Origin of the sequence: Psychrobacter sp. AOP22-C1-C5, from assembly GCF_052378885.1 — a bacterium.
Taxonomy (GTDB): Bacteria; Pseudomonadota; Gammaproteobacteria; order Pseudomonadales; family Moraxellaceae; genus Psychrobacter.
In genome coordinates this window covers 403700-519042 of the sequence record NZ_JBQSYC010000001.1, presented here as the reverse complement: position 1 = coordinate 519042, position 115343 = coordinate 403700, and the positions used below count along the sequence as shown (strand labels likewise).

The window sequence follows — 115343 nt, the reverse complement described above, 5'->3', positions numbered from 1 at the left end:
TGAAGGAACGGCAGGTGCTGTGCGCGCAGTAATTGAGCACAACCTTTTACGTGGTGACACACCTAAATTGTGGTACATCGGTCCAATGTTTCGTTATGAGCGTCCGCAAAAAGGACGCTATCGTCAGTTCCACCAACTGGGCGTAGAAAGTTTTGGTAGTGCGCTACCTGATGCTGATGCCGAATTGATTGCCATGACTCATTTGATGTGGCAAGAATTGGGTCTAAAAGATGAGCTGCATCTGCAATTGAACAGCTTGGGTGAGCTTGATGAGCGCTATGCCTATCGTGAAGCACTGGTCGCGTATTTGACGGATAAAAAGGATTTGCTTGATGATGACAGCAAGCGCCGTTTAACAACCAATCCACTTCGTATTTTAGACAGTAAAGAGGCAAGTACACAGGCGGTATTGGCAGACGCGCCAAAACTGGCTGACTTTTTGGGTACAGAAAGCAAAATACATTTCGAAAAAGTGCAAACTTATCTGACCGAGCTTGGCATCGATTTTGAAATCAATCCACATTTGGTACGCGGGCTTGATTATTATAATAAGACTGTCTTTGAATGGGTAACTGACAAACTTGGTAGTCAAGCGACTGTTTGTGCAGGCGGTCGTTATGATGGTTTAGTTGGACAATTAAAATCCATCGGCACAAACGATGATAAAACTGACAAGAAACCTGTAAAATCTGAGCCTGCTGTTGGTTTTGCAATGGGTCTTGAGCGTTTATTGTTGCTGATAGAAGCAGTAGCACCGATTGCTGATGTACCCGCTTGTGATGTCTTTGTTGTTGCTCATCCAGAAGTTTATAACGCAGGCATTGGTTATGCACAACGCTTGCGCTATAGCCGTCCCGATGTGCGTGTCAAAATGGCGAGTGCCACGAGTCTAAAAGCACAGATGAAAAAAGCAGACAAATCAGGTGCTGCATTGACCGTTATTATCGCGCAGCAAGAGTTGGATGATAATACCATTAGTATAAAAGACATGCAGACAGGTGAGCAGCAGACAGTGGCGCAAGATTGGCTTTCAAATAGAGACAATTTTTCTCGCAACTGATTGCTTACTCATTACGGTTGCTATCATAAGCCACTCTATCTTCGGTTTTGACCTTTATTAGCAGCAATTAAATATAAATTTTATCAGGTAAATACGTATGGCTCTGACACCTAATTCGCCAAATGCAGACAGTTCAATGCAAGCGTTAAAGCAATATGGCAGCTATATTGTCACTGCAATTTTACTGGCGCTGGCCGCTTATTTTGGCTGGACTTATTGGCAGAATAACCATGCGCGAGTAGATACTGTGGCAGCGGACCATTATGCAGATATCCAGCGATTGAATGAAGAAGTCAGTTTGGCCTCGCAAAACCCAGATTTAGAAGCGGAAGCAAAAGACGCTCTTACTCAGAGCCGTACACAGCTTAATAAAGACATTGATGCGCTGGTCAGCAAACATGGTGATTCAGTGTACGCTTGGCAAGCTCTTATGATTAAAGCGCGTCAGCAAGTTGACAGTAATGAATTTACTGAAGCCAGTGAAACGCTTAAAAAGGCTCTAGCAATCGATTTGGGTGATGCAGGTTTAGCAGCGATTACGCGTCTGCGCTATGCAACAACGTTGTTGGCTGCAGGTGATGCAGATGCGGCATTAGCAGAAGCCAGTAATGACATGCCAAGCTCATTTGAACCCAGCCAGCAAGAATTGCTCGGTGACATTTATTTGGCGCAAGGCAATAAAGACTCAGCGATTAAGTCGTACAATAATGCTTGGGATTTGCTACGTACTCGTCAAGAAACGCGTGCTGTATTGGCATTAAAGATGGAAAGTTTAGGTATCGTGCCTGAGCCTATCGAAGAGCAAGCAAGCCTTATTCAAGAATCAGCTACGCCTGAACAGCCACTGGTACAAGAAGGCGCTGCAGAAAATGCTGCTGTCGGGGTTGCACCGTAATTGTATAGTAATGAGCGCCATTGACTAATAATAGCTTTAGCGTTTTACCTAATTGTTAATAATTTATTTGTAGTGAGAACCTATAATGACTCAATCTATTCGCTCTAGCAGAACATCAAAAGCAAGAACTATCAAGACGACGGTTATGCATGTGGCAGTACTGGCAGTAATGAGCACTGCGGTGATTGGGTGTAACCGCGGTATCAAACCCGTTGTTAATGATCCGGTAAAACTGATACAGATCGCTCAGCCTATTACTGTACTACAACCTGTGTTTAGTACCGATGTCGGTAATAAAAAAGCCAGTAATAAAGATCCGCTAGATTTGCAAGTGGGTTATGCCAATGGGCAGATCGTTACTGCATCGCGTGGTGGAGATTTAACAGGTTTTAACAGTAATGGCGAACGTATTTGGTCGGTTAAAGCTGGGGATCAAATCACGGGCGGTGTGGCCTTGGATGCGTTGAGTCAGACAGCTATTATCAGTACTCGTGGCGGACAGGTTATGGCGTTTGATAGTGCTACTGGGGCCAAACGTTGGCAGAAACAGTTGTCAGGAACGGTTTTGACACCAGCGCTTATTACCAATAACCGTGTGATTTTATCTGCAAACGATGGCTTTTTGCATGGACTGTCGTTACAAACGGGGCAGTCTGTCTGGCAATTTGCCACGCAAGTACCAGCCATCAGCGTACGTGGTAGTGCAGCACCTACTTTGTTAGACAGCAAAACCGCCCTATTAGCAACAGCTGATGGTCGCTTACATGCAGTAACGACCGACAGTGGCCTACCGCAGTGGTCAAGACGCGTTGGTGTCGGTACGGGCAGTAGCGAAGTTGAGCGAATGAGTGATGTCGATGGCACGCCTATCGTGGATAAAAACCAGCTGTTCGCCGTGAGTTATAGTGGTCAATTGCTCGGCATTGATCTGGCAACGCGTCAAGTGATGTTCGTCAATGAATTTGCTAGCCTAAAATCACTGGCAGTGAATAACCAACAAGTCATTGCTACAGGATTGGACGGTAAAGTAGCTGCTTATGATCGCAACAGTGGTGCGGTGCTATGGGAGAGTGAAGAGCTGGCTTATCGTCACTTGACCAACCCTGTAATGATTGGCAATTATATTGCAGTGGGTGATTTGGATGGTGTGGTGCATCTATTTGATCCTGCCAGTGGAAAAATCGTCAGCCGTGTACAGACCAAAGGCGCATTGAGTAGCTTGCAAGTACAAGGAAGCCGTTTAATGACTCAAAGCACTTCAGGCCAAGTAGCTATTTGGCAGTTGGCACGCTAAGAATTTTATTAACCAGCCCTATACTAAGTAATGTGTTTTGATAGCATTATGGCGCTAGCTGGTTGGACGTGTTTTTATAACATATAGAAATAAACGCTGCTTGGTCGGCGTTTAGTGCTTTGTGTAAACTGCTTGTTTAAACACAGGCTTTCGCGTACTCTATGCGACCGATGCGCCGTAGGCGTTATTTATATATAGTTGATTCATTTAAAAAAGAATGGAGTCTTACTGAAATATATCTTTTAAAGCTGCTTGTTTGTAAAGTTCATAGTAAGCGAGAAAATTTGATATCAGTAAAACACCATATATATGGATTCTTTTTTATTTTGGACTGACCACACAGTTTATATATAATGTAGTCAGTCTATATACTGTTTGTTAAACGCAATATAACTAACTATTATTTTTGCTAATGTTTTATCATTTATTTTAATTTGCGGTCAAGTACAGCTTATTCGCGATTGTTTTTAGGCGTCACTGTACCGTCCGTCATTATGCCTTTCACTGAGAGTAACCCATGAGTATCAAGCCTGTGGTCGCCTTAATTGGTCGTCCAAACGTCGGTAAATCCACCTTATTTAATCAGTTCACAAAAAGTCGGCAGGCATTGGTTGCTGATTTATCAGGACTGACTCGTGACCGTCAATACGGCGATGCTACCTATGAAGACAAATCCTTCATTGTTGTAGACACTGGGGGTATTGGTGAGGCAGACGATGGCAGTGGTAATATCGATGATTATATGTCTGAGCAATCGCATACTGCGATTCATGAAGCAGATATTATTGTATTTGTCGTGGATGCTCGTGCTGGCATGATTGGTGCGGATGCCGAAATCGGTAAGTTTTTACACACCCTTGGCAAGCCTGTTTATGTCGTTGCCAATAAAGTCGATGGTGTCCATGATGCCGCGCCCGCTGAATTTTATGCATTGGGATTGGGTGAGCCGTACCCGATGGCTGCCAGTCATGGTCGCGGTGTGGGGAACTTGCTTGAAGTATTGACGGCTGACATGCCAGAACAAGAAAATATCGTAGAGCCAAGAGGTCTAAAGCTTGCAATCATCGGTCGTCCAAACGTCGGTAAATCGACATTGGTGAACCGTTTGTTGGGTGAAGATCGAGTGGTAGTCTTTGATATGCCTGGCACCACGCGCGACAGTATCTACATTCCTTATCAGCGTGAGGGTAAAGACTACGTATTGATCGATACAGCTGGTGTACGTCGCCGCGGTAAAATTGATGAAAAAGTAGAAAAATTCTCTGTCATCAAAACCTTGCAAGCGATCGAAGACTCTAACGTCACGGTCATTGTCATTGATGCTCATGAAGGCATTGTCGATCAAGACTTACACATGATTGGGTATGCGCTTGATGCAGGTCGCGCTCTTGTCGTTGCCATTAACAAGTGGGATGGTCTGACACAAGATCAAAGAGACTATATTAAAATTGAGATGGATCGCCGCTTTAATTTTATACCCTACGTAAAAGTGCATCTGATATCTGCACTACATGGTACGGGTGTGGGTAATTTATATCCTTCTATCTTACGTGCCTACAAATCCTCTATGTTTGAAGTGTCAACCAATCGTTTGACTCAGATTTTGCAAGATGCGGTCACTGCCAATCCGCCACCAACGGTTGCTGGTCGCCGTATTAAAATGCGTTATGCTCATATCGGTGGTCACAATCCACCTGTTATTGTCATACATGGTAACCAAACCAGTGCGCTACCTAAAAGTTACCAGCGCTATCTTGAAAACCAGTTCCGTCAAGTGTTCAAGCTCGAAGGCACGCCGCTCAATGTCATATTCAAGCAAAATGAAAATCCTTATGCCAATAAGAGCGATACACCAACCAAAGCGAAGACGCAGCAGTTGCGTCAACGTGAGCGTAATCGGGCGAAAAAGTTCACCACTAAAGATAAAAAGCCTCGTTAATTATTAGGCTTCTTGATCGGTTATTCACTTTATCGTGCGATCGCGCACGATAAAGTTGCTTTTGTTCAACCCTACTTAAATTTTATCCTATTAAATACCTAAATGTTTCGCTTATCACACTTCAAAAATAACTGTAGTATAGTTAAAAGTTGTTTTGGCCCAGTTGAGTGATATGACCAACCGTCCGTTTCAAACCATTCCTACACTTATCTGGCGCTCTGTCGTACAAGCCATCATCTTGGCTGTGTTGGCAGGGTTTTTATTGTCTTTCGTTTGTGGTTTATTGCATCACTATAAAGACAAGCGTCGCCACATCCAACAATTTGCTGCTTTATTAACCACCAGCGCTTCAACAGCTGATGGCGCTGATGTTGTGGCTGAGCAAGTGCAGTTTTTGTTAGAAACTGAACCGAGTATTCAAAGCATTTTATTTTATTCAACGCCTCAGCCCATTGAGGATGCCAATCAATCAAGGAAAGATTGGGAAAATGCTTTATTTGCAGATACTGTCAGTTTTAACTACCCAGTCATCAGTCACTTTATTGGTGATGAAAGTAAGCTTAAAACGCCTATTAGCAATCAGCAATCAGTAGCCGCTTTATTAAATAGTATGAGTAAGTCGTCAGAAACTGATGACAGTACGGACAATAGCGCGTTAGTGGGTTACATCAATATTACTTTAGATGTGAGTAAACTGCGCTTGTATTGGTTCCAAAGTACTGTGCTGCTATGGCTGATTACCATGATACTAACGGTTCTTGGGGCGTTGTACATTTTACGTAAACTCAATTGGCCAGTCAGAGACATAGAGACTTTGACAGACGCGTGTGACATCGTCCTAAAAACCCCCGATCTCAAGCAGTTGCCTGTTATTCCCCAGCAGTTCGACTTTCAAGAACTGATGCAGATTAAGCAGACGTTTACGGCTTTGTTTAGTCGCTTGCAAAATGCCAGAGAAGAATATGAAGCGATTGCTGTTTTTGAGCAGCAACTCCATAAAAAAGATCTGTCTCTTGATGTGCAGCTCCACAATTTTCAAAGTATGATCACTCATGAGTTAAAAACCTCACTGAACGCCATCGTGGGTGGCTTGCAGCTATTGGATCAGGAAACTCTAAACATAGAGCAAAAAGACGCTGTCCAAATTATTACTAATGGTAGTGATAAGCTGGTGTCGTCGCTTGATCATATTATTCAGTTGAATCAAATACAAAAAGGCCAGATGAGTATTAATTGTAGTGAGCTTAACCCATTACAGTTGATGGCAGATCTGCTGGCAACGTTTGAGCCAATTGCTCAAAAAAAAGGGCTTGAGCTAGTCAGCCGTATTCATCATATAGACTATAACTTAGAAGGTGATGCAGAAAAAATACAACAGATATTGTCAATACTGCTTAGCAATGCGATTAAATTTACGCCAGCGGGGCAGGTGACCCTTACTTCGCAATTGACGCATTTTGATAAGAGTAACCGTTGGCAAATTAGTGTCAAAGATACAGGCATTGGCATCGATCATAATTATATTGATGATATTTTTAACCCATTTTTTCAAGTGGATTCATCAAATACTCGCGAGTATGAGGGGTCGGGTGTTGGCTTACCAGTGGTCAAACAACTGGCTCAGCTCATAGGTGCTACTATAGAAGTTGAGAGTGCATTAGGCGTAGGTACGGAGTTTATATTGACGGTAGCGATGCCTAATCAGCGCCAATCCCGGCAGCAGCGCTCATTGACCAAATTGACTGTGATCTATTATTACTATCATGAAACTGGCTCTTTAGCGAATGAGTTGGAGCGTTTGGGTGCTACGGTTATCTATCGCCAGCATGAAGAATTGGTAATAGACGACATGAGTGCAAAGAAAGTCGATATGGTGATGTTTGCAGAAGATATAGCGCCAAGCAAAGCAGAAGCGTTGGCCAAGCGTATCCGCCACTTCGAAAATAAGCATCGGGCTTTATTGATATACTGGTATCCACAGAACCAAGCACGGTATTTAGACGATTTTGAACACAGTTTAAAAGCAGCAGGCATCGATTACTGTCAGAGCGCAACTTTTAAGGACAAAGCGTTGGATGATTTACTCAAACGCTGGTTGGTATGGACATGATACCGTACCCAAATCGTTCAGTGAATACGGACATAAAAAAGACGCCTTAACAATGGGCGTCTTTTTTATTAAGCACAAGGGGATTTATGCTTTTTACATTAGGTTTTGTACCCAGCGTACCAGACGCTGCCAAGTGCGGCTCATAAAGCCTGACTGCTCAATATCGCTAGTCGCTACGATAGGTACTGATGCCACCGCTTTGCCATCGATAACCGCCATCATTTTGCCAATTTCTTGACCTTTTTTGATAGGTGCTTCTAAGCTTTCAGGGATATCAACCACAGTAGTGATTTTATTCTTTTGCGTTTTGCTGGTCAAAATCTGTAAATTATCACCAGTTACCAGCTCTATTTCTTTTGTGTCCCCAAACCATACTGGTATCTTGCTGACGAATTGTCCAGCAGGTGCTTTGGTTACCGTGGTGAAATGACCAAAGCCCCAGTTAAGCAGTTCACGTGACTGATCAGCACGGGCTTGTTGGCTGTCTGTGCCCATAATAACCGAGATCAGACGCATGTCTTCACGTTTGCTTGAAGCAGCTAAGCAGTAGCCTGCAGCATCAGTGTGGCCTGTTTTTAGACCATCAACAGTAGGGTCGGTTGCCAGCAGAGCGTTACGGTTACCTTGAGTGATACCGTTGTAAGTGAATTCTTTTTCAGCATAAATACTATAATAGTCGCCGCTGTTTTTGATGATAGCACGAGAAAGCTTGGCCAAATCTAAAGCAGATGCCATGTGATTGTCGTCAGGCATACCAGTAGAGTTAACGAAGTTTGTGTTTTCCATGCCAAGCTTTTCGGCTTGTTCATTCATCAAGATGGCAAATGATGCTTCACTACCAGCGATATGCTCTGCCATTGCTTTTGAAGCATCATTACCTGATTGAATAATGATACCGCGTAACATGTCGATGACGCTCGCTGTTTTGTTCACTGGCACATACATACAAGACTGGCTGCTACTACCACGGCACCAAGCATTTTGACTCATCAATACTTGTTCGTCTTCTTTGAGATCACCTGATGCTAAGCGTTGCTCAATGATATAACTGGTCATCATTTTTGTTAGGGACGCTGGTGGTAGCGACTGATTGGCGTTCTTTTGTGCCAAAATCTCGCCAGTATTATAGTCCATTAATACATAAGCGGTATTATCCATCTCAGGTGGCTGAATGGCTGCGTTTGCCATCACTGCACTCATTGAAATACTCACACCAACTACCAGTTGTACAAACTGATTTTTTACACGCTTTACTGTCATATATCGTTACACCGCATCATGAAACCAAATGTATCTATCGCTTATGTCCAGTGATCACTCTTATCCCTTATTCTAAGCAACATGCATCAAATATCATGTCAAAAGATAACGTAGGAAGAAAAGCGGTGACGACTGAGCGACAGACATAAAATTAACGCCTTATCTTAGCAAAATGGTAACCGATGGGGAAACAATAAATGCAAAAAAAAGAACCAAATTAAAAACAATGCCCAATGATTATTAAACGTTTACTATTATTAGGCTTTGACAGTAATTCTATCGTCGCAAATCCAACCAGCACAAAAAAGCTTGCTGTATCATCCGTCGTTTTGAACGGAATAACAGCAAGCTTTTTGGCAGTATAGACTCAGTAAATAAGCCAATAATTTTATTTTTTACCGTATTTACTCAACGTCTCAAGATCAATAATGCCGTTATCTTATTGTCGTTAATTATAGCGGGCATTATCAGTCTAGCACTGACACTGATTTTTAACATAACGCTTCTTAAAAGAGGACGTATTTGAAAAAGTCCACATTTAAAAAAGAATATGAGTAAGCTATGCAAGCCAAAACATTGTACTGCTAAGGCTCACTTACATCGTGTCGTTACTGATACTGCGCATCTGCCAAATCTTCACACAGTGCTTTGTTCTCTTGTTTTGAGAATCCCATCGTCCAGCTACGAATACCTTGCAATATTTGACGGTAATCTTGCTGAGTTGATAAGTATTGGATAGCGGCTTTCGGGTCTTCCAATGACGGCATCAACTCATGAAGCTGTACGGTATAAGATTTATAGAAGCGCTGTTTTTGTTTGCCATTAAGCATCGGTGGACATATTTCTGACAGCACTTGCATAACCGCAATTTCATGTTTGGTTATGTTGATACCAGACATGTCTAGAGGTATGGTTGTCGCAGAATTGCTTGCGGCAAGAGATGCTTGAGAAAACATGGCAACAGACGTTATCAGTCCTGCAAAACCAACTTTTGATGCGGTTTTTGCTATCACAGAAGCTATAGATAATATCGATTGATTTTTCATTCAGTATTACACTCACTTATCTTTATTTGATGGTCATATGTTAATGGGTAAAAAAACAAAAGTCACATAAAATATTGATTTATGTGTAGATATCTTGTGAGCTAACCCACTATCTTAGCAACATAACAGTAGTATAAACGCGTAAGTTACGTCAGCATAAAAGTATAAGTTTATATTGTTGTGAGTTATTGCCTATTGTAAGTGTGGTTCTGTATTCCAGCTGCTACTTATACGACAAAAATACTGATAAAGTATTCCGTAAAATAGCATGTCACATAGATTCTAAATAAAGACGAGATTTGGGTTGTCGTACTATCAAGCTGTAATTCAACATCGAGTTGTAATTTAGCATAGTAGGATTACCCATATTCCCTGTCATATCACTATGGTATTATCATTTTGCAATAACGGTTTCGCGATAATTATTTCACAATATGGTGATGCGATTTTTCTAAATTTTATATTGGCTTTGTATTGTCGTGTCCAAAGCCAGTCAAACAAGACAGCTGCCATTCACACATTTGATTATATCAATTCTATGATGATGACGCTCACAAGTGAATGAAGGTTAAGTATAAATACAATGGGTGGAAATGAGAGTTTTAATTAGTAATGATGATGGAGTATATGCTCCAGGATTGTTGGCGTTATATCAAGCATTGTCTACTATTGCAGAGGTGGTCGTGGTCGCGCCAATGACTGAGCAAAGTGGCTGTGCTAGTGCATTGAGTATCTCAACACCACTATATACGCAACAGCTGGATTCTGGCTTTATCGCTGTCAATGGCTCACCTGCTGATTGTGTTTATTTGGCACTACACGAGCTATATCCACAAACTCGGTTCGACTGTGTAATTACAGGCATCAATTCAGGCGCCAATCTCGGTCAGGATGTTTTATTTTCTGGCACCTTTGGCGCAGCGTTGACTGCACAGATTTTTGGCATACCAGCTATTGCAACTTCGCTGGTGGGCGGCGGTGTTAAGGGTAAAATGCAAGAGCAGGTCAGTCAGTATCAAGTGGCGGCTAATGAGATTGTTAAATTATTGACAGAAACGCCAATACTGAATGTTTGCAAAAATTTGCCCTATCACGTATTAAACGTTAATATTCCTGATGTTGAGAGTGCCGATGATATCAAAGGTAGAAAGATAACGTCTTTGGCGCACAGACAAATTGCGCGTCCTGTACATGCTGTTATCGACCCACGCGGGCGAGAGGCATACTGGTTATCTTTGCGTAAACGTCCTTATGAGTTGTCAGCAGACATCGAAAAAGAGTCGTTATCAGTCCAAAACCTGTTACATCAAAAGACGCTGCCTCAACAAACAGCTTCTCAAGCAGCAGAGGAAACAGGCGCTCAATCATCTGCTATAAAATTGACGGATGACCAAGCAGTGGCAGCAGGTTATATCAGTTTGTCTCCAGTACGACTACATCATACGCCAACCAACACGTTGGACGAGCTTTCCGCGTTGTTTTTGTAAGTTGGCGACAATACTAAACGGTATTAAAGTTAGCAAAGTGCTTGTGAGTGACACAAGGAGTTTGCAAGTAACATAAAGAATAGGAAATCTTGTATGAAAAAGCTTACGGCGAAATCTCATTTCGCAAAGATGGCATTGATTGGCACCATGGCGGCAGCAACATTGACGATAGTGGGCTGTGCAACCAAGCCTACTTACCAAGCAGCCAACCAAGCTGGGCCTAAAATTATCACCAATGCTCAAGGCGTTCCTAATTATCATCGCGTACAGCGTGGCGATACAGTCAGCCAAATCGCTGAGCGTTATCGTCTTAATTACCGTCAAATTGGTGCGCTCAATGGTTTAGACAGTAAGTATACGATTTATAGTGGTCAATGGCTTAAGCTGTGGCAAGGCACGCCTGCGATGAACGCCAACGACAATCGCTATAACACATCTACCCCAACAGTGTCACAGCCAACGTATACACCTCCTGTTATGAGCGCGCCTGTAAACAACGCTTCAAGCCCTGTGTACGAAGTGACTGCCAACGCAACCTCAGGTTATGAATACCCAAGTCGCAATCAAGTGGTTCGCAATTTTGATGCGGCAGCTGGCAGTATGGGTATGTGGTTTGCTGGTAATGTCGGTGATCCAGTGCTTGCCAGTCAATCTGGAACTGTGCTTTACTCAGGTAGCGGCCTACCAGAATACGGCAATCTTATTATGATTCGCCACAGTGACAACTATATTACGGCTTATGCTCATAATAGCCAGCTACTGGTTAAAGAAGGCGACGCAGTACAACGTGGCCAGCGTATTGCCAATATGGGTAGCAGCGGCCAAACCAATCAAGTAGGTTTGGAGTTCCAAGTGCGTCTAAACGGCAATCCTATTGATCCACGTGCAGTATTGGGGCGTTAAGTTTGATTCGATGTTTTTTATTGCTTGGTTGATTGAGTGACGTAATAAAAATAAGTCCTTTTAGTTACGTCGCTTTATTTGCGTCAATTTACTTATTCACACCTGAGATTTTTATGATTGTAAAAAAACACTATATCGCTCTTTTTCCTGCCTTAGTGATGGTCGGGTGTACGAGCCAACAGGCCATGCAAAAGCCGAGCAAACCTGTGCGTCAAGGCAGCGTTGAGGTCACACAGACTCAAACCATTCAAGTAAAGCCAACACCGCGGCCAGTCGTTGTTAAGCCGCAGCCAGTCGCAAAGCCAAGCTATAATAGCTTTTCTGATTGGAAATCAGACTTTTCTATGCGAGCGATTTCTTCAGGTAATGATGCTACAACGGTTCGCCGTTTGCTCGATTCAGCCTATTTGAATCAACAAGTCATCTCATTAGACTCAGGGCAGCCAGAGTTTTCTAAAATGCCTTGGGAGTATGTGGATTCAGCTGTATCAGATGGTCGCGTCAGCGCGGGTAAGCGTAAGTTTGCCGAGCAACGCTCCTTTTTATCGCAATTAGAGTCACAATATGGCGTTAATGCAGACATCATCGCGGCGATATGGGGTATGGAATCCTCTTATGGCGCGGTGACTGGTAACAGCAGTTTGCCAAGCTCTCTTGCCAGCCTTGCTTATGATGGTCGTCGTCAGGAGTTTGCCGAAACTCAGTTATTGTCCTTGGCGACGTTATTGCAACGTGGGGATGTGTCTTGGTCGCAGCTTGATGGCTCTTGGGCTGGCGGAATGGGACAGACGCAATTTATCCCTGACACGTGGCTTAAACACGGCGTAGACGGCGATGGTGATGGTCACCGCAACCCTTGGGCGACAGCGGATGCTTTGGCTTCTACGGCTAACTATCTTAGTAACTCAGGTTGGGTTCGAGGTCTAGCACCATTTTATGAAGTGACTGTTCCTACCTCATTTGATTATTCTACAGTGGGAACTAAGCAACCTGCGGCTAGATGGGCAGCCATGGGTGTGGATACAATCGCCGATGTCTATTTAGACGCCAATACACAGATGGAGTTGTGGCTACCTGCTGGCAAAGATGGCCCAGTACTGTTGCTCAGTCCGAACTTCGATGCCATCAAAGTCTATAACAACTCTTCTAGTTATGCATTGGGTGTCAGCTTGCTGGGTAAAGCGCTTGCTGGTCAAGGTGGGTTGCAAAAATCATGGCCGCGCTATGAGCGTCCCTTATCAACCGCTCAAGTGCGTAATTTGCAGCAGCGTCTGACCAGCGCAGGTTATGATACAAAAGGTGCTGATGGCATCGTTGGCACCAATACCCGTAAGGCATTCCAGCGCTGGCAAGCGGATAACGGTCAAACACCAGATGGTTTTATCACGCAGCGTAGTGCCTCTTCATTAGCGTCATGGTGAAGTAAATTGATAGGGCTATTTTACTCTTCGGTAGCCATTATCTTTAATAACGCCTTTTAATGCTGTTATTAACGTATAAGTTTTATTTCAAACTGCCTGTATGATCCTAATATGCACAACAAAAAAGCACCTTATTAAGGTGCTTTTTTGCTTTACTCTACAATAGCTTTTCGAAAATCTGCGACTTTTTTAAGTTATTTAAATAAAGAGTACGCCAGTACCGAGACACACTCAAACTGGTTATAGTGAAAAAGACAGCCCTACCATTATATCGATTTCAAAAACACATGCTCGCCAAAAAAATATTGACCGTGCCAGACTTTTAAATAGACTATTGATACAAGAAAGTTTGTACTGAGAGTGATAAACTCTAGATCATAGGTTTTTGATAGGCGAATAATGAGAACAACGACAAGAGTATACCTTTATGATTACCATAGAAGCATTGCAGTCTGCGATAAAACAACGCATAGATATTTATAACAATAACGATTTTCCACTACAAAAAAGAGCCGTCACTACCTGCGATCTACTAAAAAGTCGTAATCAAATCTTGGCTCAGGACATTGCTTCACCGTTTGATATACCAAGACAAAATTTGTCGGCAATGGATGGCTATGCGATCGGCCAAGGAAGCGAGCTTACAAAAGACAGTGTGATCGAGATTATCGGCGAGTCGCAAGCGGGCTGTGCTTATACAGGTGAGATAGCTATAGGGCAGGGCGTGCGTATATTTACGGGAGCTGTAGTGCCAGATAGCTGTGATACGGTTATCATGCAAGAAAATACCAATTTTGCGGAAATAAAAGACACGCTTGATAAGTCAAAACCTTATACCATAACGCTCAAACAAACCGCTCAGATCAACAATCATATTCGTAAACAAGGCGAAGAAGTTGAATCGGGTGAAGCAGTTTTGTCAGCAGGCAAACGTCTCAATCCTACTGATATCAGCTTACTGGCAAACTTAGGTATTAGCCAAATTAAAGTATTTGAGCCATTGACGGTAGGCGTGTTAGCCACTGGTGATGAGCTCGTTGCTATTGGCAATGAGCTTACCAGCTTAGCGCAAATATACAACTCCAATACACCAACGCTTAAAAGTCTATTGTCCGATCTACCAATCAGTGTTCGCGATTATGGCATCATTCCTGACAATTTAGAGCAAACGATGGCCGCTATCAACGACGCCATGCAGGACTGCGATGTGCTGATTTCGACGGCTGGCGTGTCAGTGGGTGATTATGATTTTTTGACCACGGTCATTGAGACGTTGGGGCAGATCAATCACTATAAGGTGGCAATGAAGCCCGGCAAACCCTTTGTGTTTGGAGAATTGAACAAAGGAATCGATAAGCCTGTCTTGTACTTTGGTCTACCGGGTAATCCTTTATCTACAGTGGTTGGCGCGCTACAGTTTGTGATACCAGGGTTGTGGCAAATGTCAGGCGCTAGAGCAGCAGAGCAACCTATACAATTGAGTATCAAAGCGACACTCACCAATGATGTGAAAAAGTCGGCTGGGCGTAAAGACTTTCAGCGCGGATTTTTGTCACAAAACGAAGCAGGCAGTTACCAAGTTGAGTGTTTTTCAGGTCAGCAGTCCCACAGAATCAAGCAGCTTAGCCGAGCCAATTGTTTTGTGGTTTTAGATCAGGATAGTGGCGATATCTCAGCCAGCAGTATGGTGACGGTACAACCTTTTTCGTGGTTGTATACTTAATTCATCGTTTGCCAAATTGATATAAGATGACTACAGAAAAACTGAAGAAAAACTGAAAATCAGCCATACAATGGTAGGCTAAACGCGAATAATAAGGTGATGCTTAAAATAGGCATTACTAATGGCAGTAAAATATGAGTGATGACAGCATCAAAACAGGCAGTGCCCAGTGGTATTCGCCTACATCCGTACCAGATATAGCCGAGGGTTATTTATCGTCGTCTGTGGTTGAGCCGATTGATCAAGCGAATCAGCCTTTGACTGATGGATTTGCCCGTCAGCTCACTTATCTGCGTCTATCTATCACCGATTTTTGTAACTTTCGCTGTGAATATTGTCTGCCGAATGGTTATCAAGGCAAGCGTCCTGATGATGAGCTCAGCGTCCCTGAGATTGCTACCTTGATACGAGGCTTTGCGCAAGTAGGAACCAAAAAGGTTAGACTCACTGGCGGTGAACCCTCTATTCGGCGAGATGTCGTCGAAATTATTGAAACCATCAAACAAACAAAAGGCATCGAAACCGTTGCCATGACCAGCAATGGCTACAAGCTTGGTAAGCATTTAGCAAGCTGGCAGGCAGCAGGCTTAGATCAGCTTAACATCAGTATGGACAGCTTTGACGCAGCGACTTTTTATAAGATGACGGGCTTTAACACTTTGCCGCAACTACTTGCGGACATGGATACATTGTTAGCAACCACAGATATTAAACTCAAGGTCAATAGTCTATTGATGGCAGAAACGGCCTTTGAAAACCTACTGCAAGCCATCGACTATGTAAAAGACAGATCCGTTACTTATCGGTTTATTGAATTTATGCAGACCAGTGATAATAGCGATTTGTTTTTCGCCCAACATGCTCATTCCGACACGATTATTGATTATCTATTAGAGCATGGTTGGCAGCCACATGAGCGCGGTAGTGCCGATGGTCCAGCAGTAGAGTACAGTCATCCAGATTATGTAGGTCGCATTGGTATGATTGCCCCTTATGCGGCACATTTTTGTGATACGTGTAATCGTCTGCGGGTGAGCAGTCAAGGAAAGGTACACCTTTGCTTATTTGATCAGGGCAATTATGACATTCGCCAGTATCTACAGGCAGATGATATCGCAGGATTGGTCAGTACGTTACACAATTTTATGCCCATTAAGCCTGAGCACCATCATCTGCATGATTCAGATAGTGGCATCATGCACAATCTATCCATCATTGGTGGTTAGGTTGGCTAAAAAACATTAGGGACCATCGTATCTTTACTGAATAAAAAGTCTAATAAGGAATACCTATGAGCAAGCCTGCTGCGCAATTTACTCCACTAAACATCGCTGTATTGACCGTGTCTGACAGTCGCACGCTCGCGGAGGACACTTCGGGACAATACTTGGCAGACAGCTTGATGGAAGCTGGGCATCATTTGGCAGATCGCAAGCTTATTACTGATGATATTTATCAAATAAGAGCAGTCATCAGCGGCTGGATTGCAGACCCAAAAGTCCATGCAGTGATCACGACTGGCGGTACAGGGTTTTTTATCAGAGACAGTATGCCAGAAGCCGTAAAAGTGTTATTTGATAAATCCATTGATGGCTTTGGTGAGATGTTCCGCTTAATCTCAAAAGATGAGATCGGTATGTCAACCGTGCAGTCGCGTGCGGTCGCTGGTATGGCGAATGGCACTGGCATATTTTGTTTACCTGGCTCATCTGGAGCTTGCCGTACAGGCTGGGAAAATATTCTAAAAGAGCAGTTCGATAGCCGTACTCGTCCGTGTAATTTTGTGCCCCATTTTATGGCGCAAAATCCTAGCCATGATTGAAGACTCAATTCCATCAGATATCTTGGCGGGAGTAGTGATATTAGCTGGCGGCGCGTCTAGACGAATGGGCACACCCAAAGCAAAGCTCACGCTACCAACAGGTGAGACTTTGCTTGATTATCATGTTCGTCATTCATTAGATTTGAATGTGCCTATTATGATTGCAGATAATGAGCGTGGCTTTCACATACATTCAGATCTGATGTTAAACAAACCGCGTCCTCTCGTTTCTTACATTGCTGATTATGAGCCTAATAATGACGATGCCAATAAAAACGATGAGAAGAGTGATAATGGCGGGGCATTGGTTGCGATTGAATCAGCGTTGCAAACGCTGTTAAAGATGGATGGTTCAGGCGCATCACAACAGAATAAGTCATCGTGGCTGTTTGTTATTAGTTGTGATAGCTTGATACCTGCTATGGATTTGTGGCAGAAGCTCCAGTCATCAATAGCACAGGCCGTGGATAAAAAAGTAATTTGCTTAACCGATGATAGCCATTTATATCCATTGTTAGGCATTTATAAGTTGAGTATTGAGCCTGATTTAAAAAAATATATTGATCGTGGTCAGCGCAGGGTCATGTCTTTTATTGAGCCTGTCGTACAGTCTGTGCCGTTTGCAAACGACTGGCAGTATTTGACCAATTTTAATACGCCGCAAGACTTTGCACGTGCTTGTATGGCTTTGAGCGATTTATAAAAAGGCTTACCGAGAGAAATAATAAATGAATATTGACAGTCAAGAAATGAACAATCAGAAAAATAACCAATCTGTCTTATCGCATTTGGACGGTAATGGTGATATTACCATGGTCGATGTGAGCAGTAAGACAGCAACGACAAGAGAGGCCACTGCTACGGGGCAAGTACGCTTTCCAAGTGAGATATATGAGCAAATAAAAGCTGCTGATGGCATGACTAAAAAGGGCAGTATCACCCAAACCGCACATATCGCAGGAATCATGGCAGCTAAGCGCACCCACGATTTGATTCCGCTTTGCCATCCGTTGCCGTTGGATAAGATAGGTTTAACCTTTGCTTATGACGATGCAATTAGCAGTATTACAGTCACTGGTATTGTCAAAGTCACGCACAGGACAGGGGTTGAGATGGAAGCATTGACGGCTGTTAGCGTTGCTTGCTTGACTATTTATGACATGACCAAAGCGTTGTCACATGACATTATTATTGATAATGTTCGTCTCATCAATAAGACGGGTGGCAAATCAGATTATAAGCACGCGTAAATCGATAAAATGTCGTTTCAACGATTAAACATGTGATTAGCATCAAGCAAGACCGCTTATATAAAGGAAGGGTTTTATGAGTACGAATGCTGTAGAAGTAAACGCCGAATCGACGATGAACATCAATGTCTTGTATTTCGCGAGCCTAGCGGATGAAGCCAATTGCCAACAAGAAACCGTCACTGTACAGCAGTCGACTTCATTGACTGAATTGTATGAACAGCTTTGTCAAAAGCATCGGTTCAGCCGTCCGCAGTCAGAGCTGCGAGTCGCAATCAATGATTATTTTGCAAAATGGACTGATCAGATTAATGACGGTGACAATGTGGTATTTATTACCCCAGTCGCAGGTGGTTAGTTTTAGTAGAAAGCTTCATATTAAAAAATGATAAATAGAGAAAACAAATGACAGATAACGTCCACAGTCACTCCATGACTATCAAACGCAGTACTGAGGAAGTGTATGCGCTCGCCGAACGTGATGGTTTTGCGCTATTAGATACCGACATTGATGAAAGTCGACTGAAAGACATGCTCGATGATGACAGCTGTGGTGCTTTTGTATGTTTTGAGGGTAGAGTACGCAATCATAACAACGCCACAAGCGTTGATCGTTTGACTTATTATGGTTATGAGGATCTAGCGCTCAATCAGGGTCGTGCCATTATAGAAGAAGCCAAAAAGCGCTTCGAGATTACGCATGCCATTGCCATACATCGTATCGGTGCGTTAGATATCGGCGATGTGGCCATATGGGTTGGCGTGGTTTCTGCGCATCGTTATCCTGCATTTGATGCTTGCCGCTGGATACTGGACACCATTAAAGCCGATATTCCTGTTTGGAAGCAAGAGTATTACGAAGATGATTCTTCTAAATGGCTAAGCAACAACGGCTAAAAAAGAACAATTGCTAGACAAGCACCCACTGCTTTTGCATTCATTGTCCATCATTGATACTGAGTTACAACCCATGGAACGAGCAGTGACATTATGATAGATCCGTCGCTTATGTCAGACTTGCTTAGTCCATTTTGGGTAAGTATCAAGCTTGCGAGCGTGACCACCTTATGTTTATTATTGTTTGCAACCCCCGTCGCATATTGGCTTGCGAAACCCAGTCGTAAGCAAGGCATATCACGTCTCAAAGTTTTACTTATGGGCATCATTGCGATGCCACTGGTTTTACCGCCTACGGTCATCGGCTTTTATCTTTTATTGTTATTCAGTCCTAACATGGGTATTGGGAAGTGGCTTAATGACTATCATATTGCCTCTTTGATTTTTACTTTTGAAGGTCTGGTCATTGGCTCCATTATTTACTCACTGCCTTTTTATATTCAGCCTGTTTATGCCCAGTTTTTGCGTATTCCGCAAAGCGTTATGGAGATGGCTCATTTGTTAGAGCCAAGTCCTCTAAGGCGTTTTATGAGGGTAGCTTTGCCTCAAGTACGCGTTGGTATAGTGCTGGGCGCATTGATTAGTTTTGCGCATACCATTGGTGAGTTTGGCGTCGTGCTAATGATAGGCGGCAGCATTTCAGGGGAGACTAAAGTGGTGTCGATTGCGATATACGAGCAAGTTGAAGCGCTCAATTACGAAGCGGCGCACATGATGTCAGGCATTCTCATTATTGTTGGAGTGGTGATGGTTGCTCTGATTGCCAGTGTCAGTCGAATGAATCAGCGTTCAATAGATTAAAGCGATTATAGATAGATATAATAACTGTTTGGTTCTAATTGTTGAACATTGGGTTATTTCTTAAGTACAAAAGTTTAAAGATAAAACTTTTACCTTATTCACGCTTAGGGATATGAAGCTTATAACCCACACCAATTTCAGTTAAAAAATATTCAGGTCTAGAAGGATTGTCTTCTAGTTTTTGTCTCAAGTTTGACATAAATATGCGCACATAGTGCTCTTGATGATTGTGCCCTTTACCCCATACCTCGGTCAATAGTTGCTGATGAGTCATAACTTTTTCAGCGTGTTTAATCAGTACGGTCAGTAGCCGATATTCGATCGGTGTCAGATGGATATCTTCGCCATTTTTGCTGACTTGTCTTTGTGCCAAATCAATGCTGACATTACCAAGCACCAACTCAACTGGCGTCTCATATCCTACTTGCCAGCGGCGCATATGAGCGTTCACTCTGGCGATCAGCTCGCCCATACTAAAAGGTTTTACTAGGTAATCATCTGCGCCCAAATTCAATGCTTTGATTTTATCTTGCTCATCACTACGCGCTGACAATATCAAAATGGGAAGCGAAGACCACGCTCTGATGTCTGTGATGACATCACAACCATCGGCATCCGGTAAACCCAAATCTAAGATAAGCAAATCTGGACGCCGAGAGGCAGCTTCTATCAATCCTCTGCTTGAGCTGTCTGCTGTATAGACTTGATAACCTTCTTGCTCCATCGCGAATTTTATAAATCGGGTGATATGGGCTTCGTCTTCGATAATTAGAATGGTTTTCATAGATATGGTATCTACTAATTACGAAACATTGGGACGGTAAGCAAGGTTCCAATGTTTCTAAAAGTATTGAATAGAGTGGGTTTATAGTTTTTCTGAGCTGGCAGCTATTCGGAGGTTCTCGATATAAATTTGTCAGTAAACATGTCTTTTTCTGTCAAAGGCTCCCACGGTAGTACTATAACAAATTGTGCACCATGCGGCTGTACATTGTTCGCACTTAGTGTGCCGCCCAAATGCTTGACCAAGTCTCGGCTTAATGCCAACCCCAGACCCAATCCTGTCGTACTACTTTCAGTATCACCGCGTGTAAAACGTTCAAATATTTGCTCTTCCATACCTGTAGGCAAGCCTTTGCCATTGTCGGTTACTGTTATTTGATAGCATAGCGATTTTTGATTGCGTTGAGAGTTTTGTTGTTGATCGAGGGTTGCTTGAATGTCAATAGTCGCATTATCTGGAGTATAGTTAATCGCGTTGGTCAATAGATTGTTTAAAATCCGCGATAAAATGAGCTCATCAGTATAGATAAAGTCTACTTCATGAGGAATGTCTATCTTAATCTGACGATTCTGTAGATAAGGTTCAAGTTGGCGTATGTTGCTGCCAATGATTTCCTCCAAACTCACCCATTGCTTATTTAGTTTCATGCCGCCAGATTGTAGCGCTACATAATCTAAAATGTTGATGACCAATCGTTGAATGACATTGGCTTGCTGTTCGATATCGACCGCCAGCTGTTTTTGTTCGTCGATTTTTAGGTTTTGTGTCGCAAGAGACGTTGCTAGTCCGGACAGTACGGTAATGGGCGTACGAATATCATGAGACAAGGCCGATAGTAATGATCCACGCAGACGTTCTGATTCCACTCTAATAAGGGCATTTTGTGCGACTTTTGCATAATGCACACGCTCCAAAGCCAAAGTGATTTGAGCAATGGCAACATCAAGTGTTCGTTGCTGCTCGGGCTGATTAAAATTGTCACTGTCTGTGGGTCTCAATGCTAATACGGCAAGGACATGACTGGAGGTAGCAAGCGCCCGATAGTGCATAGCGTTAGCAGGTAAGGTGTGAGTTGCTAGTCCCGCGCTTTCGTTGTGATTAAATACCCAGTGCGTCACATTCCAATTAAAATCTGATGGGACGCTTGTCTCTGAGACGATGTTCAGTTTACCATCGGCATTGGGCATAGCTATGATGGCTTTGCTAGCGATATGCTTGGTCAACCAAACAACAGATTGACTGATAATCTCGTCATTTTTGCGGGCGGCGCTTAAGTTTTGAGCCAAATGACTCATAGAAATAGCTTGTTGTTCACGTTTACGCGCACTCTGAGCTTGAAAGCGTAATCCCACTGCTAAATTATTAATGATTAATGAGACAACGAGCATGACGGCAAAGGTTACCAGATACTGTACATCGCTCACGCTAAAAGACAGCTTGGGCTCTACAAAAAACAAGTCAAAACTGATAACACTCAAAAGCGCGGCAAATATACCGGGCGCTCGTCCGAAGCGAACTGAAATGAAAACAATAACCAACAAATAAAGCATCACCACGTTCGCCAAATCGAACCAGCGAGTCAGCGCTACTAGGCTAACAGTGACGAGGGTACAACCCAATACGGCCATCAAATAACCAGTACGGTTGTCGGTCGAGGACAAGTCAGAGATATTCCAAAAAGGTATTTGGCGCTCGCCGGTCAGCTTTTTTTTCTTTTTAGTTTGGTTGACGAGTATCAAGTCTAAATTCAAATCTTGCGCTGAGATTTGCTTAACCAATGAGCCATTGTAATAAGATTTGCCTTGGTTCTGTCCAATAATAATGCGTCCAATATTGAATTGATGGGCATAACTGACTAAACCTTCAGCAACCGTAATGGCGCTGATGATTTCTGTTTTTGCGCCCAACTCGTCTGCTAAGCGTAACGCTTCTAACACGTTTTGCTTGTTTTGAGAGAGTTTATAAGGACTTCGCGGCGTCTCTACGTAAATCACATACCACTGAGAGTGTAAACTGCTAGCGAGTCTTGCGGCATGACGTATAAGGCGCTCACTGTGCTCTCGCGTGCTTATACCCACCAATAGCTGATCTGTTGTATTCCAAATGGAGGAGATGCGAGATTGATTGCGGTAGTCTCGCATATCCGCATCGACCAAATCAGCCGTTCGGCGCAAGGCCAGCTCTCGTAGAGCAATCAGGTTGCCTTTTCTAAAGAAATTTTTTATGGCGTGTTTTGCTTGGCTTGGAATGTATACCTTGCCTTCGTGCAGCCGTGCTAGTAGTTCATCGGCTGGCAAGTCGACCAAAACCACTTCATTTGCCTGATCAAAGAACCAGTCAGGGATGGTCTCTTGAACAACGACACCTGTGATTTGATTGACCACATCATTTAGGCTTTCTAAATGCTGAACATTGACAGTGGTATAAACGCTGATGCCTGCTTTTAGTAGCTCATTAACATCGTGCCAACGTTTTGGGTGCCGAGACCCAGGGACATTGCTGTGAGCCAGTTCATCTACCAGTAAAATATCTGGACAACGTGCTAAAGCACCATCAATATCGAACTCTGCTAATATTTGTCCTCGATACTCGAATTGACGTAAGGGCAGTATTGGTAATCCATCTAGCAATGCCGCTGTCTCACTGCGACCATGCGTCTCTACGATGCCGACTAAGACATTAAGTCCATGATCTTGATCTCTTTGAGCAGCAGAAAGCATGTCATAAGTCTTTCCAACGCCTGCTGAAGACCCAAAGAAGATTTTTAGTTTGCCTTTACTCAGCGTGTCTTCTTGCTGCTTTATTTGCTGTAATAAATCTTCTGGACTCGGTCGCTGATCACTCATGCTTATACTCACTTATCATGGCGCTCACTTATCATCATGCTCACTGCCTATTTCACTGTTTAAACTATTTAATGCCAGACAGCTCATCTAACGCTAAGTTTACAGCCAATACATTCACTCGCGGCTCACCGAACCAACCAAACTGGCGACCTTCAGTATTATCATCGACCACTTTTTGTACTTGTTCACTATTGATTCCCCGTATACGGGCAACTCTATTGACTTGCCACTGAGCTGCTGCTGGTGATATATGAGGATCCAAACCACTGCCCGACATCGTGACCAAATCAAGAGGGATAGGGGACGTATTCTGTGGATCAGCCCCCTTAAGTTTTTGTATTTGCGCCGCTACATTGTTTACTAACTCAGGATTCAGTGGACCTAAATTGCTGCCCGACGATTGGGCAGCGTCATAGCCATCTCCCGCAGCTGATGGGCGAGTCCACAGATATTCTGGCTGATCAAAGCGTTGACCGATTAGCGTCGAACCAACCAAGTTGCCGTTGCGTTCTATCAAGCTACCATTGGCTTTACTCGGCATTATTACTTGTGCGACTCCAGTCATTAATAAGGGATAGCATAAACCTAAAATGATAGCCAATGCTATAAATAATGACAGAGCGGGTTTGAGCATAGGCATACGTGTGGCCGTATGATCAAATTCAGAAATCCCATTATCATCAGCTTGTGAGTATTTTGAATCGACAGAAGGCGTAGGTTGCATAGAGTTGTTAGATTGCATAGTCGTTATCATCCGTATCGTTGTTATACTAAGTGCAATGCATTAATGAGCAGATCAATAAGTTTGATGCCGACAAAGGGTAAAATCAGTCCACCCAAGCCATATATCATCAAGTTGCGACGTAATAAATTGATGGCAGAGTCGGGTCTATAAGTGACGCCGCGCAGCGCCAAAGGAATAAGAAAGACAATAATCAAGGCATTAAAAATGATGGCGGACAAAATGGCGCTTTCGGGACTGCCTAATTGCATAATATCGAGCACACCAAGAGCAGGGTACGTACTGGCAAAGGCAGCGGGAATAATCGCAAAATATTTAGCGATATCGTTTGCAAGGCTAAAAGTCGTCAAGGCACCGCGAGTCATCAGCATCTGCTTACCGGTTTGTACCACTTCAATGAGCTTGGTCGGATTTGAATCCAAATCAACCATGTTGGCGGCTTCTTTGGCGGCTTGAGTACCACTATTCATAGCGACAGCAACATCGGCTTGTGCCAAAGAAGGCGCGTCATTGGTACCGTCTCCAGTCATGGCGACTAGCTTGCCTTGACGTTGGTAACTGCGGATTCTTTCTAGCTTCTGTTCTGGTGTGGCTTCTGCCATAAAGTCATCCACGCCTGCTTCAGCAGCAATAGCGGCAGCGGTTAGGGGGTTATCACCAGTGATCATAACGGTGGTAATGCCAATCTTGCGCAGTTCAGCAAACCGCTCTTTTATGCCGGATTTGACCACGTCTTTTAGCTCAATGACACCAAGTAGCTGCCCATTATCTGCAACAAGCAGCGGCGTACTACCACGACGAGCGACTTCTTCTACTTGTTGATTTAGATTATTAGGAAGTGTGCCGCCTTGGGTTTCAACCCATTTTACGATGGCATCAAAAGCGCCTTTACGAATACAACGCTCGTCGATATCAGTCCCACTCATACGTGTCTGCGCGGTAAAATCAATCGTCTCAAATGGACGAGATTTCCACATATTTTCGTCAATATCAAAGCGACTTTGCGCAAGCTTGACAATACTGCGACCTTCTGGTGTCTCATCCGTTAATGAACTGATGAGCGCTACTTCAGCAAGCTGGCTTTCTGTCACCCCTTGAGCAGGTATGAATAGCGCTGCTTGTCGATTTCCGTAAGTAATGGTACCGGTTTTATCAAGTAGCAAAACATCGACATCACCTGCCGCTTCTACTGCACGACCAGAGGTCGCGATGACATTGGCTTGCATCATACGGCTCATACCTGCAACGCCAATGGCTGATAATAGACCACCAATGGTTGTCGGTATCAAACAGACCAATAGTGCTACCAACACTACAATAGATATTGGCTCGCCATTGCCCGAAGACAGCACGGCAAACTGTGAAAAGGGTAATAAGGTGACACATACCATCAAAAATATCAGGGTCAGTGCCACTAACAAGATAGTCAATGCGATCTCATTAGGGGTCTTGGTACGTTTTGCGCCTTCTACCAAGGCAATCATACGATCCAAAAACCCTTGCCCTGGGGCTTGAGTGATACGAATCATCAACCAGTCGGACAACACTTTGGTGCCACCAGTCACCGCATTAAAATCGCCACCGCTTTCGCGAATGACGGGTGCCGACTCGCCAGTAATCGCCGACTCATCAACGGAGGCCAGACCTTCTATTACTTCACCATCGGCAGGAATGATTTCGCCTGCATTGACTAACACGATGTCATCTTGGTTAAGGTCAGTTGCCTGAATCATAGTAGGGTCTGACTGCCTATCGGCGCTAGTAAGTCTGCGAGCTTGCACATCTTGACGCGCTTGTTTTAGGCTGGCGGCTTGGGCTTTGCTGCGACCTTCCGCCAAGGCTTCAGCAAAATTTGCGAACAACAGCGTAAACCACAACCAAAACGTAATCGCTAAGGTAAAACCAACGCCCGCTTGTGACTGAACCAACATAGTAATGGCTAGAATGCTCGTAAGCAGTGAGCCGACATAAACGACGAACATCACTGGATTGCGCCATTGGACTCTTGGGTCAAGCTTGAGTAAGGCGTCTTTTAGAGCGGGTTTGATCAAGGCAGGATCAAGAATTCCTTGAGCCGGTCTTTTAGGGGTGCCTGAGTTATTAGGGTCTTGCTGTGATTGTAATCTTGTAGCCTGCATATTAGGATCTGATATCACGCTCATGTTTGTGTTCCTCACATAATCATAAAATGGGTCGATTCATTGCTAGGGATAGAGTTAATCTATAAGTAGATAAATAACTCGCGTAGTGTTAACCAACAATAAAGTGGTTAGCCTCCCAACATCCAAATCTGCTCTATGATAGGGCCGAGCGCTAAAGCAGGTACAAAGGTCAGTGCGCCAATCATGAGTACAGTACCGACTAAAAGTCCCACAAACAAAGGCGTCGTGGTAGGCAGGGTCCCGCTATTAACTTCTAGTCTGGGTTTTTTGGCCAACGAGCCAGCCAAAGCCAATACAGGAATAATCACGCCAAAGCGTCCAACCAGCATAGAGATGCCAAGCATGACGTTATAAAAGATAGAGTTAGCGCCTAAGCCTGCAAACGCTGAACCATTGTTGTTGGCAGCGGAACTGAAGGCGTAGAGCACTTCACTAAAACCATGTGCACCAGGATTGAAAATGCCAGCTTGACCAGAAGGCGTCATCACACTGATTGCAGTGCCGAGTAGTACCATGAGCGGCGCGGCCAATAGCGCCAATACAACCATTTTCATCTCAAAAGGTTCGATTTTTTTGCCAAGATATTCAGGCGTACGGCCAATCATGAGGCCTGAAACAAATACCGCCAATATGGCGAAGAGCAACATGCCATAAAGACCTGCGCCCACACCGCCAAATACGACTTCACCCAATTGCATCTGTAGCATGGTGCTAAGACTGCCAAGGGGCGTGAATGAATCGTGCATCGCATTTACCGCGCCACATGATGCCGCCGTCGTGATAGTGGCAAACAGCGACGAGGCCACAATACCGAAACGTACTTCTTTACCTTCCATGTTGCCGCTCACGCTGGCATCAGTAATTCCTTGAACTTGCGCTGCTAACCAAGGATTGCCAGCAAGCTCACTACTAACGGTTAAGGAGTACATGCCCACGAACAGAACAGTCATCGCACCCAAAATGGCCAAACCTTGTTTTAGGTTGCCGCTTATCTTGCCAAGACAAAAACAAAGCGCGGTTGGAATCAAAAAGATGGCCAACATTTGAATAAAGTTAGAAAGAGGCGTGGGGTTCTCAAATGGGTGAGCGGAGTTGGTATTAAAGAATCCGCCACCATTGGTGCCTAGCATCTTAATGGCTTCTTGTGAGGCCACAGGACCCAATGCAATCGTTTGGGTGTCGCCTTGTAGCGTTTGTACATCCATATACGTTGATAGCGTTTGTATGACACCTTGACTCATTAACATCACTGCTATAATTGCAGCTATTGGCAGTAGGATATAAATATTACAACGCCATAAGTCTATCCAAGCATTACCCAAATGAGCGCTTTGCTTGAGCACCAAGCCCCGCATTAAGGCAAAAGCCACCACGATACCCGTTGCCGCAGACAAAAAGTTTTGTAAGGACATACCCATCATTTGCGTCAGGTAGCTCATGCTACTTTCACCGCCATAAGCCTGCCAATTGGTATTGGTCATGAAACTGACGGCGGTGTTCATGGCTAAGTCCCAAGTGATGCCTGTCATATTTGCTGGGTTGAGCGGTAAGCGTCCTTGCGCCAATTGCAAAATAAACAACGCCACAAATCCAATGACATTAAATAAAACGATGGCTAGCGCATATTGCTTCCAATTCATACCAAAAGCATGATTGCCCTTGTTATCTCGTCCAATCATGCCAAATACATTAAAGATGCGTGACTCAAGGGCAGAGACAGGTGCTTGCATCCTTTGGAGCATATAACCTGATAAAAAATATCCTAAAACAAACAAAATAAGCAGGTATATAACCAGCTGTGATAGTGCATACATTGTCATCAGAATGCCTCCGGTTTAATCAGTACATATAACAAATATATGAATAAACCGAGGGCGAGAAACCCAGCAAAAACGTCCATAACACTCTCCCAAATAATAATGAAGATCCGCTATGAATAGTGAGTCGGCAGTGATAATAGGACACAAGGATTAGCATGACGCTCGCTGATATTTGACGAGCATCTGTCACTTGGTTTTTATACGTCTATATCGCTTACCAGATATTCATTTACTGATCATTTATTGATTGAGACAGTATGCCAAGAGGGGTATAAAAGTGTTGTCAAGATAACGAGGTGAGATATAAAGAAAGTATAAAGACGAAGATGAGAGGGGGATGTCTTCAACTGTTTGGCGAACATGGTTGCTACTTAGAAAACCTAATACAAATCTACAGACACAAAAAAACCCCAAACAAAGTTATGTTTGAGGCGAAACTTGCTTAAACTCGTAAGTTTAAATTTGTTTTAAATATGGCGCAGCGGACGGGACTCGAACCCGCGACCCCCGGCGTGACAGGCCGGTATTCTAACCAACTGAACTACCGCTGCTTAGGTCGTTTTAGCTTGTTTTACCACCTAGCTAAATGAGTGGTGGGTGATGACGGATTCGAACCGCCGACATTCTGCGTGTAAGGCAGACGCTCTACCAACTGAGCTAATCACCCTGAGAACCGTTAAAAAATTGCAGTGCAATTTTAGGTTCGCAAGAGAATTTTCCTTAAAGGGAAAATTCTAGAAACTTCACACCTTTAATTGGTTTGAAAAGTTTCCTTAAAATCTAGCCAATTAAGATTGTCACCTCTTAATCAACTTTCACAGAAGCTAACTCAACTAAGTCCCCTTGCTGTGGGTGTGTATTATATAGATTTACGTATGGCTGTCAAACGATATTTTAATGATTTTAGCAAATAATTAAACCCATATCTTTAATTGTATTATTTACAATGGCTTAAGCTAGGCTTTTATTAGAGCTACTGGCAAGACATTTATCAATGTTCTCTATTGTTTGATGGTCAAAAGCTACTATACTATTGAGATTTTATATTATTGATACTTTATGAATTACGCGATATTTTATCTTGATCGACGGAGGCAGGCATAGATACTTTTACTCTTGAAAAAACCTTTACCACATGGTCATGGGGAGACTTTGCTGGGCTGGGTTTGGTATTTCATATTGTTCTGATGATCGTAATGACGCTACGGATTGTAACGGTGCAGCGCAATATTGGAGTGTCGATTGCTTGGGTCGCTGTACTATACACCTTACCTCTTTTTGGATTCATCGCTTACCTTTTGCTGGGTGAGCCCATGATTGGTCGGCGTTATCGTGAACGAGTAGATCAAGCCAATCTAATGATGAATGATATGGCGCGACGCGAGCATTTGGTGTTTGATCAAGGACAGGAGTTATTGCCTGCCAATTATCGCGGTGTCAGCCAGATAGGCACGCGCTGGACAGGCCTTGGTGTGTTTCCTGAGCATCATATGCAGTTACTGACGGATCCGAACACTATTTTTCAAAGCTTGATTAAAGATATAAATGCAGCTCAGCGTATTATTCTCATGGAGTTTTATATTGTTTATCCTAAGGGGCAAGTATTAGAGGTGATGGATGCGTTAGCAGCGGCTGCGCAGCGCGGCGTAGAGTGCCATATATTGGCGGATAGTGTGGGAAGCTTTAGCTTTTTTAACAGCAGCGCGCACCGCTCGCTAGAGAAATCAGGTGTTTTCGTTCATCAGTCGCTGCCAGTGGGGCTGTTTAAGACGTTATTTAAACGTTCAGATTTGCGTAATCATCGCAAACTTGTGGTCTTCGATGAGTGTATTGGTTATATCGGTAGCTTTAATTTGGTTGATCCAAAGTTTTTTAAACAAAATAAAAATGTTGGCCAGTGGATCGATGTAGCAATACGTACGACCAGCCCTCAGTCTATTAGTATTACTACAGCCATGGCAGTCGTGGTGGCGACAGATATCGGTGCTGAAAACAACGACAATCTAAATGCGCTTCATCATCGAGTCAATAGTTATACTCGTAAGCTATACGTGATGGATCCAACGATTAACGATCTAAACAGTCGGGTTAAAGTATTGGGTAGCAATATGGATAACCATGAGCAGCCAGACATTGGCTCGACATCGATTGTGATACCTAAGATGCCAGTCGTAGAAGGGGTCTTGGCACAGCTGATACCTTCAGCACCGCAAGTAACTGCGCATGTAATTTATAATACATTGGTCACAGTTATTCATCGCGCCAATAAACGCATTTGCATGACCACGCCATATTTTGTCCCTGATGAAGCGCTATCAGGAGCGCTCATGATAGCAGCCAAGCGCGGGGTTGAGGTAACACTGATTGTCCCTGAGAAAGTCGATTCTTTTCTTGTGCAGCATGCATCACAAGCCTACTATCAAGAATTGCTGGAGGCTGGCGTGACTATTGCCTTGTTTAAAGGGGGGCTGCTACATACAAAAACGGTGGTCATCGATGATGATTATTGTCTGTTTGGCACGGTCAATATTGATATGCGCAGTTTTTATCTGAATATGGAAGTTAGCTTAGCCATTTATACACCAGAGATGGTCGCGCAAGTGTCTGATTGTCAAGAAGTTTACTTGCAAAATTGCCGGTTTTTAGGTTTGGAAGAGTGGCAGCAACGTCATGGTTCTGCGCATTTATTTGATAATGTGGTGCGTCTGTTTAGTCCTTTATTGTAGCGCTGCAAATTTTAGGTTAAGGTAACCTAGTAACCTAAACTTTGTTTTATGATTACGACGTTTATGATTACGACAATTTTATCGTCAGTTTAAAATAAAAGAGCTGTGCAAAAAAACGTTCTGTTGGTACAAACTTTCTCGCTTGCTATGACGTTACGGACAGCGGCTTCGAAAAATTCATCCCAGCAGTACTGTACTCTTCTTAAATTAAATCGACTATATTCTCAGTTTATTGACAAAAAGGACAGGTTTGTCTATGTCTGCATCGCTCTTGACGCCACTTGATTATATCGCAGCAGGGTATTGGCAAGATTTTTTAGCTGAGCGTCCTATCGCAGGTGGTATAGCATATGAAGCTGAGCTCCGCAGTTGCGTGTTGGATGAGTCGCTGGCAAGTTTGCAGCGTATAGATACACTATTGTCGCAGATACGCCGTGACATGATTAAAGTAGGTCAGTGGCATGAAGAGACGATACTGGTCGATGAACGTTATCGTAACTTTATGGTATTTTTGGCGTTTTACGCAGGACGAGTCTTGGCACGTCAATGGCAAAAATCGCCGCATTGGTATGGTCAATTCGAGCTACGTAAGCGTTATCCTCATTTATCATTAATAACTGATGATTTTTATCAACATATGGCAGTCGTCTATCGTGACGATGTTGAGAGCAATGCCGATACGTCTGTATTTTTTGCCTTAGAACCAATAGGATTGCGTCTGTTTGGTCATATCGATCGACCGTTTGAGGCAGTGCAGGGCGGTCAGGTAGCAAGCGGCCTATATCAAGCAGTCAATACAAGATTGCCAAATGCCAACGATGTCTCAGCCATCGAAACCGTCGCCCACAATACGATTCAAAATATTGATATCAGCAAAAATACGGATATCCATTTAAAGACTGAAGCATCAATAAATACTGGTCCGCTGTCAGAAAAATCATTAAAAAAACTAACAGATGACATAGTGGTCAACGAAGTATTAGAGAATACTGATGTAGCCAAACAAGACAGTCATACAACACCTCAACTAGCTCACGCTGAGACCCTGCTGGCCAATACGTCCTCAGACGCAGACAACCTTATATTGACCAAACCAGCCCCTTCTTTAAAAATATCGCCCACACCAGAGATGTTCACACAGCTGCTGACAGAGCTAGATGAGATTATCGTGGTTCAAACAGCTCATAATACCGAATACCAGCAAGCTTGCGACGTATTGGACCAATTTGAGCGGCATATTGCCAAGCAAGATAAACCCCGTATGCAAATTGTGTTTTCAGAAAGTCATTTGGCTGCAAAAAAGCAAGCGTTATTAAAGCTCCAAAGAGCGGCGAATGCTGGCAATACCGCAGCCATGTTGCGCTTGGCAATGTATCAGTTACTTGGTGAAGGCTTGACTGTTGATGATATTGCTGAGAAAGAATCAGGGGCTGAGTGGGTCAAGCAAGCCGCTAGTAAAGATGACAGTCGCGCTCAGCGTCTTTTAAGCAAGATGTACTATCAAGGAGTAGGCGTCGCACAAGACATAGAAAATGGTCAGTACTGGCTCACGCAAGCCGCCAAAAATGGTCATGTTGAAGCTGCCGATTTGGTCGTGCATTGGCAGCAGGCACAAGAGTTGATAAGCACACAAAAACAAGAACAGCACAGCATCAAACGTTATCAAATACTGCTTGGTGCGGTGACCGTGATAGCAATATTGATATTGTTTCTCGTCTGACCCCTTTTATAGTACGTCGCTTTTAAAAGCTTATTGTTACGCGTTAAATTCAGGTAGAATTGGCGCATTTTTTACTGTTGTCTCTTTATCATTTAATCATTACTAATCTAGGCTGCTTCATGCCATCTTCTCATACCCCTTCTGATTGTTCTTCAAAGTCGTCTGATATTGAATCGTTGTCCAGCCGCACTTTTTCCGCGCCGCCTTTCTATTACCAGTTTGGTATTGGATTACTTAAGCCTCTATATCGCGTACAAGTATGGCGACGCTCACACAAGCGCGACTATTACCAACGAGAAGTTGAGCAACGGTTTGGTAAAAATTATCCTGCCCGTCCATCGGTTGACTCTATGCTTGATACCAATTCGCCTTATGCTAACAAAGGCGTGATCTGGTGCCATGCTGTTTCATTGGGTGAGACCAATACGGTTGCACCTTTGTTAGATGCATTATTGGCTGATGGGTATCAGATATGGCTAACCAATACCACGCAGACAGGGTTTGCCCGCGGTGCCAGTCGTTTCGCGGATGAGATTGATCAAGGTCGCATGAGTCACAGTTACGTACCTGTAGATAGCCCTAGCGTGATTGAGAAGTTCTTGGCGCATGTGCAGCCCGTTGCGGCTTTGTTTGTAGAGACAGAGCTTTGGGCAAATATCTTAACCAAACTCTCTGAACATCGCATTCCCAGCGTGTTAGTCAATGGTCGTTTGTCAGCGTCTTCTTTTAAGAGTTATCAAAAAATCGCTGCGGTCAGTGCCAGTATGATGAAAAACCTGACATTAATCATTGCGCAAGACAATGAATCGGCAAAACGCTTTCGCCAATTGGGCGCGCATAGCGCACAAATTCGTGTGGCTGGCTCGTTAAAATGGGTAATCAATACTCCTAAAGCTATGGACGAAATTGTTGATGAAGTGGTTCATATAGAGCATGGAAATACACAAAAACCTGATATAACAAACCAACAAACCGAACTGGCAAAAAAGCTTGGAATAGCAGGTCGAAAGATTTGGGTAGCAGCAAGCACGCACAGTGGCGAAGAAGAAACAGCGTTGGCGCTACATAAGCAACTGTTGTCCAACTCTACACTGGCCGATACGCTATTGATCATCGTGCCCAGACACCCAGAGCGTTTCGACGAAGTGGCGGAGCTTATCCAAAACACGGCATTAAAAATGGCACGGCGTAGTACAGAAGAAACCATTGATGCAGACACGCAAGTTTATCTGGCTGATAGCATGGGTGAGCTCATGACGTGGTACACCTTGGCCGATGTGGCGCTGGTAGGCGGCTCGTTGGTGGATATTGGCGGACACAATCCTGTTGAGCCTGCAAGTGTGGCAACGCCTGTAATAATGGGGCGCTACACTCAGTCTTGTCAGAATGTGGTCGATAAATTGTCTGAGGTAGGGGCACTGTATCAGCCGAACAATGCGTTTTATCATCCTGCTACTAAAAAAAACGTGGCAACAGGTGGCGTTGTTGGTAACAGTAAACAGATAGACGTGCACAATACATCAAACGTCAATAAAAACTCCTCTCGCAAACCGTCTTCTAAAGATGAGGACAGCACGCTTATTTATCAGCAGCTTGTGTCTTGGCTTGATCATCTTGAATTGGCAAAACTGGCGGGACAAGCTGGTGCGCAGATGACGAAGCAGCAGCAAGCGGTATTGCCTCGTCAACTTACCATGATTACTGAGGTGATCGAAAAACACTCAAGCTCAAAGACGTCATGAATTGTATTTTGCTACCGGCAGCCAACTTCTCAAACGATACGGCTCAAATAATTGCTTTACCGCAAATCACTCATGTGACTGACGTGTTGGTGGCAGCTGTCGGTGAGCCGCTCAAGATTGGTCAAATAGGTGGTCATTTGGGTACGGCAATCATTGATGACATAAAACCTGATCGCATTCAATTGCGTGAGGTTACCTTGAGAATGCCGCCGCCGCCCAAACTGGACTTGACCGTGGTATTGGCATTACCACGGCCAAAAGTGCTGCGGCGTTTGATCATGGATATGACAGCGCTTGGCGTACGCGATATCATTCTTATCAATAGTTACCGCACCCAAAAAAGCTATTGGCAAAGCCCGATGCTTGCACGCCTCGATGAATTTGTATTAGAGGGGCTACAACAAGGCGTTGATACGATAATGCCTCGCATTAGCCTGCAAAAACGCTTTAAACCTTTTGTGGAAGACGAATTGGCGCGTTTGATGACTGATCGCGCTATCGTGGCTCATCCTTATGGTGCGCAGTCACTTGCCCAGTATTTAAAAAAACAGTATTTAAAAAACCAGCGTCTGCAAAATCAGTCGGTATCAACTTTGCCCAGTTTGGTCTGTATCGGTGCTGAAGGCGGCTGGATTGATTATGAGATAGAGCTGCTAGCCTCGCAAGGTTGTGAAGCCGTGCATATAGGCCCACGCATACTACGTACCGAGGCAGCAGTGAATGCGCTATTGGGACAATGGCTATTGTAAGGTAGGATTATCTATCGACAATCCGATGATAAATTCTACAAAAATATTAATAGTAAGAGCGATATATTCGACTTCTTAATGGTCAAATACAAAGAGGATTCTGAAGGTTTTTAATGGCAAACAAATTTATTGATAATTACTCTCATTTACATTAGTATGTTATTTTTATATTTTTTGGTTTTATCCGTTTTAATAATGAGTAATCAATTCAGTCAATAGCCAGCCAGCTATGTTTGACACTTTATTTCATCTTTTATAGCACTATTATGGGGAAACCATGTCATTGAATGCCATCACCGCTACTTTAACGTCCAGTAAACTTATCTTACCTGTTGCCGTATTTGGCGTAATGCTTGGGCTTAGTGGATGCAATAATTCATCTACGACGGAAGAGAGCGGGGCGGCAGAAACAGCGGCAGCGGCGACTGGTGCCGAAGAAGGCGCTACTACCGAAGCTGCTGCTAATACTGACAGTCACACGGTTACTATCTACTCTTCACGTAATGAGCAATTAATCAAACCTTTGCTAGATCGTTATACTGAAAAAACAGGCGTGAAGGTTGAGCTGGTTACGGACAGTATTGGCCCATTATTAGCACGTCTAAAAGCTGAAGGTCAGAATACGCCAGCTGATATGTTATTGACGGTTGACGCCGGTAATTTATGGCAAGCGGCACAAGAAGGCCTCCTTCAACCAGTGGCATCAGAAGTGTTAGAAAAAAATGTCCCTGCAAAATATCGTGATCCAAAAGGCCAATGGACAGGCCTATCATTGCGCGCCCGTACTATCTTCTATGACCCAAGCAAAGTCAACGCCGACCAATTATCGACTTATGCAGATTTGGCGGATCCAAAGTGGAAAGGCAAGCTATGCCTACGCAGCTCTAAAAAGGTCTATAACCAATCCCTTGTAGCAAGCATGATAGAGCATTTGGGCGCAGAAAAAACCGAAGCCGTCATCCGTGGGTGGGTTGATAATCTGGCCACTGATGTGTTCAGTGATGACACCGCGTTGTTGGAGGCGATCGCTGCTGGTCAATGTGAAGTTGGTATTGCCAATAGTTATTATTATGGTCGTTTACTGGATGAAAAACCAACTTTCCCTGTGAAGTTATTTTGGGCAAACCAAGGCACCACTGGGACGCATACAAATATTTCGGGAGCAGGTGTGGTTGCCAGCTCAGACAACCCAGATGGGACGCTTAAACTTATAGAATGGCTATCGTCTGATGAAGCACAGGGTATTTATGCCAGCTCAGACAAAGAATTCCCAGTCAAACAAGGCGTCGACGAGTCAGAAATGCTCAGATCATGGGGTCAGTTCAAAAAAGACGACATTAACGTGCAGAAGTTTGGTGAGCTACAAACCCAAGCAATTCAATTGATGGACAAGGCTGGGTATAAATAGAGAGCTGCTAGTCATTGTGGTTTATAAATGGTCATTTATACCAATCTCGAAGACAACGGTCGTTAATAAATAGGTTTTTATAGTGACCGCTGATTAGTTAAATAAGTGTTTAAATAAGTGTGATGAAGCTTATCAAATACTTGGGTCTGGTATAAAGTCTCTGTGCGTACGATAGGGTAATAAGGTATGGTAATGAAGATATGATCACACCGCCAGATACGTCCGTTCATCAAACGGGTACAGTCAATGATCGTATTGATCAGAAACAGATTGTCAGTCAAGACCGCGCTATTCTTAAACGTGTTCTTTCAAAATCAGTCTTAGGGCTGATTTCGTTGTTTATGCTGGTGCCAATTTTGATCGTATTGTTATCTTGGACACAGCCAGTCGCCGATATCTGGACGCACATGACAGAGTATGTGCTACCGCAAGTACTCAAAAACACCGCAATTTTATTATTCATGGTTATAGCCATTTCTGGCACTATTGGCACGACACTCGCTTGGGTAACCAGCATGTACCGCTTCCCTGGGCAGCGTTTTTTTTCGTGGGCGCTGATGTTGCCGCTCGCGATGCCAGCTTATGTCTTAGCATTTGTTACCGTCGGTATTGTTGATTTTAGTGGCCCTTTACAGACAAGTTTGCGGGACTTCGGCATCGATACAGCCATTCCCTCAGTACGCAATGTGTGGGGTGCAGGTTTGATATTGTCATTGGCGTTTTATCCTTACGTTTATTTACTAGCGCGGCAAGCGTTTTTGTCACAAGGTAGGCGTGCGATTGAAGCGGGTCAAATGCTGGGTCTAAGCCGCAGTCGCGTGTTCTTTAGGCTAGCATTGCCACAAGCATTACCTTGGATAATTGGTGGGTTATTGCTGGCAAGTATGGAAACCTTGGCAGACTTTGGCGCGGTGTCAGTATTTAATGTTGATACTTTTACCACAGCTATTTATAAGGCATGGTTTGGCTTTTTTAGCTTGACGACAGCCGCACAGTTAGCAGCACTATTGATCAGTGTGGTTTTTATCGTGGTTTTGTTTGAACAATATTGGCAGGCGAAACGTGGTCACTCGACTACCCAAGGCAGCAGTCAACGTCTTGAAACCAGCATGCCTGTCAAATGGCTCATGGCATTAGTGTGTACACTTGTATTTGCAGTGGCGTTCTTCATACCATTTTTACAGCTGATATATTGGACGGCGTTGAATTTTCGGCAGGATTTTGACGCGCGTTATATTGATTTTGTGATTAATAGTGTCACCATCGCTAGCATGACCACCTTATTCATTGCGGTTCTGGCTATTATTATTGCGTGGATTAAGCGCCAATATCCTGATAAATTGACCAAGCTGCTGACGACTTTGGCTAATTTGGGTTACGTGGTTCCAGGTACGGTATTGGCAGTGGGCATATTTATTCCGATTGCTTGGCTAGACAACCAAATGATTGCCTTTGGTATGATCTCGAAGCAAGTGTTATCGGGCAGTGTGATTGTAATGCTACTCGCGCTATCAACCCGTTTTATGACAGTGAGTTTTCAGCCAATCGATCGACAACTACAGCGCTTGACGGTCAACCAAGAAGCGGCGGCTAAGTTACTTAGCGACAGTGCTTATCAAAGGTGGCGACAAGTGGTGTTGCCAGTGCTGAGTCCTGGGGTATTGACGGCGTTGTTGATAGGTTTTGTCGAAGTCATGAAAGAGATGCCCATTACGTTGATGACACGTCGTCAAGGCTGGGATACGCTGGCAGTGCGTGTATTTGAGATGACTAGCGAAGGGATGTGGGGACGCGCGGCATTGCCAAGTTTGTTGATTGTGCTGGTTGGGCTACTACCTGTTTGGATATTATTGCGTCAAAGTGATAAACAGCATTAAAACGGACGGTAAATAAATCAAAAACAGGCAATTGCCGTTGTGATGGTTCTACTGTTTTATCTGCGGGTTTTATTTATTATTGGTTAACGAGTATCGTCTATGTGCACGGATTCAATGAAAGACTCAACAGATTCTAAATCAACGGACGATACCAATCCTTACTTTAGTGTGCAAGATTTGATCGTAGGCTATGACGATACGATTGTCGTCAATGGACTATCGTTTATCTTACAACAAGGCGAGATTGGTTGCTTTTTGGGTTATAGCGGTTGTGGGAAGACTACGGCGCTACGAGCGATTGCAGGATTGGAACCGAGCCGCGCTGGCACCGTTTATTTGAACGATCAGCGTTTGACAGAAAAAACCACCCATCAATCATTTGCGGTTGTACCAGCCAAGCGCGGTATGGGCATGGTATTTCAAGACTATGCACTTTTTGGTCACCTAAGTGTGGCGAAAAACATCGCATTTGGTCTGAATAAATGGTCTGCTGCTGACAAAAAGGCACGAGTTGCTGACATGCTAAGCCTCGTTGAATTAACTGAGCATGCCGATAAACGCCCACATGAGCTTTCAGGTGGACAGCAGCAACGAGTGGCCTTAGCACGAGCTTTGGCACCCAAGCCCAAACTGCTGCTGCTTGATGAGCCATTTTCTAATTTGGATGTGGTGTTACGCGAGTCATTAGCAATGAGTGTCCGTGATATTCTCAAACGCACCAATACCACCGCTATCTTAGTCACCCATGACCAAAACGAAGCATTTGCGCTAGCGGATAAAGTAGGGGTGATGGATAAAGGTAAGCTGGTACAGTGGGCGACTCCAAGCGAGTTGTATCATGAGCCGACCAGTCCTTTCGTTGCTGAGTTTGTTGGTGAAGGCGCTATGATAAACGGTATCATTAGAGACGGACGGGTTGAGACAGCACTGGGTGATATTTATCGACGCATGGAAGTCTCTGATGCATCAGGACAGCCGCAATATTGCCATTATGACTATCCCAATGGCACGCCAATTAAGGTGCTTGTACGCCCTGATGACATCATTCATGATGACAATAGTACGCGAACGGCGTTGGTCATTGGACGCGTTTTTCGAGGTGCCAACTACTTATATCGCTTACAGCTTGATGATGGACAGACAGTATTGTCGTTAGTTGCCAGCCATCACAATCACGAGATTGGCTCGCGGATTGGTATCTTGCCTATGCTAGAGCACATCGTAGTGTTTGATGAAAAAGAAATCAATGCCACGGCTTGGTCAGCATTATAAAAAACTTACCGAGTTGCCATGATGTGTAAATAACGCCCAAGCCATTTATAGGGTTCAAGCTGTGAGTAGCGCAGCTCCATTCGTATCACAGCATCTGGGTCGTTATGACCGCCGCGTTTGAGCGGTGCATAATCATGAAACACGCGAAGTCCGCTGGTCTTTACGGTTCGATAATCGTGCGTTGCCAACCAAGATTCTACTTCTTCTTTAGCAACTGGATAATTGGGTGTTAAGCTCTTTTTGTTATCTGCTTTGTATTCGGTGTTATCGAGCAAATTAAAGTTACCCATGATGAGGTTACGATAATCAAAACTTGCGGGATTATAAAAGCACAATGACAGGACGCCATGATCCATCAGTTGTCGATCAAAAAACTCCATAACCAAAGCAGGTTCCGCTAGCCACTCAAGCAAAGCGTGCGACATAATTAAATCAAACTTGGTTTCTTTTGCAATCGTATTATCCGTATGCTCTTGCTCACTATCTTTAATCAGTCTATCTTCGAGACCTTGATACGGACAAACGTACCAGGTTATATCAAGGTCTTCATCGATTTGTTCTGCACCTGCTTTTGCTTTTTCGAGCATGTTGGCCGAAATATCATTGATAACCACCGTATGACCTTGAGTGGCAAGCTCTATTGCAATTTGCGCAAGCCCTGCGCCCACATCTAAAACTCGCAAAGGTCGTCCAAGGCTTTCACTCATCTGCGCGCAATACTCAAAAATATCGCGGCGTAAAACAGCTAAGCGAATCTCTCCCTTTAACCCGCCGTAGACCTTCTTTTCAAAATGGTCAGCGATGGCATCAAAGTTACGATCAGTACGCGCGTCTTGTTGCACAGTTTCTTGTTGGGCTATTTTCCCTACTGAGTCTATTGATGAATCGTCATATGTTGCTGTGTCTTGATGGATTGCATTTTGAGGGATTGTTTGCATAAAAGAGAAGTCTATATCAAGGTGGGATTTTGCAACATCGTACAACAAAGAGTGAGGCGAAGCTAGGAGTGCAATGACTATTAGTACTATCATATAGCGTTAAAGACGACACTGAGTATATGCTTTGCAGTAGCTTTTCATAATATTTTGCGGTATAAATAGTAAGGTTTTAGCAACAATTCTTGTCACATCTATTTTACTCAAAATGTTTAATACCAATCGTTGATTAAGGGATTTTGCCAAACTGACTTTATCTGCTGCCAGGGACTCTCGGCAATCAATTGACTTACCACTGCTAAGGATAGTAACGATGATAATATTCAAGTCTGCCACCCGTACCATCGCCAAATCAGTTATCAATACTGACCCCTCGACCTCTAAAACTATAACTCATCAGCCAACTATGTCACGTTGCCTATTGTCAGTTGCCGTTGCTAGTAGCTTATTGCTGGCGGGTTGTGGAGATGATGATGATGAGATCGTGAGCTATGCTACAACAGTAAAACCGATCAGCGCGTTTACCACTGCTCAGATAGATAATGGGTTTGGAAATACTGCCGCCCCTGAAGCCAAATGTGACATCAAAATTGAAAAAGTCAGTTACTTGACAGTAGGCGCAGCAGGCGAGCGAACGAAGGCGACGGCTGCATTAATGCTACCAAGTGGCAATAGTGCGGACTGCCAAGGTGATCGACCTGTCTTGCTCTACGCTCATGGCACTACTACTGATAAAGATTATGATTTTAGTCAAGTAGCCAATCCCCAAAACCCAGCAGTTAGCGAGGCCACTCTGATAGCCGCAAACTTTGCCGCCCAAGGTTATATTGTGGTAGCACCAAACTATGCGGGTTATGATGAGTCTGATCTTGATTATCATCCATATTTGGTGGCAGATCAGCAAGCTATGGATATGGTTGATGCTTTGGATGGCGCGCGTACTATCATCGACCGGAAAAAACGTGAGAATGCCAGCACTTACGCCAACATCAATGACTCAGGCAAACTGTTCATTAGCGGATACTCACAAGGTGGGCATGTCGCCATGGCAACGGCGCGGCTGCTAGACGAGCAAAACGAGCCAGTCACTGCGATTGCGCCTTCTTCAGGCCCTTATGCGTTAGCTGCATTTGGTGATGCTATTTTTGCGGGCAATGTGAATGTTGGTGCGACACGTTTTGCGCCATTATTGGCAGAAGGCATGCAGAAAAAATACAAAAATATCTATGGCAACAGATCAGATATCTTTTCGGCGCAGTATGCTAATACTCAGCTGCCAAGTATGCAAACTTTTGGTGAATTGGTAAACGATGGTAAGCTACCTGATAATGCGATCTTCCAGTCAAAACCTACCAATAATCCTATTCTCGATCAACTCCCAACTAGCAATTTACCTTTTGCGTTCTTAGGATTTGACGATGATAAATATCTGATAAAAACGGACTTCCGCGCCGCCTATGTGAAAGATGCCTTGCAACGCCCTGATAGCCTAGTGGTGAGCACGGGAGTATTGCCAGCCGCTAATCCACAAAATGAGCTACGTAAAGCGTTAAAAGACAATGATTTGCGCGGTTATATACCTAAGATGCCAACGCTACTATGCGGCGGTAATCAAGACCCAACCGTTTATTATGATCTAAACACAGGCTCAGTGGCTGCGATACTGCAAGCCGCTGCGTCATCCAATAATCTTAACGTCACAGTATTAGATGTTGATACACGGGGTGATCGAGGTGCAGTAACGCCAATTGGTAATGCCATGAGCAACCCATGGATGACAACGAGCGTACTGGATAATGTACAAGGCAGATTTACTGCAACTTTGACAGCTGTTCAAAATAAAGCCGTTGCAGACGCTCAAGCCGCAGGAGTAACCGATCCAAATGTGTTAGCACAAGCCGCAGGAACCGCAGTTCTAGCAAACTACCATGGTGGCTTAGTCAGTACTGCTTGTACCCAAGCCACTCGCGAGTTCTTTAATCAAGAGTTCAAAGCCATTTAATACCATTTAAACCTAATCGAAACTGTTGTTTTAACCGCAAAAACTGTACTCGCTGGGTGCAGTTTTTTTAATGGATATATTTTACTAACGGAGAAGAGAAAAATGAAATCAATGATGTTGTCGCTATTTGCAATCGCTTTAGTTGCCATGCCTATAAGTCAAGCATAAGTAAAAAACACGCTATATTCTGGCAAAATGGGCGGGGTGTCCCACCGCTCAAAAGATAGTAAGTTTGTTTGTAAAAATGGCAAAATCAGCCACTCAAAAATAACTTGTAATTGATATAGACTTAGTGGATAACGATTCGTCAAAATAAGGTCGCTAATAAGCTGTTTTCCTTGATTTTAATGACAGTCAGATGCCCCTAAATCAGCAATTTTGTGCTAAAATAGCTTCTTTTACTAAACATTAAAACTATCGTCGTTTTCCTAGTGTTTTGCACGTTTAGTATTGCTTTTATGGTCACTATTTTTATAGTAGCTGCGAATTGATGCAGCTATTTTTTGTATAGTGCATAAGTTTCTTAAACAGTGTTTGCATTAGAAAAAGAATGAAAGTGAAGGAGCGTATATGAGCGAATCGGTCAGTCCTATTGGCATTGTAGATGAACTAAAACAATCCTATTTGGATTATGCGATGAGCGTGATCGTCTCGCGTGCGCTACCTGATGTGCGTGATGGGTTCAAGCCTGTACACCGTCGCGTAATGTACGCCATGCATGTGCTATCTAATGATTATAACAAGCCTTATAAGAAATCAGCACGTGTGGTCGGTGATGTCATTGGTAAATATCACCCGCATGGCGACAGTGCTGTATATGACGCCATTGTGCGTATGGCACAGGATTTTAGCTTGCGCTATCCCATGGTCGATGGTCAAGGTAACTTTGGCTCAATTGATGACGATCCACCGGCGGCAATGCGTTATACCGAAGTTCGTATGACTAAACTGACGCACCAAATGCTGGCTGATCTGGATAAAGACACGGTCGATTGGGAAGACAACTACGATGGCTCTGAGCGCATGCCAAGCGTTATGCCAGCCCGTATTCCTAACTTGTTGGTCAATGGCGCGACTGGTATTGCAGTCGGTATGGCGACCAACATGGCACCGCACAATCTGACCGAAGTGATCAATGCTTGTTTGGCGTATGCCCAAAACCCGCAAGTCTCAGCTGAAGAGTTGATGTCACATATTTCAGGTCCTGATTTCCCGACAGGCGGCATTATCTATGGCCGTGCAGGCATTTTAGATGCTTATCGTACGGGCAAAGGCCGTTTGCACATACGTGGTCGTTACCATATCGAAGCCATGAGTGATACGGGTGTCAATCGTGATCGTGAGCGTATTGTCTTCACTGAAGTCCCTTATCAAGCCAATAAAGCCAAACTGATTGAGCGTATCGCAGAACTCGTACGTGATAAAAAAATCGAAGGCATCAGTGAGATTCGTGATGAATCTGATAAAGACGGCATGCGTATTGCTATTGACTTGCGCCGCGGTGAAACAGCGGAAGTGATCGTCAACAACTTGTTCTTACAGACCCCGCTTGAGTCGAGCTTTAGTATCAATATGGTGGCTTTGGACAACGGACAGCCAAAGCTATTGACATTACGTCAGCTTATTGCTGCTTTTGTGCGTCATCGTCAAGAAGTCGTGACGCGCCGTACCATTTATGAGTTAAATAAAGCACGCGTTCGTGGGCATTTATTAGAAGGTTTGACCGTTGCCCTTGCCAATATCGACGAGATTATTGCAACGATCAAAGCCTCTGCTAACCGTGGTCTTGCACGTGAAAGCTTACTTAACAACACTTGGGGTTCAGGTAGCGTTGTGGCCATGCTAACAGCAGCTGGCAGCCAATCAGTCCGTCCTGATTTCATTGAAGGTGAAGATCCTAAAGCACCATTTGGTTTGATCGATGGTGAAACTGACGGCGAGCAGCGCTATCGTTTGTCGCTTGAGCAGGTCAACGCCATTTTAGACATGCAATTGCATCGCTTAACGGGTCTTGAACAAGACAAATTGACCGAAGAGTATCAAGATTTGCTGCGCGAAATCACGCATTTAGAATCTATCTTAGGCGACTTTGATAAGCTAATGACCATTATCTCTAACGAGATGATTGAGATTCGTGACAATTTTGGTGATGAGCGCCGCACAGATATCATCGACTCACGCACTGATTTTAACCGTGAAGACTTGATTCCTGAACAGACAGTCGTTATGACTGTCTCACGTACGGGTTATGCGAAAACTCAGCCGATTGATGATTATGTCGCGCAAAAACGCGGCGGTAAAGGCAAGTCTGCAACCGCCATGAAAGAAGATGATGTGATCGACCATTTAGTCGTGACCTCAACGCATGCGACCGTATTGTGCTTTACGGACAGTGGACGCGTCTTTAGTTTGCGCGGTTTTGAAGTACCAATCGCTAGTCGCGGTGCGCGTGGTCGTCCATTGGTCAATCTCATTGGTTTGAATGGCGACGAAACCGTCACAACCATTCTGCCGATTCCAAAAATAGTAGAAGATTTATCTGCAAAAGGCAGTATGCCATCAGTAGGTAACGAGGATGACTCGTTAGAAGACAGTAATAATGCAGAGCCTCCTTTTGTCTTCTTCGCCACCGCCAATGGTACTGTCAAGCGAGTAGAGCTTAAGCAATTTGCCAACATTCGCTCGAATGGCTTGATTGCTGTTGGATTGGAAGAAGGTGACAAGTTGGTGAGTGCGCGCATTACTAATGGTAGCCAAGAAGTCATGTTGTTTGCTTCAAGTGGTAAAGCCATTCGTTTTGATGAAAACGATGCTCGCGCAATGGGCCGTACGGCAAAAGGCGTACGCGGTATGCGTCTGGCTGCTGATGAATTTATCAAGTCATTGGTCGTTATCGAAGATGATGTGCGAGAGATCCTCATCGCTTGTGAAAATGGCTTTGGTAAACGTACGTTTATCGATGAGTTCAATACTCAAAATCGTGGCGGCGGCGGCGTGATCGCTATTAAGACTAGTGCGCGTAATGGGGCATTGGTTCGTGCGACCAAAGTAGAGCCTGAAGATGACATTATCTTAATCTCAGATAAAGGAACGCTCGTGCGCACGCCAGTTGAGTATGTCGCCAGCTCTGGTCGTAATACCCAAGGTGTTACGCTAATCCGTTTGTCAAAAGATGAAAAGCTGGTGGCCATGGCGCGTGTTGAAAACGAAGAAAGCGACAATGAGCTTATCGATGCAATGAGAGAAGACGGTACGTTTGATGTGGGAGGTCAAGAGCAGCGAGATATTGACGCGGCAGTTGGCAATGAAGCAATGACGGATGTCAATGACGCGATCGATATCGCCAATGATTATAAATTGGATGATGACGCATCAAGTGAAGCAACGGACGAAGACGAATAATGCACTTGGCAATTGACACATTGCTTTAGCTTTATGTTGTTATAAAAATTATCTGAGCAAAAGCCTCTAACGTCAGCGTTGGAGGCTTTTTTATGCAAGGTTGATAGATAGAGACATAAGAATTGACTTAGCAGGCACAATTTTGAGCCATTACTCTACATAGCACCTATGTTAAAGGCAGATTAATTACGCTATCATCGATATCAGTAGTATCACGCTGCGTTTAACGTGAGACTTCATACACAAAATATGATTAATAATTCACACTATAACTAGGATGGTTTATGTTAAATCTGCATCATTTAAACAACTCGCGCTCGTTTCGTATCTTATGGCTATTAGAAGAGCTGGAGTTGGATTATAAGCTGACCAGCTACGAGCGTACTAAGTCCTATCTGGCACCTGAGAGCTTAAAAAAGGTTCATCCACTCGGTCATACGCCCGTGCTTGAAGTTGATGGTCGCGCGTTGGCAGAGTCGGGTTTTATTATCGAGTATTTACTCAGGCACTATGATACTGATCATCAATTTAAACCTAGTGATGATAATGAAGCGGCGTGGGAAGCTTATACTTTTTGGCTGCATTTTGCCGAAGCCACAGCGATGCCGCAATTGGTTATGCGTCTGATCTTTAGTAAAGTGGTTGAAAGATCGCCCATGCTGATCAAACCAATTAGCAAAGGCATTCGTAAGCAGGTTGAAGATGGCATGATTAACAATAATATCATGAACAACCTTAAGCTGATGGAAGATCACCTACAGGACAATCATTGGTTTGCTGGTGAAACGTTCAGTGCTGCTGACATTCAAATGTACATCGTAGTCGCAGCGTCCAATGCACGTGCAGGAATGGACAAAGTCAGACACGTCAATTTATTGAACTGGCTCAAGCGTTGTCATGAGCGTCCTGCATTCAAACGTGCCGAAGAAAAAGGCGGTACGCCAAAGTTTTAAAGATACCCAAGTTTTAAAGACACCGACGTTTTAAAGAAATAATATGCTATTGTGAGCGTTTTTGATTCTGATAGCCAAGTCGATATAAGTGAGATACAGCGTGACTGGTATAAATTTCTGTTGCCTCTGTCGGCGTAGGCACAGCCAGCAAGAAAATTTTTTACCAGTCACGCATTATAATATGGTATATCCATTTTATTGAATATCGACTATATTTAACAATAGCATATAAAGAAGGTAGTACCATGAGTGACCAAGACAAGCTGACCAAACACAAATTAGATAGCAATATTGATGCTGATAACAGTGTTAATGTTAATCATCATGCTGGGACTGACCAAGAAATCCGTGCACAGCAAGTGTCTATTAAGTCGTGGACACAAAAGATATTGGTGGTTTTGTTGTGTATGGCCAGCTTTTATGGCGGCTGGAAGTCTTATGAATCCAATGCGGTCAGTGAGTGTAGAGCCAATGGCGGGCAAATGATTGAAGGTCAAAAAACCATGTTGTGTCAGTTGTCGTAGTCAATCATTCAGTGATCGCTATCAGTAAAAGAAGTTGCCTATGCTAAAGCTAACCTTTTTGGGTACATCAGCTGGTGTACCGACCAAACAGCGTAATGTGACGGCATTGGCAATTGAATGTCTGAATCCTTACTTGTCAGGTTCCAATCAGCAGGCTAGTAAGTCACGCCCATGGTTATTGATCGATTGCGGTGAAGGCACACAGCAGCAGCTGCTACATACCAAGCTCTCTTTGCACCAATTGGTCGCTGTTTGCATCACTCATGTACATGGTGATCATTGCTACGGTCTACCAGGATTGCTGGCGAGTGCTGCCATGTCAGGTCGTCGCGAGCCGTTGACTTTGATTGCACCACAAGCTATTGCAACGCTACTCGATGCTATTAAGTTGACCACAGAGCTGCATTTTTCTTTTACGATTGATTTCATAGCAATTGAAGAAGTTCTGCAAACTGAAGAGAACAGAGTTCATATTGCGTTAAATGAACAGCATCAGCTAAGCATTGATATTACGCTACTCTCGCATCGGGTGTCATCCTATGGCTTTGGTATCACCCAAAACATCAGTCGCCATACACTAGATACAGCCAAGCTAATTGCAGCAGGAATACCTGCCGGCAGTTTGTGGGGCCGATTGCAGCAAGGCGAGGACGTCATGACGGATGATGGGGGGCAATTGCTTTCAGCAGATTATGTTGATTATGAAAAGCAGCGTACACGCGTCGTGGTGGCTGGCGATAACGACACGCCCGCGCTTTTAAGTACAGTGGTGGTTGGTGCGGATTTATTAGTACATGAAGCCACGTATACGACGGACGTCTTAACGAAGATTCAGGCAAAAAACCCAGAGTTTGATCCCATGCACAGTAGTGCGTACTTAGTGGGCAGGTTTGCGCAAGATAACGGTGTCAAGAACTTAATTTTGACACATTTTAGCGCGCGTTATCAGAGCTTTGAGAATTCGGATAGCAGCACACCGAATATGGCACATATTCGAGCAGACGCCCAAAGCGTATATCAAGGAAATTTATGGCTGGCAGCGGATTTTGCTCAGTATATCGTCAATAGTGCCACTGACTTAAGCGACCATCAAGAAACTGACCGCGTACAGTATTTAGGTTCTGCACGAAGTGATATTGTGGAAACTAAATAAAAGAGCGACAACCTTTATAAACGTACTGCTAAGACAATCTTTCTTGCTGTGCCGTTGCTGACAGAGGCGACGAGAGTTTATCTTAGTAGCTCGGTATACAATCATTATAATTTAGCGCTTACTGTCTTCAATCGCCAGTTGCGTTTTACCACTCCAATAACGACTGAACTGATAGGCGACTCGTCCTGAGCGCCCACCACGCTCCGACGCCCAGCGTAAAGCATCGGGTCTAATAGTGTCAGACAAACTTCCATCCCCTGAACTCACTTCAATAATAGTGTCCGTATTGGCTGCAATCTTCTGTTGTTCTAAAATCAGATAATGCTGAACAATCTGCAAATAAGTTTGCTGATCCATGGGATGAAAGGTTAGGGACAAACCAAATCGATCGGACAGCGACACGGTCTCATCAACTGCCTCATAAGGATTGACTTCATCCGTCTGCCCATTATAAATATCAAGATTGTCTTTCATCATTTGCGGTAGCAGGCGACGGCGGTTACTGGTAGCATAAACCAGTAGTTTGTCTTGCTCAGAATCCAGCGAGCCATCCAGCACACTTTTTAGAGCACGATAGCTTTCGTCTTGACCGTTAAATGCTAAATCATCACAGTACACTATGTAACGACAACCACAATCTGCTGGCAGTGCCTTGATCGCAGCTCGAATCTTATCAAGTATCCGTAGATCGTCACGCGCAATTTCAATAATGCGCAGGCCTTCACTATGGTAGGCTTGTAGTAATGCTCGAATCAGTGAAGATTTACCCGCGCCGCGTGTTCCCGTCATTAGGACGTGATTGGCGGGATAGCCTTTTAAAAACTGGCGGGTATTTTGTACGAGTTTTGATTTTTGTTTATCTATCCCGTGCAAGTCGTCTAAACTTAAAAACAAATTGACTGTTAATGGTTCTAAGTGTCCATTGTGACCACCAACCCAGCGATAAGCCAGCTGCGCCGGATCGATCTCAATCGTTGGCGTGACTTTCTCTTGTAAGTACTGACTGAGTAAGTCCAATAGTGAAGCAGGTAGGGCGTAATGCGTAGATGGATCAGATGACTTAGATGATTGTGACATAATAACTCTAATAGTTAAGATTGTGTTTAATTGGCGTGATTTCGGCTTTGTCAGGACTTCACAGTACTATAAAAAATAGCATTATCAAGAACAATATCATGAAAAATAGTGCCAGTCATTCGTCTATTATACAAGCTTTGCAGGCGCAAGCACGGGCACTGTTGCCAACAGTGACACAAGTATTGTCGATCTTACAATATAGGGAAATAGCACATCAACGTTTGTCTCAACAAAATGCTGAACGTGATGAGCAAATGCAGGATGGTGAAACACAAAGTAGGGAACGCAACTGTTATCAGGGTTTGACGCGCGCACAGCATTCACAATTCGGTCACGTCATGGTCAAATGGCAACTAAACCATAATGCAGACCATTATTCGACTTATTTGTCTCACGAAGCCCATGTATTAAAGTCTTTAAATAACCTATCCCAAAATCAAAGCAATTCTGTCCTTATTGCGCCAGCTATACTCGCTCATCATGAGCTAGACGTTCAAGTATTGGAACAGGGCCAACATTTCACCGTTTTAGTCATGCCTTACTATTCATGTGGAAGCTTGGCTAAGCAGCTGAATAGGCAAACGCATTCATTGTTAACAGATGAAAAGAAATACTATTTTATTCTTCAGGCAGCGCATTTGATAGCCAAGTTGCATCAGGCTGGTTGGCTACATAATGACATTAAGCCTAGTAATTTTTTACTCAATGGCGATTCAATAGATGAGGTTTGTGATAACAGCAGAATGCCTGATTTATTGATGACGGATTTTGCTTTGGCACACAGAGTGAGTAGTTCTGTTCAGTCAAATCCTGCTGGTACGCCAGCCTATCTTGCGCCTGAGCGCTGGCACGGGCAGGGCGCAACGGTGCAAAGTGATGTCTATGCGTTTGGTATTATGATGTTTGAGATATTGATGGGTAAGCGACCCTTTAAGGTACATACTCAAAGTAGCGATCCAATGATTGATTGGGCAACACAGCATTGTCAACACCCGATTCCAAGATTGCCATCAAAGTATGGTCAATATCAACCCATCGTGGATAGCGCATTGGCAAAGCGGGTAGAAAAGCGGTATGGAAGTATGAAGGAAGTATTGATGGATTTAGAACGGTTATAAGTCCATTGGCAAATTCCAGACACAAAAAAACCTGCTAAAAAGCAGGCTTTAATATTTGGTCTAAGATGTACTATCCGAAAATGGTGGGGCTGGAGAGACTCGAACTCTCACACCTTGCGGCGCCAGAACCTAAATCTGGTGCGTCTACCAATTCCGCCACAGCCCCATTTTCGTTACTCTATCATCAAAAGCATTTAAATTCAAATACCATCTAGACAGTTAACTGATTCGGTAGTGCGTCTCAGTGGTTGGCTATTATATAGAGTTTGATTTTTTTGGCAACCCCTATTTGCCATTATTTTTAATTATTTAACGATTATTTTTGCTAATAATTATAAATAATTGATTGTATTGGGCTTTTTATTTAGCGCTTTTGCTTCTTCAATCGCTATTTGTCTCACTTTTATGATGAGGAGATATCCAGTTGCTGTAACTTACGTGTCAGGGTATTACGTCCCCACCCAAGTAAGCTAGCTGCTGCTATCTTTTTGCCGCCACTATGCTTGAGGGCAGCGGTGAGCAAGACGCGTTCAAATTCAGGTGTTGCCATTTGTAAAATGTCCGTTTCACCTTGCTCTAGTGATTGTTCAGCCCAAATAGCCAATGCTTGCTGCCAATTTTGATTATTGAGCTCATGATAGGCTTCACTATTGATGCTATCGTTGTTTCGCTGTTGGTGATTCTGTGCCATTTCTGGCGACGATAAAGGAGATTCTTGATTCGGCTGTGAATGAATTGAGCTGTTTTCGAGTAGCTCTGGTGGCAAATCATCTACCATGACGGTATCGCCAGTTGCCATTACTGTAAGCCATAAGCAAACATTTTCTAGCTGACGTACATTACCACGCCACTCAAAAGATTGCATAATCTGTAGCGCTGTAGAATGTAGCTGTTTTGGCGATGTATTCATTTGCTCGGCAGCACGCTGCATAAAGTAAAGAGCGAGTGCAGGGATATCTTCGCGCCGTGTACGCAGAGGTGGTAGCGGTAGGCGAATGACATTAAGGCGATAAAACAGATCTTCACGGAAGCGGCCTTGTTTTACCAACTCTTCCAAATTTTGATGGGTAGCAGCAATGATACGTACGTCTACTTTGACCGGCTGCTGTCCACCCACGCGGTAAAACTCGCCATTGGCCAGCACTCGTAGCAGACGGGTTTGCGTGCTAAACGGCATGTCACCAATTTCATCCAAAAACAGTGTCCCGCCGTCCGCTTGCTCAAAACGACCTTGCCGTGTCGTCGTCGCGCCAGTGAACGCACCTTTTTCATGACCGAATAACTCAGACTCAATCAAATCATGCGGGATTGCTGCCATATTTAGGGCAATAAAAGACTGATGATTGCGAGGGGAGTGCTGATGTAGCGCGCTTGCGACCAGCTCCTTGCCCGTGCCCGATTCACCTGTGATTAAGACGGTTATGGGAGAGTGTGCCAGTCTGCCAATAGCGCGAAACACCGTCTGCATGGCTTGCGATTGACCGATAATACCGCTTGGATTGTTTTGAGTCTTAGTGTCGGACTTCACCCCAACTTTACTATTAGCGGCTTTAGAAGCTTTGCTTACAGGCTTGGCGTTGGTAATAGGGTTGGTTTTGGCATCAGCTGTCGCATTGTTGTTAGAGACAGTATCGGTGGATACAGTGGCTATACTAGTATCAGGCATATTTATAGCATGCACTTCAGCTATGTTAGGCTGGTAATTAATGGCTTTGTAAATGGTAGCGACTGCATCGTCCAAGTCAAAGGGTTTGGGTAGATACTCAAACGCCCCTGTCTGATAGCTACTAATGGCTGAGGTAAGGTCTGAATGCGCGGTCATAATGACAATGGGCAGCTTAGGAAAATGCTTGTGTACCCAATCACTGAATGACAAACCATCCATCATTGGCATACGGATATCGGTCAATATCACGTCTGGCAAAGGTTCTGCTGACTCTGACTGTTGTAGTATATCATTAAGCCGTGTCCACGCTGCTTGTGCTTGCGTAAAGCTGATAACAGTCAGTCCTGCATCTTCAAACGTATCAGCCAATATCAAACGCAGCGCGGCATCATCATCGATGAGCCATAGAGTGGCAGTCTGCTTATTAGGATTATTATTGACCGTCACCTTTGCCGCTTGATCATTTACTATTTGTTTATTGTTTACTTGATTGTTCGATGTTTGAACATTTGATGTTTGATTATCGCTTTTAGGATTATGCTTGTTGTTATAGTCAGTCATGTATCGGGCCTAATGAGCAATGGGTTGATTCAGGTTTATAATTTAGTCATTCAACGGTTTTGTACGATAATATTATTTATGTTTCCGCTTCAGTTATTGGTTGGTGAAAAGGCAAATATAACGTAAAGCGTGTCTGATTGTGACTTTGGTTGTGTTTAACACGGCTGTTAGGACTGTGCGATTGATTAGAGCTGACATCAATCATACCATGATGATGGCTGATGATATCTTGCACAATGGACAATCCAAGACCAGTCCCTGCTGCGCGGCTGGTCACCATCGGGAAAAATATCTGTCCGATAAGGGCAGGATTAATCCCCGAGCCGTTGTCAGTGATATTAATCTGTAACACCTGTTTGTGCTGTTGCCCGCTAATGGTATGTTGAAAAGCCACTCGGGTTTGAATATGCAGGGTCGGCTGGTAATCAGCGTCGCTATCCTTGTCCGTTTTTGAGTTACCTGTCTCTGACTTGTCAGTTTGTGAAATGACAGAGTGGTCAGCGTTAGACTCGGACAACTCTGTTGGCTTAAGCGTCTGCTCAAACTCAGTCATTGATTCACAGGCATTGTTTATCAGATTTAAAAACACTTGAATCAGCTGGTCTTTGTCAGCTTTTAATTCTGGCAACGATAAGTCATAGTCGCGTTGTAGTATCACTTGCGGATATTGATTCAGTACCAAGGTTATCACATGCTCTAGTGGCTCATGGATATTAATCGTTTGCCAATTGGGCAATTGGTTGGAGCCAAGAAATTGTCCAATGAGCTGAGTTAAGCGATCTGTTTCGGAGATGATGATATCGGTATAGTTACGCAGTTTTTCAGCGGTTTTTTGCAGGTTATGATTGTCGCTATTGTGGTTTGAAAGAGAGTGTGAGTGAGCAGTAACCCCAGAAGGCTGGTTGTTAAACGTAGACGGGCTACTAAATTTGATAAATTGTCGCTGTAGCAATTGAGCCGCACCGCGAATACCTGCCAGCGGATTTTTGATTTCATGAGCGACCGAGCGCAGCATATGACGAGCGACGTTATATTGCTGCTGCTGACGTTGTTCTTCTGAGATGCGGCTTTGGCGATCCTTGCCCCACATCTCAATAATAAAATAATGCTGCTGCTCATAGATAACAGGCGTTACGCTATAGTCAACTGAGAGAGACAAGTTACCATTCAAGTGTGTGTCTATAGTATGATCATGATCGATAAATGGTTGCTGATAATGTTGTGCTTGAGTAAAGCGTTCGGTCAATGAGCAAGTCGGTTCTTTTGCATGGTCGTCTTTTATACTACTGTCTTTTAATGTATCGGGCGCAAGTAGCGTCAATACGGACTGATTGAGTAACCTGCCGCTACTGATCGCAAGCAGCTGTTCGGCTTGTGCATTCAACCAAGTGATAGACAGTGTCTCATCGACCCACAAGATAGACGTAAACAAATGCTGTGACACAAATGCTAGGTCAGGTGTCAGTTTTGTGGTGGTCAAATGGCTTGTCATAGGTAGCGCCCAAAGTAATGACTAAAAAAAAGTATGCTTGATATAATATTTAACCACAAATCAACAGTATAGAGCGGCAAAACTGGCGGTATTTGCAAAAAAAACGTACAATGCGCACAGCCAATTTATCTCAAGCAAGGTCAGCCATGTCCAAAACTTCTACCGAGTCGATGAATCCGACTACGATTACCTCACAGCCAGCTTCTACTTCACCTAAAAACACAGCCACTATTTTTAATCCTGCTAAGCCCGCAATGATCGAAGAGCAGAGATCATCAGACAGTAACGCACCCTATCACCATAAAGCCAATCACAATCAGAATCGTACGATTGAGCAAAGCAGTGATGCCACATCAGGGATGACCGCGACAGCCAATGCACCAGTTAACGCCGCGCCAAAGATTGGTTTTGTCTCGTTAGGTTGTCCAAAAGCACTGGTAGATAGTGAGCGAATTATCACGGAACTTAGCCGTGATGGTTATCAAGTGGCCAGCGATTATGAAGGTGCTGACCTAGTCGTGGTCAATACTTGCGGTTTTATCGAGTCAGCGGTACAAGAGTCGCTTGACGCGATTGGCGAGGCCATTAGCAAAAACGGTAAAGTGATTGTGACAGGCTGCTTGGGCAAAGAAGCAGAAAAGATTCGTGAAATGCACCCAGCTGTGCTCGCAGTGACGGGCGCTCATGCTTATGATGAAGTCATTACAGCCGTCGCACAGCACGTGCCAAGACCCAACCGCAGCTTGGATGCAAATTACGATCCAAAGATTGATCTAATTAATGAGGCTGGCATCAAATTGACCCCAAGTCATTATGCCTACCTAAAAATCTCTGAAGGTTGCAACCATCGTTGTACTTTCTGCATCATTCCAAGCTTACGTGGTGATTTGGTTTCGCGTCCAATTGACAGCGTGATGAATGAAGCGATGGCCCTCAAAAAAGCAGGCGTCAAAGAGTTGCTTATCATTTCACAAGACACGTCTGCTTATGGGTTGGACTTAAAATATAAGACCAGCTTTTGGAATGGCATGCCGCTGAAGTCCAAGTTTTATGACATGTGCCAAGCACTGAATGACTTAGGGATTTGGGTACGTCTGCATTATGTTTATCCGTACCCGCACGTAGATAAAGTCGTTGAGCTAATGGGTGAGAAGAAGCTGTTGCCTTATTTGGACATTCCTTTTCAGCACGCCAGTCATAGCATCTTAAAAGCCATGAAACGTCCCGCCCATAGCGAAAACACGCTGGCACGTATCAAAGCATGGCGTGAGATTTGTCCTGACATTGTTATCCGCTCAACCTTTGTCGTCGGCTTCCCAGGTGAAACCGAAGAAGACTTTCAGTGCTTGCTTGATTGGCTGGTCGAAGCGCGTCTTGATCGCGTTGGAGCATTTACGTACTCAGAAGTTGAAGGCGCGGTCGCTAACGATTTGCCAAATCATGTGCCTGAAGACGTTAAGCAGTCTCGTTATGAGCGCTTAATGGCGCTACAACAAGAGATATCGGCGCAAAAACTGCAAGAAAAAGTCGGTAAGACCTTGATGGTATTGGTTGATGAAATCGATAGCGACGAGAATATTGCGATTTGCCGTAGCTATGCCGATGCGCCAGAGATTGATGGTCATGTTTATGTGGACGACATTACCGCTCAAGTAAAAGTCGGTCAGTTCTTAACGGTTACTATCGACGATGCAAGCGAGTATGATTTATTTGCCAGCTATAAAGGGTAAAACCGAGTGCAATATGCGAGTGAAAATTGCCCAAGAGCGGGCAGTTTTTGCTACAATTGGCGCAATTTAGCCTGTTTCATACGCCAAGCATTAGATATGGCGCTGCGGACAAACGCTATTTGTATTTTACCAATGACTGTAATTATAATTTAATGCTAACAAGGTGACCTCATGTCTGACAAAAACCCGCGTTACTCTCGTATCTTGTTGAAACTCTCTGGCGAAGCTTTGGCCGGTAGTAAAGACATGGGTATTGATACTGAAGTACTCGATAAGATGAGTTTATCTATTGCCCACTTGCGCGGACTTGGCGTACAGGTAGGTATCGTCGTTGGGGGTGGTAACTTATATCGCGGGGCGCAGTTACAAAAAGAGGGCTTGGTTGGCCGTGTCACGGGTGATCAGATGGGTATGCTTGCCACTGTTATGAATGGACTTGCGATGCGTGATGCGCTTGAGCGCCGTAATATCAAAACGCGCTTGATGTCAGCATTGCCAATCGGTGAAGTGACCGAAAGTTACAGCAGCCGTAATGCCATCCGCTATCTTAAAAACGGAGAAGTTTGTATTTTCGTTGCTGGCACAGGCAATCCGTTCTTTACCACGGACACTGCTGCTTGCTTGCGCGGTATTGAAATCGAAGCAGGTCTAATCTTAAAAGCAACCAAAGTGGACGGCGTTTATGACAAAGACCCAAGTCTACATTCTGATGCAGTCAAATACGACGGTTTAACGTTTGATGAAGTATTAGAGCAAAAGCTGGGTGTTATGGATTTAACTGCCATTGCTTTATGCCGTGAACACAATGTACCGCTACAAGTGTTTGATATGAACAAGCCTAATGCTTTATTGAATGTCATTATGGGCGAAAATGAAGGCACGCGCGTCTATCATTGATATAGTAAAAGCTAGCATGATTACAATATAAGTTGCGATGTGAGCACTGGCTCATATTATGATAAATAACTTTTATAACCAACAATAATGAATGATTTGTCGGTAGCGATAAATAAGGATACATGATGATTAATGAGATTAAGCAAGACGGCGAAGCGCGCATGCAAAGAACGTTGGAAGCGCTTGAGAGTACCTTTAGCAAAGTGCGTACGGGTCGTGCACATCCAGGTATGTTGTCAGGTGTAATGGTTAGCTATTACGGTTCTCCTACACCATTGAATCAAGTGGCCAGTGTAAACGTAGAAGACTCACGTACGCTATTGGTTCAGCCATTTGACCGTACCATGGTACAAGCGATTGACAAAGCCATTCGTGAAGCAGATTTGGGTCTAAACCCAATGACCGCTGACGTGATTCGTGTGCCGATGCCTGCCCTGACAGAAGACACTCGTCGCGACATGCAAAAGCTTGCCCGCGGGGAAGCTGAGAGCAGCCGCGTTTCAATTCGTAATATCCGCCGCGATATGATGAATGATATTAAAGAGTTGGCAAAAGAAAAAGAAATATCAGAAGATGACGAGCGCCGCGCCAGTGATGATATTCAAAAAATTACTGACAAGTACATTGAAACTATTGATAGCCGTCTGAGTAAAAAAGAAAGCGATTTGATGGACGTTTAAAAACTGGCAAACCTGCCATTTTTGGTAAAACCAGTTGAGTCATTTCTTTATAGTTAAGCAGCCAATGTGCCATTGCTATTGGCTGCTTATTATTATGTCGATTGCAATGTTTTAATGACAATTATTAGACGATATTTTGTAGTCTTTCTTTCAAAAACTGCCGAAAGTTCGGCGACGGTTTTATGATAAATTTATGAATTGCCTGTATTGCACTTTTTAACTGCCATAGTACACGTTATTATTATCTTACCTTAACAATAAGCAAGTTCGCCTATGTCCATATCATCCCTGTTGGCTCCTGATATTCTTCCGCGCCATATCGCTATCATTATGGATGGCAATAATCGTTATGGTAAAGCCAATGATTTGGGCAAAGGTCAAGGCCATGTGGCTGGCAAAGATGCGCTAGACCCTATCGTCGAGTATTGTGTTGAGACTGGCATTGAAGTACTGACAGTATTCGCTTTTTCTAGCGAAAACTGGCAGCGTCCGCCCAGTGAAGTGGCGTTGTTAATGCAACTGCTGACATCGACCATTTATGAGCAAATACCGCGTATGAATGAATACCGTATTCGCTTGCGTTTTATTGGGGATCGCAGCCAACTCAGTGACAGCTTGCAAGCATTGATGGCGGACGCTGAAGAAAAAACGGCAAACTTTGACGCCATGACACTGGTTATTGCCATCAGCTATGGTGGTCAATGGGATATTGCTCATGCAGCAAAACAGTTGGCTGAGCAAGTTCAAGCAGGGCAGTTGAGTGCTGATGATATTAATAAAGAGAGGCTCGGCGCGTACGTTCAACTAGCCGATGCGCCAGCGGTGGATATGCTGGTGCGTACGGGCGGCGAATACAGAATCTCCAACTTTTTGTTGTGGCAATCGGCCTACGCGGAGCTGTTCTTTACCCAAACGTTGTGGCCAGATTTTACAGCAGAAGAGTTGGCTGATATGGTGACAGAATTTGCTCAACGTCAACGCCGCTTTGGCAAAACCAGCGAACAAATAGTGACAGAGCAGCAGACCCGCTGATATATAACAGCTAAAGATATACTCAGTATCTTACAATGTGAATATACTATAAGTAGTTAAGATTCATGGTTTGTGAAATAATAAACTGCTTTATTTGAGGTTGATTGCGATTAGAAGGCTATTGTCGATTACTGCTATACTGCATTTTTTGATCATGCGTTTTTCATTATTATAAGGCTCAATAAGTATGTGGCAACGAATTAAGACGGCAATTGTTCTCGTTATTATCGTTGGTATTGCAATGTTTGCGAGCCAAACTCCTATTTTATTTGCACCACTTTTAGCAATCGGCGCGATCATCTCCGCACACGAATGGACGAAGCTGATGCCGAAATGGCGTCATCCTGCGCTATTTGTACTATTGGTCTTGGTGCTGACATTAGTGTCGCTCATGTTCACAGCGACTTGGCTGTTTTGGTGGGTGGCCTCATTAGCAATATGGGTAATGGCACTGTTTTGGGTCAGAGTTTTCCCCACTCATACCAATTGGTACGGTAAAAAATTGGCATTGATGGGTACTGTGATATTAACCGCCTCTATCACTGCCATGTTTTACTTATGGCAGCTGTCAGCATGGTGGTTACTATATGTGTTCTTATTGGTATGGTGTGCTGATAGTGGCGCTTATTTCGTTGGACGCAAATTTGGTCGTCGCAAAATGGCGCCAAACGTCTCACCGAATAAGAGTATGGAAGGACTGGCAGGTGGTTTGGTAACTGGTTTGTTAGTGGTTATCGCCATTAGTGTCTTTAAGCTACAATTAACGGGTGTGCCATTAATTGCATTTGTATCGTTGTCAGCCATAACGATCTTGGCATCTGTACTTGGTGATTTGTTTGAGTCAATGCTCAAACGCCGCGCTCTTGTAAAAGATTCGGGCACTATCTTACCGGGTCATGGCGGTGTTCTTGACCGTATTGATTCGCTATTATCTGCCACACCAATATTTGCGCTGGGCTTTTGGATAATACAGCAGCTCGGTTTGATGGTTGTATAAGAGTACAGACGAGCGCATTGACTTATTTTACGGCAAATCAGCTGGTTCAATACTTACACTTGAGCTGACTACGTAATATTATTTTCACCACTTATTTATTGAGATAAGTCATTCCACTTATATTTTTCATATCTTATTTATTTTCTTTATTTTATTTTTCACAGTAGCACTTACATATAGGCATCAATGGTTATGACGCAACGCATCGCCGTACTAGGCGCGACAGGCTCGATTGGCGATAGCACATTGGCAATCTTAGCTGCGCAGTCACAGCATTACGATGTCTATGCTTTATCAGGCTATCACCGTTTAGACAAACTGTTTGCGCTTTGCCAACAGTTTTTGCCTAAGCGAGTCAGCGTACCAACAGCGGCGGTCGATGATTTTGCTCAACGTATTAAGGAAGCGGGTTTAAATGTTGATGTCGTGGGCGGTGAAGCAGGGCTGGTAGATATCGCCACCGATTCGCAGACCGATACGGTCGTCGCCGCTATCATGGGGGCAGCTGGTCTACCTTCTACCTTAGCAGCAGCTCGTGCCGGCAAGCGTATCTTACTGGCGAATAAAGAAGCGCTGGTGATGGCGGGCCAAGTGATGATTGATGCGGTCAAAACGCACAATGCGACGTTGTTGCCGCTTGATTCTGAGCATAATGCTATTTTTCAGTGCCTACCACTTGCTATCCAACAAGACAATACACAGATTCATCAGCCAAACCACGGGGTGCGCAAGCTTTGGTTGACCGCTTCTGGTGGACCATTTTTACAGCAATCGTTTGAAAAAATGCAGCAAGCCAGTGTCGCAGAAGCTGTCAAACATCCAAACTGGTCGATGGGGCAAAAAATATCAGTCGACTCAGCTACGATGATGAATAAAGGCTTGGAGTTGATTGAAGCCTGTCATTTATTTGATTTGCCTGAAAATAAAATAAATGTGGTGATTCATCCGCAAAGCATTATTCACTCGATGGTAGAATATAGTGATGGTAGCTTCTTAGCGCAGCTCGGCAGTCCAGATATGAAGACCCCAATTGCACATGCTCTTAGCTATCCTAATCGTATGGATAGTGGCTCGCAAACATTGGACTTGTATGCGTTAAGTGGGCTTGAGTTCATTGAACCTGATCTACAAAAATTTGCTTGTTTACGTCTGGCCCGTCAAGCAATGCAATCAGGTACCCAAGCGACGATTGTGCTCAATGCTGCTAATGAGGTTGCAGTGGATGCGTTTTTAAACGGACATATTCGTTTGACTGATATAGCTGACATTAACGAGCAGGCACTGACTGAGATACAAGTACCGTTATTGAATGAGCATGCCGATATAGAAGATATACTATCAATTGATAAAATAGCACGCCGTCATACCGATACACTTATCCAAAAGCTGGCGTAATCGCTTTGTCAGCCATTTAACAGAGAAAAGATCATGACATTTTTATTAACGCTTCTTGCGGCAATATTTGTCTTAGGTCCACTCATTGCTTTACATGAGTGGGGTCACTATATTGTGGCGCGTCTTTGCGGCGTTAAAGTGTTGACGTATTCTATCGGTTTTGGGCCTAAGCTTTTTGGTTGGACGAGTAAAAAAAGCGGTATTGATTATCGTATCTCAGCATTACCACTGGGTGGTTATGTCAAAATGCTTGATGAGCGTGAAGGGGGCGTAGCAGAAGAGGAGAAGCATCTGGCTTTTAATCATCAGCATCCGCTCAAGAAGATTGCGATTGTCGCGGCAGGGCCCCTCATGAACTTTATCATCGCGATAGCGCTATTTTGGGTGCTCTTTATGACCCCATCAGAGCAGCTGGCAACCAAAATTGGGCAAGTGTTGCCCAACACACCAGCCGCCACAGCACAGTTACCAGTTGGTGATAAGATCGTCGCGATTGATGGTCATGAAGTTCAGACATGGGAAGGCATTAATTATCGTCTTGCTGGACGCATGGGTGAGACAGATTTGGTAAGTATTACTTTGCAGTCAGATGCAGCGCCGAATAGCCCGACCAAAACGTACCAAGCGCCAGTGCAGCAATTCATGCAAGGTGCGGCGCAAGGCAAAGACGCGTTAACAAGTTTTGGTATGCTACCGTGGCAGCCAGACATTGCTCCAATAATTGGTAGCCTGACCCCTGACGGTGCAGCCAGTCGTCAAGGTTTAAAAGAAGGTGATCGCATTACGGCGATCAATGGTCAAGCAATCGAAGATTGGATCAGTGCCACGTATGTCATCCGTGATAATCCAGAAAAGTTGCTTAACTTTATGGTAATGCGTGATAATAAGCCTGTTCAGCTACAGATTATGCCGCAAGGTAAAAAAGACAATTTAGGTAACGATTATGGGCAGATTGGTGCTATGGTGGAGCAATCTGAGATTGTCATTCCTGATACCTACAAAACAACCGTGGTATATGGTCCTGGTGAGTCATTGGTTAAGTCCTTTGAAAAGACCGAGCAATTAGCAGTGATGACGGTGACGTCAATGGGTAAGATGCTATCAGGTATGATTGGTTTAGACAATTTATCAGGGCCGATTACCATTGCTAAGGTCGCCAAACAAAGTTTTGATATCAGTTGGCAGATGGTGCTATCTACAGCTGCTTTAATCAGTTTGAGTCTCGCTGTATTGAATCTTTTGCCCATTCCAGTGTTAGATGGTGGTCATATTGTGTATCATCTCATTGAGTTGATTCGAGGCAAACCGTTGTCGGAAGGCGTTCAAATGGTTGGGCTAAATATCGGTTTACTCTTGCTGGCAGGTTTCATGGTGTTAGCAATTGGTAATGACATCAGTCGTTTGTTTTAACCTTTTAGCCGACCATATATTTGACAAGATGAGATAGGCTAATGGCTTTACGCTTATCGTATGTAGATTATTCATATGATAGGCGACAAGCTTTGTATCACCACCTCTGTACTAATCGTAATTTTTAGTTTATTTTGTGATGCATTTTATATAAAGTGTTCTAAGTCTCCCACGCATGATTTGAAATTTAATGCGAAATGGGCTAGACAACATGTGCTTTTTAACTTAACTTAAGCAAGTTTTTTATTGACGGATAGTGTTTATGCGTACGCCTTTATTTATGAGCGCGGCAGGGTTGCCGTTAGTTGTAGCGATGATGAGTATGCCTGTACAGGCTGCAGAATTTGTAGTAACTGACATCGGTTTTAATGGTCTGCAACGCCTAACCCCCGATAGCCTCTATCCGGTTCTACCTATTTCGGTAGGGGATACGGTTAATGACAGTAATCTGGCAGCCAGTATTAAGGCGCTATATGCGACCGAAAACTTTGCCGATATCCAAAGCCGTGTCGAAGGTGGTCAGCTACGATTTGACGTTGTTGAGCGTCCAACGATTGCTGAGGTAAATTTTGAGGGCAATAAGCTCATTCCTAAAGAAGGGCTTCAGCAAGGTCTAGATAATGCTGGGCTTGCTGCTGGTAAGGTGCTTAAACAATCTACCCTACAAGGTGTAGCCAATGAGCTACAGCAACAATATATCAGTCAAGGCTACTACAACAGCGACATTGAAGTTGAGCAAACGTTATTAGAAGGTAATCGCGTTAGACTTGACGTGCGTTTTATTGAAGGCAAGCCTGCCAAAGTAGTTGATATCAATATCATTGGTAACAAACACTTCAGCGATGAGGATATTAAAGACGTCTTTGCTGTAAAAGAGTCTTCTTGGACGCGTCTGTTGTCTAAATCTGATCGTTATGCCAAAGAAAAATTGGCAGCCAGTTTAGAGAACCTAAAGGCATTGTACCAAAACGATGGTTATGTACGTTTTGCAGTAGACAATGCTGTGCTCAATATCAGTGAAGACAAAAAGAATGTCTTTGTTGAAGTGAGTCTTAGTGAAGGTGAGCAATATCAGTTTGGTGAAGTAAATTTCTTAGGCAAACCGACTTTTGATACGAATGAGCTAAAAGAGCTGGTCACCTTTGCCCCTAATGAGAAGTACTCACAAGCCAAATTGGATGCGACTACCGCCGCGCTAAAGAGTCGTTATGGTAATGAAGGTTACTATCTGGCGCAAGTTAGACCTGTACCGCGTATCAACGATGATACCAAGATGGTCGATGTCGATTATTTCATTGATCCTGCGCGTCCTATTTATGTTCGCCGTATCAACTTTACGGGTAACATCAAAACACAAGATGAAGTACTGCGCCGTGAAATGCGTCAATTAGAAGGCGCACTAGCCTCTAGCGATAAAATTCAGTTATCACGTACACGTTTGATGCGTACGGGTTTCTTTAAAGCCGTTAACGTCGATGTAAAACCAGTACCTAATCAGCCAGATCAAGTGGATGTCAGCTATACCGTTGAAGAGCAGCCTTCTGGTAGCTCAACGATCGCAGCAGGTTACTCACAAAGTGGCGGTGTCACGTTCCAGTTAGATTTGACTCAAAACAACTTTATGGGTACGGGTAATCGTGTGAACGCGGCGCTATCACGTTCAGAGACACGTGACTCTTATAGCTTGGGTTATACCGATCCCTACTTTACTGAAAATGGTGTATCACAAGGTCTTAGTGCTTATTACCGCGAAACCAAGTACGACGATAGAAACGTTAGTAACTACGTTACCGACTCTTATGGTGCGACGCTGAACTATAGTTATCCTGTTGACGAAACCAAGCGCGTAAGTGCAGGTCTAAACGTTGATAACACGTCAATACGTGGTGGTCGTTTCCTTGGCGTATCAAACGTACAACAGTTACTCGATGATGGCGGTACGTTTGAAGATTTTCAGGATGCCAATGGCGAACCTACCGGACGCACAGGTTTTAAGAACAGCTATCAAAGTTATAACTTATTACTAGGTTGGGATTACAGTACCTTAGATCGCCCTGTGTTCCCAAACAAAGGTATGAGTCATACGGTCGATGCGACCATCGGTCTTGGGGATGCCAGTTACCAGAAGCTTGTTTATCGTGGTAATGTGTATTATCCATTCTACAAAGACTGGGTTGCCCGTGGTTATACCAAGCTAGGCTATGGTAATGATTTGCCATTCTATGAAAACTTCTATGCCGGTGGCTATGGTTCAGTGCGTGGTTATGAAGCCTCAACACTTGGACCAAAATCGCAAACCTATTTTGACGCGATTACTCCTGGACAAAGATATAAAGACGAAGAGATTGGTGGTAATGCGCTCGTGAGCTTTGGTAGTGAGCTGATTTTACCGATGCCATTCAAAGGTGATTGGGCAGATCAAGTGCGTCCTGTGTTGTTTGCTGAAGGCGGTCAAGTATTTGACACCACTGACAAAGAAGATCGTACCTTTATTAATCCTAATACAGGTGAGCCTGCTAAAAATCAAGATGGTAGTGACATAAAACTACTTACTCAAGACAGTAGTATGCGTTTCAGTGCTGGTGCAGGTGTAACTTGGTACACACCAATTGGTCCGATTTCACTCAGTTATGCGGTGCCTATCGGTGATAAAGAAGGCGATGAGACTGAAAAAGTCCAGTTCCAGATTGGTAACACTTTCTAATTTAGAACTTAAGGTTTGGAACTTAGTATCATCGTTCAAGCCTATTCGATTAGTGTAGTAATGCTAGTTGAATAGACAAAACGTCAGTTAAATATTAGTAGATCGCCAAGATGATTTTTCAGCTTGGCGATTGTCCTATTCATAAGAATATTAATAATAACTATGATAACGATTGAGCAACTTATCACTCGGATTGAGCAGCGTCAGCCTATTATTAATAAGGCCGAACTTAATGCTGAACAGTTACGTCAAGAATTCAATAGCGTCGGCAGTTTGACCACAGCTGATCATAAGCAGTTAAGTTTCTTAGCTGATCCTCATTATATTTCTAGTTTAGCAGGCAGTCGAGCAGGGGCAATATTGATCACTGCAGAGTATCATGATCAAGTGCCAAATACGGCTGTAGCGTTGGTAGTCACAAACCCTTATCTGGCTTATGCTAGTGCCAGTCAGCTGTTTGTTCCTACGTCCTTGTTTCATGGTATTCATCCTAGTGCGGTGATTGCTGATAGTGCTGTTATTGGTGATGGGGTCAATATTGGCCCTTTTTGTGTGATAGGTGATAATGTACATATTGGTACGCGTAGCTCACTTGATGCTCATGTGGTGGTTGAAGCAAATACTGAGATCGGACAAGACTGTGTTATCAAGTCGCAAGTGGTGATTGGCCATGACAGCGTCATTGGTCATCATGTGAGATTACATGCTGGTGTGAGTATCGGCGCAGAAGGCTTCGGTTTTGCACCAACCAAAGACCCTAGTGTCACAGGCTGGGAGCGCATTGCTCAGCTGGGGCGTGTCGTAATTGGCGACCATGTACGTATTGGTAGCCAGACTTGTATCGACCGCGGTGCTATTGACAATACAGTCATTGGCAATCATGTGGTGATTGATAACTTGGTGCAAGTTGGTCACAATGTAAGCATTGGCGATGGTACTGCTATCGCTGCAAAAACAGGTATCGCTGGAAGTACTAGCATAGGTAAGCGCTGTATCATTGGCGGCGATGTCGGAATTACAGGTCATATCGAGATCGCAGACGATGTCATCTTGTCTGGTATGACGATGGTCACAAAATCCATTAAGAAAGCGGGTTCATACTCCTCTGGAACAGTGGCAATGCCGACAACTGAATGGCGACGCGCAGCGGTACGTTTTCGTAAGCTTGGCCGTGATTAGCACAAATACACATAAGTCAAAAAGATAAAAAACACTGTAAGGATATGCCATTATGAGCAGCAACGATATAGAAAGTGCAACTAATAAAGATGTAAAAAGCTTGGCTGAGCAAGGTCTCACGCTGCCATTAACTTATCATACCCTCAAACATTATTTGCCGCATCGCTATCCTTTCTTGTTGGTAGACAAGATTACAGCTTGTACACCTGGTGAGAGTATTACTGGTATAAAGAATGTGACAATCAATGAAGAGTTTTTCAACGGGCACTTCCCTGATGAGCCGATCATGCCAGGCGTATTGATGGTAGAGTCGATGGCTCAGGTCTCAGGTGTGCTTGGCTTTATTAGCGCTGGATTGACGTCTGAAGATGGTTATTTGTATCTGTTTGCAGGCGTTGATAAGGTTCGATTTAAGCGCCGCGTTATTCCAGGTGATCAATTAACCATTCGTTCCAAGTCAGTCATGCAAAAGCACGGCATCTATAAGTTTGATTGTACCGTTCATGTAGAAGATGAGCTTGCTGCTAGTGCTCAAATAATGATTGCGCGTCAAGAACAGTAGTACATACTTACTGCTATGTGCCCATAATCAGCCAAAGGTCTGAAAATTTATCCTAAAATGGGCAATAGAGATTGTCGTTAATCGTTATGTTTCACAGCAGCGCCATGTTTGTTTTTTAATAAAGCCAAACTGGCTATATTTGTTTTACTATTTATTCGCATAAAATGATACAAAGGCCTACATTATGAGTCAGATCCATCCAACAGCACTCATCTCACCGTCCGCTCAGATTGATGAGACTGCTACTATTGGTCCATATTGTATCGTTGGCGATGAGGTAACCATTGGCGCACACACGGTTTTGCATCGGCATGTGATCGTGACCAAATTGACTCGTATCGGTCAACACAATCAGTTTTATCAGTTTGCGAGTATTGGTGAAGATCCGCAGGATTTGAAGTACGCGGGTGAGCGCACATGGCTCGAAATTGGCGATTATAATACCATTCGTGAAGCTTGCAGTCTGCATCGCGGTACGGCACAAGACAGTGAGTTGACTAAGATTGGCAACCATAATTTACTGATGGTAAATACTCATGTGGCTCATGACTGTATAATTGGCGATCATAATGTATTGGCCAATAATGTCGGCGTGGCAGGGCATGTTACTATCGGCAACCATATCATCATTGGCGGTAATTCAGGTATTCATCAGTTTTGTACCGTTGATGACTACAGTCTGATTGGTGGCGCAAGTTTAATATTAAAGGATGTGGCGGCTTTTACAATGGTATCGGGCAATCCAGCGAAAGCGCATGGTCTCAATGTTGAAGGAATGCGTCGCAAGGATTGGTCCAAAGACACGATCGATGTTTTGCGTCAGGCTTATCGCATGATTTTTAGATCTGGTTTGACGACTGTGCAAGCGCTTGATGTTCTGAATAATGAACTATTACCGAAAGAGCCAAAAATTCAACTACTTATCGATTCACTAGAAAAAAGTCGCCGTGGCGTTGTCCGCTAAATAGACAGGCAAATTTCACTCAAATCATAAATATAATGAATGCTTTATCTAGCTGAAATATTATCAAGTGTCGTTGAAATCATAAAAAGCCATAACCAATCGTTATGGCTTTTTATGTTTATAATTACTTGACTTTTTTGGTCGCTTAGCAGAAACTTCCTAATAATATACAGTTAGATTCTAGTAACTTATTTTAACCAATAACTGATGTAGTCTCTTTAAGTATCTATCTTTTAATGAGTTTGATAACTTAAAGGAATTGCAATTGAACTTTAGGAGTGTCGTATGGCAGAACAAAGGGAAAATTGGTCCGGTAGAACTGGGTTCATTATAGCCGCTATCGGTTCAGCTGTAGGACTAGGCAATATATGGCGCTTTCCATATGTGGCTTACGACAATGGTGGTGGGGCATTTATGGTGCCATACCTTATTGCATTATTGACGGCAGGTATTCCGCTACTATTTCTAGATTATATCATCGGGCATAAGTATCGCTCTGCAGCACCTCGTGCTTATAAGAAACTGGCACCTTCTGGTCAATTTGTGGGCTGGTGGCAGACGCTCGTCTCTTTTGTGATTGCTATCTACTACGCAGCTGTCATTGTATGGGCCGGTAGTTACATGTTTTTCTCGTTTGGCCAAAAGTGGGGCGAAGACACTACAACCTTTTTCGTCAGTGATTTTGTAAAACATACTGGGGACTTAACCTCAGTGTTTGTACCTCAGATGTTTATAGGTTTGGTGATTGTTTGGGCTCTTTCTATATTGATTATGTTTGGCGGTATCCGTAAGGGTGTTGAACTTGCTAACAAAATTTGTTTGCCATTATTGCTAGTATTATTTGGCATCATGGTATTTAAAGCCGTTACCCTACCAGGTGCGGTCATTGGTTTGAATGCCTTCTTTGAGCCAAATTGGACTAAAATGAGTGATCCTAACGTTTGGCTAGCAGCTTATGGCCATGTGTTTTTCTCACTTTCAGTAGGTTTTGGTATCATGGTAACTTATGCCTCATACCTCCAAAAGAATACCAATCTGACGGGCGCAGGCTTAGTGGTAGGTTTTGCTAACTCTTCTTTTGAGCTTATTGCTGGTATTGGTATCTTTGCTGCTATTGGTTTTATGGCAATGTCGACAGGTCAAGATGTCGCAGAAGTTGCTAGTGGCGGTGTTGGATTGGCGTTCTTTGTTTTTCCTAAAATTATCTCTACTATGGGAGCCAGTGGTGATTTCGTTGGTTTCTTATTCTTTGGCTCTTTAGTCGTTGCTGGTATCAGCTCTCTGATTAGTATTTTAGAAGTACCTATCTCTGCTTTTCAAAGTAAATTCGATTGGTCGCGCAAAAAAGCAGTTGGCATAATATGCGGCGTATGCGCGGTTATATCTATTGCTGCTTTCTCAACTGGTAGCTCATTGGTACTAGTAGATGTCATTGATCACTTTGCTAATAACATCGGTATCGTTGCTGGTGGTTTGATGTCAATTGTTTTGGTCACTTGGTTTAATCGTCATAAAATTCCAAGCCTACTAGCGCATAGCAATCGTATTTCTAGTGTTAAGGTAGGCGGCGCTTGGATATTTATGTTGACCGTTATTACTCCAACCGTGCTTACTATCGCTTTGGGTCTTAAGTTTATCGATTTAGTTAAAACACCTTATGAAGGTTACTCTTCCACTATTCTATTACTGTTTGGTTGGGGTGTCGTCGTATTCTTTGGCTTAGGAGCTTTCATACTAAGTCGTATGAAAGGTATCCATGATGATGAAGATGATAAAGCCCGTGCAATTGACAATGCGCGCTAGCCAAAAAATTAGATAGTTAGCAGATAGATTAACATTTAAATAGGAATTTATTATGAGCACTTCAGCGATTATTTTTATGATTATCTCAATGGTACTTATATGGGGCGGCTTGATTTCTGCCATTATACATCTGCGAAACAATCCTGATATTCCAATGGATCAAGTACCGGATGATAACTTTTAAGTTTCGAAGCATTAGTCTCTTAAAAACTTTATAGTAGTGAAGGTTTTAACGATCATAAAAAATACCAGTCAATGTAAATTGACTGGTATTTTTAGGTTTAAATAGTCTGAATAAAAAAGGTAATTAACACGGTCTAACGTAAGTTTAGCTCAGGCGTTGTTTGTCCTCGCTTGCTATAAAACTCGTTTACAAATTCATCAAATTTATCTTGTTCAATCGCGTCTCTAATACCTTGCATCAAACGCTGGTAGTAACGCAAGTTGTGGATAGTTGCCAACTGAGCGCCAAGCATCTCTTTGCATTTATTCAGATGGTAGAGATAGGCGCGGCTAAAGTTTTGGCACGTATAGCAGTCGCATTCAGGATCTAATGGGCCTTCATCATTACGATATTGGCTATTACGAATACGTACCACGCCTACATTTTCTGTGTCACCTGTAACGAAATAATGGCCATTACGCGCATTACGGGTGGGCATCACACAATCAAACATATCGACGCCTCGGCGTACTGCCTCAACGATATCTTCGGGCTTGCCCACACCCATCAAGTAGCGCGGTTTATCGGCTGGCATATCATCTGGGATATAATCTAAGACATCCATCATCTCATCTTTTGGTTCACCGACGGATAAACCACCGATAGCATAACCGTCGAAGCCAATATTGAGCAAACCTTCGAGTGACTGCTGGCGCAGATCGGCATACATACTGCCCTGAATAATGCCGAATAGGGCATTGGTACTACCCAGTCTGTTATGCTCATCGACGCAGCGCTGTCCCCAGCGTAATGACAACTCCAAAGATTTTTTGGCTTCATCATGAGTCGCAGGATAAGGTGTACACTCATCGAACTGCATTACGATGTCTGAATTCAAACTATATTGAATTTGCATAGATTTTTCTGGAGACAGAAAAACTTTGGCACCGTCGATGGGAGATTTAAAGTCGACGCCTTCTTCAGTAATTTTGCGCATTGCACCAAGACTAAATACTTGGAAGCCGCCTGAGTCGGTTAGAATCGGTTTATCCCAATGCATAAATTTATGTAGGCCACCGAATTTATCGATCACTTCTGTACCGGGACGTAGCCATAAATGAAAGGTATTGCCTAAAATGATGTCAGCACCGATGGCTTCAATATCACGTGGCAGCATACCTTTGACTGTACCGTAAGTACCAACAGGCATAAAAGCAGGCGTTTGTACGTCGCCATGATTGAGATGAACAGTACCGCGGCGTGCACGTGTTTCGCCGCTGGCCGTTTTGTGTAAGACAAATTGCATATGATAACCGCTATTTAAGCTATGAAAATAGCGCCAATTATAACATTGTTAGCTATTTTTTTGGACACGTATGTTCAAGCGTTATTAATGCCACTATTTGATGCAGTCAGGTTATAACCAAAAAACACAGACAGTCTTACTAAGCGATTGATAAAATGAGAAAGAAGATAAGTAGTAAGAAGTCCTTGAACCCTGTTTTTGGACGTTGGAGAAGTCCTATGACCAAAACATGCTATTTATTATTAGGTGGTTTGTTATTTACATCAGGAGCTGCTATGGCTGTCGAAGAACCAAAATATACTGTTTTGTCACAAGTAGATGACTTCGAGTTGCGTCATTATGATGAGCAACTTGTTGCGCAAACTTGGGTGACGGGCGATCAAAATACCGCCAGTCGCGAAGGGTTCAAGATTTTAGCAGATTATATTTTTGGTAATAATACAGCGTCAAATGGTGAGAGCAGTAAAATCAGTATGACGGCTCCCGTAACAATGCAGACCGAGACTAAAAAAGAAGATGGCAAATCGCAGAAAATTGCGATGACCGCACCAGTGAGTATGCAACAAGCTGATGGTAAATGGTGCGTACAGTTTACGATGCCTAGTCAATATACGATGGCAACATTGCCTAAACCAAATAATCCAAACATCATGATTAAAGAAATACCAGTGCAGACCTATGGTGTTATCAAATTTTCGGGATTAGCAGGCAATCAAAAAGTAGCCAAAAAAACGGAAGAGTTGCAGTCTTGGATGCAAAAGCAAAAATTGCCGCCTACTGGCGAGCCAGAACTGGCACGTTATAATCCTCCATGGACGCTACCTTTTTTGCGTCGTAATGAAGTGATAATCGCTTATCAATCAAAGTAATACCGTTTTTAAAAAACAAGCTGAACCCATCAAACCAAATAAACGTATACCTATGGTATTTATGCTTATTTACTTTGCTATGTTTCGTCTGTTTTGTCCCCATAAAAAAAGACAGCCATGGCTGTCTTTTTTATATTGAATCTTCAGGTATTTTTGGTTAGCTATTTTGCTCACGGATGATATTAAGCATACGGCGCAACGGTTCAGCCGCACCCCATAGTAACTGGTCACCAACGGTAAATGCGCCTAAATATTCAGGACCCATATTAAGCTTACGTAAACGGCCTAATGCAACGGTCAAAGTACCTGTCACTGCGACTGGCGTTAGACGATTAATGGTAGCTTCTTTATCGTCTTCAACCACATCCAGCCATTCGTTACCGCTGTTTTTGAGGGCAGCTTCGATTTCTTCTAATGGAATGTCTTTTTTTAGTTTGATAGTCAGACCTTGAGCGTGACAGCGCATTGCACCAATACGTACACACATGCCGTCGATAGGAATCGTGTTGGCCTCAGAGTTGCCAAGAATCTTATTAGTCTCAACGCCGCCTTTCCACTCTTCACGTGATTGTTTGTTCTCAAGCTGGGCATCGATATAAGGAATCAAGCTACCAGCCAATGGCACACCGAAGTATTGTTTAGGGAAGCTGTCTGAACGCTGAATTTGAGCAATTTTTTTATCGATATCTAAGATAGCGCTTGCAGGGTCGTCAAGCTCTTCTTTAACAGCGTCATGAAGTACACCCATACCGCTGATCAGCTCACGCATATTGTTTGCACCAGAGCCACTTGCTGCTTGGTAAGTCATGGCGCTGACCCATTCCACCCAGCCTTTATTAAACAGCTCGCCGATCGCCATCAGCATCAATGAAACTGTACAGTTACCACCGATAAAATCTTTTTTGCCATCAGCTAAGGCGCTATCAATTACCGTACGATTGACAGGGTCAAGAATGATAATGCTGTCATTTTCCATTCGCAATGTACTTGCTGCATCAATCCAGTATCCACTCCAGCCGCCATCACGTAATGGTTGATGGACTTTCGAAGTATAATCGCCGCCTTGACAAGTAATAATCACATCACAAGTGGCTAGTGTGTCGATATCATGAGCGTCTTTTAATTGGCCGGTCTGTATACCATCAAAATGTGGCGCATCACCACCTGCATTGCTGGTCGAAAAAAACACGGGCTTGATACCGTCGAAGTCTTTTTCTTCGATCATACGCTGTATCAATACCGACCCGACCATGCCGCGCCAGCCTACCAAGCCTACTGTTAAATTACTCATGAAAACTCATCCTATTTGTCGTTATTTATTGCACTGCTAGCCGATAACAATGCCGTGAATGCTCATAAAAAGCAAGACGTTTTGGCGATTTTTCACCGTTTTTCATGCACTATTAACTGTGCTTGCTATAACTTTAAGTTATTAACATGATAGTAATACTTGCTGTTCTGAGCTGCTCCATCGCTTATCAAAAGGATTTGGCTTTGGTAACGATTGGCTATTATAGTCAAATAATATTGTAACGTTTTACGACAGTTATCGCGTAATTAATGTGCAATCATTAGGCGACAATCTTACGAAATGCTAAAGTAACTCTTGATATCGGTTTAATTGAAAATATGAAAGCCTTGGTTATCGAGCTTGCGATGAATGTTATCATAGGCTCGATTATTACTTTAATAGACGGTTAACACACACTATGGATCTCTCACTATTATATTACGGCGTACAGTGGTTAGCAGGGTTCATCGCATTTATAACGATTTGGGGCTGGATACCACTTGATAATTGGTGGATTCGTGGCGTTGATTTTCCACGTATTCAGATAATGGTGCTTGGTATTATCGCTTGGATTGGGATGGCCATGTTTTGGCAAGAATGGACGCTTGGGCAGTGGCTATTGTTTGTCACTTTAAGTGTCACTTTAGCGTTTCAGCTAAGAATGGTATTGCCTTATACCAAGCTTTGGAAAAAAGAGGTCCAAAAAGCTAAAGACAAACCAGAAGGACAGGCGTATCACCTCAAAATCATGGTCTCAAACGTTCTGACGCCTAATGACGACACACAGAAATTGGTTGATTTGGTGCAGAAACGGCAGCCTGACATCTTAATTACCCTAGAAAGTGATGAGAAATGGGAAAAAGCCCTGCACCAAATTGAACCTGATTATCCTTATACTGTAAAAATACCGCTGGATAATTTGTATGGTATGCATTTATATTCTAAGCTTGAATTGATTGATCCTGAAATCAAATACTTAATGATTGACGACATACCCTCTATTCACACGCAGTTACGTCTTCAAAGTGGTCGCGTGATTTGGTTGTACTGCTTGCATCCCATGCCGCCAAGTCCGACGGAAGCGGATAAGTCGACTACTCGTGATGCCGAGCTATTGATGGTTGGTAAACATATAAAAGAGAACAAGCAAACGGCGATATTGGCAGGGGATCTCAACGATGTAGCTTGGTCAAAAACGACCAGACGCTTTCAACGTATTTCAGGACTGTTAGACCCGCGTATTGGCCGGCACTTTATCAATACCTTTCATGCTAATTATCCATTTTTGCGTTGGGCATTGGATCATCTTTTTCATAGTGCTTGCTTTACAGTGGTGGATATTGAGCGTTTGCCATCAGTCGGTTCCGATCACTTTCCTGTCATGACCACGCTACAATATGAGCCAGAAGAGACAATTCATCAAGAGCAAAACGCACCTACAGCAGAAGCAGAAGATATCAAAGAGACAGACCATAAGATAGAAGAAGGAAAAAAAGAAGGAAAAAAAGTGTCTGAAGAACGTGCAGAAGAACAGCGAAGCCCCGCTTAGCAGGAATAGAGCGCCCGTATAATAAGGCATCAGTGTTATGAATCATAAAGCCGTGAATTTTGCCTTGAAGATGTAAGCATATGCTTACGTTAAATAAGGTCTTTAGCGTCTGGTTGAGTCACAGCGATTGTCCTACAATAAATTCATCAACAAAAGGATATGCAAGGATGCATTGTTGAGACAGTACCTTAAAAGTTCAGGTCAGCCCGCTGATCTTTTACATTACTGTTTGTGACTTAGGATAAGTCAATATGGAGTAGACAATAATAATTATATGAAGCGTTATAGCCCTGAACCAATCGCCCTAGGTTCGGGGCTTTTCTTTGTGTGGTTTTTTAACCTATGAGTAATTGGTGTTAGGTGGACTTGGCGCACCAATAAAAAAGGATACCTGCATCGACAGATATCCTTTTTTGAGAAAGTATCACTACTCTTATTTTAGAGAGCGCACATGTACAGACTACCCAAGTATTTGAATATAAGCACCTGCACGTAGCTCTTGTAGCCAATCTTCTTTGGCTTGGGGTGCTAGGCGTTGATAAAGGGCCTGACGCGCCATGTTACGACGATATTGATTACTCACGTCTTGCTCGCGCTTGCCATCGACTTTTAAAATATGCCAGCCGAACTGAGTTTTAAAAGGAGCAGAGTAATCACCAACAGCCGTGTTCTTCATCGCAGTTTCGAATGGAGCAACCATATCTTCTTCACTTACCCAATCAAGATCACCACCGCGACCTGCCGAGCCTGGATCGTCTGAATACGTTGAGGCTAAAGCAGCGAAGTCAGCACCATTACGCAGTTGACCATACAAGTCGTTAATCTTTTGTTCGGCGAGTGCATCTGTTTGTAGTTCATCAACTTTTACCAATATGTGACGGGTATGCCATTGCGGTATTAGCATTTTGTCACTGTCTTTTTTGTCAGCCAGCTTGACGATGTCAATTCCTTCGGGCGTGACTAGTGGTGCACTCACAGCACCAACCTCAAGCTTGGTAATTTCGTTCGATAGCTCTGTAGGTAGGGATGCTGCTTGATGAAAACCCATATCGCCACCCTGTAATGGGATAGGATAACTGCCTTGGCTGGCAGCAACGGCTTCTGCAACATCAACGTTTGGTGCAAGCAGGCGGTTACGCAGCGCTTCTGCTACCTTCAACGCTTCTGCACGTTGAGCTTCTGATAAACGGCTGTAGTCATCCATGTAAGGAACTCGTACATGAATCGTTTGATATTCACTCTGGTTCAAACGCTTGGCCTCAGGCGATGCCAAAAACGCATCAATATCCTGTTCACTAATACGTACACGGCTGCTGATCTGGCGTTGTTGTAAGGCTTGAATAGAAGCTTCTTCAATCAGTTGATTACGTAGGGCCGCATAACTACCAGGTTGCGCGGCGTCCAAACGTTGTTGCAACGCTGATAGGCTAGTGAGACCTTCTGATTGAGCGATTTGACTAAGGCGCTGATTGATGGCGGCTTCATCAGGGTTTAGACCAACACGCTTGACCATAGACAGCTGTAGCTCACGCAAAATGAGTGCGTTTAATACCTCAGACTGTAACTGTGCTGAGTTTGCAATTGGCTCACCAGCTGCTTGTGCACGTGCTTGAGTTTGTACGATTGCATCGACCAAATCACTTTTTAGAATTGCGTTTTCATTGACTAAAGCAATAATACCATCTGTGCTATTGGCTGGTGTCAAACGATCGACGCCACTCTGCCCAGCAGTAGGGGCAGCTTGTGCTACAACTGGCTTAACAGTAGCAGCTTGGGCACTTAATGTCAGTGCAAGACTGGTACTCATAGACAGCAGTACAACACGGCTGGTCTGACGTAAAGAAAAAACTCTCATGATGCTCCTCATCAATGTCATCACATTGGATGGTAGTTGGATAACCCTATCTCATAGCTTTGACAAGCAAATATCAGAAAGGGTCATCCATAATAGGGTTGCAAACGGAATGGTAAAAATACTGTATCAGTTTATATATAAATAATTTTAATATTGAAAAAGGCTAACTTATCAATCTTTCCAAGCATTTTGGACAGGTTCAAAACCCAAAACCTTATCAGAGAGTAAGCGTGTCAAGCGGCTACTGCCACTACCGAGACCATTCAATCTAATTTCTGCCATAATCGCTTGAGTCGGTTTGTCTTTGACATTTAAGTCATTATAGTAACGACGACCATAAACTGCAAAACCAAAACAGCAATCTTCATAATCAACACCCACCAACGAATCTAGCATTTTATCACGATTATAGTCGTATTGACCTTGAGCCAATATTCGCCAGCTGTTATTGATAGGAAAAACGGCAGACGCGGTAAAAGCAGAGAGCGGTAGCTGGTTGGTGTTTTCATCACGTTGACGTTTGACAAATCCAACATTAAACAAGCTATTGTTCGATGGCTGATAACGCAGCTCGGTTGTAATATAATTTAAATCATAATCTTTGGTAAGCGCACCACTGACATCAACCCAGAAATTATTATAAGGCTGTGTGCTTGTGTCCCACACCATGCCCGAGGAAGAAGAGGTAAAGACAGGTTGCTCATTATCGAGCGTGACGCGCCCATTATCGATATAAAATTGCTCTGCTATGCTACCATCAAAACGTGTCACACCCGTTGCATCGATGTAACGATAATTGATACCAGGGGTGAGTGAATGCAAATCTTGCAGACGATCATGGCCCAAGAACCAACTGTCTGAAAACAGCTGTTCATAGTTGATAGAAGCAATACGCGTGTTAAAGTTAGGAAGCTCGTTTTGGTTCTTATAGGGCGCATAAGTGTATTTTAGTCGCGGGCTAAGTAAGCGATAGCCGCCCATCGTATCGTCAAACGCACCGAAAGGTGAACCTGCCTGATAGAAGTTCAACCCAGCATCAATACTGGCTTGCGGTACAAACACAGACTGACTGCCATCTTCGTCACTCAGCTGATTGTCTGCTAAGCTGTCTTCATCATATGAGGTATAAAGGTGCTGCAAACTTAGTTTGGGCTTAATATAACCCCAAGACTTCTCTATTGGATAAGCAGCACTGAGTTTGTTATAAATACGGGCGCCACTTTTTTCATTTTCAGAACCATCATCGATGGACTTTTTGAAGTAAGCAGAATCACTGACGCCAGTGATGTCGAAGTTTTCGACCCAAGGCAGACGATAATTGAGTGTGAGCTGTGGTAACCGTGAGTAAGGCTTATCCTTATCTTCTAATGGCTGCCCATTGTCAGTAAAAGCGTCTAAGGTCTGGAACGTCTCTACTTTTAATTCGCCGTCCACATAATCATTGTAGTAATTGACCCGAGCACGGCGTGGTAAATTAATCGTGCTATCTGATAAACCCAAAGTATCAAAGTCATTGAGATAATCTGAATCTGACACATAGCTGTATTTGGCGTCACCGCTCAAACGTGGAATGTCTTTAGACGTCCAATAATGATCATAAAAGAAGCTGGTACGATCTTCACCGTCGTATTTTCTATCATTAGGCAGGTATGATCCATTGAAAATACCTTCACCATAGTTTTCGGTCAAGTAGCGAAACTCACCTGAAAGCATGGGATTGCGATCAGTATAAACATGGGTATTGAGCGTAGCATCATAATTGGGTGCAAAATTGAAATAGTAAGGCACATCAATCTCAACACCGCTTTCGCTACCGACACTCGCGCTCGGCAACAAAAAGCCGCTACTGCGACGACTGTCAATCGGGAAATTAAAATAAGGCAGATAAAACACGGGTACATCAGCGATACGGAAGGTTGTGTTGTAGGCTTCACCCCGACCTGTATCGGTATCTAAATCGATACTTTTGGCATCAAACTGCCATTTGCGATTGGTCGGCGGACAGGTGCTAAACATTACCTCATCCAACTCATACTGACTGTCATTGGGCTTGTTCAAACGTTTGGCATAGCCATGTGCTTGCAGTGCCACACTAGCAAATGCCACATCCTTCGCGGTTGATTGTCCCGTTTCCGTATTGTAGGCCAAGCTGTCTGCAACACCGATCAGACCACCCTGTGATGCTTGAGCGCCAAAGTTGCCTTGAGCTGTATTTGTAGAATTAACGGGCATACGGCCAGATGGTCTTTGTTGTCCAGTCGCTTGGTCAGTAAACATGACTTGGCCTTGGGCTGCCGCAACCCCACTGCCCAAATCGATCAAGACTTGTTCGGCTTCTATTTGCTGGGTGCCTTGATTGATAATGACATTGCCTGAGAGTTCGGCGTAGTCGACATTATCATAGTAACCATAGTCCGACTCTGTAAACAGAGGTGCTTGGTTGTTAGGAAGCCCGTTTAGGTTAGGTGCTGGCTGGCCATTTGCTGCACCCGCCTCATTTACAGCGCGCTGATAATTGGGGTTGCTCTTTGGATACACCCATTGACCTTCGCAGCGCTGCGCACTATCAACAGAGTTGGGCAGTAACTGTAAGTTGCTACCCACTTTTGGAATGGTTTGGGCGGTAGGCGTCAGCACACTTTGGCTATCGTCTATTTCAGAGTCTGTTGAGTTAGTAGTATTACTCAATGTTGGTGTTTCAGTTTCTGGCGTTAGCTCATAAAATTCAGCCAAACGCATCAAGCTGTCTTGAATGCTTTCTTCACTCACTTCTTGTTTATTTTGGTCTTTAACAGGATCGGGCATGCTCGTTTCACTGACCGCTTCATTGACCGTTGTGTCGCTACTCATTTGAGTATTACTGCTTTCCCCAATATCAGTGATATCTAGAGAAGGGTTGTCCACGTCGGTGTTATTCAAAGCATTGTTGTTTAAAGTATTGTCATTCAAAGCACTGTTGTTCGAAGCACTGTCATTCGAAGCATTGTTGTTTAAAGTGCTGTTGTTTGAATCAGTGTCATTCCAATCGCTATTGTCTAAACGACTGCTATCAAAATCACCACCATCAGAGCCATAGCGGGTACTATTATCAGTGATTAATGGCTCAGTTTGCTGTGTGTTAACATCGCTGGGCGCAGCATTGACGGTTAGACTGGATAAGCCTAGAGCGCCAAATAAGATCAGGCGGATGCTTTGGTAAAGCGGAGAATATAACAAGGGCACACCTATGATTGCAGAGCCTAATGGATGATGTAATCTCAAGAACTTGGGCATTTTACATATAATGACGACTAATCATAGTCAAAAAAAACCAAATCAGCTACACTAATTAGCAAAATTTATAGTGTAGCTAAGCCATTTCTTTTAATAGTCACTGAGGGAATCCTCAGCGCTAACTATTGAATATAATATCAATACGACTGTGACAACATCTGTTGCGGCTTAAGACGTCACTATTTTAGCAAGTATTTGCGCGACTTATCACTACTTTAATCGTTTACGACTGATATTTAACCTATGAAGCCTTTTACGGCTGATACGATAATTTTAGAGCCTACCATGACCGAAAATAATACGAATAACCGCTTGCAACAATTAGAACATTGGTTAGAGCAAGTATTTGCAGAAAAAGCATTCAATCTTGACAGCTTGCCAGGTGACGCGAGCGCCCGTCAATATCATCGTCTTCAGCTTTTAGACGACAGTGATAAAGAAGAGTCGCGCTATATCGTTATGGATTCTGCCGATGAACAGGACGCCATGCGTCAGTTCATTAATGTCGCCAAATTGATGTCACCAGCAATCAATGTACCCACGCTTATCGCACAGGATGTAAAAAAAGGCTTTTTGGTATTACAAGATTTTGGGGCGGTAGAGTTTGCTCACTTGCTTGTTGATGCGACACCTGCTCAAATCGATGCACACTATCAGTTGGCAATGGAGACATTGGTTGCGCTACAAACCATCTCCGTTGAAACAGCAAGATTGCAGTACCAGTTGCCAGATTATGATACGGCATTGTTGGATCGTGAGATGGATCTGTTTAGTGACTGGTTTATCCCTTATGTTGGTGTTGCGCTTGATAAGACAGTGTGGAGTCCGTTAAAAGCGGTACTAATCAAAGAGATTTTGCGACAGCCACAAGTCATCGTCCATCGTGATTATCACAGTCGCAACCTTATGCAAGATCAAGCGGATAACTCGCGCTTAGGCGTGATTGATTTTCAAGATGCAGTCATAGGTTCTTATACTTATGACTTGGTATCACTCGTACGTGATGCTTATGTTGAGTGGTCAGAGACTCAAATATCACAATGGACTCACGACTTTTGGCAATTACAACGGCAGGCTGCATTGACTACGGCAGAGACCGTAGAGCAGCTTGAACATGATTTCAATGTGATGGGCGTACAGCGACATCTAAAAGTATTAGGGATTTTTATTCGCTTGTCTGAACGTGATGGCAAAGACCGCTACTTGGCTGATGTTCCTAAAGTGATGCGTGATTTGCTTGTTGAATTAAGCTGGCTTGATGAGCAGGGTAGTGATGAGATAAAGCAAGTGGTCAAGCCCTTTAATCAATGGCTACAAAGCACCGTACTACCGGCTTATCAGGATAAATTTGCCTCGCAATAGACATGATAGACACAACCAATCAATCGGGTCATAAACTTAAATAGTACGATTAAAAGGAGCATGCATGTCAACGTCATCTACGTCTAAGATCACGCAAGCAATGATTTTGGCAGCTGGAAAAGGGACGCGTCTGCGCCCGTTAACACTTGAAACCCCAAAGCCTTTGGTAGAAGTTGGCGGACAACCGCTGATTGTATGGCACATAAAAGCATTACAGGCAGCTGGCATCACTGATATCACTATTAATGCCTCATGGCTTGCTGATAAATTGATGGACACATTGGGCGATGGCACTCAGTATGGAGTCAGTTTGCATTGGTCAGTTGAGGATGATGAACCTCTTGAGACTGCTGGTGGCATTTTTCAGGCACTACAGTCAGGCAGGCTACGAGATGAGCCTTTCATTTTAGTAAATTCTGATATTTGGACGACCTATGATTTTTCTCAATTGCGAGATTATATTTTAGGTCCTGACCAGCGTGCGCATTTGTTATTGATTGATAATCCAGAGCACAATAATGGAGGCGATTTTGCTATTAATAATGGTCTTGCCAGTGAGCAAGCCATTGGTGAAGCCGACAAATATACTTTTGCTGGTATCAGTGTGATGTCGCCTAGATTGGTTGATGGACTGGTGCCAGGCCAACCAGCAGCATTGGCACCGCTGCTCAAACAAGCAATGATAAAGTTCCAAATCACTGCTGAGGTGATCACGGACAATTGGATAGATGTTGGTACGCCTGAGCGTTTGGAGCAAGTGAACGAGTTTATTGAGAGCAAAGGTGCTGACAATCATTTAGGCATGTAAATTAAGTTAAATTTAATACCAAGCATAGAAGTAGGTATATGAAAAAGGCAGCGTTGAGTCATCAACACTGCCTTTTTTTGTTTTTTTTAATAGTTATTGATTTGTATGCTTACTAGGCTAGACGCCCATTGCGAGCTTGATTAATTGCGCAATTGTAAAAACAACCAAAAATCCCGCCACATATAAACCAACAAACCATAACCATTGGGACTGTTTTTTGCTAGGCTTTTTCATAAAAACCTCCTAATGGGCTTATGAATTGTGACTACTATAAACAATCGTAGTCACAGTGTAGAGCTGATCCGTAATAGAGCGCTACTAGCGATCAATACATAGGATTGTGATCAGATTTGCCCTTAAAAGTATAATAAGCAAAAGCGGTATAACTTAAGATAATCGGTAGCATAATAACTGCGCCAATTAACATAAAGGACAACGAGGTATCAGCCGCTGCTGCATCATAAATTGTCATTTGATAAGGTACGATATAAGGGAATAGGGCAAAACACACGCCGATATAACCCATCAAAAACAATGCAACTGTCAATAAAAAAGGACGATACTCACGCTCGGTTTTTAAATCTTTGCGCATAAGGAAAAATAATAGCACAGCAATAACAGGCATAGGTGCAAGATATAACAGACTTGGAAACTTAAACCATCCTTCGAGCGCGTCGATATCAGAGAAATACATAAACACTGTGACAACGATCATGGCTACCACTAGCGCAGACAATAACCAGCCTGAGACTTTACGCGCCCAAACCTGCAAAGTGTGCTCGGTCTTTATAATGAGCCATGTGGAGCCAAGTAAGGCATAACCGATAATCATCGCAAAACCGCAAACGAAAGAAAAAGGTGTTAGCCAGTCAAATGGACCACCGGTGTAGAGGCGATTGCTTGCCTCCAACCCTTGTACCAAAGCACCAAGCATAATGCCCTGAGAAAATGTAGCAATGATAGAACCAATAAAAAAGGAGGTGTCCCATATATGACGACGTGATGATGCTTTGAAACGAAATTCAAACGCCATCCCGCGCATAATAAGACCAAAAAGCATGGCAGTTACTGGTAAATAAAGGCCTGTCATAATGATGCCGTAAGCAACTGGGAAAGCCGCAAACAAGCCACCACCGCCCAGTACCAACCAAGTCTCATTACCATCCCAAAATGGCGCGATAGAATTCATTATACGGCTACGATTCTTATCAGAGCCTGCAAAAGGGAATAAAATACCACAGCCCAAATCAAAACCATCAAGCAATACATAAATAAAGACAGACAGGATAATAAGCCCGCCCCAAATGAGGGGTAAGTCTAATACATCACCGAAATTAAACATTAGCGCAATCCTCCATCATCGACATCATTAGCAGGCTTGCTCATGTCATCGTCATCGCCATTTTTCTTTGTATTCTCGCCTGCATTTTTATCGCCACTCAAAGCACGACCTTGAGCTTCCGTGACAGAATGATCATAGAAATGATCTTCTGCTGGATCTTCGTAAGGTTTAGGCCCTTGGGCAATAAGACGCAAAATGTAAAAAGTACCAGCACCAAATACAAAAATGTACAATATGATAAAGCCGATAAGTGTCGTTGCGACCTGCTGTGCGGCCAGCGGAGACATACTCTCAGCGGTGCGAATCACGCCATATACTGTCCATGGTTGACGACCAGTCTCAGTCACAAACCACCCTGATAACAATGCCAGAAAACCAAGCGGCGTCATCATCATCCAAGCACGGTGGAACCAGACACTTTCAGGATTGAACTGTTGTTTTTTGAAATACTTGTAAAGACTGAATAAGCCAACCAGTACCATCAGCATACCAATACCAACCATGATACGGAATGCCCAAAAGACGATAATCACAGGAGGTTGATCTTCAGGCGCCCAGTTTTTGAGACCTTTGACCTCACCATCTAGTGAATGAGTAAGAATCAAGCCGGTCACATAAGGGATTTTTACTTCATATTTATTGGTTTGGTTTTTTTGATCAGGAATCGCAAACAAACGTAGTGCAGCCCCGCGCTCATCCTCCCAAATACCTTCCATCGCTGCCACTTTGGCGGGTTGATGCTCCAAAGTATTCAGACCATGTTCGTCACCGATTAACACTTGAGCTGGCGCGACAAATATCGCCATAATCATTGCCATACCCAACATGATACGACCATGTCGACGATGCTCAACGTGTTTTTTAGATTGAAGATAATAAGCACCGATACCACCAATCACAAAGGCAGTGGTCAAGAACGCTGCCGTCATCATATGAGCGTAGCGGTAAGGGAAGGAAGGATTAAATATAATTTCGAGCCAATTGGTTGGATATAGTAAGCCGTCTGCACCCACCATAAAGCCTTGCGGCGTTTGCATAAAACTGTTGGCGGACAAAATCCAAAAGCCTGAAATCAGCGTACCGATGGCGACAATAGCGGTTGCAGCAAAGTGCATGCGTTTACTGACGCGTCCCCAACCAAAAAGCATGATACCTAAAAATGACGCTTCTAAGAAAAACGCGGTCAATACTTCATAGGCAAGTAGTGGCCCTAAGACGTTACCAGCTTTGTCGGAGAAGACAGCCCAGTTGGTACCAAACTGGTAAGACATCACCACGCCCGATACCACGCCTAAACCAAACACAACGGCAAATATCTTCACCCAGTGCTTATAGACTTCGGCGTAGATAGGATCACCAGTTCTTAACCAACGGAATTCTAGCACCGTAAGCCAGCTGGCAAGTCCAATAGAAAAAGCAGGAAAAACGATATGGAACGAGATAACGAAAGCGAACTGGATGCGCGCAAGTAAGAGCGCATCGAGCTGGTCAATCATAAACGTAGCAAACATAAATGGTTACCCTTATCTGTTAGCTGAATAGCGCTAGCTTCCATAAAACGCTCAAGTGCCTTCACGTAACTGTCTATAGATTATGTTGACAGTTACGGGAAGGCAATAGATCAGTGCTGGCTAGCGAGCAACATTAGGGATAAATTGCGGCTAAGCTAACAACTGTTTAGCTGGATTGAATAACTTACATCCTTATAAATTAACCTATTACTGTTATGTACTATGGGTCTATTATGCGCTTCCATAGATATACACGCAAGGCGCGCTACGTCTCTGTTACATACCCAGCAGTCGCTTAAATACGCCTAAATAAACCCAAAAAGCTTGAAAAAAATAGCCTTGAAAAGTACTAGGTTGTTGAATAAAAAGTAAAGTTGCACAGGAGCCTTACTGTTCATAAATATCTGCTATTCGTGTACTGCTAGCGAACAACTTTAGTATTTATAATCAACCGATTCACTTTAAAACAGGGCGTTTGATAAGTACCTCTTTTATTTTGTAAGGACCATACCTTTACTTAGGGGTAGAGTCAGTATTTTTTTTGTTGTTTTAGCATATGATCCTAAATTGGATTATTCTTGCAACTGCTTATGTAAAATCTGACGTAAGGTTAAGATCGTTTGTGGGTTGGTTTGAATGCTATGACCACCACTTATCACTGTCTCAGAAGCGGCACCGTCTAAATGCGCACTAGTATAAGGAACGATACCATCCGATAAGCGTTCAGTCAGTGCTTGGCTGATATTGTCATTAACAGTTACAGCAGCGACAACCGGTTCGGCGGCTTTTTTCGCGACATTGGCAGTAGTGTTTGAGCTAACCGTAGTATCTTCTTCTATGGCCTGCGACAAATCAATTTTTACCCCATTCGGCTGCATTTGTGCCAGCCCTTTAGTGATATCCGCATCATTATTGGCAATGATTGAGTGATAAGTGATGCGATCATTGATAGTGATGTCTTTCGTCAACTGTATAAAGGACGACTTATCACTTAACTGGCTGGCCCCATTTTGTAAATATAGCGCGCCTAAGGGGTTCTGCGCTAAATCGCCTTGTGTGGCAATCGTGGCTAAGTTATCAGTGACAGTCTTAACCAAACCGATTGGTAAATAAACAATACGTCGCAGCGCTCGAGTAAACCAGCGGTCTGCATAATCTGTGCCGCGAAACGGGGCGGACAAAAAGACGGCCGTGTCTACTTGTGGCAATGCTTTGAGCTCAAAACGCTCTTTTAACTGATCTTCTGCAAAAGATTCTTTGAGCGCGTCGCGAATTTTGCGTTTTTCACTGCCAGATAGAATGTCTTCTTCATCCAATTTGTCTAAGTTTTTGGCCAAGTTGTCATCAGATAGCATCATGCGAGCGATGATAGCGCCCATACTATGACTAATAATGACGCTATTTTTACTGGCACGATTTTGTCCGCTAGGGTCCGTTTGGTCATAGGTGGCGTTGATTAAGCGTTGAATTTGATAGCGGTTTTCCAAAATCGGCAGATTGGTTGGATAAAATATTTGCCAAACTTGATAATTGTCACGCAATTTATCATCGTTCAGTATATCGTTAGTTAAGTTTACCCAAGTTGCTGGGCTAGAGGCCAAGCCATGTAGCATAATCAATACGCGCTTATTGGGATCGTAAGGCTCGAGCATAAAGAGTTTGGGCAGTCTTGCATCTGGCTGGCGCGTGATCAAATTCAGATAACCCACACTATCTAACTGATTCTCAGACAACCATAAACCATAACCTGCCGAAAAGTTGGCAGCCAAAGGATAGTCGTCATCTAGGATATGAACGCTTTCACTTTGATACGGGTTATACAGATGGATATCGAGTTTACGGCTGCTCAATACATCCAGCACGCTATCACCGCTTGGCTGAATCAGTCCTGTTAATAATAAATGCCCTGTAGGATAAATGCGCGAGCTTGGCTTGCTGTCTTCTGTGTCCTCGTCTGTTTCATTGGTCAAACGACCTGACAATGAGGACACTAATAACTGGCGAATCGTCGTGGTATAGCGATCATCTAGTGACGCGACCAAGCTGATACCCAAGCCTGGGCGCTTGCTGATAGAGTTAAGGCCAGACAGACGCAGCTCGTAAGTGGACACTAAGTCGGCTAACGCGGAGGTTTGCTTGTGCGCGTTTTGCAGATAGTTGTTTTCGTTTGGCAAATAAATACCGAGATCATAATCGTCAACTTGTACTTTCATAACTTTGACTTGATCGGCAGTCTTGCCTTTGAGCGGTGACCTATTGGCAATGGCCGCCTGTTTATTGCTATTGAGACTGCTGGTAGTCGTTGGTAGATATTCTACCTTTATATCATCTATCGACTTCTTTGAGCTGTTGGTCGATTCATAAAGTTGGGTGATAACATCGTTACTGGCAGCGTTATAGATGTCTTGGGTTTGAATATCCATGTCACTTGGAATACGGGTTCGAGCGTGAGAACGGCCGTCCTCTTGATCCGCTCCTTCAAAGTCATGTTTCAAACTGTCATAAAACAAATAGGTGTAACTGGACTTAATGGCATCAAACAAACGCGCTTGATAATCAATCACACAACGACGTGTGTTTTCTTGTTGAGTTTCAGACTCAGTATCACTCAAAGGTGCATTGGCGTAATAAGGATCTAGAGGCGGGCGGGCAAGGGCATTGCGGCAATCTTGAGAGTCGGCAAGCTGGCGCGCTTTCGCATAATGCAACTCTGAAAAAATGGCTAGTGCAGGTCGATAATGTTTATTTAGAATACTGTCAGTGAGCTGAGTCATGCATAAGTCAAATTGTTGCATACAGGCCTGCTCATTGAGACCTGCTGACAGTAATGCCGATGCTGTATCGCTGCTTAGGTTCTTACCCGTAACAATGTTGCCACGCTGTGCAGTAATGGTCTTTGCTGATGCCTGTTTATTTACTGTGACAGTACTACAGGCAGGCAATAAAGTCACAACTGCCATCAAGGCGACTGAAGTGATAGGCAGAGTGCTTTTATTAGCATGCGCCACCATATTTTTGATAGAGCGAGCAAAATTCATAGGTCAGTCCAGTCAGTGGCAATCATGAGGGTTTGTCAATTAAATCGGTAATAATAGAGATGAGTGTAGCGTAACTTTTAGTATTAGACTATTTTACTTGAGGCGCAATCTTTAAGTTCGACTTATCAAGTCAAGTGCTCAAAGCGTTGTTGTAACATGGCGATATATAACGCTAAGCAATTGAATATATTATGCATTTGGATATAGCAATAAGTAAAACAGATTTAGACCAACGGGCATCTGATCGCCACAAAAAAGCACCCGCCTTTTATATTGAATTATTATCGATATAAAAGACGGGTGCTGAGCGTCAAGCCTAGATTATCTATCCATCATGATTGATAACTGTAGCAAATCTAGACACTTGGTTTAACATTGATGTTAGGTGCAGGGATGTCCCAAATGTAGAACTTACCATCTTCGACTAGCTTAATTTGCTCACGAATAATGGCATTGTTTGGATTTTCTCCTGCAAGACGACGCAGACGCTGTAAGGCGCTATCACGACGGTCACTTAACAATTCAGACTGTGCCAAACTTTGTTCTGCTTCGGTGTAACCTAAAGACACTGCGCGGTCTAGATATTTTTGTCCTTCTTTAAAACCACCGCCTTCTGACAACATCATACCGTACAAGAAGTTGGCTTCACCGCTATTTGGTTGAAGCTTGATGGCACGATCAACATATTGTCCACCGCGTACTGTATAGTCTGAGCCCAAATCTAAATTACGGCCCATGCCGTTGAGTTTGGCCGCACGAAGTAACACATCATAAGAGGCATTTGGTGCCTTGGCATATGGCTCAATCCATTCAGCCAACACTTTGATTTTCTCACGTGTGTAGTGACGCTGTGTACGGTTGGGAAAGTTTGGTGGATAGTGACGTGCATTGGGTGATACTTCTGCAATAAAGTCATCAAGTAAGCTGACATCTAGCTTATCTGTGCCAAGACCTGTCTGTTGCGGAATCAACACAGTTGTTACGAAGCTCACATCTGACAACTGTAATTGCGGCGTTGGGATATTAGGAAGCTGACCACCACTTAGATCAACGCCAGTAGCGACCATTGGGCTTGGCGTATATACGCGCGTAGTGCCTGTTAACTCAGAAGTGGCTGCCGCTGATACAGGTGCTTGTGGCTGTGCGGTATTGGTATTGATAGGTGCTCGGTTTTGCTGAGTACTACTTTGTTGAACACTGCTTTGTTGAGGGATGTTTTGCTGTGAAATATTTGCTTGAGTACTGCTTTGTTGATTAGGATTTGCTACCGCATTTATTGGTACATTTGGTTGCGGCGTCACTTGTGCGTCCGGTTGAGCCGTACTAATAGCAGCATTAGGACGAGCAAGACGAATGACCCGTTTGCTTGAATCCATGGCGCTAGGCACAGAAACAGCCGTCGCGGCATCAGCCTCAGCAGCATTGACAGGCGCTGATAGCAGCATGGCGCAAGCGGCGGCCAATGCTGTCAGTGTAGCAAACTTTGGCGACTTGGTTGTCAAGCTGGTAGAGAGAGTCGATTGGTTAATGGCTTTCATAAAGATCGTTACCTTGTTTTTTGTTACTTAGCAAATGGATGGCAATTGGGTCACGTTGGTGATGCAAAATCGTACAAATTTTTTATACCCTAGCAAATTAAGCTCAACGCTATCAGTAGTAGGATTGTTAATAGTGAGCAGTACCCAAGTTAAGGACATCACTAACACCATAGAGCGTTACGGTTAAATAGTACTTACTATACTAGTAACAATAAAACTGTCCGTGACAGCGGTTATAAATGATAAGCCGTGGCTTTCATACGGTTGGCCATCCAGCGCATGGTCTGACGAACTGGTGGCGACAGTGCTGCACCGCCACTGGTAAGCGCCAACTCACGATGGTGCAATTCTTCAATGTCCATTTGTGCCAATATCTCTTTTGAACGCTGATCGTGTTCAGGCAATTGTTTGATATGATCTTGTAAATGCTCGCTGACTTGTGCTTCTGTTTCTGCAACAAACCCCAAACTAAACTCATTTGAGATTGCACCTGCAACTGCGCCAAGACCAAAAGACATGCCATACCATAATGGTGTAAAGACACTGGCGTGACTACCGAGCTCGGTCAAACGTGTCTCGCACCAAACCAGATGATCGACTTCTTCTTCAGCCGATTGTTGCATGGCTTGCTTGACGCCATCGTCCTTGGCGGCAAACGCTTGGCCATGATAAAGGCCTTGCGCACATACTTCGCCAGTATGATTGATACGCATCAATCCTGCGACATGTCGCGCTTCAGTGATAGTAAGCTCAGGAATCTCGTCACTACTTACAGGTAATGGGCGAGTACTGGGGTTTGAATGTGGCACGACAGCTCGTAATGCCTTGTCGACCCCAAGCAATAAATGGTCGATTTTGGATAAGGGACGTGGGGCCATGATTCACTCCTGATGGCTTTAAGTACTAATATATTAAGTGCTAAGTTGCTCGATACTAAGTTGCTATAGTAAGTTCACTATAAAAAGACATTGTTTTAAACAAAACTAGCAATGACTGTATGTTCTTTACTATAGCAAATAATCCAAATTACCCGCACGAATATTCACAGCTAAACAATTTATTTATAACCCTATATAGGGTGCGTGACTATACATTACATCTTAGCGTTGTGATCTACTTAATTGTGCTTACCTTTATGGACTGACGTCATCGTGCGTTTGGATAACGGCCTGTTTAATATGTTTATTGAGTTTGATATATAAAAACGCACCGAAGGCGATATTCAGTAATCCTGTCACTAAAAATAGCTGCGGCAATGTCAAACCCAAGGCATTTAAAATGACAATTGCAAAGATTGCTGAAGTGACCATAAAAATGGCATTAAAGATATTGTTGGCACCAACAATGCGCGCACGATGACTTTTAGGGGCATATGCCTGCATAGAGGCATACAAAGGTACAATATACAAACCGCCGCTGAACCCTAAAAAGAACAAGTCTGCAAACACGCGCCAGCTACCACTCATTCCAAACAAATCACTGATGCCAAGTAGGGTAGTATTATTCACGTCCATGTTGAGGCTTGAGAGTGAAAAGTATAAATCAATGGCAAAGATACTTAAGCCTGCAATACCAAAAGGCAATAAGCGCAAGCTCACTTGGTTTTTGGTAAATGATTTACACAGCAACGAGCCGATCGAAACGCCAACCGAAAACAAGGTCAAAAGAAAAATAACCACTGATTCATCGCCCTGCAAAATGACCTTGCTGAATTCTGGTGTCTGCGTCAAAAACGTTGCGCCATAAAACCAAAACCAGCTATTGCCAAGAATAACGAAGAATAAAAAAGGCAGAGAATATAAATAACGTATCGTCGATACACTGGTAGTGATAATGTTCCAATTAATGTTGAGATTGGGTTGCATCGCAGGCATGGCGGGAATGTAGCGAGCGGCCAGATAACCCAAAACTGCGACGATTAATACCGTCACACTAATCCAATACAACGATTGCGATAACTGGGTTAAAACGCCAGCGATAATCATACCGAGTAGGATGGCAAGTGAGGTGCCCATTTGAAACAGGCCATTGGCACCCACCAATTCATCTTCTTTCATTGCTTGCGGCAAGTAGGCGTATTTAATCGGTCCAAAAAAGGTCGAATGCGTCCCCATCAAAAATAGCGCTACAAATAGTATTCCATACCACTCAAAGACAAATCCAACCGCAGCCACGGCCATAATGACTATCTCAAGCAGCTTAATAAGGCGCGTGAGCTTGGACTTTTCAAACTTATCTGCAATCTGTCCTGCTAATGCCGAAAATAAAAAATAGGGCAAAATAAATAACATGGCAGCCAAGTTATTTAAGATACTGACTTCCATTCCTAGCTGACTGGCTGCGGTGTAAGTCAGAACCAGTATGAGTGCTTGTTTAAATATATTGTCATTAAACGCGCCCAAAAATTGGGTAAAAAACATGGCGCTAAAGCGGCGATGCTTAAACAATTGAAACTGATTGGACATGAAAATTCCTACAGATAAATCGCGGCTGATAGATTAAAAAAGCGGTGTGTGTAGTTTTTAAGATAAAAGTAATTGTCAATAGTATCAAAAACTTAATGAAATATAGCATAGGTTTTATCTATATTAGGACGTATAATAGCAAGGCTTTGGTAAAAATACATGCAGGCGATGCTATGATTTCATAATTAACTAAGTTATGATTTGTAAATTTCATATGGTTGCATTGTAAGGTGTGAGTGATGATAAAGGTTCACTATCGCCCAATTCTGCCCGTCAGTTGATATAAATGCAGGGCTAAAATGTTTATTTTAGACTGCCATTATCAAAAGCAAGGTAGTAAACCATCATTCCAGCCAACTGTTATAAGTTTATCCACCGGTAAAATCTAGCGATTGTCATCGCTGATAATATTTTACCGCGTGAGGTGATAGGAACCAAACATGAAACATCAGCCTTCAATGCCAGCGCGCGATATATCGGTTATAGAGCGTGATACTGTCAACATTCAGGATGATATTAGTAACCAAAGCCGTCAAAAAAACGCTCACACAGCCATGATTGATATGCGTAGTAATGCCCCGCGCATTTATTTTAGACGCTCAGCACTTTTTACCGCTTTAGCGACCAGTCTAGCCGGTTTTGGCATTGCACCTGCGGCACTGGCGGATACGCCAAGTGTCCCTAATCAATCTATTACCAATCAGGCAACTGCCAACCCATCAAATACCTTATTGGACGATGACGAGCAGCTTGATCAGGCTTTGGATGCATTGCGCCTAAAAAAGGCAGTAGAGCAAGGCATCATTGATCAGTCTGTATTGGATGATTATAGCGAACAAACCTTAGGCATTAAGAAGGCTGATTCAAACAACGAAAATACTCAACCATCTAACACTCAGTCAAGACCACAGTCGACTATTAATGACGCATTCGATGATACAGATAATTTAGATAATGCTCAGCTTGACTTGGCCAATAGTTCCAATGACGGCTTGTTACAACAAGCAGCAGCGATACAAGAGCAGGGTTATCAGATGATGACGCCTGAGCAGATTGATCGCGAGCTGGCTGCGATGGATTTGCAAAACGCTCAAGACATCAATGACATCAATGGTGTTGATAACCCAAATAATACTAATAACAATAGCATCAATATCAACGACAGCGATTTTGGTAGACCTGTCGCCACATTGGCTGATACCACGCCACCAATTGGATTGGACACGGAACTCGACGCCAATATTCTGCCCACACCTACCAATCTGGATACGTTAGGGAGAGCTGAGACAGTCGCTGAGCAAGCAGAAGCGACTGACGTTATGTCGCGTCCGATTAATGTCAGCGATGCTGTCAGTAGTAGCGGTGTAGATAATGTGAGTGGCACCGATTCTGTTGTCGCAACTGGAAACGATATCACCAATGAAGGTGAGACGACGTCAGACATTATTAATCCTGACGACTACCTGCCAGATTATCAAACAGAAACGCAAGCAGTCACCCAAGGTATCGAACAAGCCGACAGACCCAAACCATTGGCTCGTAATAGAGGCAATATCGTCAAGCGTCTTTATAACCGCTTATTCAATAGCGGAGCAATGGCACTACCGCATGTAGAAACCACAGTTTATATGCGTCAAGCAGTGCCTGAGGGTACGACAAGTGACGAGCCAAGAGTGGTCAAGGCAGATGATGATATTCAGCCTATGAAAAACATCAAAGCGGCTCTGGATGATATGACCGTTCAATCGGTTGTTGACTTTACGGCAGCCTTGCCGCGGTTACGTGAAACAGCTTTAGATGCGGCTAAGGCGGTCGGTTATTACGATATTACCTTACGTCTGCATCAGCCCAGCTCAGACACGATAGATGTCATTATCGAAGAGCTGGGTGAGCCTGTACTTGTGGATAGCCGCATTGTGGAAATTCGCGGTGAAGGCCAGGAGCAAAAAGAGTTTGCCCAGCTTGAAGCTGAGCTGCCGCCGCAAGAAGGGGAGATTTTTAATCACCGTGTCTATCAAAACAGCAAAGCTGCGCTTGAGGCACTGAGTACTACATACGGCTACTTTGATCAGTATTGGTTGAACAAATCTGTCGACATCATCTTGCCGGACAATACGGCAGATATTTCCCTGATTTATAACACGGGTGAGCGTTATGAGTTCGATGACGTGGTGTTCTTCACATACGATGCCGAAACCAACACATTGACCCAAGATCCTGACAAGCTTCCTGTTGAGTTGTCATTACTACAACAACTTTTTGACTTTAAGCCAGGCGATCCGTTCTATCGTCCAGACGTGACCAAATTCAGCAACGATTTATCAGCAACTCGTTATTTTAACACTGTCAACGTCGAGTCAATCTTGCCCCCAAATGACCGTAGTGAAGCCAGCACATTGGCATTCAGTAATGCGCCAACCGACGGCGATGAAACGCTAGACAGCGATAACGATGGCGTATCAGGCGTCATCGATATTGAAGATACAAATGGGGTTGAAAGCGTGACAGCCTCTAGCAATGATAGTAGCCAAGGCAATGCCAGTAACCCTGTTAATGAGGGTGATGCAGAAAATGCAGGAAACATTAACGCCAATAGTGGCGCGACCGTCAATGCAGCTGATATTGCAGCCATCGAGTTTGAGGCTGACGAAGAAACGCTGGATAAACTACAAGCCATCAAACGCAAAGCAGAGCGCTTAAGCAATTTGCCAAATGATCGCGTATTGGATGAAAAAGACGAAAAAGCGGACAATCTCTTAGGTAAAATCAGCGATTCAATCAGTAATATCGCTCAAAAGATATTCCCTGATGAAAAAAGTATACTCGCTGATGAAGACTTTGTACCACCAACGTTAGCAGGACGTAAAACGCCGCAAGAAGTGGCTGAGAACAAAAAAATCCCGCTGTATGTTTTTGTGTATGCGAATAAGCCGCGTGATGCCCAAGTTGGTTTGGGTTATGGAACAGACACAGGCGTGCGAGCCACTGCGAAGATCGATTATAACTTAATCAATCGTCAAGGTTATCAAGCAGGGGCAGAAACTGAAATTTCACGAATCAATAAAAATGTCTCTGTTTATGGTAGTCGCCCTTGGAAACATCCTCTTAATGATAAATTGGATGCTCGTCTTACCTATGAGGAAGAGGTGATCGACCAAGGTGAAGGCAGCTTCGACTTGTCCACCAAAACGTTACAAGCTTCTTTGGCACGTAATATTCGTCGCGAAAACGGCTGGAATCGTAGCTATTCTATGCGCTACCGTTTGGATAAGCTTGAAACGGGTATCGATGAGATGGAGCTGGACAATCTTCCTATACGCTTCACTTCCTCTAGGCCAAAGCAACAGGCGTTATTATTTGGTTATGGTATAAACAAAACGAGCGTTGATAGTGCAACCAATCCAACGCGCGGCATACGTCAGTATTATTCGCTTGAAGCTGGTACAGAAAGCGCTCTTAGTGACACTGATATGGCAATCGCTCGTGCAGGGGTCAGTGGTATTTATAGCTTTGGCAATGATAACAAACACCAAGTGTTGGGCAGTCTCAATACGGGCTATATTTGGGCTGATGACTTCTATGAAGTGCCTTATAAGTTACGCTTCTTCGCAGGCGGTGATCAAAGTCTGCGCGGCTATGATTATGAAAGCTTATCGCCAATTGATAAAGGCTATCTGACGGGTGGGCAAATCCTTGCAGTGGGTAGTGCAGAGTACAACTATGAATTTAGACCAGGTTTTCGCGGGGCGTTCTTTACTGATGTGGGTAATGCATACGACAAAAACTTTGACACTGATACAAAGGTCGGCGTTGGTGTTGGTGTCCGCTGGGCATCGCCTATAGGTGTGGTGCGAGTCGATGTGGCTGCTGGTGTCACAGAGGAAAGCATTCCTGTCAGACTGCATTTCTTTATTGGCTCACCTTTGTAGACAATTTACCCAGTCGTATAGTTCGTTTTATTTGTTTTTTATCGTGCCGATTGCTGGTAATCATTCTTTAACGTAGTTGAGTGTTATGCAGACAAAAAATACCCCGCCCAATAACTCACCAGATGAAGATCCAGCACAGCGTGATGCTCGTGCAGTCAAACGTTGGTATCCGCTGTCTTTTTTACTCAAGCTGCTGGTACTTACCTTAGTCGTACTGGCGATTATGTTTGCGGTGTTTTTCTACGCTGTGGGCACAGAGTCAGGCACAAAATTTATATTAGAGAAAATCAGTGCTGAGACGGGCATTGAATTCAAGTACGGACGCGGTAATTTACGTGACGGTATTTGGATTACTGATATCGATATTGACGCGACCGAAGATCTTGAAATACTGGTTGATAAAGCCTACGTTAAGATCGGCTGGCGTGCCATCTTTTCTAAAGAAGTGCATTTGCGTGATGCAGACATACAAACTATTGAGATCCTCAATAATAAACCGCCGACAGGCGAGCCATTCGATTATAAAACCTTAAAATTACCAGTCAATCTGCGCTTTGATCAAGCAAAGATTAAAAAGATCATTTATAAGCAAGTAACGAAAGATCCTATTGTGGTCCATGATATTGTTGCCCGCGATTTAACATGGGTTGGCAGTATGGTGACAGTGGGGCGCGGCGATCTACGCTACGCCGATATCGTTAAAATCAATGCGCTACAAGGTGAGATTGATTTACAAGGCGATTATCCACTGGATTTGAGCGCTATTGCAGAGGTCAGTGCGCTAGAAAAAGCCTACATCGACCCGCTAAATATTACGGCAACAGGTACGCTAAAACGCACAGTTGGTAAAGTGCAAAGCCGCTACAATGACAGCGATGTCAGCGGTGATTTTGTCGTACAAGGCTTGGATGAGGATTCACCGTTTCAGGCCAAATTGCAATGGGATGATATCCTGATTCCTTATGCTGAGAGCCAAACTATCCGTTTGAAAAGTGGTACGGCTACGGCAAATGGGGTCATCTCAGAGATACGTCTGCGAATCAATACTGAACTGACAGCGAAAGATATTCCTTCTGGCCATTATCAAGGCCGCGGTATTATTGCAAATAGTCAGTTACGCATCGAGCGTTTAGATGCCAATGTGCCTGCTGGTCGTTTGGCATTGCAAGGTGTTTTAGATTGGAAAAATAGTTTTGATGCAAAAGTGCAAGCGTTTGGTAGTAATTTTGACATTCGCCGCGCCATTCCTAATGAATATGCCGATTTTAAACCGTATGCGCCGCAAAAGCTCAACGGCAGATTGTCATTGCATTATCAGCAGCGCAATCAATCCGGTAATACCGAGATTGATGCAACTCTGCGTCAACGAGATGGCGAGTACGTCAATGCCAATATGGTTGCTGGTAAAACGCCAGCGAAGTCTAAACAATCAGCGCCTTGGTACATTGATGCTAAATGGCAAAATCTTGTCCGCCGGAATGTGCCCAATATTGGCAATATTGACAGTCCTAGTGGACAGGCCGATGTCATCGTTCAAGGTTCACGACTATCCGTTGATGGTAATGCCGTTATCAATGAGCTAAATGCTGCACCCAAAGGAAACTATGATGTACGTCTGCGTAAAGCGGGTGATGTCATCGATATCAGCCGCCTTAATTACACTGGTATAGTAGGTGATTTATCAGGTACTGGGCAGATTCAATTGGCAAATAAACGTCGTCCGCTCACTTGGCAAATCGATGCGCGTACCAATGGCTTATTGCCCAAACAATATCGCAGTGATTTACCGCTTGAGCGTCTAACGGGTAGTATCAGCGCTCGTGGTCGTTTATTGAATATTACCAAAGGCGGTGTCAGCGGCCAGCGTCATATTATCACTATAAACAATACTGATTTGCAGACGCAGCTCGACAACTCGCAAGATAGCCGTATTATCGGCATAACGGGCGGCGGTGATGCTCGCGTTGATATCGTTGGTGGTGAGCTGTCTGTGTTTGATGCGCGCTTCAATGGACAAATCGATACAGCAGACGTGCCAAAAGGAGGCCTCTCTATTGATGCGGCGGGTACGCCAAGCCTTATAAGCATTCGTAAATTAAATTATAACGGTGAAGCGGGCGCAGTGAATGCAAAAGGCGTCATCGATTTGCGTAAAAACATCGGTTGGACCATCGATGGCCGTTTTGATAAATTCAATTTGGGCTACTTCTTACCCAATAATCCAGCCATTATTACTGGTGATTTGAAAACCAGTGGCGAGTGGCAAACTCCGCCCAAAAACCAAGCCAATGCAGCAGGTAAGTTGCAGCGTTTTGCTGTCAATTTTGAGGGTGTACTAGATGCTGAGCAACTGCCAGCAGGGCAATTGAGTATTGATGCCAGTGGTGATGCTCAACTGATTCGTATCAAGCGTTTGCGTCATGTAGGAGCGGCAGGCAGTATTGATGCCAAGGGCACTGTGGATGTGCGTCAAGGTATCGCTTGGGACATCGATGCAGTAATGGATCGATTTAACCTAGGGTATTTCTTAAAAGATACGCCAAGCCGTATCACCGGTACTATCAGTATGGATGGGCGTTGGAGCGATACGCAGCAAACCGTTAATATCAATCAAATTAACTTAAGCGGTATGCTAAAGGGTCAACCTTTGAGTGCTAAAGGCAGTCTGACAGCTAAAATGCGTTTGCCAAAAGACTTGGCAAGCTATTTCCAACGTCTACAAACACAAGATGCACAAGCACAGTATAGACAAGTAAACGCATTGATCGATAGCTTAAACGCTGACAATCTGGTACTACGCTGGGGTGATAACTACATAACTGCCAATGGTAATGCCAAGCAATTACAAGCCAAGATTAATATCACCAGTTTAGATCAGCTTTCAGACAAGCTAGCGGGTAAAGTAACCGGCGGCGCAACTTTATCTCAACCAGTAGGACAGGCATTACCAACCATCTATATTGATTTGGTGGGTGAACGTATTGCACTTCCAGGCTTTATTTTGCGTCAAGGTCGCGTGCGCGGCAAACTGGTCAATTTGGCAAACAGTCCAAGCCAGCTTATCGTTACTGCTGAAGGTTTGGATGCAGCTGGACAAAGCTTTAAGAGCCTTAATGTTACATTTAATGGCACTGAACAGGCACACGTCGTCAACCTTGACGTTGCCAATGAGCAGCTTGATATTAGAGCAAGGCTCAAAGGTGGTTTCAATAGAGACAAACTCAGCTGGTCGGGTGTCATTGGCCAAGGTCGTGTCAAATCCAGATACGCCACCTTAAACCAATTACAACCAGCTCAGTTGATTGTGAATTTACCCAATGACCAAAATGGCAACAATAGCGACCTAAAAGTGCAGCTGGCTGCACACTGCTGGCAAGCTTCTGACCAAACTGGCAAGCTGTGCTTACGTGAAAACTTGGTTGCGTCGCCAGCCAAAGGTGAAGTCAATGTAGTCTTACAGAATCTAGATACGTCATTACTTTCGGTCTTTTTACCCAAGGACATCGATTGGCAAGGTAAGATTAATGGTAAAGCCATTGTTGGTTGGCAGAGCGGTCGTCCACCGACCATCAATACGACACTTTATTCAGACAATGGAAAAATTGGCCTGATCCAAGATGGTGATAGTAACCCTGTAACTTTGCCTTATAAGCGCGTGTCACTCATCGCTTTATCAGTCCCTGAAGGCATCAAGCTACGTACAGATATCAATACTGGTCGCGGCGCTCGTGGCTATGCTGAGGTTGTGGTTGACCCTTACAAAGCCCCCAAACCAATCTCAGGGGCGTTGGTGCTAAATGAGCTGAATCTTGCAATATTTAAGCCTTTCTTCCCAGGTATGCGTGTACTCGAAGGAAATGTGACGATGGCAGGCGGATTAGGCGGAACGTTAGACAAGCCGCAGTTCTATGGTGACGTGAAACTTGCTAATGGCCGTATCGCGATGCTTGATTTGCCAGTGAATTTGACCAATGTTAATACCGAAGCCAAAATTCGTGGCACACAAGCGACGATTGACGGCACATTTAACAGTGGTACAGGTACAGGTTCTTTGACAGGTACGGTCAATTGGCAACAAAAACTGCAAGCCAAACTGAGCCTGGTGGGTGAGCGTTTAGTAGTCACACAGCCACCTTTATTAGTGGCTCAGATCAATCCAGATATTGACATTATCGTGCGTCCAGGTGACCGTTACGTCAATATTAAAGGTGCCATTACTGTGCCGTCAGCGACCATTCGTCCACCAGAGGCCAGTGAGGATATCATTACGCAAACCGAAGATGCTGTGGTGCTTGATCGTCGCTTGATTGGTAATATTAATGAAGTATTGGCTGTCTCAAAACCTTGGTCAATCAATGCAGATATAGGCATCGACTTGGGTGATGACATCAACTTCCGTGGTTTTGGTGCCGTCATTCCGTTGGCAGGCGCAATCAATATCAATCAAAATGGCACGGGTGTTATGCGTGCAAGAGGCGTAGTACAGGTGTCACGTCGTACCAATATCAATATTTTTGGTCAGAACCTAGAGCTGAATTATGGTCAGGTACGTTTTAATGGCGATGTCATGAAACCAAACCTCAGTATCGAAGCGGTCAAAACAATCAGTGGCAAAACAGTGGGCGTGCGCGTCAAAGGCAATACTGAAAGTCCAAATATTATTGTCTTTAATAATGCTGGTTTGACCCAGCAGCAAGCTATGAATGCCTTGGTTACAGGCAGAATTGACAATAGAAGCGCCACACAAATTAGTGAGCAAGGATTCAAGTCTCAAGTAACTAATAACTTGGCTGCAGCTGGATTGAGCTTTGGACTCAGCGGCACACGTAACTTAACCAATCAAATTGGTCAAGCCTTTGGTTTCCAGAGTCTTACGGTTGATGCGTCAGGTAGTAGCGAGGATACCAATGTCAATGTCACAGGTTATGTGACTCCTGACTTGTATATCCGTTATGGCGTGGGCGTATTTAATGCTCAAAACAGTCTGTCGATTCGTTATCAGCTAACTCGTCGCATTTACGTCGAAGCTACCTCAGCTGCAGAAAACGCGGTCGATGTGGTCTATAGCTGGCAATTTTAAAGGATATTTTTGAGTAATTCAGGCAGCGCGGACAGTCAGTTTAAGATAGAAGTTTTCTACTTTGACCTGACTAACTGGTTCTATAATTTATAGTCAATAAAAAACGCCTTTATTAAAAGGCGTTTTTTTATAGGAGGCCTGACGTTATAGTCAGTTTACTTGGTAAGAATTTTATTTGGTAAGAATCAGGCGGTTATTACGTGTTAGGCGCAAACGGTATTCTTCGCCTTCGTGTTCGATACGTACTTCTTTGGTTAGAGCAAATAAGTGCTGCGACTGTAGGGTAGGCAGACGGTTTTCACGGCAATTCAAATAACGAGAGATGACCATGCTCATGGTAAATTCCTTTTGATAAAAGTGGCTAAGTAAAATGGCGATAACATAATTGCTATTAACGATAATAATTATCATTTACATTCAACCATTTTGCAAGCCAATTGATAAAATAAAATGCAGTTATTATGTAAACTTATCTTAAGCAATCAGTATATATGGTTATAAAGATTACTGAATTCAGTAAATACTAATAAAAATCAATGGTTTAGGATAAGGTAATATAGTTTTTATCTATTGAGTAAGAGCTAGACCAACAATAAAACAGTGATAATGGATACTTATGTCAAACGCACCAAACAAACCAAATAAATATCAGCAAACAGTTATCGTAAATGTCGCAGTGGCAGTCATTCATCATAAAGAACAGTACTTGCTAGGCTTTAGAAACGCCACTCAACATCAAGGCAATCGTTATGAGTTCGTAGGCGGCAAAATAGACACCAATGAAAGTGCAGAGCAAGCAGTCATTCGAGAAGTTGCTGAAGAGACAGGCATTGCTACTCATAACAATGCAATTGTCAAACTTGGACGTCTGCATCATGATTATGGTGATAAGCAGGTTAGCTTACAGGTTTACAAGATTGAGCTGACAGCAATGCAATATGAGCAACATAAGAATTGTCAGTATGGGCTAGAAGGTCAAGCACTAACATGGGTAGATAAACCTGATTTATTAGCGGAAAAGTATCATTTGCCTGCTGCTAATAAGACGATTCTTAAATGGCTTAGCGTACCAGCTAGAATAGCAATTACTTATCCACTGACACAGTTTAATGCTTATTCTGAGCCAGAAGCAGCATGGCTGCAATATCATCAAAAAAACTTAACAAGACAGACGTGGGTGTATGTTCGAGTAAAAGACGTGACCTCAAAAAATATGGCAGCACAGTTGATGCATTTGCGACCAGATATACTAGCCATTGTATCTCCTGACGATGACAGTGCTTTTTTAGAGATCGAAGACTCAATAAAGGGCATAAACAGTCATAATCAAGTCGTTGCTCATCACCTAACTCATACAGCACTAATGCAATGGTTTGACAACATACAAAATATTTCTGCATCCGAGCCATTATTATCCACTACGCATCCATTAATATTGAGTTGCCATGATGCTGCCAGTATCCATGCGGCCAATAAGCTTGCTAGTGTTCGTTTACAGCAACAACGGCCGCCAGTCATCGGCGCTTTTTTATCCCCTGTCCTAGCTACCCAAACACACCCTGATACTGAACCTCTTGGTTGGGAAGTATGGTCAGAATTAGCCCAGTTGGCCGATATACCAATTATTGGTTTGGGCGGATTATCACCTACAATGATTGATCAAGCTTTACAGTATGGCGGCATTAGTGTTGCGGGTATTCGACAATTTTTTTAGCTTCATAAATCAATTACTGAGATAGCTCTTTTACTATAATAGCCCTTTTACTATAAAAGTAAGGATGTAATGTTTAGAGGCTTCTTATATCACTTTGAGTATGAAAACACAAAGCAAGCAAAAAAACTATTCTAGTAGACTATGCTATTACTTATTCCTATTTGACTTGACTTACCTATAATGACATTGATACAGCTCCCAGTTAGTATAGTTATTCATCAAATAGCGTAAGAATAAATGACTGATTTTAAATATATTTATCCACTTAGTAACTATGTGTTTATTCCACTGCACAAACACATAGTTACTTACAAACCGTTGCGTTTCCCTACATTGCCACACTGTTTTAATGACCTGTTCGCTCTTAATATATATTACTTGATTAAATCGCATTTATCTTTATCAGCGAATTGCTTAGTGAATGTGTTTTTTAGATTTTTAAATAGAGTTTGATTTTTGCCGCGCTGGGTTTCATATTGAAAACATTTTTTAAAGTTGACGACGCACAAGAAATCAAATTGATGATATGTATAAAGAGTTCTAACAGTCACTATTAATAATGGTACTTCTATGAAAACCAACAAGTTACCTCAATCAGAATGGTCTGATTCAAAGGAAGCTGGTTCTCAGTCTCAAAAGACTAGCCAGTCTGCTGACTATTATCCGAATGAGAATAATAGTCAGCAGACTGGCTACGCCAGCAATGATGCTAGCTACAATAACAAAAGCTCGAACGACGAATCTTCGTACCATTTAGCAGAAAATGTGTCTTCGCAAGACAGCTATTTTGGATATAAAAGCGCCGACAAAAGCCTTATGCAGGCAAAAGGCGATATTATGATTGATAGCCAAGATAGAGAAAACGATAAGGCATATAAAGATGCCAGCAAAAATTTCGATACTGTAAATGGCTATAAGAAGCCGCAAAAACTGAACGAAAAAGAACCTTTGCTGTCAGATTTCTTGGAGAGTCAGGTTGATGTTCGAGCAGAAGGTTTTGAACAAAATAGTGATTTGTCCTCTACCACTGTTTCATCTTATAAAGAAATACCGGAACGTATATTTATGAACGGACTTATCAAGCATACAGGCATTGCATTAGCCATAATCATACCTTTGGCGGCATTCTCAGCCTATGCTGCAACACCACCAATGAATACTGCTTCTAAAGCAAGCGTAACGGCAAATGCAGCGGTAGATAAAACAATGACAGAAACCATATCAATTAAGCCAAATGCAATCATACATAAATCTGCGAGTACACCGACCACAGTCGATAATGTGGATCTCAAAAAGTATGCAGGAACATGGTATGAAATAGGGCGTTTGCCTATGTATTTTCAGCGTAAATGTGCTGGCGATGTGACTGCCAATTATACTGAAAAGACCGATGGTTCAGGAATTGTGGTTACCAATAAGTGCGTAGGTGAAGATGGCTCTAGCATTACTGCGGAAGGTCTAGCAAAACCAGTTGATGATACTGGTAGTAAGTTAAAAGTGACCTTCTTGCCTTCATGGATTCGTTGGTTACCAGTAGGTCGTGCTGATTATTGGGTACTAGCACGTGATGCCGATTACAAAACGGCATTGGTAGGAACGCCTGATAAGGACTACCTATGGTTGCTGGCGCGTTCACCCAATATCAGCCAACAGACTTATGCCAAGTATCGCCAAATTGCGCAGCAACAGGGGTATGACTTAAAAGATTTTAAGCTTACGTCGCAAACCAACCAAACCGTTAAGTTGGTTCCGTAAGGGATTAGGGGCTGGTCTGACTCGATAAGAATCTAATTTTATGATGCGATATTTAGCAGACCATGCAATAAATAAGAAGGTAGTCGAATGACTGCCTTTAATTTTATAATAACCAATATATTTTAATAAAATCTCCTATAAGCTTCTGCAAATCGGTTATCGCTGGCAAAATCGAGCATTTTAGGCTAAAATCTAGACCATCTAAAAACTCTAAGCTCAATAACTTACACTCATTGTGTTTGGCTGATGTACTAGAGTGATTGCTTAGACTGCCTACAAACCCTCTCATTTATTTTTCTATATACTTTACTGATCATAAATTACCGACCATAAGGATGTTTCTCGTGAGCAACGCTGATACCTTACGCCAATTACATCAAGACCATTTAAGCAACTATAGCAACCAAGAGCAACAAGCAATTGAGCTTATGGGGCTATTAAACAGACTTTATAATGAGCAAGATGTGCAAGTGACCTTGTTTGGTGAAACGTTAAATACCACTTCAGTTGGTCAAATATTGGCATTGCATCAAAAAGCTGCGCTACGTGACCACGATGCCCAGTCTATCGATATCGCTGACACCTTGGCTATGGTTAAAGCACTAGCAGCGAACGGTAGTCTTCAATCTACACAAGTTGATGTAGGTCAGTTGATTGCTAATGATAGCGATTTGCAGACGGCGCTTCAAGCTGTGAACACTGATGTCAGCACTGTTAATTCTGCGGCAGATGTTGTGTTATACGGTTTTGGCCGTATTGGTCGTATATTAACGCGCTTATTACTGTCACAAGCGTCAAGCGCAAAAGGTCTACAACTAAAAGCCATCGTTGTGCGTCCTGCTGCGGCTGGCGATTTGGCCAAGCGTGCTTCATTGTTAGAGCGTGACTCAGTTCATGGTAGCTTCGCTGGTGGCGTAGTTGTGGATGAAGCAAACAATGGCTTGATTATTAACGGTCGCTTTGTACAGGTTATCTATGCAAACGATCCAAGTGACATTGACTATACTGTGTACGGTATCAATGATGCATTGGTTATTGATAATACAGGTATCTGGAAAGACGAAGCAGGTCTTGGTAAGCATCTACAATCGACTGGCGTAAAAAAGGTTCTATTAACCGCGCCTGCTGGTGGTGAGATCAAAAACGTTGTGTATGGCGTGAACAACGATACAGTGGGTGATGACACGATTGTTAGTGCAGCAAGCTGTACCACCAACGCTATCACACCAACGTTAAAAGTATTGAATGATGAGTACGGTATCGAAAACGGTCACGTTGAAACGATCCATTCATTTACAAATGATCAAAATTTAATTGATAACTATCATAAAGCAGATCGCCGTGGTCGTAGTGCGGTACTTAATATGGTTATCACCAGTACAGGTGCGGCAAAAGCGGTTGGTAAAGCGTTACCAGAGTTGAGTGGTAAACTGACGGGCAATGCTATTCGTGTACCGACGCCAAACGTAAGCTTAGCGATTTTGAACTTGAATCTTAAAACCGCGCCGAAAAGTGTGGATGCGTTGAATGAGTTCATGCGCAAAATTTCTAATAGCAGCACTTGGCAGACACAGATTGCTTATACAGACTCTACAGAAGCGGTATCAACTGACTTTGTTGGTGATACTCATGTGGGTATTGTTGATGCTCAAGCCACCATTTTGACAGACAATCATGCCATCGTTTATATTTGGTATGATAACGAAGTAGGCTATAGCACTCAAGTATTGCGCTTAGCCACGCAAATGGCAGGCATTAACTATATTCAGATCCCAGCCTAAAGTGTCAACACGTCAAACTTAAAATGTAATAAAATGATGTAGTAAGAGAAAAGCCTAGACAAAGCCTTCTGTAAAAAGTCGCTTAAACGCTAGGCACAATCTGAAATGTTATACTCAAACACCCGATAGTCCGATTGATTATCGGGTGTTATTGTCATAATGAATGCTAAGTGCAAATACAGAGCGTGTTGACACTATTATCTTAGAACATCACTGCTTTAAAAAACATAGTAAAACCTAAAATGCAGCCGTTGGTTGTTACCAGTATTCAAACTGGATTGTGAATTAAGGAACGTAGAATGCGATTTATTGATGAAGCCGTCGTAACGGTAAAAGCAGGTGACGGTGGTAACGGAATCGCCAGTTTTCGCCGAGAAAAATATGTGCCGCGCGGTGGGCCTGATGGTGGTGATGGTGGCAAAGGCGGAGATGTTTATGTCATTGCAGAGGATAATACTAACACGCTAGTGGATTATCGTTATACACGTCGTCACGACGCCATGCGTGCTGAAAATGGTCATAGTAGAAATTGTTCAGGTAAAGGCTCTGATGATATCTATTTGCCAGTCCCAATTGGTACGACTGTGGTCGATACTGAAACTGACGAAGTGTTAGGTGATTTGATTGAAATTGGTCAGACCTTACTGATCGCCAAAGGCGGTGATGGCGGTTTGGGCAATACTCATTTTAAAAGCTCTACCAACCAAGCACCGCGTAAAGCGACATCTGGTTTTGAGGGTGAGTTAAAAGTTCTTAAGTTCGAGCTAAAAGTTGTGGCCGACGTTGGCTTAATTGGTTTGCCTAATGCAGGTAAATCAACGTTTATCCGTCAAGTTTCTGCGGCTAGACCAAAAGTTGCGGATTATCCATTTACGACGCTAGTGCCAAACTTGGGTGTGGTAGATATTGGCCGTCATCGTTCGTTCGTTATGGCAGATATTCCTGGTCTGATTGAAGGTGCATCAGAAGGCGCTGGATTAGGCATTCGCTTCTTGAAGCATGTGGCTCGTACTCGTCGTCTGTTACACTTGGTTGACGTCAAGCCAATTGATGGTAGCGATCCAGTGGAAAACGCTCGCGTTATTTTAAAGGAGCTTGAGCGCTTCTCCCCTGAGTTGGCCAATCTACCCCAGATTTTGGTATTAAATAAAATCGATCAGGTGGATGAGGAAGATCTAAATGAGCTTTGTACGCACATTGTGGCAGAACTTGGTTGGACTGGCATCGTTTTTCGCACGGCCACGCTGACGGGTGAAGGCGTCGATGCGGTCAAATATCATCTGATGAATGAGATTGAGCGTGAACGTGAGCGCGAGATAGAAGATCCTATTTTTGCTGAAGCACAAAAAGAGCGCTTTGAGCGTTTGGAAGCGGAAGTACGTCTAAACACTGAAGCACAGCGTGAAGCGTACCGTGCAGCTCGCAAAGCGCAGCGTGAAGGCTTAGATTTAACTGATGACGCCGATGACGACGAAGATGGCGTTGAGGTAGTATACGTTCCTTAGACTAGGACGCTTAATGTAAGTAGACTTGAATTTTTGAGTAATTTTATTAATCAATTCATATAAGAACAAGGAGTTTATATGGCAGGTGACATAGCAAACACGACCGAAGAAGCAAGATTCATTCAGCAAACTCGTAACTTCGATATTAAGCGCGTTATTGTCAAGATTGGCTCATCGTTATTAACGAATAACGGACGAGGACTAGATCGAACTGCCATATATGAGTGGGCAAAACAGATTGCAAAACTTCATAACCAAGGCATAGAGATACTGCTTGTATCTTCGGGTGCCGTGGCTGAAGGGGTAGTACGCATGAATCTGGAGGAGCGCCCTAAAAAGCTAGTTGCTTTGCAAGCTTGCGCTTCTATTGGCCAAATGGGTTTGATTGAAACATGGTGGTCAGCATTGATTCAGCATGGGGTTCAAAGCGCTCAGCTACTCTTGACTCATGATGACTTATCTAACCGTCGTCGTTACTTAAACACCACTGGTGCTTTGACACAGCTTTTAGATTGGCGTGTCCTGCCAGTGATCAATGAAAACGATACTATTACCATTGATGAGATTAAATTCGGTGATAATGACACGCTGGGTGCGATGGCAGCAGCGATGGTTAATGCTGATTTGTATATTATCTTAACAGATCAAGAGGGTGTGTTTACCGATAACCCACGCAATAACCCTAACGCCAAAATGATTCGTCAAGAGCGGGCAATGGCTGATTACTTATTTGATATAGCAGGAGATGGCGGCAAGCTGGGGCGCGGTGGTATGTTGACCAAAATCCGTGCTGGTCGCCTGGCTGCAATGGGTGGCTGTCCAACCGTGATTGTGAGTGGGGCAATTGATGACGTCATCACTCGTGTGGTATCAGGTGAAGCTGTTGGCACGCTTCTAACAACTAATAACGAAGACAAAATCATCGCTCGTAAGCAATGGCTTGCAGCGCATCTACGTATGTCAGGTAGCTTGGTTGTCGATGCGGGCGCAGCAAAAGCATTGACTGAAAACAATAGAAGTCTGTTACCAGTCGGTGTCGTAGAGGTTCATGGTGGCTTTGATGAAGGCGATGTGGTCGAAATTACCCATCAAGATACAGGTGAGCGCATTGCAGTTGGACAAGTGAACTTTTCATCACATGATGCGCGCCGAGTGGCTCGTGAACGCACTGAGCAATTTGATAGGATTTTTGGTAGCAGTGAAGAGCGCGTCGTTATGGTGCACCGTGATAACTTGGCATTAACCGTCTAACGCCTTGCTATCTATACGTCATAAGCGTTTATGATTCTTTTATTTAACTTATTTTATCCAGTACCGTATTTAGCACTAACTATGGATACAGTACTGTTTTGGAGATTGGTACATGAGTGCTTCAGACAATAATAATTCGATTCAGCAAGCGTTTGCGCCTCTAAAAAACGACAGATTGCTACGAGCGCTACGTTTTGAGTCGATAGACACCACGCCAGTCTGGATGATGCGTCAAGCGGGTCGTTATTTGCCAGAATATAAAGCGACGCGTGCTGAAGCAGGCGATTTTATGAGTCTGTGTAAGGACACTGCCCGTGCCACTGAAGTGACTTTGCAGCCACTACGTCGTTACGATTTGGACGCTGCTATCTTGTTCAGTGATATCTTGACCATTCCTGATGCAATGGGACTGGGTTTGTACTTTGAGACGGGTGAAGGTCCTAAATTTAAACATCCTATTCGTCAGCAGGCTGACCTTGATAGATTGCCAGTGCTAGATGCTAATGATTCTCTTGATTATGTCATGCGTGCAGTGACGAGCATTCGTAAAGCGCTCAATGGACAAGTGCCTTTGTTTGGTTTTTCTGGTAGTCCTTGGACACTTGCCACCTACATGATTGAAGGCGGCAGTTCAAAAGATTATCGCTATACCAAAGGTTTTTTGTATAGCAATCCGGAGTTTTTACATCAACTGTTAGACAAATTAGCGACGGCCGTGATTGATTATTTAGACGCCCAAGTTGTCGCTGGTGCTCAGGTATTACAAATATTTGATAGTTGGGGCGGGGCGCTTGGCCATCGTCAGTTTATCGACTTCTCTCATACTTATAATAAGCGTATTGTCGCTGAGCTGAAGGTTCGTCATCCACAAATACCAGTGGTTTTATTTACCAAAGGCGGCGGATTGTGGCTTGATGTCCAAGCGGATAGCGAAGCTGATGCACTGGGTCTAGACTGGACGATGCCGATTGATCGCGCAAGACAAGTATTGACCGAGAGTCAGCGCCAGTTGACCAAACAGCATAAAAAATTACAAAGAAGTAAGGCCATTCAGGGCAACTTGGATCCAGCCACTTTATACGGCTCACCTGCGACTATCCGTGCTGAAGTTAAGGCAATGCTCGATAGTGCTTATGCTAGTGGCGAAAAGACAGGTTATATAGCTAACTTAGGTCACGGCATTACTCAATGGGTCAATCCTGACAATGCCAAAGTCTTTATCGATGCGGTACATGATTATCAGATCTAGGTTTTGAGCTTGAGAGTAAACGTTATCTTTCTAGTATTTACTGCGTAACAGAAAAAAGGATGTCTTATGATTTCAGCAGCGATTGTTGGTGGTACAGGTTATACAGGTATTGAGCTAATTCGCTTATTATCTGCACATCCTGAAGTGTCTATTGATTTGCTAACCTCACGTAGCGAAGCTGGCACACGAGCTGATGAGATATTTCCAAGTTTGCGCGGTGTATCAGACCTTGTTTTCAGTGACTTAGGAGATAACACGCTGGCTGCACTGCAAGCGTGCGATGTGGTGTTTTTTGCTACGCCGCACGGTGTTGCTATGCAGCAAGCCGAAGCCTTGACTCAAGCAGGCGTGAAGGTAATTGATTTGGCGGCGGATTTTCGCTTGCAGTCACTGGCGGATTTTGAACACTGGTATCAGCAGTCGCACGCTTGTCCTGAACTACTAAAAACGGCTATTTATGGATTGCCTGAAATCAATCGTGAAAAACTTGCAACCGCTTTGGTCGTCGGTAATCCTGGTTGTTATCCAACCACTGCTATTTTAGGTTTAAAACCAATCATTGAAACACAAAACAAGCAAGCTGAGCGATTAGTCGAGTCTCGTATTGTCATTGATGCAAAGTCTGGCGTTTCAGGGGCTGGTCGTCAGGCAAAGCTTGCGCTTAGTTATGCCGAAACGACTGACAACTTTAAAGCGTATAGTGTTGAAGGACATCGTCATTTACCAGAGATTGAGCAAGGCGTTGCGCAGCTGCTAGAGAGTCAGTTTACACATCGTATTCGTTTTTTGCCGCATCTTGTACCTATGATACGTGGCATGCTTAGCTCTATCCATATGGAGCTGACAGAGGCGGGTGCTGCTATTGATTGGCAGCAAACATTCGAGAGTGCTTATACCTCAGAGCCATTTATTGATGTGATGCCAAAGGGTATTTATCCTGATACGCGTAGTGTCCGCGCCAGCAATCGGTTACGCATTGCTGTGCATCAAGACAACGCACGTGCTGAGCTAACTGTCATCGTAGTACAAGACAACTTAGTGAAGGGCGCGGCAGGACAAGCCGTACAGAATATGAATGTTATGTTCGGATTTGATGAATCTATGGGGCTAAATTTTGCGCCTATTGTCCCTTAAGAAGGGCTTTTTACTGGCAAACTATTCACATTTATGATGCTAGGTATTGATTATAAATTCCGCTATAATGGCTTGCCTTTACTGTTAAGAGATATTGTCTAAATGCGTGTTAAGTTCGTACGACGCTTTTGTTCACAACCAACACGTTTATCGTGCCAAAATTCTGCTTTGTATCATATGAAGCGTAGACCACTTTCTCTTGAAAGTAGTGATAGTTTAGTACGTAGGATTGGTAGTACGCAGCAAGGCGCTTCTACGCTGGTGTTGGCATTGTTTGTCGTTGTGGTATTAGTAACTGCCACGGTCGGACTAATATTTGGTCATAATCTAGGGTATCAGCGCGGTTTTCATTCAATGCAGAATGAAACCCAGCAAGCGAAGATCAATAGTAATGAAGCGACTAAAGAGCTTGAGAAGTTACGTCTTAGTAATAAGATCGCGACCAATCAAGCAGCTACATCAAAGCAAGAGCTGGCGATCAGCTTGGCCAATATAAAAGAGCTGCGTGAAAACCAACAAGAGCTAACGGTCGAGAATAGACAGGTTAAACAGCTCAATGAAGTATATGCTAAAGTTATTAGCGATAAAGGTGGTATGCCATTACAAATAGTTGGTGCCAAGATCAAACCACTACCTGAGAATGCTTTTGAATATGGGTTTGACGTTGGTATGCTCAGTAGTGATGGTAAAGGCAAACGCTTAAAACCAACACTGACGTTGCTTAACGATAATGCATTGGTAGAGGTGCCCCTAGATCCTACCATCTATACTATAGAAGGTATTACCCGTATTCGTGGTCGCTTTACTATGCCATCTGGCTTTAAGCCATTGCAAGTCAAACTGAACTTGCAAGCAGATGGACAGCAAGTGGAGCAATTGTATAATTGGTCACTTGGTGCTAGCGTCGATAGTATGCCATTATCACTTTTAGATTTACCAGAAGTCGATGAAAGCCCAATTGAGCCATGATTTGATTGGGTATCGATCGTTAGTAAAGCATATCACTTAATGTAGAATATTATTCAAACCATAGTACCATCTCACGTCAGATTACCTACTTTCATAATCTCTTTTACCTCAAACTTACCTTATAATTATATTATTATGATGAAAAAAATGATACTAAAAGCGATGCCAACCGTTTCAGATTGGCACTTCCCAAATATGCCGACTCATCGTGCGCAAGACGGCGATACGGATGGTGAAACTTCACCGCAAGCTGATGTACTGGTAGCAGAACCAGAAGTGGCTAAGCCGCCAATGTACGCAGTCGTGATGTATAATGATAATTATACGCCGATGGAGTTTGTCGTCTACGTCTTACAATCAGAATTTCGTCATAGCATGGATTCTGCGGTTGAAATTATGCTGACGATTCACAACAATAGTAAAGGCATTGCAGGCATTTATCCCAAAGATATTGCTGAGACCAAGGCCAAAAAAGTGAACAGTCTTGCTCATCGTGAAGGCTACCCGTTATTGACTCAGATAGAGCCGCATCAAGGTGAATAAACAATTTTTCTAAATTTTCTATACGCTTTTTACTTTTTATCAATTATCATTTATTTAACACTGACTCATCACACCAAACTGTCAGAAAATTGTACGAATGGCTTACGCTCATAAAGAGTTTGATAGATGTTTTACGCAAAGTATTTGTCTATCAATCTTCTCTTTCATACACTTTCGATAAACGGCTGTATTATCATTATTATCACCTTGATTTTTCTTTAATATAGCCTTATATATTAAGTCACATCGTCAAATAGTGGTTTGAACACTCATTGTTTCATTCTTACTGTCGTTCAATAGCATTCGACGTTAGGTTTTATATATTTTTATTCAGCGCATTATTTAGATAACACTCATCCAAATCCTTCATATATTCATTCGTTATTTGACTACTACTGTCTCTATTACGTTTTTTAAGTAATATGACTCTGTCACTTGCTTGTCTATCGATGTGTGGCATGCTTCGATACACTTTAGTCTGCGTTAATAGATTGACTCTGCTTAAGTATCGTGTTGAGATAAAGAAAAGCGAATATAAGTTATCAAAGCACTTTATCTGTGATAAGTCGGCAACCACGCTATCGAAATGCAGCATTGCTCATATCATTTGACGATACCTTTTAATAATACATATATTGCCCTTGAACAATCCATCTATTGCCCTGATTAACTTACTAACTCATTCATAAAGCTATCAATTATAAAGATAGGTATAACCGTAGGAAGTCGTTATGTTAAGTCGTCATCTTGAAGTTTCTTTGCGTTTAGCAATGACACTTGCGCGCCAAAAATCGCATGAGTATCTCACTGTTGAACATCTCCTATTAGCGTTATTAGAAAACACTCATGCTGCCAATACATTGACGGCGTGTAATGCCAATGTCTCGACATTACGTACTGAGCTTGAAGCTTATATTAATAAGCATACGCCAACGGTTGATGCCGATACTGAGCAATCGCCGCAGCCGACTCAAAGCTTTGATCGTATCTTGCAACGTGCCATTTTCCATGTGCAGTCTATTGGTGGTGGTCGTCTTGTTGAAGGCTCAGACATTTTAGTGTCTATGTTTTCAGAGCATGACACGTATGCTGTTTATCTGCTCAAAAAGCAGGGAATTAGCCGTCTTGAGCTGACCCAGTACTTATCACATGGTCAAGACAAAGAAGAGCCGTCTGAACCGCGTGCTTCGATGACAGGTGAGCGCCGCGGCGCATCAGAAAAAACCAGTAAAGACCCATTGGTAGAATATGCAACCAACTTGAATCAACGTGCTGCTGAAGGCAAAACCGATCCACTGATTGGACGTGCTTCTGAGATTGAGCGTGCGGCGCAAGTTCTATGTCGCCGACGCAAGAACAATCCTTTACTAGTTGGTGAGCCTGGTGTTGGTAAAACCTCTATTGCCGAAGGTTTGGCATGGTTGATTATCAATGATAAAGCACCAAAACCGTTGAACGGTTGTGTTATTTATAGCCTGGATATTGGTTCTTTAATTGCTGGTACTAAGTATCGCGGCGATTTTGAAAAACGCATGAAGTCACTGCTTGATGCCTTGAAGAAAAAACCGAATGCTATCTTGTTTATCGATGAGATTCATATGATTATTGGCGCAGGGTCGTCAATGAGCAGCAATATGGACGTATCGAATTTGATCAAACCAGCGCTTGCCAACGGTGAACTACGCTGCATTGGTTCGACGACCTTTACTGAATATCGTCAAGTGTTTGAAAAAGATCACGCATTGTCACGTCGTTTCCAAAAGATCGATGTAAAAGAGCCAAGTGTCGATGACAGTATCGATATTTTACGTGGTCTTAAACCGCGTTATGAAGAGTTCCATAACGTTGAATATACAGATGAAGCGTTGGTCACGGCTGTACAACTATCTGCCAAGCATATTCATGAGCGCTTTTTGCCTGACAAGGCCATTGACGTAATTGATGAAGCAGGTGCTTATAAGCGTCTGGGTGTGATTCCTGATGTCGATGATATTGAAGCAGAAGAAAGTTTCATTGCTGATATAGAACAAGACTTTGATGCACAGATTGATGCTGATGAGGATCTTGATAA

Annotated in this window: 81 protein-coding genes and 3 tRNA genes (2 of these 84 running past the window's edge); 58 read left to right on the top strand and 26 right to left on the bottom strand. The window is 43.5% G+C overall.

Annotated elements, in window-relative coordinates; genetic code table 11:
- The 5 genes from hisS to ACT3TH_RS02005 form a co-directional block, all read left to right on the top strand.
- Positions 1–1060: the 3' portion of a histidine--tRNA ligase gene (gene hisS, locus ACT3TH_RS02025; RefSeq protein ID WP_444754179.1), read on the top strand. Its footprint begins 242 nt before the window's first position; 1060 of the gene's 1302 nt are visible here — the last part of the coding sequence; its start codon lies off the left edge, out of view; its stop codon occupies positions 1058–1060.
- Positions 1061–1157: 97 nt separating this feature from the next.
- Positions 1158–1955, top strand: a complete 798-nt coding sequence (locus ACT3TH_RS02020) for a YfgM family protein (RefSeq protein ID WP_444754178.1) — start codon at positions 1158–1160, stop codon at positions 1953–1955.
- An 85-nt stretch (positions 1956–2040) separates the two neighbouring features.
- Positions 2041–3249 carry an outer membrane protein assembly factor BamB gene (gene bamB / locus ACT3TH_RS02015; RefSeq protein ID WP_444754177.1) on the top strand — a complete coding sequence of 403 codons (1209 nt, stop codon included), beginning with the start codon at positions 2041–2043 and terminating at the stop codon, positions 3247–3249.
- Between the two features lie 517 nt (positions 3250–3766).
- On the top strand, positions 3767–5188 hold the full coding sequence (der, locus tag ACT3TH_RS02010) for a ribosome biogenesis GTPase Der (protein ID WP_444754176.1): 1422 nt from the start codon (positions 3767–3769) through the stop codon (positions 5186–5188).
- 172 nt (positions 5189–5360) lie between these two features.
- Positions 5361–7298, top strand: a complete 1938-nt coding sequence (locus ACT3TH_RS02005; RefSeq protein ID WP_444754175.1) for a sensor histidine kinase — start codon at positions 5361–5363, stop codon at positions 7296–7298.
- A gap of 93 nt (positions 7299–7391) precedes the next feature.
- On the opposite strand, the gene ACT3TH_RS02000 is transcribed toward ACT3TH_RS02005, so the two are convergent.
- Positions 7392–8558, bottom strand: a complete 1167-nt coding sequence (locus tag ACT3TH_RS02000) for a D-alanyl-D-alanine carboxypeptidase family protein (RefSeq protein WP_444754174.1) — start codon at positions 8556–8558, stop codon at positions 7392–7394.
- A gap of 608 nt (positions 8559–9166) precedes the next feature.
- Positions 9167–9604, bottom strand: coding sequence for an MCR_0457 family protein (locus tag ACT3TH_RS01995; RefSeq protein ID WP_444754173.1), 438 nt, complete (start codon positions 9602–9604; stop codon positions 9167–9169).
- Positions 9605–10197: 593 nt separating this feature from the next.
- Here ACT3TH_RS01995 and surE point away from each other — a divergent pair.
- The 11 genes from surE to modB all read left to right on the top strand — a co-directional run bounded on the left by surE (position 10198) and on the right by modB (position 19908).
- The gene (gene surE, locus ACT3TH_RS01990; protein ID WP_444754172.1) at positions 10198–11091 is read left to right on the top strand and encodes a 5'/3'-nucleotidase SurE; all 894 of its coding nucleotides are present in this window, start codon (positions 10198–10200) and stop codon (positions 11089–11091) included.
- A 93-nt stretch (positions 11092–11184) separates the two neighbouring features.
- A complete protein-coding gene (locus tag ACT3TH_RS01985) occupies positions 11185–11994 on the top strand; it encodes a peptidoglycan DD-metalloendopeptidase family protein (protein ID WP_444754171.1) in 810 nt (269 codons plus the stop codon).
- A gap of 113 nt (positions 11995–12107) precedes the next feature.
- Positions 12108–13415 (top strand): lytic murein transglycosylase, encoded by a 1308-nt coding sequence (locus ACT3TH_RS01980; RefSeq protein ID WP_444754170.1) that lies wholly within the window; start codon positions 12108–12110, stop codon positions 13413–13415.
- 427 nt (positions 13416–13842) lie between these two features.
- Positions 13843–15138 (top strand): molybdopterin molybdotransferase MoeA, encoded by a 1296-nt coding sequence (locus tag ACT3TH_RS01975; RefSeq protein ID WP_444754169.1) that lies wholly within the window; start codon positions 13843–13845, stop codon positions 15136–15138.
- A gap of 134 nt (positions 15139–15272) precedes the next feature.
- Positions 15273–16364: a GTP 3',8-cyclase MoaA gene (gene moaA / locus ACT3TH_RS01970; RefSeq protein WP_444754168.1), complete on the top strand. Its 1092-nt coding sequence runs from the start codon at positions 15273–15275 to the stop codon at positions 16362–16364.
- A gap of 65 nt (positions 16365–16429) precedes the next feature.
- Positions 16430–16960, top strand: coding sequence for a molybdenum cofactor biosynthesis protein B (moaB, locus tag ACT3TH_RS01965; protein ID WP_444754167.1), 531 nt, complete (start codon positions 16430–16432; stop codon positions 16958–16960).
- Positions 16953–17663, top strand: coding sequence for a molybdenum cofactor guanylyltransferase (gene mobA / locus ACT3TH_RS01960; RefSeq protein ID WP_444754166.1), 711 nt, complete (start codon positions 16953–16955; stop codon positions 17661–17663). The genes moaB and mobA overlap by 8 nt, the downstream gene beginning before the upstream one ends.
- Before the next feature lie 25 nt (positions 17664–17688).
- Entirely contained in the window at positions 17689–18210 is a 522-nt protein-coding gene (gene moaC, locus ACT3TH_RS01955; RefSeq protein WP_444754165.1) for a cyclic pyranopterin monophosphate synthase MoaC, read from the top strand.
- 76 nt (positions 18211–18286) lie between these two features.
- Positions 18287–18568, top strand: a complete 282-nt coding sequence (locus ACT3TH_RS01950; RefSeq protein ID WP_444754164.1) for a MoaD/ThiS family protein — start codon at positions 18287–18289, stop codon at positions 18566–18568.
- A 47-nt stretch (positions 18569–18615) separates the two neighbouring features.
- On the top strand, positions 18616–19107 hold the full coding sequence (locus ACT3TH_RS01945) for a molybdenum cofactor biosynthesis protein MoaE (RefSeq protein ID WP_444754163.1): 492 nt from the start codon (positions 18616–18618) through the stop codon (positions 19105–19107).
- Positions 19108–19200: 93 nt separating this feature from the next.
- Positions 19201–19908, top strand: coding sequence for a molybdate ABC transporter permease subunit (modB, locus tag ACT3TH_RS01940; protein WP_444754162.1), 708 nt, complete (start codon positions 19201–19203; stop codon positions 19906–19908).
- Between the two features lie 94 nt (positions 19909–20002).
- Here the strand turns inward: modB and ACT3TH_RS01935 are convergent, their stop codons facing one another.
- From ACT3TH_RS01935 to ACT3TH_RS01900, 8 genes are all read right to left on the bottom strand, one after another.
- Complete coding sequence (locus ACT3TH_RS01935; RefSeq protein WP_444754161.1) at positions 20003–20692, bottom strand: response regulator; 690 nt, start codon at positions 20690–20692, stop codon at positions 20003–20005.
- A gap of 104 nt (positions 20693–20796) precedes the next feature.
- Positions 20797–23538 carry a DUF4118 domain-containing protein gene (locus ACT3TH_RS01930; RefSeq protein WP_444754160.1) on the bottom strand — a complete coding sequence of 914 codons (2742 nt, stop codon included), beginning with the start codon at positions 23536–23538 and terminating at the stop codon, positions 20797–20799.
- Between the two features lie 64 nt (positions 23539–23602).
- Positions 23603–24280: a potassium-transporting ATPase subunit KdpC gene (gene kdpC, locus ACT3TH_RS01925; protein ID WP_444754159.1), complete on the bottom strand. Its 678-nt coding sequence runs from the start codon at positions 24278–24280 to the stop codon at positions 23603–23605.
- 23 nt (positions 24281–24303) lie between these two features.
- Complete coding sequence (gene kdpB, locus ACT3TH_RS01920; RefSeq protein WP_444754158.1) at positions 24304–26442, bottom strand: potassium-transporting ATPase subunit KdpB; 2139 nt, start codon at positions 26440–26442, stop codon at positions 24304–24306.
- Between the two features lie 107 nt (positions 26443–26549).
- The gene (gene kdpA, locus ACT3TH_RS01915; protein WP_444754157.1) at positions 26550–28262 is read right to left on the bottom strand and encodes a potassium-transporting ATPase subunit KdpA; all 1713 of its coding nucleotides are present in this window, start codon (positions 28260–28262) and stop codon (positions 26550–26552) included.
- Positions 28262–28342, bottom strand: coding sequence for a K(+)-transporting ATPase subunit F (gene kdpF / locus ACT3TH_RS01910; RefSeq protein ID WP_444754269.1), 81 nt, complete (start codon positions 28340–28342; stop codon positions 28262–28264). Before kdpF ends, kdpA begins: the two co-directional genes overlap by 1 nt.
- 394 nt (positions 28343–28736) lie before the next feature.
- Positions 28737–28813, bottom strand: a tRNA-Asp gene (locus ACT3TH_RS01905).
- A 40-nt stretch (positions 28814–28853) separates the two neighbouring features.
- A tRNA-Val gene (locus tag ACT3TH_RS01900) sits at positions 28854–28929 on the bottom strand.
- 433 nt (positions 28930–29362) lie between these two features.
- Between ACT3TH_RS01900 and ACT3TH_RS01895 the strand changes: the two genes are divergently transcribed.
- The 7 genes from ACT3TH_RS01895 to ACT3TH_RS01865 all read left to right on the top strand — a co-directional run bounded on the left by ACT3TH_RS01895 (position 29363) and on the right by ACT3TH_RS01865 (position 39756).
- Positions 29363–30988 carry a cardiolipin synthase gene (locus ACT3TH_RS01895; protein ID WP_444754268.1) on the top strand — a complete coding sequence of 542 codons (1626 nt, stop codon included), beginning with the start codon at positions 29363–29365 and terminating at the stop codon, positions 30986–30988.
- 256 nt (positions 30989–31244) lie between these two features.
- The gene (locus ACT3TH_RS01890) at positions 31245–32708 is read left to right on the top strand and encodes a tetratricopeptide repeat protein (protein WP_444754156.1); all 1464 of its coding nucleotides are present in this window, start codon (positions 31245–31247) and stop codon (positions 32706–32708) included.
- A gap of 119 nt (positions 32709–32827) precedes the next feature.
- Positions 32828–34450, top strand: coding sequence for a 3-deoxy-D-manno-octulosonic acid transferase (locus ACT3TH_RS01885; RefSeq protein WP_444754155.1), 1623 nt, complete (start codon positions 32828–32830; stop codon positions 34448–34450).
- The gene (locus tag ACT3TH_RS01880; RefSeq protein WP_444754154.1) at positions 34447–35199 is read left to right on the top strand and encodes a 16S rRNA (uracil(1498)-N(3))-methyltransferase; all 753 of its coding nucleotides are present in this window, start codon (positions 34447–34449) and stop codon (positions 35197–35199) included. The genes ACT3TH_RS01885 and ACT3TH_RS01880 overlap by 4 nt, the downstream gene beginning before the upstream one ends.
- Positions 35200–35476: 277 nt before the next feature.
- Positions 35477–36607, top strand: coding sequence for a Fe(3+) ABC transporter substrate-binding protein (locus tag ACT3TH_RS01875; protein WP_444754153.1), 1131 nt, complete (start codon positions 35477–35479; stop codon positions 36605–36607).
- 200 nt (positions 36608–36807) lie between these two features.
- A complete protein-coding gene (locus tag ACT3TH_RS01870) occupies positions 36808–38484 on the top strand; it encodes an ABC transporter permease (RefSeq protein ID WP_444754152.1) in 1677 nt (558 codons plus the stop codon).
- A gap of 99 nt (positions 38485–38583) precedes the next feature.
- The gene (locus ACT3TH_RS01865; RefSeq protein ID WP_444754151.1) at positions 38584–39756 is read left to right on the top strand and encodes an ABC transporter ATP-binding protein; all 1173 of its coding nucleotides are present in this window, start codon (positions 38584–38586) and stop codon (positions 39754–39756) included.
- Between the two features lie 5 nt (positions 39757–39761).
- On the opposite strand, the gene ACT3TH_RS01860 is transcribed toward ACT3TH_RS01865, so the two are convergent.
- Positions 39762–40694: a methyltransferase domain-containing protein gene (locus tag ACT3TH_RS01860; protein ID WP_444754150.1), complete on the bottom strand. Its 933-nt coding sequence runs from the start codon at positions 40692–40694 to the stop codon at positions 39762–39764.
- A gap of 310 nt (positions 40695–41004) precedes the next feature.
- Between ACT3TH_RS01860 and ACT3TH_RS01855 the strand changes: the two genes are divergently transcribed.
- The 5 genes from ACT3TH_RS01855 (at position 41005) to ACT3TH_RS01835 (ending at position 48725) form a co-directional block, all read left to right on the top strand.
- On the top strand, positions 41005–42693 hold the full coding sequence (locus ACT3TH_RS01855) for an alpha/beta hydrolase family protein (protein WP_444754149.1): 1689 nt from the start codon (positions 41005–41007) through the stop codon (positions 42691–42693).
- A 570-nt stretch (positions 42694–43263) separates the two neighbouring features.
- Positions 43264–46095: a DNA gyrase subunit A gene (gyrA, locus tag ACT3TH_RS01850; protein ID WP_444754148.1), complete on the top strand. Its 2832-nt coding sequence runs from the start codon at positions 43264–43266 to the stop codon at positions 46093–46095.
- A 284-nt stretch (positions 46096–46379) separates the two neighbouring features.
- Positions 46380–47048: a glutathione S-transferase gene (locus tag ACT3TH_RS01845; RefSeq protein WP_444754147.1), complete on the top strand. Its 669-nt coding sequence runs from the start codon at positions 46380–46382 to the stop codon at positions 47046–47048.
- 245 nt (positions 47049–47293) lie between these two features.
- Positions 47294–47572, top strand: a complete 279-nt coding sequence (locus ACT3TH_RS01840; RefSeq protein ID WP_444754146.1) for a hypothetical protein — start codon at positions 47294–47296, stop codon at positions 47570–47572.
- A 40-nt stretch (positions 47573–47612) separates the two neighbouring features.
- The gene (locus ACT3TH_RS01835; RefSeq protein WP_444754145.1) at positions 47613–48725 is read left to right on the top strand and encodes a ribonuclease Z; all 1113 of its coding nucleotides are present in this window, start codon (positions 47613–47615) and stop codon (positions 48723–48725) included.
- A 111-nt stretch (positions 48726–48836) separates the two neighbouring features.
- On the opposite strand, the gene ACT3TH_RS01830 is transcribed toward ACT3TH_RS01835, so the two are convergent.
- Positions 48837–49802 carry an ATP-binding protein gene (locus ACT3TH_RS01830; protein ID WP_444754144.1) on the bottom strand — a complete coding sequence of 322 codons (966 nt, stop codon included), beginning with the start codon at positions 49800–49802 and terminating at the stop codon, positions 48837–48839.
- 98 nt (positions 49803–49900) lie between these two features.
- Here ACT3TH_RS01830 and ACT3TH_RS01825 point away from each other — a divergent pair, with 98 nt between their 5' ends.
- Entirely contained in the window at positions 49901–50920 is a 1020-nt protein-coding gene (locus tag ACT3TH_RS01825) for a serine/threonine protein kinase (RefSeq protein WP_444754143.1), read from the top strand.
- Between the two features lie 81 nt (positions 50921–51001).
- Here ACT3TH_RS01825 and ACT3TH_RS01820 read toward each other — a convergent pair.
- The 3 genes from ACT3TH_RS01820 to ACT3TH_RS01810 form a co-directional block, all read right to left on the bottom strand.
- A tRNA-Leu gene (locus ACT3TH_RS01820) sits at positions 51002–51086 on the bottom strand.
- A gap of 237 nt (positions 51087–51323) precedes the next feature.
- The gene (locus tag ACT3TH_RS01815; protein ID WP_444754142.1) at positions 51324–53147 is read right to left on the bottom strand and encodes a sigma 54-interacting transcriptional regulator; all 1824 of its coding nucleotides are present in this window, start codon (positions 53145–53147) and stop codon (positions 51324–51326) included.
- A gap of 76 nt (positions 53148–53223) precedes the next feature.
- Positions 53224–54639, bottom strand: coding sequence for a two-component system sensor histidine kinase NtrB (locus ACT3TH_RS01810; RefSeq protein ID WP_444754141.1), 1416 nt, complete (start codon positions 54637–54639; stop codon positions 53224–53226).
- 146 nt (positions 54640–54785) lie between these two features.
- Here ACT3TH_RS01810 and rimO point away from each other — a divergent pair, with 146 nt between their 5' ends.
- From rimO to ACT3TH_RS01745, 13 genes are all read left to right on the top strand, one after another.
- The gene (gene rimO / locus ACT3TH_RS01805) at positions 54786–56369 is read left to right on the top strand and encodes a 30S ribosomal protein S12 methylthiotransferase RimO (RefSeq protein WP_444754140.1); all 1584 of its coding nucleotides are present in this window, start codon (positions 54786–54788) and stop codon (positions 56367–56369) included.
- Between the two features lie 171 nt (positions 56370–56540).
- The gene (gene pyrH / locus ACT3TH_RS01800; protein WP_444754139.1) at positions 56541–57266 is read left to right on the top strand and encodes a UMP kinase; all 726 of its coding nucleotides are present in this window, start codon (positions 56541–56543) and stop codon (positions 57264–57266) included.
- A gap of 125 nt (positions 57267–57391) precedes the next feature.
- The gene (gene frr / locus ACT3TH_RS01795; RefSeq protein WP_444754138.1) at positions 57392–57946 is read left to right on the top strand and encodes a ribosome recycling factor; all 555 of its coding nucleotides are present in this window, start codon (positions 57392–57394) and stop codon (positions 57944–57946) included.
- 273 nt (positions 57947–58219) lie between these two features.
- A complete protein-coding gene (gene uppS, locus ACT3TH_RS01790; RefSeq protein ID WP_444754137.1) occupies positions 58220–58978 on the top strand; it encodes a polyprenyl diphosphate synthase in 759 nt (252 codons plus the stop codon).
- A gap of 187 nt (positions 58979–59165) precedes the next feature.
- Positions 59166–59975 (top strand): phosphatidate cytidylyltransferase, encoded by an 810-nt coding sequence (locus tag ACT3TH_RS01785; protein WP_444754136.1) that lies wholly within the window; start codon positions 59166–59168, stop codon positions 59973–59975.
- Between the two features lie 186 nt (positions 59976–60161).
- Positions 60162–61370, top strand: a complete 1209-nt coding sequence (gene dxr / locus ACT3TH_RS01780) for a 1-deoxy-D-xylulose-5-phosphate reductoisomerase (protein ID WP_444754135.1) — start codon at positions 60162–60164, stop codon at positions 61368–61370.
- A 33-nt stretch (positions 61371–61403) separates the two neighbouring features.
- The gene (rseP, locus tag ACT3TH_RS01775; protein WP_444754134.1) at positions 61404–62780 is read left to right on the top strand and encodes an RIP metalloprotease RseP; all 1377 of its coding nucleotides are present in this window, start codon (positions 61404–61406) and stop codon (positions 62778–62780) included.
- A 262-nt stretch (positions 62781–63042) separates the two neighbouring features.
- Positions 63043–65484 carry an outer membrane protein assembly factor BamA gene (gene bamA / locus ACT3TH_RS01770; protein ID WP_444754133.1) on the top strand — a complete coding sequence of 814 codons (2442 nt, stop codon included), beginning with the start codon at positions 63043–63045 and terminating at the stop codon, positions 65482–65484.
- Between the two features lie 162 nt (positions 65485–65646).
- Positions 65647–66663: a UDP-3-O-(3-hydroxymyristoyl)glucosamine N-acyltransferase gene (gene lpxD / locus ACT3TH_RS01765; protein ID WP_444754132.1), complete on the top strand. Its 1017-nt coding sequence runs from the start codon at positions 65647–65649 to the stop codon at positions 66661–66663.
- 52 nt (positions 66664–66715) lie between these two features.
- Positions 66716–67225, top strand: a complete 510-nt coding sequence (gene fabZ / locus ACT3TH_RS01760; RefSeq protein WP_444754131.1) for a 3-hydroxyacyl-ACP dehydratase FabZ — start codon at positions 66716–66718, stop codon at positions 67223–67225.
- Between the two features lie 184 nt (positions 67226–67409).
- The gene (lpxA, locus tag ACT3TH_RS01755; protein WP_444754130.1) at positions 67410–68189 is read left to right on the top strand and encodes an acyl-ACP--UDP-N-acetylglucosamine O-acyltransferase; all 780 of its coding nucleotides are present in this window, start codon (positions 67410–67412) and stop codon (positions 68187–68189) included.
- A 285-nt stretch (positions 68190–68474) separates the two neighbouring features.
- Positions 68475–69992: a sodium-dependent transporter gene (locus ACT3TH_RS01750; RefSeq protein WP_444754129.1), complete on the top strand. Its 1518-nt coding sequence runs from the start codon at positions 68475–68477 to the stop codon at positions 69990–69992.
- A 52-nt stretch (positions 69993–70044) separates the two neighbouring features.
- Positions 70045–70176 (top strand): methionine/alanine import family NSS transporter small subunit, encoded by a 132-nt coding sequence (locus ACT3TH_RS01745; RefSeq protein WP_021815034.1) that lies wholly within the window; start codon positions 70045–70047, stop codon positions 70174–70176.
- Positions 70177–70309: 133 nt separating this feature from the next.
- On the opposite strand, the gene tgt is transcribed toward ACT3TH_RS01745, so the two are convergent.
- Positions 70310–71461, bottom strand: coding sequence for a tRNA guanosine(34) transglycosylase Tgt (gene tgt / locus ACT3TH_RS01740; protein WP_444754128.1), 1152 nt, complete (start codon positions 71459–71461; stop codon positions 70310–70312).
- Positions 71462–71679: 218 nt separating this feature from the next.
- On the opposite strand from tgt, the gene ACT3TH_RS01735 reads away from it, so the two are divergent.
- Positions 71680–72330 (top strand): SOUL family heme-binding protein, encoded by a 651-nt coding sequence (locus ACT3TH_RS01735; RefSeq protein ID WP_444754127.1) that lies wholly within the window; start codon positions 71680–71682, stop codon positions 72328–72330.
- Between the two features lie 157 nt (positions 72331–72487).
- Here the strand turns inward: ACT3TH_RS01735 and asd are convergent, their stop codons facing one another.
- On the bottom strand, positions 72488–73621 hold the full coding sequence (gene asd, locus ACT3TH_RS01730) for an aspartate-semialdehyde dehydrogenase (RefSeq protein WP_444754126.1): 1134 nt from the start codon (positions 73619–73621) through the stop codon (positions 72488–72490).
- A 418-nt stretch (positions 73622–74039) separates the two neighbouring features.
- On the opposite strand from asd, the gene ACT3TH_RS01725 reads away from it, so the two are divergent.
- Positions 74040–75170, top strand: a complete 1131-nt coding sequence (locus ACT3TH_RS01725; protein ID WP_444754125.1) for an endonuclease/exonuclease/phosphatase family protein — start codon at positions 74040–74042, stop codon at positions 75168–75170.
- A 460-nt stretch (positions 75171–75630) separates the two neighbouring features.
- On the opposite strand, the gene ACT3TH_RS01720 is transcribed toward ACT3TH_RS01725, so the two are convergent.
- The gene (locus ACT3TH_RS01720) at positions 75631–77025 is read right to left on the bottom strand and encodes a peptidylprolyl isomerase (RefSeq protein WP_444754124.1); all 1395 of its coding nucleotides are present in this window, start codon (positions 77023–77025) and stop codon (positions 75631–75633) included.
- Positions 77026–77196: 171 nt separating this feature from the next.
- Positions 77197–80241, bottom strand: a complete 3045-nt coding sequence (locus ACT3TH_RS01715) for an LPS-assembly protein LptD (protein ID WP_444754123.1) — start codon at positions 80239–80241, stop codon at positions 77197–77199.
- 342 nt (positions 80242–80583) lie between these two features.
- Between ACT3TH_RS01715 and ACT3TH_RS01710 the strand changes: the two genes are divergently transcribed.
- Together ACT3TH_RS01710 and murU are read left to right on the top strand one after the other, a co-directional pair.
- Positions 80584–81660 carry an aminoglycoside phosphotransferase family protein gene (locus ACT3TH_RS01710; protein WP_444754122.1) on the top strand — a complete coding sequence of 359 codons (1077 nt, stop codon included), beginning with the start codon at positions 80584–80586 and terminating at the stop codon, positions 81658–81660.
- A 64-nt stretch (positions 81661–81724) separates the two neighbouring features.
- A complete protein-coding gene (gene murU / locus ACT3TH_RS01705) occupies positions 81725–82468 on the top strand; it encodes an N-acetylmuramate alpha-1-phosphate uridylyltransferase MurU (protein ID WP_444754121.1) in 744 nt (247 codons plus the stop codon).
- Positions 82469–82793: 325 nt separating this feature from the next.
- Here murU and cydB read toward each other — a convergent pair whose 3' ends face one another.
- From cydB to ACT3TH_RS01675, 6 genes are all read right to left on the bottom strand, one after another.
- Complete coding sequence (cydB, locus tag ACT3TH_RS01700) at positions 82794–83810, bottom strand: cytochrome d ubiquinol oxidase subunit II (RefSeq protein ID WP_444754120.1); 1017 nt, start codon at positions 83808–83810, stop codon at positions 82794–82796.
- Positions 83810–85321: a cytochrome ubiquinol oxidase subunit I gene (locus tag ACT3TH_RS01695; RefSeq protein WP_444754119.1), complete on the bottom strand. Its 1512-nt coding sequence runs from the start codon at positions 85319–85321 to the stop codon at positions 83810–83812. The genes cydB and ACT3TH_RS01695 overlap by 1 nt, the downstream gene beginning before the upstream one ends.
- 572 nt (positions 85322–85893) lie before the next feature.
- Positions 85894–88359: an esterase/lipase family protein gene (locus tag ACT3TH_RS01690; RefSeq protein ID WP_444754118.1), complete on the bottom strand. Its 2466-nt coding sequence runs from the start codon at positions 88357–88359 to the stop codon at positions 85894–85896.
- Between the two features lie 356 nt (positions 88360–88715).
- The gene (locus ACT3TH_RS01685; protein WP_444754117.1) at positions 88716–89897 is read right to left on the bottom strand and encodes a tetratricopeptide repeat protein; all 1182 of its coding nucleotides are present in this window, start codon (positions 89895–89897) and stop codon (positions 88716–88718) included.
- A gap of 233 nt (positions 89898–90130) precedes the next feature.
- Positions 90131–90775 carry a 2-polyprenyl-3-methyl-6-methoxy-1,4-benzoquinone monooxygenase gene (gene coq7, locus ACT3TH_RS01680; RefSeq protein ID WP_444754116.1) on the bottom strand — a complete coding sequence of 215 codons (645 nt, stop codon included), beginning with the start codon at positions 90773–90775 and terminating at the stop codon, positions 90131–90133.
- 255 nt (positions 90776–91030) lie between these two features.
- Positions 91031–92362 carry an MFS transporter gene (locus ACT3TH_RS01675; RefSeq protein WP_444754115.1) on the bottom strand — a complete coding sequence of 444 codons (1332 nt, stop codon included), beginning with the start codon at positions 92360–92362 and terminating at the stop codon, positions 91031–91033.
- Between the two features lie 440 nt (positions 92363–92802).
- Here ACT3TH_RS01675 and ACT3TH_RS01670 point away from each other — a divergent pair, with 440 nt between their 5' ends.
- Positions 92803–96291: an autotransporter assembly complex protein TamA gene (locus ACT3TH_RS01670; protein WP_444754114.1), complete on the top strand. Its 3489-nt coding sequence runs from the start codon at positions 92803–92805 to the stop codon at positions 96289–96291.
- 85 nt (positions 96292–96376) lie between these two features.
- A complete protein-coding gene (locus ACT3TH_RS01665; RefSeq protein WP_444754113.1) occupies positions 96377–101371 on the top strand; it encodes a translocation/assembly module TamB domain-containing protein in 4995 nt (1664 codons plus the stop codon).
- Positions 101372–101542: 171 nt separating this feature from the next.
- Here the strand turns inward: ACT3TH_RS01665 and hemP are convergent, their stop codons facing one another.
- Positions 101543–101701: a hemin uptake protein HemP gene (hemP, locus tag ACT3TH_RS01660; RefSeq protein ID WP_227672156.1), complete on the bottom strand. Its 159-nt coding sequence runs from the start codon at positions 101699–101701 to the stop codon at positions 101543–101545.
- Positions 101702–101987: 286 nt separating this feature from the next.
- Here hemP and ACT3TH_RS01655 point away from each other — a divergent pair, with 286 nt between their 5' ends.
- The 10 genes from ACT3TH_RS01655 to clpA all read left to right on the top strand — a co-directional run.
- The gene (locus ACT3TH_RS01655; RefSeq protein WP_444754112.1) at positions 101988–103085 is read left to right on the top strand and encodes an NUDIX domain-containing protein; all 1098 of its coding nucleotides are present in this window, start codon (positions 101988–101990) and stop codon (positions 103083–103085) included.
- A 570-nt stretch (positions 103086–103655) separates the two neighbouring features.
- Positions 103656–104840, top strand: a complete 1185-nt coding sequence (locus ACT3TH_RS01650) for a lipocalin family protein (RefSeq protein WP_444754111.1) — start codon at positions 103656–103658, stop codon at positions 104838–104840.
- 335 nt (positions 104841–105175) lie between these two features.
- Positions 105176–106621, top strand: coding sequence for a glyceraldehyde-3-phosphate dehydrogenase (locus ACT3TH_RS01645; RefSeq protein ID WP_444754110.1), 1446 nt, complete (start codon positions 105176–105178; stop codon positions 106619–106621).
- A 299-nt stretch (positions 106622–106920) separates the two neighbouring features.
- Entirely contained in the window at positions 106921–108126 is a 1206-nt protein-coding gene (cgtA, locus tag ACT3TH_RS01640; protein WP_444754109.1) for an Obg family GTPase CgtA, read from the top strand.
- 78 nt (positions 108127–108204) lie between these two features.
- Complete coding sequence (gene proB / locus ACT3TH_RS01635; protein WP_444754108.1) at positions 108205–109377, top strand: glutamate 5-kinase; 1173 nt, start codon at positions 108205–108207, stop codon at positions 109375–109377.
- A gap of 112 nt (positions 109378–109489) precedes the next feature.
- A complete protein-coding gene (hemE, locus tag ACT3TH_RS01630; protein ID WP_444754107.1) occupies positions 109490–110626 on the top strand; it encodes a uroporphyrinogen decarboxylase in 1137 nt (378 codons plus the stop codon).
- A gap of 66 nt (positions 110627–110692) precedes the next feature.
- Positions 110693–111760, top strand: coding sequence for an N-acetyl-gamma-glutamyl-phosphate reductase (argC, locus tag ACT3TH_RS01625; protein ID WP_444754106.1), 1068 nt, complete (start codon positions 110693–110695; stop codon positions 111758–111760).
- A gap of 177 nt (positions 111761–111937) precedes the next feature.
- Positions 111938–112729 carry a hypothetical protein gene (locus ACT3TH_RS01620; protein WP_444754105.1) on the top strand — a complete coding sequence of 264 codons (792 nt, stop codon included), beginning with the start codon at positions 111938–111940 and terminating at the stop codon, positions 112727–112729.
- Between the two features lie 147 nt (positions 112730–112876).
- Positions 112877–113272, top strand: a complete 396-nt coding sequence (locus ACT3TH_RS01615) for an ATP-dependent Clp protease adaptor ClpS (protein ID WP_444754104.1) — start codon at positions 112877–112879, stop codon at positions 113270–113272.
- A 731-nt stretch (positions 113273–114003) separates the two neighbouring features.
- A protein-coding gene (gene clpA, locus ACT3TH_RS01610; protein ID WP_444754103.1) for an ATP-dependent Clp protease ATP-binding subunit ClpA crosses the window boundary here: on the top strand, positions 114004–115343 show its 5' portion. 1228 nt of this gene lie beyond the right edge of the window; the window shows 1340 of its 2568 coding nt (coding positions 1–1340); its start codon is at positions 114004–114006; its stop codon lies off the right edge, out of view.

Bases quoted from the DNA above. Each gene is read 5' to 3' on its own strand.
- ACT3TH_RS02020 (WP_444754178.1), top strand. From the start codon at position 1,158: ATGGCTCTGACACCTAATTCGCCAAATGCAGACAGTTCAATGCAAGCG.
- bamB (WP_444754177.1), top strand. From the start codon at position 2,041: ATGACTCAATCTATTCGCTCTAGCAGAACATCAAAAGCAAGAACTATC.
- der (WP_444754176.1), top strand. From the start codon at position 3,767: ATGAGTATCAAGCCTGTGGTCGCCTTAATTGGTCGTCCAAACGTCGGT.
- ACT3TH_RS02005 (WP_444754175.1), top strand. From the start codon at position 5,361: ATGACCAACCGTCCGTTTCAAACCATTCCTACACTTATCTGGCGCTCT.
- ACT3TH_RS02000 (WP_444754174.1), bottom strand. From the start codon at position 8,558: ATGACAGTAAAGCGTGTAAAAAATCAGTTTGTACAACTGGTAGTTGGT.
- ACT3TH_RS01995 (WP_444754173.1), bottom strand. From the start codon at position 9,604: ATGAAAAATCAATCGATATTATCTATAGCTTCTGTGATAGCAAAAACC.
- surE (WP_444754172.1), top strand. From the start codon at position 10,198: ATGAGAGTTTTAATTAGTAATGATGATGGAGTATATGCTCCAGGATTG.
- ACT3TH_RS01985 (WP_444754171.1), top strand. From the start codon at position 11,185: ATGAAAAAGCTTACGGCGAAATCTCATTTCGCAAAGATGGCATTGATT.
- ACT3TH_RS01980 (WP_444754170.1), top strand. From the start codon at position 12,108: ATGATTGTAAAAAAACACTATATCGCTCTTTTTCCTGCCTTAGTGATG.
- ACT3TH_RS01975 (WP_444754169.1), top strand. From the start codon at position 13,843: ATGATTACCATAGAAGCATTGCAGTCTGCGATAAAACAACGCATAGAT.
- moaA (WP_444754168.1), top strand. From the start codon at position 15,273: ATGAGTGATGACAGCATCAAAACAGGCAGTGCCCAGTGGTATTCGCCT.
- moaB (WP_444754167.1), top strand. From the start codon at position 16,430: ATGAGCAAGCCTGCTGCGCAATTTACTCCACTAAACATCGCTGTATTG.
- mobA (WP_444754166.1), top strand. From the start codon at position 16,953: ATGATTGAAGACTCAATTCCATCAGATATCTTGGCGGGAGTAGTGATA.
- moaC (WP_444754165.1), top strand. From the start codon at position 17,689: ATGAATATTGACAGTCAAGAAATGAACAATCAGAAAAATAACCAATCT.
- ACT3TH_RS01950 (WP_444754164.1), top strand. From the start codon at position 18,287: ATGAGTACGAATGCTGTAGAAGTAAACGCCGAATCGACGATGAACATC.
- ACT3TH_RS01945 (WP_444754163.1), top strand. From the start codon at position 18,616: ATGACAGATAACGTCCACAGTCACTCCATGACTATCAAACGCAGTACT.
- modB (WP_444754162.1), top strand. From the start codon at position 19,201: ATGATAGATCCGTCGCTTATGTCAGACTTGCTTAGTCCATTTTGGGTA.
- ACT3TH_RS01935 (WP_444754161.1), bottom strand. From the start codon at position 20,692: ATGAAAACCATTCTAATTATCGAAGACGAAGCCCATATCACCCGATTT.
- ACT3TH_RS01930 (WP_444754160.1), bottom strand. From the start codon at position 23,538: ATGAGTGATCAGCGACCGAGTCCAGAAGATTTATTACAGCAAATAAAG.
- kdpC (WP_444754159.1), bottom strand. From the start codon at position 24,280: ATGCAATCTAACAACTCTATGCAACCTACGCCTTCTGTCGATTCAAAA.
- kdpB (WP_444754158.1), bottom strand. From the start codon at position 26,442: ATGAGCGTGATATCAGATCCTAATATGCAGGCTACAAGATTACAATCA.
- kdpA (WP_444754157.1), bottom strand. From the start codon at position 28,262: ATGACAATGTATGCACTATCACAGCTGGTTATATACCTGCTTATTTTG.
- kdpF (WP_444754269.1), bottom strand. From the start codon at position 28,342: ATGGACGTTTTTGCTGGGTTTCTCGCCCTCGGTTTATTCATATATTTG.
- ACT3TH_RS01890 (WP_444754156.1), top strand. From the start codon at position 31,245: ATGTCTGCATCGCTCTTGACGCCACTTGATTATATCGCAGCAGGGTAT.
- ACT3TH_RS01885 (WP_444754155.1), top strand. From the start codon at position 32,828: ATGCCATCTTCTCATACCCCTTCTGATTGTTCTTCAAAGTCGTCTGAT.
- ACT3TH_RS01880 (WP_444754154.1), top strand. From the start codon at position 34,447: ATGAATTGTATTTTGCTACCGGCAGCCAACTTCTCAAACGATACGGCT.
- ACT3TH_RS01875 (WP_444754153.1), top strand. From the start codon at position 35,477: ATGTCATTGAATGCCATCACCGCTACTTTAACGTCCAGTAAACTTATC.
- ACT3TH_RS01870 (WP_444754152.1), top strand. From the start codon at position 36,808: ATGATCACACCGCCAGATACGTCCGTTCATCAAACGGGTACAGTCAAT.
- ACT3TH_RS01865 (WP_444754151.1), top strand. From the start codon at position 38,584: ATGTGCACGGATTCAATGAAAGACTCAACAGATTCTAAATCAACGGAC.
- ACT3TH_RS01860 (WP_444754150.1), bottom strand. From the start codon at position 40,694: ATGCAAACAATCCCTCAAAATGCAATCCATCAAGACACAGCAACATAT.
- ACT3TH_RS01855 (WP_444754149.1), top strand. From the start codon at position 41,005: ATGATAATATTCAAGTCTGCCACCCGTACCATCGCCAAATCAGTTATC.
- gyrA (WP_444754148.1), top strand. From the start codon at position 43,264: ATGAGCGAATCGGTCAGTCCTATTGGCATTGTAGATGAACTAAAACAA.
- ACT3TH_RS01845 (WP_444754147.1), top strand. From the start codon at position 46,380: ATGTTAAATCTGCATCATTTAAACAACTCGCGCTCGTTTCGTATCTTA.
- ACT3TH_RS01840 (WP_444754146.1), top strand. From the start codon at position 47,294: ATGAGTGACCAAGACAAGCTGACCAAACACAAATTAGATAGCAATATT.
- ACT3TH_RS01835 (WP_444754145.1), top strand. From the start codon at position 47,613: ATGCTAAAGCTAACCTTTTTGGGTACATCAGCTGGTGTACCGACCAAA.
- ACT3TH_RS01830 (WP_444754144.1), bottom strand. From the start codon at position 49,802: ATGTCACAATCATCTAAGTCATCTGATCCATCTACGCATTACGCCCTA.
- ACT3TH_RS01825 (WP_444754143.1), top strand. From the start codon at position 49,901: ATGAAAAATAGTGCCAGTCATTCGTCTATTATACAAGCTTTGCAGGCG.
- ACT3TH_RS01815 (WP_444754142.1), bottom strand. From the start codon at position 53,147: ATGACTGACTATAACAACAAGCATAATCCTAAAAGCGATAATCAAACA.
- ACT3TH_RS01810 (WP_444754141.1), bottom strand. From the start codon at position 54,639: ATGACAAGCCATTTGACCACCACAAAACTGACACCTGACCTAGCATTT.
- rimO (WP_444754140.1), top strand. From the start codon at position 54,786: ATGTCCAAAACTTCTACCGAGTCGATGAATCCGACTACGATTACCTCA.
- pyrH (WP_444754139.1), top strand. From the start codon at position 56,541: ATGTCTGACAAAAACCCGCGTTACTCTCGTATCTTGTTGAAACTCTCT.
- frr (WP_444754138.1), top strand. From the start codon at position 57,392: ATGATTAATGAGATTAAGCAAGACGGCGAAGCGCGCATGCAAAGAACG.
- uppS (WP_444754137.1), top strand. From the start codon at position 58,220: ATGTCCATATCATCCCTGTTGGCTCCTGATATTCTTCCGCGCCATATC.
- ACT3TH_RS01785 (WP_444754136.1), top strand. From the start codon at position 59,166: ATGTGGCAACGAATTAAGACGGCAATTGTTCTCGTTATTATCGTTGGT.
- dxr (WP_444754135.1), top strand. From the start codon at position 60,162: ATGGTTATGACGCAACGCATCGCCGTACTAGGCGCGACAGGCTCGATT.
- rseP (WP_444754134.1), top strand. From the start codon at position 61,404: ATGACATTTTTATTAACGCTTCTTGCGGCAATATTTGTCTTAGGTCCA.
- bamA (WP_444754133.1), top strand. From the start codon at position 63,043: ATGCGTACGCCTTTATTTATGAGCGCGGCAGGGTTGCCGTTAGTTGTA.
- lpxD (WP_444754132.1), top strand. From the start codon at position 65,647: ATGATAACGATTGAGCAACTTATCACTCGGATTGAGCAGCGTCAGCCT.
- fabZ (WP_444754131.1), top strand. From the start codon at position 66,716: ATGAGCAGCAACGATATAGAAAGTGCAACTAATAAAGATGTAAAAAGC.
- lpxA (WP_444754130.1), top strand. From the start codon at position 67,410: ATGAGTCAGATCCATCCAACAGCACTCATCTCACCGTCCGCTCAGATT.
- ACT3TH_RS01750 (WP_444754129.1), top strand. From the start codon at position 68,475: ATGGCAGAACAAAGGGAAAATTGGTCCGGTAGAACTGGGTTCATTATA.
- ACT3TH_RS01745 (WP_021815034.1), top strand. From the start codon at position 70,045: ATGAGCACTTCAGCGATTATTTTTATGATTATCTCAATGGTACTTATA.
- tgt (WP_444754128.1), bottom strand. From the start codon at position 71,461: ATGCAATTTGTCTTACACAAAACGGCCAGCGGCGAAACACGTGCACGC.
- ACT3TH_RS01735 (WP_444754127.1), top strand. From the start codon at position 71,680: ATGACCAAAACATGCTATTTATTATTAGGTGGTTTGTTATTTACATCA.
- asd (WP_444754126.1), bottom strand. From the start codon at position 73,621: ATGAGTAATTTAACAGTAGGCTTGGTAGGCTGGCGCGGCATGGTCGGG.
- ACT3TH_RS01725 (WP_444754125.1), top strand. From the start codon at position 74,040: ATGGATCTCTCACTATTATATTACGGCGTACAGTGGTTAGCAGGGTTC.
- ACT3TH_RS01720 (WP_444754124.1), bottom strand. From the start codon at position 77,025: ATGAGAGTTTTTTCTTTACGTCAGACCAGCCGTGTTGTACTGCTGTCT.
- ACT3TH_RS01710 (WP_444754122.1), top strand. From the start codon at position 80,584: ATGACCGAAAATAATACGAATAACCGCTTGCAACAATTAGAACATTGG.
- murU (WP_444754121.1), top strand. From the start codon at position 81,725: ATGTCAACGTCATCTACGTCTAAGATCACGCAAGCAATGATTTTGGCA.
- cydB (WP_444754120.1), bottom strand. From the start codon at position 83,810: ATGTTTAATTTCGGTGATGTATTAGACTTACCCCTCATTTGGGGCGGG.
- ACT3TH_RS01695 (WP_444754119.1), bottom strand. From the start codon at position 85,321: ATGTTTGCTACGTTTATGATTGACCAGCTCGATGCGCTCTTACTTGCG.
- ACT3TH_RS01690 (WP_444754118.1), bottom strand. From the start codon at position 88,359: ATGAATTTTGCTCGCTCTATCAAAAATATGGTGGCGCATGCTAATAAA.
- ACT3TH_RS01685 (WP_444754117.1), bottom strand. From the start codon at position 89,897: ATGAAAGCCATTAACCAATCGACTCTCTCTACCAGCTTGACAACCAAG.
- coq7 (WP_444754116.1), bottom strand. From the start codon at position 90,775: ATGGCCCCACGTCCCTTATCCAAAATCGACCATTTATTGCTTGGGGTC.
- ACT3TH_RS01675 (WP_444754115.1), bottom strand. From the start codon at position 92,362: ATGTCCAATCAGTTTCAATTGTTTAAGCATCGCCGCTTTAGCGCCATG.
- ACT3TH_RS01670 (WP_444754114.1), top strand. From the start codon at position 92,803: ATGAAACATCAGCCTTCAATGCCAGCGCGCGATATATCGGTTATAGAG.
- ACT3TH_RS01665 (WP_444754113.1), top strand. From the start codon at position 96,377: ATGCAGACAAAAAATACCCCGCCCAATAACTCACCAGATGAAGATCCA.
- hemP (WP_227672156.1), bottom strand. From the start codon at position 101,701: ATGGTCATCTCTCGTTATTTGAATTGCCGTGAAAACCGTCTGCCTACC.
- ACT3TH_RS01655 (WP_444754112.1), top strand. From the start codon at position 101,988: ATGTCAAACGCACCAAACAAACCAAATAAATATCAGCAAACAGTTATC.
- ACT3TH_RS01650 (WP_444754111.1), top strand. From the start codon at position 103,656: ATGAAAACCAACAAGTTACCTCAATCAGAATGGTCTGATTCAAAGGAA.
- ACT3TH_RS01645 (WP_444754110.1), top strand. From the start codon at position 105,176: ATGTTTCTCGTGAGCAACGCTGATACCTTACGCCAATTACATCAAGAC.
- cgtA (WP_444754109.1), top strand. From the start codon at position 106,921: ATGCGATTTATTGATGAAGCCGTCGTAACGGTAAAAGCAGGTGACGGT.
- proB (WP_444754108.1), top strand. From the start codon at position 108,205: ATGGCAGGTGACATAGCAAACACGACCGAAGAAGCAAGATTCATTCAG.
- hemE (WP_444754107.1), top strand. From the start codon at position 109,490: ATGAGTGCTTCAGACAATAATAATTCGATTCAGCAAGCGTTTGCGCCT.
- argC (WP_444754106.1), top strand. From the start codon at position 110,693: ATGATTTCAGCAGCGATTGTTGGTGGTACAGGTTATACAGGTATTGAG.
- ACT3TH_RS01620 (WP_444754105.1), top strand. From the start codon at position 111,938: ATGAAGCGTAGACCACTTTCTCTTGAAAGTAGTGATAGTTTAGTACGT.
- ACT3TH_RS01615 (WP_444754104.1), top strand. From the start codon at position 112,877: ATGATACTAAAAGCGATGCCAACCGTTTCAGATTGGCACTTCCCAAAT.